The organism is Streptomyces sp. NPDC041129 (assembly GCF_055592265.1).
In genome coordinates, this window is sequence record NZ_JBVIYV010000013.1 from 1 (window position 1) to 114,110 (window position 114,110).

The 114,110-nt window shown below is 71.6% G+C and carries 101 protein-coding genes, 3 pseudogenes and 1 riboswitch (1 of these 105 running past the window's edge); of the genes and pseudogenes, 34 read left to right on the plus strand and 70 right to left on the minus strand.

Annotated features, from left to right (window positions below; translation table 11 throughout):
• The 3 genes from ACZ6B1_RS31360 to ACZ6B1_RS31370 form a co-directional block, all read right to left on the minus strand.
• On the minus strand, positions 1–2,918 hold a 2,918-nt coding region (locus ACZ6B1_RS31360), incomplete at its 3' end, for a phosphopantetheine-binding protein (RefSeq protein ID WP_468783924.1).
• 183 nt (positions 2,919–3,101) lie between these two features.
• Complete coding sequence (locus ACZ6B1_RS31365) at positions 3,102–3,791, minus strand: 4'-phosphopantetheinyl transferase family protein (protein WP_468783926.1); 690 nt, start codon at positions 3,789–3,791, stop codon at positions 3,102–3,104.
• A gap of 15 nt (positions 3,792–3,806) precedes the next feature.
• Positions 3,807–4,679 carry an aspartyl/asparaginyl beta-hydroxylase domain-containing protein gene (locus ACZ6B1_RS31370; RefSeq protein WP_468783928.1) on the minus strand — a complete coding sequence of 291 codons (873 nt, stop codon included), beginning with the start codon at positions 4,677–4,679 and terminating at the stop codon, positions 3,807–3,809.
• Positions 4,680–5,065: 386 nt separating this feature from the next.
• Here ACZ6B1_RS31370 and ACZ6B1_RS31375 point away from each other — a divergent pair.
• Positions 5,066–5,395: pseudogene (locus ACZ6B1_RS31375) on the plus strand (carbohydrate binding domain-containing protein); the annotation flags it as partial.
• Positions 5,396–5,542: 147 nt separating this feature from the next.
• Entirely contained in the window at positions 5,543–6,094 is a 552-nt protein-coding gene (locus tag ACZ6B1_RS31380; RefSeq protein WP_468784220.1) for a MarR family winged helix-turn-helix transcriptional regulator, read from the plus strand.
• 2 nt (positions 6,095–6,096) lie between these two features.
• Here ACZ6B1_RS31380 and ACZ6B1_RS31385 read toward each other — a convergent pair whose 3' ends face one another.
• From ACZ6B1_RS31385 to ACZ6B1_RS31415, 7 genes are all read right to left on the minus strand, one after another.
• On the minus strand, positions 6,097–7,296 hold the full coding sequence (locus ACZ6B1_RS31385; protein WP_468783930.1) for a PP2C family protein-serine/threonine phosphatase: 1,200 nt from the start codon (positions 7,294–7,296) through the stop codon (positions 6,097–6,099).
• 67 nt (positions 7,297–7,363) lie between these two features.
• Positions 7,364–8,776 carry a PP2C family protein-serine/threonine phosphatase gene (locus ACZ6B1_RS31390; RefSeq protein WP_468783932.1) on the minus strand — a complete coding sequence of 471 codons (1,413 nt, stop codon included), beginning with the start codon at positions 8,774–8,776 and terminating at the stop codon, positions 7,364–7,366.
• The gene (locus ACZ6B1_RS31395; RefSeq protein ID WP_468783934.1) at positions 8,773–9,819 is read right to left on the minus strand and encodes a SpoIIE family protein phosphatase; all 1,047 of its coding nucleotides are present in this window, start codon (positions 9,817–9,819) and stop codon (positions 8,773–8,775) included. Before ACZ6B1_RS31395 ends, ACZ6B1_RS31390 begins: the two co-directional genes overlap by 4 nt.
• On the minus strand, positions 9,816–10,265 hold the full coding sequence (locus ACZ6B1_RS31400; protein WP_468783936.1) for an ATP-binding protein: 450 nt from the start codon (positions 10,263–10,265) through the stop codon (positions 9,816–9,818). Before ACZ6B1_RS31400 ends, ACZ6B1_RS31395 begins: the two co-directional genes overlap by 4 nt.
• Positions 10,262–10,681, minus strand: a complete 420-nt coding sequence (locus ACZ6B1_RS31405) for an STAS domain-containing protein (RefSeq protein WP_468783938.1) — start codon at positions 10,679–10,681, stop codon at positions 10,262–10,264. Before ACZ6B1_RS31405 ends, ACZ6B1_RS31400 begins: the two co-directional genes overlap by 4 nt.
• Positions 10,678–11,571, minus strand: a complete 894-nt coding sequence (locus tag ACZ6B1_RS31410; RefSeq protein WP_468783940.1) for an STAS domain-containing protein — start codon at positions 11,569–11,571, stop codon at positions 10,678–10,680. Before ACZ6B1_RS31410 ends, ACZ6B1_RS31405 begins: the two co-directional genes overlap by 4 nt.
• 152 nt (positions 11,572–11,723) lie before the next feature.
• A complete protein-coding gene (locus ACZ6B1_RS31415) occupies positions 11,724–12,902 on the minus strand; it encodes a PP2C family protein-serine/threonine phosphatase (RefSeq protein ID WP_468783942.1) in 1,179 nt (392 codons plus the stop codon).
• Positions 12,903–13,069: 167 nt separating this feature from the next.
• Between ACZ6B1_RS31415 and ACZ6B1_RS31420 the strand changes: the two genes are divergently transcribed.
• On the plus strand, positions 13,070–13,504 hold the full coding sequence (locus tag ACZ6B1_RS31420; protein WP_468784222.1) for a MarR family winged helix-turn-helix transcriptional regulator: 435 nt from the start codon (positions 13,070–13,072) through the stop codon (positions 13,502–13,504).
• A gap of 254 nt (positions 13,505–13,758) precedes the next feature.
• On the opposite strand, the gene ACZ6B1_RS31425 is transcribed toward ACZ6B1_RS31420, so the two are convergent.
• The 4 genes from ACZ6B1_RS31425 to ACZ6B1_RS31440 all read right to left on the minus strand — a co-directional run bounded on the left by ACZ6B1_RS31425 (position 13,759) and on the right by ACZ6B1_RS31440 (position 17,497).
• A complete protein-coding gene (locus tag ACZ6B1_RS31425; protein ID WP_468784225.1) occupies positions 13,759–14,601 on the minus strand; it encodes an RNA polymerase sigma factor SigF in 843 nt (280 codons plus the stop codon).
• Positions 14,602–14,904: 303 nt separating this feature from the next.
• Positions 14,905–15,930, minus strand: coding sequence for a MerR family transcriptional regulator (locus ACZ6B1_RS31430; protein WP_468783944.1), 1,026 nt, complete (start codon positions 15,928–15,930; stop codon positions 14,905–14,907).
• Complete coding sequence (locus tag ACZ6B1_RS31435) at positions 15,924–16,658, minus strand: HEAT repeat domain-containing protein (protein WP_468783946.1); 735 nt, start codon at positions 16,656–16,658, stop codon at positions 15,924–15,926. Before ACZ6B1_RS31435 ends, ACZ6B1_RS31430 begins: the two co-directional genes overlap by 7 nt.
• 29 nt (positions 16,659–16,687) lie before the next feature.
• Positions 16,688–17,497, minus strand: a complete 810-nt coding sequence (locus tag ACZ6B1_RS31440; protein WP_468783948.1) for an alpha/beta fold hydrolase — start codon at positions 17,495–17,497, stop codon at positions 16,688–16,690.
• A gap of 143 nt (positions 17,498–17,640) precedes the next feature.
• On the opposite strand from ACZ6B1_RS31440, the gene ACZ6B1_RS31445 reads away from it, so the two are divergent.
• Positions 17,641–18,528, plus strand: a complete 888-nt coding sequence (locus ACZ6B1_RS31445) for an AraC family transcriptional regulator (RefSeq protein ID WP_468783950.1) — start codon at positions 17,641–17,643, stop codon at positions 18,526–18,528.
• A 114-nt stretch (positions 18,529–18,642) separates the two neighbouring features.
• Here the strand turns inward: ACZ6B1_RS31445 and ACZ6B1_RS31450 are convergent, their stop codons facing one another.
• The 5 genes from ACZ6B1_RS31450 to ACZ6B1_RS31470 form a co-directional block, all read right to left on the minus strand.
• Positions 18,643–19,365, minus strand: coding sequence for a PP2C family protein-serine/threonine phosphatase (locus tag ACZ6B1_RS31450; RefSeq protein ID WP_468784227.1), 723 nt, complete (start codon positions 19,363–19,365; stop codon positions 18,643–18,645).
• The gene (locus ACZ6B1_RS31455; RefSeq protein WP_468783952.1) at positions 19,272–20,783 is read right to left on the minus strand and encodes a GAF domain-containing protein; all 1,512 of its coding nucleotides are present in this window, start codon (positions 20,781–20,783) and stop codon (positions 19,272–19,274) included. Before ACZ6B1_RS31455 ends, ACZ6B1_RS31450 begins: the two co-directional genes overlap by 94 nt.
• 196 nt (positions 20,784–20,979) lie before the next feature.
• Complete coding sequence (locus ACZ6B1_RS31460; RefSeq protein WP_468783954.1) at positions 20,980–21,378, minus strand: STAS domain-containing protein; 399 nt, start codon at positions 21,376–21,378, stop codon at positions 20,980–20,982.
• A gap of 104 nt (positions 21,379–21,482) precedes the next feature.
• Complete coding sequence (locus tag ACZ6B1_RS31465) at positions 21,483–21,791, minus strand: STAS domain-containing protein (RefSeq protein ID WP_468783956.1); 309 nt, start codon at positions 21,789–21,791, stop codon at positions 21,483–21,485.
• On the minus strand, positions 21,791–25,954 hold the full coding sequence (locus ACZ6B1_RS31470) for a SpoIIE family protein phosphatase (protein WP_468783958.1): 4,164 nt from the start codon (positions 25,952–25,954) through the stop codon (positions 21,791–21,793). Before ACZ6B1_RS31470 ends, ACZ6B1_RS31465 begins: the two co-directional genes overlap by 1 nt.
• 389 nt (positions 25,955–26,343) lie before the next feature.
• Here ACZ6B1_RS31470 and ACZ6B1_RS31475 point away from each other — a divergent pair, with 389 nt between their 5' ends.
• From ACZ6B1_RS31475 to ACZ6B1_RS31495, 5 genes are all read left to right on the plus strand, one after another.
• The gene (locus ACZ6B1_RS31475; protein WP_468783960.1) at positions 26,344–26,709 is read left to right on the plus strand and encodes an STAS domain-containing protein; all 366 of its coding nucleotides are present in this window, start codon (positions 26,344–26,346) and stop codon (positions 26,707–26,709) included.
• Between the two features lie 528 nt (positions 26,710–27,237).
• The gene (locus ACZ6B1_RS31480; protein ID WP_468784230.1) at positions 27,238–28,470 is read left to right on the plus strand and encodes a PP2C family protein-serine/threonine phosphatase; all 1,233 of its coding nucleotides are present in this window, start codon (positions 27,238–27,240) and stop codon (positions 28,468–28,470) included.
• A 66-nt stretch (positions 28,471–28,536) separates the two neighbouring features.
• Positions 28,537–29,340, plus strand: a complete 804-nt coding sequence (locus ACZ6B1_RS31485) for an alpha/beta fold hydrolase (RefSeq protein ID WP_468783962.1) — start codon at positions 28,537–28,539, stop codon at positions 29,338–29,340.
• Positions 29,340–30,635: a PP2C family protein-serine/threonine phosphatase gene (locus ACZ6B1_RS31490; RefSeq protein ID WP_468783964.1), complete on the plus strand. Its 1,296-nt coding sequence runs from the start codon at positions 29,340–29,342 to the stop codon at positions 30,633–30,635. The genes ACZ6B1_RS31485 and ACZ6B1_RS31490 overlap by 1 nt, the downstream gene beginning before the upstream one ends.
• The gene (locus ACZ6B1_RS31495) at positions 30,632–30,970 is read left to right on the plus strand and encodes an STAS domain-containing protein (RefSeq protein ID WP_468783966.1); all 339 of its coding nucleotides are present in this window, start codon (positions 30,632–30,634) and stop codon (positions 30,968–30,970) included. The genes ACZ6B1_RS31490 and ACZ6B1_RS31495 overlap by 4 nt, the downstream gene beginning before the upstream one ends.
• Before the next feature lie 112 nt (positions 30,971–31,082).
• Here ACZ6B1_RS31495 and ACZ6B1_RS31500 read toward each other — a convergent pair whose 3' ends face one another.
• The 5 genes and pseudogenes from ACZ6B1_RS31500 to ACZ6B1_RS31520 form a co-directional block, all read right to left on the minus strand.
• On the minus strand, positions 31,083–31,865 hold the full coding sequence (locus ACZ6B1_RS31500) for a phosphatase PAP2 family protein (protein WP_468783968.1): 783 nt from the start codon (positions 31,863–31,865) through the stop codon (positions 31,083–31,085).
• Positions 31,866–32,819: a YihY/virulence factor BrkB family protein gene (locus ACZ6B1_RS31505; RefSeq protein ID WP_468783970.1), complete on the minus strand. Its 954-nt coding sequence runs from the start codon at positions 32,817–32,819 to the stop codon at positions 31,866–31,868. It lies immediately after the preceding gene.
• Entirely contained in the window at positions 32,819–34,552 is a 1,734-nt protein-coding gene (locus ACZ6B1_RS31510) for a bifunctional phosphatase PAP2/diacylglycerol kinase family protein (protein WP_468783972.1), read from the minus strand. The genes ACZ6B1_RS31505 and ACZ6B1_RS31510 overlap by 1 nt, the downstream gene beginning before the upstream one ends.
• Positions 34,553–34,886: 334 nt before the next feature.
• Positions 34,887–35,903: a zinc-dependent alcohol dehydrogenase family protein gene (locus ACZ6B1_RS31515; RefSeq protein ID WP_468783974.1), complete on the minus strand. Its 1,017-nt coding sequence runs from the start codon at positions 35,901–35,903 to the stop codon at positions 34,887–34,889.
• Between the two features lie 484 nt (positions 35,904–36,387).
• A pseudogene (locus ACZ6B1_RS31520) lies at positions 36,388–36,543 on the minus strand (ABC transporter ATP-binding protein); the annotation flags it as partial.
• Between ACZ6B1_RS31520 and ACZ6B1_RS31525 the strand changes: the two are divergent.
• The 3 genes from ACZ6B1_RS31525 to ACZ6B1_RS31535 all read left to right on the plus strand — a co-directional run bounded on the left by ACZ6B1_RS31525 (position 36,476) and on the right by ACZ6B1_RS31535 (position 40,157).
• Positions 36,476–36,850, plus strand: coding sequence for an aldo/keto reductase (locus ACZ6B1_RS31525; protein WP_468783976.1), 375 nt, complete (start codon positions 36,476–36,478; stop codon positions 36,848–36,850). The pseudogene ACZ6B1_RS31520 and the gene ACZ6B1_RS31525 sit on opposite strands and share 68 nt — an antisense overlap.
• Before the next feature lie 315 nt (positions 36,851–37,165).
• On the plus strand, positions 37,166–39,475 hold the full coding sequence (locus ACZ6B1_RS31530; protein WP_468783978.1) for a molybdopterin-dependent oxidoreductase: 2,310 nt from the start codon (positions 37,166–37,168) through the stop codon (positions 39,473–39,475).
• 130 nt (positions 39,476–39,605) lie between these two features.
• The gene (locus ACZ6B1_RS31535) at positions 39,606–40,157 is read left to right on the plus strand and encodes an EF-hand domain-containing protein (RefSeq protein ID WP_468783980.1); all 552 of its coding nucleotides are present in this window, start codon (positions 39,606–39,608) and stop codon (positions 40,155–40,157) included.
• A gap of 95 nt (positions 40,158–40,252) precedes the next feature.
• Here ACZ6B1_RS31535 and ACZ6B1_RS31540 read toward each other — a convergent pair.
• Positions 40,253–40,675: pseudogene (locus tag ACZ6B1_RS31540) on the minus strand (Tn3 family transposase); the annotation flags it as partial.
• 173 nt (positions 40,676–40,848) lie between these two features.
• On the opposite strand from ACZ6B1_RS31540, the gene ACZ6B1_RS31545 reads away from it, so the two are divergent.
• Positions 40,849–42,579 carry a PP2C family protein-serine/threonine phosphatase gene (locus ACZ6B1_RS31545; protein WP_468783982.1) on the plus strand — a complete coding sequence of 577 codons (1,731 nt, stop codon included), beginning with the start codon at positions 40,849–40,851 and terminating at the stop codon, positions 42,577–42,579.
• A gap of 371 nt (positions 42,580–42,950) precedes the next feature.
• Here the strand turns inward: ACZ6B1_RS31545 and ACZ6B1_RS31550 are convergent, their stop codons facing one another.
• Both ACZ6B1_RS31550 and ACZ6B1_RS31555 read right to left on the minus strand, forming a co-directional pair.
• Entirely contained in the window at positions 42,951–43,742 is a 792-nt protein-coding gene (locus ACZ6B1_RS31550; RefSeq protein ID WP_468783984.1) for a hypothetical protein, read from the minus strand.
• Positions 43,739–44,374, minus strand: a complete 636-nt coding sequence (locus tag ACZ6B1_RS31555; protein WP_468783986.1) for an ABC transporter ATP-binding protein — start codon at positions 44,372–44,374, stop codon at positions 43,739–43,741. The genes ACZ6B1_RS31550 and ACZ6B1_RS31555 overlap by 4 nt, the downstream gene beginning before the upstream one ends.
• Positions 44,375–44,569: 195 nt before the next feature.
• Here ACZ6B1_RS31555 and ACZ6B1_RS31560 point away from each other — a divergent pair, with 195 nt between their 5' ends.
• Positions 44,570–45,799: a flavin-containing monooxygenase gene (locus ACZ6B1_RS31560; protein ID WP_468783988.1), complete on the plus strand. Its 1,230-nt coding sequence runs from the start codon at positions 44,570–44,572 to the stop codon at positions 45,797–45,799.
• Positions 45,800–45,955: 156 nt separating this feature from the next.
• On the opposite strand, the gene ACZ6B1_RS31565 is transcribed toward ACZ6B1_RS31560, so the two are convergent.
• The 4 genes from ACZ6B1_RS31565 to ACZ6B1_RS31580 form a co-directional block, all read right to left on the minus strand.
• Complete coding sequence (locus ACZ6B1_RS31565; protein ID WP_468783990.1) at positions 45,956–46,804, minus strand: RNA polymerase sigma factor SigF; 849 nt, start codon at positions 46,802–46,804, stop codon at positions 45,956–45,958.
• Positions 46,805–46,931: 127 nt separating this feature from the next.
• Positions 46,932–47,864 (minus strand): anti-sigma factor RsbA family regulatory protein, encoded by a 933-nt coding sequence (locus ACZ6B1_RS31570; RefSeq protein WP_468783992.1) that lies wholly within the window; start codon positions 47,862–47,864, stop codon positions 46,932–46,934.
• Positions 47,864–48,220 carry an STAS domain-containing protein gene (locus ACZ6B1_RS31575; protein WP_256339463.1) on the minus strand — a complete coding sequence of 119 codons (357 nt, stop codon included), beginning with the start codon at positions 48,218–48,220 and terminating at the stop codon, positions 47,864–47,866. Before ACZ6B1_RS31575 ends, ACZ6B1_RS31570 begins: the two co-directional genes overlap by 1 nt.
• Before the next feature lie 226 nt (positions 48,221–48,446).
• Entirely contained in the window at positions 48,447–48,851 is a 405-nt protein-coding gene (locus tag ACZ6B1_RS31580) for an ATP-binding protein (protein WP_468783994.1), read from the minus strand.
• 268 nt (positions 48,852–49,119) lie between these two features.
• Here ACZ6B1_RS31580 and ACZ6B1_RS31585 point away from each other — a divergent pair, with 268 nt between their 5' ends.
• The gene (locus ACZ6B1_RS31585) at positions 49,120–49,650 is read left to right on the plus strand and encodes a methanogen output domain 1-containing protein (protein ID WP_468783996.1); all 531 of its coding nucleotides are present in this window, start codon (positions 49,120–49,122) and stop codon (positions 49,648–49,650) included.
• Positions 49,647–51,227 (plus strand): SpoIIE family protein phosphatase, encoded by a 1,581-nt coding sequence (locus tag ACZ6B1_RS31590; protein ID WP_468783998.1) that lies wholly within the window; start codon positions 49,647–49,649, stop codon positions 51,225–51,227. Before ACZ6B1_RS31585 ends, ACZ6B1_RS31590 begins: the two co-directional genes overlap by 4 nt.
• 194 nt (positions 51,228–51,421) lie before the next feature.
• Here ACZ6B1_RS31590 and ACZ6B1_RS31595 read toward each other — a convergent pair whose 3' ends face one another.
• On the minus strand, positions 51,422–52,750 hold the full coding sequence (locus ACZ6B1_RS31595; protein ID WP_468783999.1) for a class I SAM-dependent RNA methyltransferase: 1,329 nt from the start codon (positions 52,748–52,750) through the stop codon (positions 51,422–51,424).
• A 115-nt stretch (positions 52,751–52,865) separates the two neighbouring features.
• Positions 52,866–54,914 (minus strand): APC family permease, encoded by a 2,049-nt coding sequence (locus ACZ6B1_RS31600; RefSeq protein WP_468784001.1) that lies wholly within the window; start codon positions 54,912–54,914, stop codon positions 52,866–52,868.
• 161 nt (positions 54,915–55,075) lie between these two features.
• Between ACZ6B1_RS31600 and ACZ6B1_RS31605 the strand changes: the two genes are divergently transcribed.
• The 3 genes from ACZ6B1_RS31605 (at position 55,076) to ACZ6B1_RS31615 (ending at position 56,665) form a co-directional block, all read left to right on the plus strand.
• The gene (locus ACZ6B1_RS31605) at positions 55,076–55,198 is read left to right on the plus strand and encodes a hypothetical protein (RefSeq protein WP_468784002.1); all 123 of its coding nucleotides are present in this window, start codon (positions 55,076–55,078) and stop codon (positions 55,196–55,198) included.
• A gap of 127 nt (positions 55,199–55,325) precedes the next feature.
• Positions 55,326–55,997, plus strand: a complete 672-nt coding sequence (locus ACZ6B1_RS31610; RefSeq protein ID WP_351666555.1) for a potassium channel family protein — start codon at positions 55,326–55,328, stop codon at positions 55,995–55,997.
• Positions 55,997–56,665, plus strand: coding sequence for a potassium channel family protein (locus ACZ6B1_RS31615; protein WP_468784004.1), 669 nt, complete (start codon positions 55,997–55,999; stop codon positions 56,663–56,665). The genes ACZ6B1_RS31610 and ACZ6B1_RS31615 overlap by 1 nt, the downstream gene beginning before the upstream one ends.
• Before the next feature lie 97 nt (positions 56,666–56,762).
• Here the strand turns inward: ACZ6B1_RS31615 and ACZ6B1_RS31620 are convergent, their stop codons facing one another.
• The 9 genes from ACZ6B1_RS31620 to ACZ6B1_RS31660 all read right to left on the minus strand — a co-directional run bounded on the left by ACZ6B1_RS31620 (position 56,763) and on the right by ACZ6B1_RS31660 (position 65,448).
• Complete coding sequence (locus tag ACZ6B1_RS31620) at positions 56,763–57,530, minus strand: DUF3159 domain-containing protein (RefSeq protein ID WP_468784006.1); 768 nt, start codon at positions 57,528–57,530, stop codon at positions 56,763–56,765.
• Between the two features lie 3 nt (positions 57,531–57,533).
• A complete protein-coding gene (locus ACZ6B1_RS31625; protein WP_199212328.1) occupies positions 57,534–57,932 on the minus strand; it encodes an OB-fold nucleic acid binding domain-containing protein in 399 nt (132 codons plus the stop codon).
• Positions 57,933–58,053: 121 nt separating this feature from the next.
• Positions 58,054–58,743, minus strand: a complete 690-nt coding sequence (locus tag ACZ6B1_RS31630) for a response regulator (RefSeq protein ID WP_468784009.1) — start codon at positions 58,741–58,743, stop codon at positions 58,054–58,056.
• Complete coding sequence (locus ACZ6B1_RS31635) at positions 58,740–61,286, minus strand: DUF4118 domain-containing protein (protein WP_468784011.1); 2,547 nt, start codon at positions 61,284–61,286, stop codon at positions 58,740–58,742. The genes ACZ6B1_RS31630 and ACZ6B1_RS31635 overlap by 4 nt, the downstream gene beginning before the upstream one ends.
• 129 nt (positions 61,287–61,415) lie before the next feature.
• A complete protein-coding gene (locus ACZ6B1_RS31640; RefSeq protein ID WP_468784013.1) occupies positions 61,416–62,141 on the minus strand; it encodes an ABC transporter ATP-binding protein in 726 nt (241 codons plus the stop codon).
• Between the two features lie 79 nt (positions 62,142–62,220).
• Positions 62,221–63,405, minus strand: coding sequence for an alginate lyase family protein (locus ACZ6B1_RS31645; protein WP_468784015.1), 1,185 nt, complete (start codon positions 63,403–63,405; stop codon positions 62,221–62,223).
• 147 nt (positions 63,406–63,552) lie between these two features.
• The gene (locus tag ACZ6B1_RS31650; RefSeq protein ID WP_468784017.1) at positions 63,553–64,314 is read right to left on the minus strand and encodes a DUF3710 domain-containing protein; all 762 of its coding nucleotides are present in this window, start codon (positions 64,312–64,314) and stop codon (positions 63,553–63,555) included.
• Between the two features lies 1 nt (position 64,315).
• The gene (dut, locus tag ACZ6B1_RS31655) at positions 64,316–64,867 is read right to left on the minus strand and encodes a dUTP diphosphatase (RefSeq protein WP_468784019.1); all 552 of its coding nucleotides are present in this window, start codon (positions 64,865–64,867) and stop codon (positions 64,316–64,318) included.
• Complete coding sequence (locus tag ACZ6B1_RS31660; protein WP_468784021.1) at positions 64,864–65,448, minus strand: PaaI family thioesterase; 585 nt, start codon at positions 65,446–65,448, stop codon at positions 64,864–64,866. Before ACZ6B1_RS31660 ends, dut begins: the two co-directional genes overlap by 4 nt.
• A gap of 57 nt (positions 65,449–65,505) precedes the next feature.
• Here ACZ6B1_RS31660 and ACZ6B1_RS31665 point away from each other — a divergent pair, with 57 nt between their 5' ends.
• Positions 65,506–65,970 (plus strand): DUF3093 domain-containing protein, encoded by a 465-nt coding sequence (locus ACZ6B1_RS31665; protein ID WP_468784023.1) that lies wholly within the window; start codon positions 65,506–65,508, stop codon positions 65,968–65,970.
• A gap of 5 nt (positions 65,971–65,975) precedes the next feature.
• Here the strand turns inward: ACZ6B1_RS31665 and ACZ6B1_RS31670 are convergent, their stop codons facing one another.
• The 4 genes from ACZ6B1_RS31670 to ACZ6B1_RS31685 form a co-directional block, all read right to left on the minus strand.
• Positions 65,976–66,893: a hypothetical protein gene (locus ACZ6B1_RS31670; RefSeq protein ID WP_468784025.1), complete on the minus strand. Its 918-nt coding sequence runs from the start codon at positions 66,891–66,893 to the stop codon at positions 65,976–65,978.
• Positions 66,894–66,906: 13 nt separating this feature from the next.
• Entirely contained in the window at positions 66,907–67,203 is a 297-nt protein-coding gene (locus tag ACZ6B1_RS31675) for a DUF4193 domain-containing protein (protein ID WP_005481602.1), read from the minus strand.
• A 392-nt stretch (positions 67,204–67,595) separates the two neighbouring features.
• Entirely contained in the window at positions 67,596–68,840 is a 1,245-nt protein-coding gene (locus tag ACZ6B1_RS31680; RefSeq protein WP_468784028.1) for a sensor histidine kinase, read from the minus strand.
• A gap of 6 nt (positions 68,841–68,846) precedes the next feature.
• The gene (locus ACZ6B1_RS31685) at positions 68,847–69,500 is read right to left on the minus strand and encodes a response regulator transcription factor (RefSeq protein WP_003993508.1); all 654 of its coding nucleotides are present in this window, start codon (positions 69,498–69,500) and stop codon (positions 68,847–68,849) included.
• Between the two features lie 422 nt (positions 69,501–69,922).
• Here ACZ6B1_RS31685 and ACZ6B1_RS31690 point away from each other — a divergent pair, with 422 nt between their 5' ends.
• Complete coding sequence (locus ACZ6B1_RS31690; protein WP_468784030.1) at positions 69,923–70,099, plus strand: hypothetical protein; 177 nt, start codon at positions 69,923–69,925, stop codon at positions 70,097–70,099.
• Between the two features lie 94 nt (positions 70,100–70,193).
• On the opposite strand, the gene ACZ6B1_RS31695 is transcribed toward ACZ6B1_RS31690, so the two are convergent.
• Together ACZ6B1_RS31695 and ACZ6B1_RS31700 are read right to left on the minus strand one after the other, a co-directional pair.
• The gene (locus ACZ6B1_RS31695) at positions 70,194–71,009 is read right to left on the minus strand and encodes an inositol monophosphatase family protein (RefSeq protein ID WP_468784032.1); all 816 of its coding nucleotides are present in this window, start codon (positions 71,007–71,009) and stop codon (positions 70,194–70,196) included.
• A complete protein-coding gene (locus tag ACZ6B1_RS31700; RefSeq protein ID WP_468784034.1) occupies positions 71,006–72,145 on the minus strand; it encodes a ferrochelatase in 1,140 nt (379 codons plus the stop codon). The genes ACZ6B1_RS31695 and ACZ6B1_RS31700 overlap by 4 nt, the downstream gene beginning before the upstream one ends.
• Before the next feature lie 196 nt (positions 72,146–72,341).
• Here ACZ6B1_RS31700 and ACZ6B1_RS31705 point away from each other — a divergent pair, with 196 nt between their 5' ends.
• The 3 genes from ACZ6B1_RS31705 (at position 72,342) to sepH (ending at position 76,305) form a co-directional block, all read left to right on the plus strand.
• The gene (locus ACZ6B1_RS31705) at positions 72,342–73,580 is read left to right on the plus strand and encodes an MFS transporter (protein ID WP_468784036.1); all 1,239 of its coding nucleotides are present in this window, start codon (positions 72,342–72,344) and stop codon (positions 73,578–73,580) included.
• On the plus strand, positions 73,540–74,859 hold the full coding sequence (locus ACZ6B1_RS31710) for a D-arabinono-1,4-lactone oxidase (RefSeq protein WP_468784037.1): 1,320 nt from the start codon (positions 73,540–73,542) through the stop codon (positions 74,857–74,859). The genes ACZ6B1_RS31705 and ACZ6B1_RS31710 overlap by 41 nt, the downstream gene beginning before the upstream one ends.
• A gap of 402 nt (positions 74,860–75,261) precedes the next feature.
• The gene (gene sepH, locus ACZ6B1_RS31715; RefSeq protein WP_468784039.1) at positions 75,262–76,305 is read left to right on the plus strand and encodes a septation protein SepH; all 1,044 of its coding nucleotides are present in this window, start codon (positions 75,262–75,264) and stop codon (positions 76,303–76,305) included.
• 79 nt (positions 76,306–76,384) lie between these two features.
• Here sepH and ACZ6B1_RS31720 read toward each other — a convergent pair whose 3' ends face one another.
• A complete protein-coding gene (locus ACZ6B1_RS31720; protein WP_468784041.1) occupies positions 76,385–77,236 on the minus strand; it encodes a sulfurtransferase in 852 nt (283 codons plus the stop codon).
• A 314-nt stretch (positions 77,237–77,550) separates the two neighbouring features.
• On the opposite strand from ACZ6B1_RS31720, the gene ACZ6B1_RS31725 reads away from it, so the two are divergent.
• The gene (locus ACZ6B1_RS31725; protein ID WP_468784043.1) at positions 77,551–78,342 is read left to right on the plus strand and encodes a VOC family protein; all 792 of its coding nucleotides are present in this window, start codon (positions 77,551–77,553) and stop codon (positions 78,340–78,342) included.
• Between the two features lie 169 nt (positions 78,343–78,511).
• Complete coding sequence (locus ACZ6B1_RS31730) at positions 78,512–79,387, plus strand: PhzF family phenazine biosynthesis isomerase (protein ID WP_468784045.1); 876 nt, start codon at positions 78,512–78,514, stop codon at positions 79,385–79,387.
• Between the two features lie 85 nt (positions 79,388–79,472).
• Here the strand turns inward: ACZ6B1_RS31730 and ACZ6B1_RS31735 are convergent, their stop codons facing one another.
• The 4 genes from ACZ6B1_RS31735 to ACZ6B1_RS31750 all read right to left on the minus strand — a co-directional run bounded on the left by ACZ6B1_RS31735 (position 79,473) and on the right by ACZ6B1_RS31750 (position 84,945).
• Positions 79,473–80,123 (minus strand): thymidine kinase, encoded by a 651-nt coding sequence (locus tag ACZ6B1_RS31735; RefSeq protein ID WP_468784047.1) that lies wholly within the window; start codon positions 80,121–80,123, stop codon positions 79,473–79,475.
• Positions 80,124–80,163: 40 nt separating this feature from the next.
• The gene (locus ACZ6B1_RS31740; RefSeq protein WP_468784049.1) at positions 80,164–81,354 is read right to left on the minus strand and encodes an alkaline phosphatase family protein; all 1,191 of its coding nucleotides are present in this window, start codon (positions 81,352–81,354) and stop codon (positions 80,164–80,166) included.
• The gene (locus ACZ6B1_RS31745; RefSeq protein ID WP_199212309.1) at positions 81,354–81,950 is read right to left on the minus strand and encodes a DUF5998 family protein; all 597 of its coding nucleotides are present in this window, start codon (positions 81,948–81,950) and stop codon (positions 81,354–81,356) included. The genes ACZ6B1_RS31740 and ACZ6B1_RS31745 overlap by 1 nt, the downstream gene beginning before the upstream one ends.
• A 118-nt stretch (positions 81,951–82,068) precedes the next feature.
• Complete coding sequence (locus ACZ6B1_RS31750; protein ID WP_468784051.1) at positions 82,069–84,945, minus strand: bifunctional acetate--CoA ligase family protein/GNAT family N-acetyltransferase; 2,877 nt, start codon at positions 84,943–84,945, stop codon at positions 82,069–82,071.
• A gap of 178 nt (positions 84,946–85,123) precedes the next feature.
• On the opposite strand from ACZ6B1_RS31750, the gene ACZ6B1_RS31755 reads away from it, so the two are divergent.
• Entirely contained in the window at positions 85,124–85,405 is a 282-nt protein-coding gene (locus ACZ6B1_RS31755; protein ID WP_359553400.1) for an HPr family phosphocarrier protein, read from the plus strand.
• A gap of 164 nt (positions 85,406–85,569) precedes the next feature.
• Here ACZ6B1_RS31755 and ACZ6B1_RS31760 read toward each other — a convergent pair whose 3' ends face one another.
• The 4 genes from ACZ6B1_RS31760 to ACZ6B1_RS31775 form a co-directional block, all read right to left on the minus strand.
• A complete protein-coding gene (locus ACZ6B1_RS31760) occupies positions 85,570–86,265 on the minus strand; it encodes a GntR family transcriptional regulator (RefSeq protein ID WP_468784054.1) in 696 nt (231 codons plus the stop codon).
• Between the two features lie 200 nt (positions 86,266–86,465).
• The gene (locus ACZ6B1_RS31765) at positions 86,466–87,221 is read right to left on the minus strand and encodes a M23 family metallopeptidase (RefSeq protein ID WP_468784056.1); all 756 of its coding nucleotides are present in this window, start codon (positions 87,219–87,221) and stop codon (positions 86,466–86,468) included.
• Between the two features lie 12 nt (positions 87,222–87,233).
• A riboswitch (cyclic di-AMP (ydaO/yuaA leader) is annotated at positions 87,234–87,397 on the minus strand.
• A 245-nt stretch (positions 87,398–87,642) separates the two neighbouring features.
• The gene (locus ACZ6B1_RS31770) at positions 87,643–89,031 is read right to left on the minus strand and encodes a M16 family metallopeptidase (RefSeq protein ID WP_468784058.1); all 1,389 of its coding nucleotides are present in this window, start codon (positions 89,029–89,031) and stop codon (positions 87,643–87,645) included.
• Positions 89,028–90,422 (minus strand): M16 family metallopeptidase, encoded by a 1,395-nt coding sequence (locus tag ACZ6B1_RS31775; RefSeq protein WP_468784060.1) that lies wholly within the window; start codon positions 90,420–90,422, stop codon positions 89,028–89,030. Before ACZ6B1_RS31775 ends, ACZ6B1_RS31770 begins: the two co-directional genes overlap by 4 nt.
• A gap of 282 nt (positions 90,423–90,704) precedes the next feature.
• On the opposite strand from ACZ6B1_RS31775, the gene ACZ6B1_RS31780 reads away from it, so the two are divergent.
• On the plus strand, positions 90,705–93,161 hold the full coding sequence (locus ACZ6B1_RS31780; protein WP_468784062.1) for a DNA gyrase/topoisomerase IV subunit A: 2,457 nt from the start codon (positions 90,705–90,707) through the stop codon (positions 93,159–93,161).
• A 26-nt stretch (positions 93,162–93,187) separates the two neighbouring features.
• On the opposite strand, the gene ACZ6B1_RS31785 is transcribed toward ACZ6B1_RS31780, so the two are convergent.
• The gene (locus ACZ6B1_RS31785) at positions 93,188–94,270 is read right to left on the minus strand and encodes a CobW family GTP-binding protein (RefSeq protein ID WP_468784064.1); all 1,083 of its coding nucleotides are present in this window, start codon (positions 94,268–94,270) and stop codon (positions 93,188–93,190) included.
• Positions 94,271–94,567: 297 nt separating this feature from the next.
• Positions 94,568–95,731: a citrate synthase/methylcitrate synthase gene (locus ACZ6B1_RS31790; protein ID WP_468784066.1), complete on the minus strand. Its 1,164-nt coding sequence runs from the start codon at positions 95,729–95,731 to the stop codon at positions 94,568–94,570.
• A gap of 113 nt (positions 95,732–95,844) precedes the next feature.
• On the opposite strand from ACZ6B1_RS31790, the gene ACZ6B1_RS31795 reads away from it, so the two are divergent.
• The 4 genes from ACZ6B1_RS31795 (at position 95,845) to ACZ6B1_RS31810 (ending at position 100,640) form a co-directional block, all read left to right on the plus strand.
• A complete protein-coding gene (locus ACZ6B1_RS31795; RefSeq protein WP_468784068.1) occupies positions 95,845–97,104 on the plus strand; it encodes a citrate/2-methylcitrate synthase in 1,260 nt (419 codons plus the stop codon).
• Positions 97,105–97,213: 109 nt separating this feature from the next.
• Entirely contained in the window at positions 97,214–98,155 is a 942-nt protein-coding gene (locus ACZ6B1_RS31800; RefSeq protein ID WP_468784070.1) for a sucrase ferredoxin, read from the plus strand.
• Positions 98,156–98,253: 98 nt separating this feature from the next.
• Positions 98,254–99,963 carry a sensor histidine kinase gene (locus tag ACZ6B1_RS31805; protein ID WP_468784072.1) on the plus strand — a complete coding sequence of 570 codons (1,710 nt, stop codon included), beginning with the start codon at positions 98,254–98,256 and terminating at the stop codon, positions 99,961–99,963.
• Positions 99,960–100,640 (plus strand): response regulator, encoded by a 681-nt coding sequence (locus ACZ6B1_RS31810; RefSeq protein ID WP_468784073.1) that lies wholly within the window; start codon positions 99,960–99,962, stop codon positions 100,638–100,640. Before ACZ6B1_RS31805 ends, ACZ6B1_RS31810 begins: the two co-directional genes overlap by 4 nt.
• An 18-nt stretch (positions 100,641–100,658) precedes the next feature.
• Here ACZ6B1_RS31810 and ACZ6B1_RS31815 read toward each other — a convergent pair whose 3' ends face one another.
• From ACZ6B1_RS31815 to ACZ6B1_RS31825, 3 genes are all read right to left on the minus strand, one after another.
• Complete coding sequence (locus ACZ6B1_RS31815; protein WP_468784075.1) at positions 100,659–101,714, minus strand: ABC transporter substrate-binding protein; 1,056 nt, start codon at positions 101,712–101,714, stop codon at positions 100,659–100,661.
• 89 nt (positions 101,715–101,803) lie between these two features.
• A complete protein-coding gene (locus ACZ6B1_RS31820) occupies positions 101,804–102,667 on the minus strand; it encodes an ABC transporter permease (protein ID WP_468784077.1) in 864 nt (287 codons plus the stop codon).
• Positions 102,657–103,472 carry an ABC transporter ATP-binding protein gene (locus ACZ6B1_RS31825; protein ID WP_358936660.1) on the minus strand — a complete coding sequence of 272 codons (816 nt, stop codon included), beginning with the start codon at positions 103,470–103,472 and terminating at the stop codon, positions 102,657–102,659. Before ACZ6B1_RS31825 ends, ACZ6B1_RS31820 begins: the two co-directional genes overlap by 11 nt.
• Before the next feature lie 158 nt (positions 103,473–103,630).
• Between ACZ6B1_RS31825 and ACZ6B1_RS31830 the strand changes: the two genes are divergently transcribed.
• Positions 103,631–104,323: a response regulator gene (locus tag ACZ6B1_RS31830; RefSeq protein WP_468784079.1), complete on the plus strand. Its 693-nt coding sequence runs from the start codon at positions 103,631–103,633 to the stop codon at positions 104,321–104,323.
• A gap of 73 nt (positions 104,324–104,396) precedes the next feature.
• Here the strand turns inward: ACZ6B1_RS31830 and ACZ6B1_RS31835 are convergent, their stop codons facing one another.
• The 6 genes from ACZ6B1_RS31835 to ACZ6B1_RS31860 form a co-directional block, all read right to left on the minus strand.
• Positions 104,397–105,989, minus strand: a complete 1,593-nt coding sequence (locus ACZ6B1_RS31835; protein WP_468784081.1) for a solute symporter family protein — start codon at positions 105,987–105,989, stop codon at positions 104,397–104,399.
• The gene (locus ACZ6B1_RS31840; RefSeq protein ID WP_468784083.1) at positions 105,986–106,534 is read right to left on the minus strand and encodes a DUF485 domain-containing protein; all 549 of its coding nucleotides are present in this window, start codon (positions 106,532–106,534) and stop codon (positions 105,986–105,988) included. Before ACZ6B1_RS31840 ends, ACZ6B1_RS31835 begins: the two co-directional genes overlap by 4 nt.
• A gap of 69 nt (positions 106,535–106,603) precedes the next feature.
• Complete coding sequence (locus ACZ6B1_RS31845) at positions 106,604–107,284, minus strand: response regulator transcription factor (protein WP_468784085.1); 681 nt, start codon at positions 107,282–107,284, stop codon at positions 106,604–106,606.
• Positions 107,281–108,432 carry a sensor histidine kinase gene (locus ACZ6B1_RS31850; RefSeq protein WP_468784087.1) on the minus strand — a complete coding sequence of 384 codons (1,152 nt, stop codon included), beginning with the start codon at positions 108,430–108,432 and terminating at the stop codon, positions 107,281–107,283. Before ACZ6B1_RS31850 ends, ACZ6B1_RS31845 begins: the two co-directional genes overlap by 4 nt.
• Complete coding sequence (locus ACZ6B1_RS31855) at positions 108,429–108,950, minus strand: DUF1453 domain-containing protein (protein ID WP_468784089.1); 522 nt, start codon at positions 108,948–108,950, stop codon at positions 108,429–108,431. The genes ACZ6B1_RS31850 and ACZ6B1_RS31855 overlap by 4 nt, the downstream gene beginning before the upstream one ends.
• 281 nt (positions 108,951–109,231) lie before the next feature.
• Entirely contained in the window at positions 109,232–111,355 is a 2,124-nt protein-coding gene (locus ACZ6B1_RS31860; protein ID WP_468784091.1) for a DNA gyrase/topoisomerase IV subunit B, read from the minus strand.
• 440 nt (positions 111,356–111,795) lie between these two features.
• On the opposite strand from ACZ6B1_RS31860, the gene ACZ6B1_RS31865 reads away from it, so the two are divergent.
• Positions 111,796–112,023: a DUF7455 domain-containing protein gene (locus tag ACZ6B1_RS31865; RefSeq protein ID WP_468784093.1), complete on the plus strand. Its 228-nt coding sequence runs from the start codon at positions 111,796–111,798 to the stop codon at positions 112,021–112,023.
• 100 nt (positions 112,024–112,123) lie between these two features.
• On the opposite strand, the gene ACZ6B1_RS31870 is transcribed toward ACZ6B1_RS31865, so the two are convergent.
• Positions 112,124–112,984: a serine protease gene (locus ACZ6B1_RS31870; RefSeq protein WP_468784095.1), complete on the minus strand. Its 861-nt coding sequence runs from the start codon at positions 112,982–112,984 to the stop codon at positions 112,124–112,126.
• A gap of 119 nt (positions 112,985–113,103) precedes the next feature.
• On the minus strand, positions 113,104–114,110 hold the 3' portion of the coding sequence (locus ACZ6B1_RS31875; RefSeq protein WP_468784097.1) for an RNA polymerase sigma factor. Its footprint extends 535 nt past the window's final position; only the last 1,007 of its 1,542 coding nucleotides appear in the window; the start codon falls outside the window, past its right edge; the stop codon is at positions 113,104–113,106.

The following is a 114,110-nucleotide window of genomic DNA, read 5'->3' on the forward strand; positions in this document are numbered from 1 at the left end:
CGCAGGTTCTGCCAGAACTCGTCGAGATCGGCCGCCTCCGGATACCGGCCGCTGACCCCGATGATCGCGATGTCACCGTCACGCACGGGTGCCGGTTCCGGGTCGGTCACGGCCGCGACGGCAGTCGTCCGCCGGGGAGCCGTGTCCGGCAGGAGACGGGTCGAAAGACCGGTCAGCTCCACACACACCCGGCCGTGCTCGTCGAGGACGGTGACGTCGAGGCGGGCCGTGCCGTCGCCGGTGTCCGAGCCGGGCTGGTGCCGGATCCACGCGTACGCCGTGGTGGCGGTGGCGGCGACGGGCTGCGCGCGGTCCAGGGCGAACGGCAGGGCGAGCCCGGCGGACCGGCCGCCGGCCGCCTGGTCCAGCCACAGGCCGAGGGTGGCCTGGAGGGCGCCGTCGAGGATGCTCGGGTGCATCAGCGCGCCGGCGCCGAGCGGTTCCGCCTCGGCCGGCAGCCGCAGCTCGGCCAGTACCTGGGGCCGCCCCTCGGCATCGGTGCCGGTGCGCAGCCCGGTCACGGAACGCTGGGAGGGGCCGTAGGCCATGCCCATGCGGTCGTACAGCCCGTACAGCCGCTCGGCCGGGTGGAAGGTGTCGGCGCAGGCCGCGCGCAGTTCGCCGAGGAGCGGCGTCCGGCCGGCGCGGTCGGGGCCGACGGCCGCGCGGCCCTGGCCGCAGAGTGTGCTCTCGCCGTTCTCGCCGACGCTCTCGATCTCGTAGGCGCAGCCGCCCGCCGCGGAGGTGCGCACCCTGACCCGCAGTATGAGCCCGTCGGGGCCGCAGACGGCAGGCCGCAGCCACACCACGTCGGTGAGCCGGACGGTGGCCGCGTCGCCGTGTCCCAGCGCCCGGGCGACCGCCACCCGCGCCATCTCCAGGTGGGCGACACCGGGCAGGATCCGGTCGCCGTGCACCTGGTGGTCCCGCAGGAACGGCTCGTCGCCGGTGAAACGGGTTTCGTACGTCGTCACGTCCCCGTCGACCTCACCGGCGGTCCCGCGGAGCAGCGCGTGTGACACCGGTTCGGCTGCCGCCGCCGGGGTGCGGTGCTCGGGTGTCAGGTGCGCCGCGAGGGCGTTCAGGGTGCGGTGCTCGCGGAGGACCGCCGGGGCGAGGGTCAGCCCCAGGCGCGCGCCGACGCGGTCGGCGAGGCGGGCGAGTCCGGTGACGTCCAGCCCGAACTCGGTCAGCTCGGCGTCCGCGTGCACATCGGCGGCGTCGACGCCGAGGAGGGCGGCCACTTCGTCGGTGAGGGCGGCCCGGATGCCGCCGGGCACGTCGTGACCCGCGGCTGCGATCGGCACCGCCGCGGTGGCCGGGGAGGACGGCAGGTCGGGTACGGCGGGCGCGACGGCTTCCGCCGTGGCGGAGGCCGAAGTGACGGTGGCCCCCGGAACTAGGCCCGACGAAGCGGGCGTCGCCGGCGCCGGGACGGACGCCTCCGCTGCGGTCCCGGTGACCGGAGTGCCCGCGGGAACCTGCGTCTCCAGCCACTCCGCCAGCTCAGCGATCGTCCGGTACTCGAACATCACCGTCGGCGACAACTCCACCGACAGCCGCTCCTCCAACTCCGCCACCAACGACAGCAGATCCGCCGACGCCAACCCCAACTCGTAATAACCCGAGCCGACATCGACCCCGTCGACGGCCACCCCCAGACGTGCCGCCACCGCCCCCCGCACCACACCCACCAGACCACCCGGCGACTCGGCAGGCGCCGCCGGAGCGGGCGTCGCCGGGACGGACACCTCCGCTGCGGTCCCGGTGACCGGAGTGCCCGCGGGAACCTGCGTCTCCAGCCACTCCGCCAGCTCAGCGATCGTCCGGTACTCGAACATCACCGTCGGCGACAACTCCACCGACAGCCGCTCCTCCAACTCCGCCACCAACGACAGCAGATCCGCCGACGCCAACCCCAACTCGTAATAACCCGAGCCGACATCGACCCCGTCGACGGCCACCCCCAGACGTGCCGCCACCGCCCCTCGCACCACACCCACCAGACCACCCGGCGACACGGCAGGCGCCGCCGGAGCGGCAGGGAGCGGACCGGCAGGTGCGGGGGCGTCCCCGCGTACGTCCAGGGCGGCCGCGGCGTGGATCCGCTTGGCGACGAACCGGCCGACCTCGGCCACCTTCGCGCCCTCGGCGTCGTAGAACTCCACGACCAGCCGGATCAGTTCATCGTCCCGGCGAACGGAGTCGGCGGGGACGCGGACGTAGCAGCGCCCGCCGAGCGATCCGGCGGCGCGGAACTGTTCGAACATCAGCGGCAGGTACAGGCCGGGGCCGTCGTTGTCGCCGTGCAGCATGCCGAGGGCGACGCCACCGCCCAGCAGGCCGGCCTCGAAGAGCGCGGGGTGGAAGAGGAACCCGGCGACGGACCCCTGGTGCTCGGGGGCGAGTTCGAGTTCGGCGACCCAGTCGCCGGTGCGGTGGTGGACCACTCCCCGGAGCTTCATCAGTCCCGAGTGGTGCAGGTCGTACTCGCGGCACCAGGTGTAGATCTCGTCGAGCGTGGTGCGCCGGGTGGCGCCCTCGACGGGCAGCGCCAGCCGTTCACCGAAGGTGACGCGTGGCCGGCGGCGCACGTTCGCGACGGCGTGCAGGACCTCGGCGGTGTCCTCGGGGCGGCGGCTGCGCACCTCGACCCGCCAGCCGCCGTGCGCCGCGGGACGCCCCTCGACCGTGGTCAGCACCCGTTCCCCGGGCCCGGCGACCAGCGGGGCGAGAATGGCCAGATCGCGCAACTCCACTTCCGGCATGGGATGTCCGTGCCGGGCCAGGACCTGCAGGACCAGATCCACATAGCCGACGCCGGGCAGCAGGCTGCGGCCGTACACGACGTGGCCGTGCAGCAGCGGGTTGTCGGCGGTGACGGCGAAGGTCTCGGTGAAGGTGGTCGTCTCGATCATCGGTGTCCGTCCAGAAGGAGCGTCAGGCCGGCGGGGCGGCCCGGCGGGGCCCGGCCGTCGGAAGGCAGCCGGAGTTGCACGAGCGGGGGTGTCCGAGTGCCGTCTCCGGCAGACCGGGGCGCGGGCGGGGGCGGAGCGGGACACGCGGTTCCCGGCGCACTCGCGGCATCCGTGCCGGTGCGCTCAGCACAGGGCGACGGCGGTCAGAAGCAGTCCGTCGCGGCGCAGCCACCGCCCGGTCACCCGGGGGACGGCCCGGCCGGCGGCCATCGGCGGGGGCACCAGGAAGCGTGCGCCGAACCGGCCTGCGCCGGCGATGTCCACCCGTACCGCGTCGAACCCGAGCATGCGCCGGGCGAGCGGGAAGGAGACCTTGTACACGGCCTCCTTGCAGCTGAACAGCAACCGGTCCCAGGAGAGGGCCGAATGCCGTGCGGCGAGCCGGCCGACCATGGCCCGCTCCTCGGGCAGCCCGATCATCTCCAGCACGCCCTCCGGGAGTGGCTCGTCCCGTTCGGCGTCGATGCCCACGGAGTGCACGCGACTGGTCCGCGCGACGGCAGCGGCGCGATATCCGGCGCAGTGCGTCATGCTGCCCACGACTCCGGCCGGCCAGCGTGGTGCGCGTTGTGGTCCGGGGGGCAGGGGGAAAGGGGGTATTCCGAGGTCACCGAGCGCGGCACGGGCGCAGTGCCGTACCGTGGTGAATTCCCGACGCCGGGCGGGAACGGCCCCCATCACGGCCGCTTCCTCTTCACTGAAGAGATGATTGCCCCGGTCGTCTTCGAATGCTTCCGCGGAGGCCACTTCCCGCGGAAGTATCTCCTCGATCACTTTCTCCCCCAGTTGTTTCTTCCCACCCCTGCACCACACGGTGGAGCTCTTGCGTCACCAAGCGGTGAGCGAGAAGCGCTCCCCGAGGTCGCGGGCACCGATCGCGAAATCCCTGATCCGTTCCGCCTTCTCGACCATCTTGTCGTCGCCGGCCTTCTTGGAGATGGCGATGAGCCATTCGTAGGTCTCGCTGGGGTGCACGTCGTAGGTGAAGTGAACCTTGGAGAGCAGGAAGAGAATGTCCCGGAAATTCTCCCGCTCGATGACATCGGCCAGCGAGCGGAGCCGTTCCGCGTGTTCCCGGGTGAACGGCTTGCGGTCCGGGAGTTCGGGGTTCTCACCGGGGGCGTAGACGGAGGCGTCGGCGAACGCCTCCTTCTCGTCGAAGGACCCGTTGAAGGCGAGGTCGACGCAGAGCGCCTGCCGGCTGATGTCGGAGAAGTTGACGGCGGAGTGGACGGCCGCCGCGTCCAGGAACCAGATCTCGCCGGGCCGCATGTGGATGACGGTGTCGTCGTCCGAGTGGAAGGCCAGCGGACTGTCCTCCAGGACCATGAAGGTGCGGAAGTACAGGTCGAGTTCACGGTCGAGCTCGACGAAGTCGCGGTGCGGGATCACGATGGCGTTCTTCAGATTCCGGGTGCGCGCCATCTGCAGCCGGTCCTGGTCGTAGACCGTGGTGATGATCTCGTCGAGGTAGGGGACGTGCTCGGCGTGCCGGGTGGGCCGGGCGGGCGCGCCCTCCAGGTCCCGGTAGAGCAGGTCCTCGCTGCCGCCGCTGGCGTTGTACAACGGGATGTTCTTCCAGAACCCGTTGCTGAACTCGTCGTACTCCTCCTCCACAGTGGGGACCGCGGCGAGGTAGTCGAGGTCCTTTCTCAGCCGCTCCTGGTCGAGTTCGATGCGGCCGAGTATGTGGGAGCGCATGCGTCGTCCTCCGTCGTGGCAAGGTAACCGTGCGGACCGGCTCAAGCGTGATGCGGGCAAGGGAAATTCAATATTCATCTGCTTTTGGTGGATGGGCAGGCGGAGGCAGACGCCATGGCCTTCCTGGTCAGCAACCAACGCCAGGTGTCGGAAGTTGAATGGTGAGTGAACGGCGTGATGACACGCCTCGCCCTAAGTCGCTCTCGCGCCCACGAAATCCCCCGTTGCCCCTGCGATCACGGTCGATTCACTCAGGAGAGGATCGGAACCGTGATCGAATTGAGTTCGAGCTTAGAGCAGCCTCTTCTGAGCCGTCAACCGTTCCTTGACCATCTAACAAGTGGCCGGCCGCCCCCTATACGGCATCGAAACAAGTCAGCCGTCGAATTCACGCCACTCCCCGCACGGCCCCGCGGCCGCGCACGCTTCCTTCCTCCGGACGCGCCCGGCCGCCCTCGCGACACGTCGGGCCTGCTGGCCGCTGCCTGCACCGGGCGCCCGCCGGCGGAAGCTGGACCACCACCCCAGGCACCCGCATGACCGCCGCCCGCGCCGACTGGGTCGAACTGGCCGTCGACCTCGGCACCGCCACCACCTGGCAGGCCACCTTCAACGACGGAGGCGGCGTCCGGGACAACGACAACGGCGCGAATTGTTCGCTCACCAAAGACAGTTCACGGGTCAAGGACCACACCGTCACGGCGAGCACGACCGACCCCTGCGCGGCCGCCGAACCCGACGAAGGTCGGCACGGACGGCCCGTACCTGAAATAGTCACCGGACCGGCGGCACGGCGCGCCGCCGGCCCGCGGCAGGGAACCCTGAGCGAACACCGGTTGCGGACCGGATCCCCGGGTACAGCGATGGAATATGGGTTGTCCCCGCAGCACCCGGATCTTACTGAAAGTGATGTTTTCGTGACTCTTCCCGGCGGCGACGACGACCGCGCCTGGAGCTCGGGTGACGATCCGAGCGCCGACGCGCAGGTGATCGCCGATGCCGTGGAGCGTCTCGCGAACCTCTGGTCCGTCGCCGCCCAGGAGGCGGCCGTACGGCTGTCCCTCCACCAGTTGCGGGCACTCCGGGCGCTGCAGAGGGCGCCGGATTCGAACCTCACGGGCCTGGCGGAGAGTCTCGACATAGGGCTGCCCACCGCCAGCCGGCTCTGTGACCGGCTCGAGGCGGCCGGTCTGCTGGAGCGCGAGCTGCACCCGCACCGGCGCCGCGAGGTGCAGCTCAGGCTGACCGTCCAGGGGCGCCGGGTGCTGGCGGACGTGGCCCGCCGGCGCACCCAGGCCCTGGCCGGCGTGCTGGCCACCATGCCACCCGCTGAGCGGTCGGCGCTGGTCCGCGGCATGCGGGCCTTCCTCGGCGCCGGGGGCGAGACGTCGTCCCGGCCGCCGGAGACGCCGTAGCGTCAGTGGCCGGGACGTGCCTCGGCCGGCTCGCGTCCCGTCCAGTCGAGGCAGACGACGGCGGCGTCGGCGAGGAGGCCTTCGTCGCCGACGTGTTCGATCAGTCCGGCGACGACCGACCGTGCCGCCTCGTGCGGCTGGGTCTGCCGGGTCGCGCCCAGGATCTGGCGGAGCACGCCTTCCCCGAACACCTCTCCGGTCGCCGACCGGGTGCTGTGGACGCCGCTGCTGATGGCGACCAGGCGGTCGCCCGGCTCGACCTGGAAGGTCTGCTCCTCGTAGAGGGTCTCCTCGAACATCCCGAGCGGTAGCTGGGCCTCGAGCTCGACGCGTTCGATGCTCGTTCCGCGCTGTCGGTAGAGCTGGGGCGACCCGGCGTCGACGGCGTGGACCGTGCCGGTGTCCAGGTCGAAGCGGAGCAGCAGGGTGGAGGCGTACGACTTGCCTCCGTACTGGGAGAAGAGTGCCTGGTCGGCGAGGCAGGCCTGGTCCGCGAGGCCGATGCCGGCACGGCGGGCGTTGCGCAGCGCGCTCACGGCGAGGTTCGCGAGCAGGGAGGCCTCTATGCCCTGGCCCATTCCGTCGCTGACGGTGAGCGTGAGGTGGTCGGCGCTGGTGGACCAGTCGAAGTTGTCGCCGCCGATGGCGTAGGCCGGCTCCAGGTGGGCGCCGATGACGTACTCGTCCCGGGCGCACCCGCGGCCCGGCAGGAGTTGCCACTGCATCTCGGCGGCGAGGGTGAGACGGCGGGTGCGGCGGGCCTGGAGGTACAGGTCGGTGTCCCGGCCGGCGGTGGCGACCTCATGTCCGAGGCCGGTGGCGAAGTCGCCGAGCCGCAGCACCGTGCCCGGGTCGGGACCGGAGCCGGGGACCCGGACGGAGAGTACGCCGAGGCGGTCGCCGCGGACGGTGATGGGCAGGTGGACCAGCTGCGTGGCCGGATCGGCGGTGACCTCCACCACGGGGTTCTGGGTGGTGAAGGCGGTGCCGGCGGGGCCGTCGTGGGCGGACACCGGTTCGCCCGTCAGCGGCAGGTGGGTGACGGGCTGCAGGACCGTCAGGCCGTAGTCGGCGAGCAGGAGCGTCACGTCCCGGGCGCCGAAGCGCTCGGCCAGCAGCCGGCCCGCGGTGGCCACCAAGGCGTGCGGCGGTGCCGAGCGCAGCTCGGCTTCCGCGGACGGGACCGGTTCGGCGGCATTCACGGCGTCTCCATCCTCTTCCCATGTGACCTCCACGCTATCGCTCCCGCGCGTGCAGCGGCCCCCGGTGTCAGGACGGAGCGGTGCGGCAGAGCAGGATGCAGACGTCGTCGTCGCGTTCGGAGTCGTGCACGAGGGGCTTGAGCAGCGACTCGGCGCACCCGTCCAGGTCCGCCAGCGTGGACTCGTCGAGTGCGGCCAGGGTCCGGCCGAGCAGTTCGATGCCCGGGTCGATGCCCTGGGCCCGCCGCTCCACCAGGCCGTCGGTGTACAGGACGAGCGTCGAGCCGGGCGGCAGTTCCGCCGTGTGGTCCTCGTACTCGAACGGTATGGGCACCCCGAGCATGACGCCGGGTCTGCTGTCCAGCACGCGCACGGTGCCGCCGGGCGCGCGGACCAGGGCCGGGGGGTGTCCGGCGGCGGCCCACACGACCTGGGGTTCGCCGGGCCGGAAGCGGGCGATCACGGCGGTCGCGTAGAGGTTGGGCTGCTGGTGGCGCAGCATGCGGTGCAGGCGGGTGAGGATGCGGGCGGGGCTGTCGTCCTCCAGCGCGTAGGCCCGCAGGGCGGTGCGCAGCTGGCCCATGATGACGGCGGCGCGCAGCCCGTGTCCGGTGACGTCGCCGACCACCGTCAGCACACTGCCGTCGGGGTGCGGGAAGGCGTCGTACCAGTCGCCGCCTATGTTGAGTCCCCGGGTGGCGGGGAGGTAGCGGGCCGCCAGTCGCAGCCCCTCGGCGGAGGGCAGGTCGGTGAGCTGGGCGCGTTGCAGGACTTCGGCGGTGTCCCGATGCTGTTCGTAGCGGCGCGCGTTGTCCAGGGCGATGGCGGTGCGGCGGGCCAGTTCGACCAGCATCACGCTGGTGTCCGCGTCGAAGCGGTCGCCGGGCGCGGTGAGGGTGAGCACGCCCGAGATGCGGCGCACGGTGAGGGGGATGCTCAGCAGCGGCCGGTCCGGGGACAGCGCGGAGGGCGGCAGGTCGTCGGCGCCGGGGAGCGAGCCGGGGCGCGGTCCGGCGTGCTGGGGACGCTCGTGGCGGGCGGCCGCGACCGCCGCGGCGGAGTGGACGTCGTCCGGGCCCGCCGGTTCGTCGAAGAGCCATAGGTCGACCCCGCTCGCGTACTCGGGGACGAGCAGCTCCGGGAGGCACCGCAGGATGTCCTCCTGGTCGAGGGACGCGGTCACGGCCGCGCTGGCGTCGGCGAGGAAGGTGAGCAGCCGTCGGGCCTTCTCGGCCTCGCCGCGGGCGGCTCGTTCGGCGTCGAGCAGTGCCCGCTGGGTGCGCGCCGCGGCGTCGAGTTCGGCGTGCAGGGCCAGCACGCCCTGGTTGGTCTGGTGCAGTTCCTCGCGGTGGAGGCTGAGCTGCCGCTCCGTCTCGTCCAGCCGGCGCAGGATCGCCGCGGTCTCGGCGTCCGCCGCCAGGACCGCTTCCGCGAGCGGGGTGTCGTCGGGGCCCGCCGGGCGGGCGTCCGGCCCGGTCACGTTCGTCCGGTCGGGGGGTCGCAGGCCAGGACGGCCACGCAGGTGTCGTCGCGTACGGGGCTGGCGGCGCTGCTGGCGTCCCGCAGGACGGTCGCCGCGACCACGGCCGGGTCGTGGCCGAGGAGACCGGGGTCCTCGGGCGGCACCCACCGGCTGGGCAGTCCGTCGCTGTGCAGCACGAGCAGACTGCCCGGCCGCCACGGCAGGCGGTGCACGGGTATGGTCGCCGGGAACTGGGCGCCGACGATGCCGGGGTGGGAGACGAGGTGCTCCCACGAGCCGTCGGTGTGCAGCCGGGCGCCGATGTTGCCGACCCCGGCGAACGCCAGTTCCCCGCTGTCCGTGTCCAGTTGGGCCACGGCGACCGCGGCCCCGCGGGTGGGCCGCAGGGCGGGGTGCATGAGCCGCAGGATCTCGTCGGGCGGCAGGTGCCCGGCGCTGTGCAGGGCCTCGACCGCCGCGTCGGAGGCGTGGGCGGCCCTGGTTCCGTGGCCTAGGCCGTCGGCGAGCATCAGGGTCGTGCGGGAGTCAGACCAGGCGCAGCTCCAGGTGTCCCCGGAGTGGTCGGCCCGGGCGAGCGGGATGTTGATCCCGCCGGCCGCGCAGGCGTCGCGGGTCTGCCGCTGCCCGGGGTTCTGGTGGACGCGGGCGACGGCGACGGTGCCCCGGCGGGTGCTGTACAGGTCGAACACGTCGGCGATGCGCCGGCAGGTGCCCAGGCCGGCGCCGAGTGACGCCTCGCTGGTGGTGTGGCCGTCCCGCAGCGCCGCGGCGACGTCGGGGATGCCGGGGCCGTGGTCGAGGGCGGCGATCTGCACCGCCGGGCCGCGGGCGTCGGCCGTCGCGCGGTCGACGAGGTCGATCAGCACGGTGCCCCCGCCGGCGTGCTTGAGCAGGTTGGTCGCCAGCTCGGTGGCCACCAGCGCCGCGACCGCGGTGCGGTGCGCGTCGAGGCGGGCGTGGTAGCCCGCCTCCTCGGTCGCCACCCGGACGTCCCGTACGCGGGTGGAGTCGTGCACCGGGACGGTCCAGACGCGTGTCATCCGGCCCCCGGACGGGCGGTGGGCGCGCCGGTCACCCAGGCGACGAGGGTCACGACGGTGCCCTCACCGGGCGTGGTGTCGATGGTGAACTCGTCCACCAGCCGCCTGGCTCCGCTGAGGCCGAGTCCGAGGCCGCCGCCGGTGGTGTAGCCGTCCGTCGTGGCCAGCTCGACGTCGCGGATGCCCGGGCCGGTGTCGATGAACGACAGCCGCAGTCCGCGCGCCGGCGCGTCGGTCACCGGGGTGATCCGCGCCTCGCCGCCACCGCCGTGGATGAGGGTGTTGCGGGCCAGTTCGCTGGCCGCGGTGACGAGTTTGGTCTGCTGCACGAGCCCGAACCCGAGTTCGGCCGCGAACCGCCGCACCTGATGGCGGACCCATGCGAGGTCCGCGTCCGAGCCGATGGGCAGGCTCGTCGCGGTGGCGGGGTCGGGGGCCGGTGTCATGTGCGCCCCGCGGCTTCGCCCGGCCCGTGCGCGGAGGCGTCCTGCTTGAGCAGCTCGAAGGCACGGTCGACGTCGAGCGCGGTCACCACGCCGGGCAGGGTCAGGCCCAGCTCGACCAGGGTGATCGCCACCGCGGGCCCCATCCCGCACAGGACGGTACGGGCGGCCAGCAGACGGGCGTTGGCGGCGATCTCCGCGATGACGCGGCCGAGGAAGGAGTCGACGACGTCGACACCGGAGACGTCGATGACCACACCGGTGGCCTCGCCGTGGGCCACGCGGTGGGCGATGTCCTGCTGGAGCTGCTCGGCCAAACCGTCGTGCAGCTCCCCCTGGAGGGAGACCAGCAGAGTGCCCCCCAGCGCCAGGACCGGCACCGCGGCCAGGCTGCCCGGCAGGGGGGTGGGGATGGTCATCGCGGACTCACACCGGCCGTACGGCGGGAGACCTCGATGCCCTGCCGGGTGAGGGCGTAGGCCAGGGCGTCCGCCAGCGAGCTGCGGGTGACGACCGAGCCCAGGTCGATGCCGAGGTGCACGATGGTCTGCGCGATGGCCGGGCGGATGCCCGAGACGACGCACTCGGCACCCATCAGGCGGGCCGCGGCGACCGTCTTCATCAGGTGCTGCGCGACGAGCGAGTCGACCGTGGGCACGCCCGTGATGTCGCGGATCGCGTACCGGGCCCGCTGCTCCACGATGGCCTGGAGCAGCGACTCCATGACCACCTGGCTGCGGGCACTGTCCAGCGTGCCGATCAGGGGCACCGCGACGATGCCGTCCCACAGGCTGATCACGGGGGTGGCCACTTCGAGCAGTTGCTCCCGCTGCCGCGCGATCAGCTCCTCGCCCGCGTTGACCGTCGTCTCCATGATCACCAGCCGCAGGGTGCCCATCAGGACGGTGAGGGCCAGCAGGACGTCCCGCGCCTCGTCGCCGGACGGGTCCTGGACCTCGGCGCGCAGCAGCTCCGCGGTCACCGTCCGCAGGCCCGCGGCCTCGTCCGCGATCTGGGCGGGGCTGGATCCGCTGCGGGCCCGGGAGGCGGCCATGCGCCCGAGCTGCTCACGCGCCGAGTCGAAGCCGGGGGCCGCGACGTTCTCCAGCCTGCCGGTCGAGGCCACGTCGGCGAGGGCGTCCACCACGGCCTTGCAGGCCTCCACGGCCTCGTCGCGGGAGACGGTGAAGACCGTCCGGAAGAGCGGCGCGTCCGCCCACCGCTGGGCGATCTGCTCGCGACGGCGCTCCAGGAAGGCTCCCAGCTCCCGCGCCACCGTCTCGGCCGCCGCCTGCTCCGACACTCGCATCAACCCCCTTTGGAACAGGCCGGCGCACCAGGTCCGGCACACCTCGGCCAATTATTGCCTCATGACAAACATTAACGCCGCATGCGCCCAGGGACCGACACAGCATCGACACATTCACGCTCGCACCGCCGGTGGCACGCGCCTGCCGCGGCTCAGCGGCCGCGCCAGTCCAGGCAGACGACCAGGGCGTCGTCCTCCGGGGCGGGCTGTCCGCGATGGCCGGTCAGTTCCCTCAGGATGGCACGCGGCACCTCGGCGGCCGGCAGCAGGCGGGTGGACAGGAGCGCCCGGGCCAGCGCCGCGTCCCCGTACGCCTCGCCCAGGGGTGAGGCGACCTCGTAGACCCCGTCGCTGACGAAGACCAGCCGGTCGCCGGGCTCCACCTGGAACTCCTGGATCACGTAGTCGGTCTCCTCGAACATGCCCAGCGGGAGCTGAGCCTCGAAGGTGACGCGCTCGACCACGCCGTCGCGCAGCCGCAACAGCTGCGGTGACCCGGCGTCCACCACCTTCGCCCGGCCGGTGGCGAGTTCGAAGTCGAACATCAGCACAGACAGGTAGCAGCGCCCCCGGTAGTGGGCGTACACCGCCTGGTCCGCCAGCGCGGCCTGGTCGGCCAGGGCGATACCGGCCCGCCGGGCGTTGCGCAGGGCGTTGATGGAGAGATTCGTCAGCAGGGAGGCCTCTATGCCCTCCCCCATGCCGTTGGTGACGTAGAGCATGAGGCGGTCGGCCGTGGCGGACCAGTCGAAGTTGTCGCCGTAGATCGCGTAGGCCGGCTCCAGCTGCGCACCGAGTTCGAACTCGGGCCGGGCGCAGGATCGGCCGGGCAGCAGCTGCCACTGCATCTCGGCCGCCAGCGTCAGCCGGTCCTTGCGCCGCGCCTGCAGGTACACGTCCGTGTCGCGTTCGGCGACGACCACCTCGTGCCCGAGCACCTCGGCGATGTCCGCAAGCTCCCCCAGCACGTCGGTCGGGACGTCCCCGTCCGGCAGGGCGACCGACAGCACGCCCAGCCGGTCCCCGCGCACGGTGACGGGCAGGTGGACCCGCGCGGAGCCGCCCTTGGCGCCCTCCACGAACGGCTCCTGGGCGCCGAAGGCACGGCCGACCGTGCTGTTGTGCAACGACACGGGCTCCGCTGTGTGCGGCAGCTCCGACACCGGCTGCAGGACGGTGAGACCGTAGTCGGCCAGGAACAGCTCGACGGACTCCGCCGCGTACTCCTCGGCCAGCACTCGGCGCACGGCGTCGAGCAACTCGTCCGGGGCCGCCGTGCGCAGAGCACGCTCAGCGGTCACAAATCTGTTCACGATCTTAAATACACCCATCCTTCGGCGGACATTTCCGGTTCCCGCCCGGGCCGAGCCGTGCCGGCCGTCCGAACGTTCTCTTGCCAATACCGGCACCTAGTACGCTGGCAACCGTCCCAGGTGCCTGCGAGAGTGTGACGGTGACTGTCTTCCGCCCCCGCCCAGAGCCTGTCGAGGTCGCCCACCTGACCTTGACGGCCGTGGAGTTGCTGGAAGTTTTGTGGGGCCGGGCGTCGACCGCGCCGGCCTCTCCGTCCCAGATGCGCGTGCTCTTGATGCTCGAGCACCAGGACGGCATCAATCTGCGCACACTCGCCGATTCTCTCGCCTCCACGCCCCCGTCCACCAGCCGGCTCTGCGACCGGCTGGTGGCCGCAGGCTTCGTCGAGCGCGCGATCAGTCCCGCCGACCGGCGCGAGGTACGGCTGCATCTCAGCAACCGCGGCCGCGCCTTCCTCGGCGATCTGCGCGCGCGCCGGGAGAAGGAGCTGCAGGCGGTGCTGGAGCACATGCCCGCCGCCAAGCGGACCGCCCTCCTCGAAGGCCTCGAGGCGTTCTGCGACACGGCGGCGGCGCAGATACACCACGACGCCCCGCGGGCCGGGGACCGGACGGCCTGAACCCAGGGCCCGGCCACCGATCGCTCCGGCAGGACGGGGCTCGAGTGGCCGGCACACGGAGCGATCTCCGCCCACCCAGACATTGCGGATCCTCCCCCGTGCGGTACGACTGGGCTACTTTGTTGCCTCGCGGCCATAGTTGTCAAACGACAACTGTTGGGGAGTGCGGTGCGAAGGACCCGTGACGGGGGAAGTGGACGCGCGCATCGCGACCACGAGGACCCGCCGGCCGTCCGGCCGGCGGGTCCCGGACGTCAGACGGTGCTGAGCATGCCTTCGCGCAGCCGGCCCAGGAGACGGGAGATCAGCCGGGAGACGTGCATCTGGGAGACGCCGAGCCGCTCGCCGATCTGGGCCTGGGTGAGTTCCTCGACGAAGCGCCAGTGGATGATCTTGCGGTCGCGCTCGTCGAGCTCGGCGATGAGCGGGGCGAGGGAGTGGAAGTCCTCGATCAGGCCGAGGGCGGCGTCCTCGTTGCCGATGAAGTCCGCGAGCGCGGCCTCTCCGTCCTCACTGCCGCCGATCGTCGCGTCCAGGGAGGCCGAGGTGTAGCCGTTGGAGGCGAGCTGGGCCTCGACGACCTCGCTCTCCGGCAGGCTCATCAGCTCGGACAGCTCCTTGGTCGTCGGCGTCCGGCCCAGGCGGCTGCGCAGTTCCTCATTGGCGCGGGCGAGCTGGACGCGGGCCTCCTGAAGTCGGCGCGGGACGTGCACGGCCCAGGAGGTGTCGCGGAAGAACCGCTTGATCTCGCCCACGATGTAGGGGACGGCGAAGGAGGTGAACTCGACCTCGCGGGACAGCTCGAACCGGTCGATCGCCTTGATCAGGCCGATCATGCCGACCTGGACGATGTCCTCCATCTCCTCTGCGCCCCGGCTGCGGAACCGGCCGGCGGCGTAGCGGACGAGGGACATGTTCATCTCGATCAACGTATTACGGGCGTACTGGTATTCGGGCGTGCCCTCCTCCAGCACCGTCAGCCGGTCGAAGAACTGCTTCGACAGCTCACGCGCGTCCTTCGGTGCGATCCTGGAAGGGTCCGCGATCTCCGGAACGCCCACCGTCTGCCCAGCGGTCCGTACGGCCGTCGTCACCATCCTGCGCCCCTCCATGTCGATCATGCCTTCCCGCGCCGGTACATCACCCGGCAAGCAGGCGCATACCCCGGCCATCGGGAGGCATTCCTCGAATTTTCCTCAAGTCTCGCCCGCCCCTCCACCAGTCTCACACCTTCCTTCACCTGGGCCACACGGCTCGGTCCGTGCCGGTGCAGGTGCGCCCACGCGGGTGCGGCGACGTCCGCACGGCCGACGGCCTCGAGGACGCCCACGGCTGATCACCTGGACGTACGGTCGGGCCGTGCGCGGACGCGGTGGATGATCCCGGCCTCACCCGCTTGATCACGCTCGGCCCTCGGCGGTCCGCTCCTCGAGAACGGCGGCGAAGGCCGAGGCGATGAGGGCGACGGCACGGTCGTCGTCCTCGGCCAGCCGGCGCAGGGCCTCCCGCGCGGTGGTCCCCGGCAGCTCGACCAGCGCCTGGGTCAGGCGTATCCGCGTCGCGGAGTTCGCGGCGGGCGCGGCGAGGTGGCCGACCAGCGCGGTCAGGATCCGGTTCCCGCAGCCGGGGTCGCGGGACAGCGTTCCCAGAACCTCCGCCGCGTCGACGTCGTTGGCGCCCTCGACCACCATGCCGACGAGCGCCGGCACGGCCGCGGCCTCGCCACGCCCGCCCAGCGCCAGAGCGGCGTGCCCGCGCACCGCCGTGTCCGGGTCCCCGAGCGCGTCCGCGAGCACCGCTGTCGCACCCGGGGCCTCGGGCATCTCCGCGAGCGCGAGCACCGCGCGCCGCCGGATGTCGACGTCCTCCGAGTACGCGCCGGCGGCCAGCGCCGCCACGCCGTCGCCGCCGGACCGGGCGAGCGCCCAGCGCAGCGCGCCCGCGACGTTGGGGTCGGATTCGGCCAGGACCGCCCGGGCCAACAGCTCGGCGGGCGCGGGCGGGCCCTCCGGCCGGGTCAGGACGGCCTGTTGTCTGCGCGCGGCACTGGCCGAGTCGAGCCCCTGCATGAGTTCGACGATGCGCAGGACGTCCTGCCAGCCGGTGGGCGCCGAAGCGTCGACCGCGCGAAGCCGTTGCAGCAGCTCGCGTTCCCGCTCCAAGCGGTCTTCCGTCCACCGGATGAGGTCACCGACCAGGGCGGACGGTGTGAACGCGGGGTCCTCCAACGCGCGCCCGATCTGCTTGAGCGAGAGGCCGAGGGACCGCAGGCTCTCCACGTGGAAGATCCGGCGGACGTCCTCGGCGGAGTACTCGCGGTAGCCGCCGACGGTGCGACCGGTCGGCCGGACCAGGCCCAGGGCGTCGTAGTGCCGGAGCATACGAGTGCTCACCCCCGAGCGACGGGCGACTTCGCCGATCAGCACTGCGCGGTCTCCACGCTCTCACCGGCTTTCTTCCCGGCCGCGACGGCTGCCGCTCGGGCCGGGCCGAGTGCGACGACCCGCTTCGCCTCCTCGACAGCCGCGTCGAAACCGGTCTCCGGATTCCGCCGGAGCAGCTCGGTGGCACGAGCGTGCGTGGCCACGACCGGGTCAGGGTTCGCGGCGGCCGTCTCAAGGAAGGGCGCGGTCACGTCTCCGAGGTCGACCAAGGCCCGGCTCAGGCTCAGCCGCACATCGCGGTCACCGCGGCCGAGCTGCCTCACCAGTTCGCCGGTCAGGCCCTCCTTCTCGTCCTCGGGCGCGAGGACCACCGCGACGCGCCACGCGGTCCGCGCGACCTCGTCGTCGGCGTCGCGCAGCATGTCGCGCGTGATCCAGGCCCACGCTCTCCCGTCGCCGATCTTGGACAGCGTGTGCAACGCCTGACTGCGGGCCTCAGAGCGCCCGGAGTCGAGTTCCCGGCGAATCCTGGGCAGGGTGATCTCCGGTGAGAGACGGGTCAGCGCCCAGGACAGCATGTCGCGCACGTAGAAGTCCGGCTCGACCGCGCAGCGCTCGACGAGCGTCTCCAGGATGCCGGGGCCGGGGTTCGTACCGGCCGCCAGGGCCGCCTGAAGCCGGACCGACGAGTCCTCGGCGCGCAGGGCGTTGGCCACGCGGGTGCTCCGCGGGGTTCCGTCTTTCGCGTTGATCTGGACCACCTCCTGCACCCAAGGGACACCTTGTCACCATGTCAAGGTCAAGTCCCTGAGTGCCGCAGGAGCGTGAGGAAGTCTCCGAGGGCGGTCGCGACGGCGCCGGGGGCCTCCACGGGGAGCAGGTGACCGGCGGCGGGAACGGTGGTCATGGCCGCGTGCGGTATGTGCGGCAGGAGGCACTCGCGCAGGACGCGCGGGGGTTCCACCAGGTCCTTCTCCGCGGCCAGCACGGTCACCGGGACGTCGATGCCGCGTACGGCGCGTGTGATGTCCCGCGCGATCCCGTGCAGCGGCCACTCCCGCCGGGCCTGCGCACCGGCGGCGAGGCTGTCGCGCACCGCGGCGGCGCGCACCGGGGCGGGCAGCGGTGTGGCGGTCAGGACGTGGTCGAGGGCGTGCCGCACCGTCTCGGGCGAGTCGTACGCGTGGGACAGACCCCGCCGGTACTCGTCGGTGACGGTGGCGGGGGGCCGAGGCGGTGCGGGCGCGACGAGCACCAGGCCGGCCAGACCGGCCGGCCGGCGGGCCGCGACGAGCTGACTCGCCTTGCCGCCCATCGAGTGACCGACGAGGACGAACGCTCCCGACACGCACGCGTCGACCACGCGGGCGAGGTCGTCGGCGAGTTGGTCGAGGTGGTAAGGCCCGGGCAGCGCCCGCGAGGTGCCCCAGCCGCGCTGGTCGAAGCGGACCGTCGCCTGCCCGGGCGGCAACCGGCCGATCACGCCGCTCCAGGTGTCGGCGGAGCCGCCCCAGTAGTGGACGAACACCAGCGCCGGCCCGTCGAGGCCCGCCACGCGCACGTCCAGGGCTCCGCCCGGCACGGGAACCGGCATTGTCGTTTCCGTCATGATCACATCCCTCGCTCCGCCCGCGTGGCCACTCACCGTCGGACCGCCGCGGCTCGACCGGATAACCTGAGTCGCTCGTCAGGCCCGTCTCCGACCGTACGGACGGCGAGGCCCAGCATCCGTTGGAAAGAAGCCCGGCCCTTGTGGAAAACGGACACAGCGATGCCGTGCGGCAACTGCGCTACCTGCCCGCCGTCGGGTCCCCCCACGGCGTGGAGGCCATGGACTTCGCCGCACTGCGCGCCATGGACACCCGGCGGCGCCGCACCCTCCCCCAGCGCCCCGCCTTCCACGTCCTCGCCCTGATCCGCTCGGGCACCGGCGCCCACGAAGCGGACTTCCACGGCTACGGACTGGCCGAGGGCAGCGCTGTTTGGATCCGGCCGGGCATGGTGCACCGCTGGAGCGACGTCGACGCCTGCGACGGCCCACTGATCCTCTTCCGGCCCGGCTTCCTGCCCGGCTTCACGGCGGCGGAGGCCGGCACCCCTGCGTGCTGGCGTCTGGACGAGCAGCGCCTCGGCCTCGCCCTGCTCGCGGCCGAGCATCTCCGCCGCGAACACGACGCGGCGGCGCTGACGCCCCGCCTGGCGACTGCCGCACTGCTCCCCCACCTCCTGGCGGCGCTGCTCCTGCGCACCCTCCCGGCCGCCTCCGTCCCGGCACACGGGACTCCCACCGGCAGCCGGCACACGGACGTGTTCCGCGCCTACCGGTCAGCCGTCGAGGAGCACTTCACCCACTGGCACCAAGTGGCCGACTACGCACGGGCACTGGGCTACGACGTACGCACCCTCACCAGGGCGACGCGTGCTGCCGCCGGCACAGGTGCCAAGACCTTCCTCGACCAGCGCATCCTGCTGGAGGCCAAGAGACTGCTCGCCCACACCGACCTGCCGGTCACCGGCTGCGCCCGGCGCCTGGGCTTCCGGGACGCCGGCAACTTCACCACCTTCTTCCGGCGCCAGACCGCCATGCCCCCGGCCGCCTGGCGCACCGGGTACGGCGCGCCCGGCGGCCGGGGGAACTGACACCTCTCGACGACTCGGCCGACGGGGCCCCGGGCCTCGTCCGTCACGTCACCGAAGTCCATGGTGCCCAGGGCGGCGAGCCGGCCGCCCGCGACCGGTCCGGTGATCGCACTGCTACGGCCCGTCGGCGGTGATGACCAGAGCGGCCTGGTCGTCCTCCACGTCCCGGCCCGCCATGAAGCGGCGGACGTCCTCCGCCACGGTCCGCACGACGTCGGCCGCGGTCGGCCGACGCGGGGCGGAAGCCAGTGCCTTGGCCAGTCGGACGTCGCCGTACTGTTCGGTGCCGGCGGCCCGGCACTCGGTGATGCCGTCGGTGTACAGCAGCAAACTCTCGGACGGGCGGAGCGTGAAGTGGCGCGCGGTGAGCCTGGACGGGATACCCATACCGAGCAGTCCGCCGGACGCCTCGACCGTGCCGACCCCGTGATCGGTGTCCAGCAGGAGGGGCGGCGTGTGGCCGGCCCGGACGAGCGTGACGGCGAGCCCGTCGGCGGCCGGCGCGAGGTGGCCGTAGACCAGGGTGACGAAACCGTTGTTCTGGTGGATGTGGCGGTCGTTCAGCGCCTTGTCGACGGCCTGGACGACGTGGACGGGGTCGTCCAGCAGCGGGGCGACGGCGCGCGCGGTGTGGCGGACCAGAGCGGTCGTGGTGGCGGCCCTTGCGCCGCGCCCGCAGACGTCACCGAGGATGAAGGCCCAGCTGCCGTCGCCGCGGTCGAAGACGTCGTAGAAGTCGCCGCCTATTTCCAGTCCTTCACCGGCCGGGTGGTAGAAGGCGGCGAGCCGGGCGCCGGGGACGTCGGGCAGGTCGGGCAGGAGCAGGCCGGTCTGCAGGTCCCGGGCGAGTGCGGCGCGCTGGGTGTACTGGCGTGCGTTGCGGGCGGCCGAGGCGGCGCGGCGGGCCAGTTCCTCCGCCAGGACCCCCGGTCCACGAGGGGCACGCACACGTAACCGGTGACACCCAGATCGCGCCAGGGGCCGGGTCCGGTCGGGGTACGGCGGGCCACTTCGGTCAGGCCGGAGGCCAGGACCCGGGCGACGGCGTCGTCCTCGGCGTCGCGGGCCGGGGAGTGGGAGGCGATCAGGGCGCGCGCCTCCTCGGTCGGGGCGGCGGCCGCCACGCGTCGTACGCGTCCGGCCTCGACGATGTCCACGGCGGCCAGGGGCGCCAGGGCCGGGCCGGCCAGGGTGGCCAGGCGCTGTAACGTCTGCGTCTCGTCCAGTCCGCCGGACAGTGCGGTACTCGCGGTCAGCAGGAAGGCGAGGTCGTCGCGGGCCGCCTTCTCCCGCGCGTCGGCCGCCCGCCGGGCCTGTTCGATGTGGTGCCGCTCGACTGCGAGGGCGGCGGTGTCGGCGAAGGCGCGGGCGAGTGCCAGATCGGTGTCCTGGGGAGCCCGTGGTGCGCGGTGGTACATGGCGAAGGTACCCAGCAGCCGGCCGTCGCGGGCGAGGATCGGCGTCGACCAGCAGGCGGCGAGCCCGGCCCGGCCGGCGAGGGCGCGGAAGTCGTCCCACAGGGGGTCGGCGGCGATGTCCCGCACGATCACGGTCCGGCGCCGGTGGGCCGCGGTGCCACAGGAGCCGACTCCCTCACCGGCGGCGATGCCGTCGATGGCCTGGTTGTAGTAGTCGGGCAGGCTGGGAGCCGCGCCGTGGCGCAGGTGGCGGCCGTCCTCGTCGGCAAGCAGGACCGAGACGATCACATCGGGGCAGAGTTCCTCGATGGTCCTGGACATGCCGTCCAGCACGTCGTGCAGCGGTGCCTGGCGGGCGATCTGCTCCAGCAGCGCACGCTGTTCGGCGGCCAGCCGCCGGGCGTGTTTGGCCTGGGTGGTCTCCACGCCGATCATCCGTACGCCGATGACGTTTCCGCCGGCGTCGCGGCGGGCCTCGTAGGTGAAGTCGAAGTACGCCTCGCCCGCCTGGTCGCCGACACCGATGACGACACGGGCGTCGCGGCCGACGTGCCGCTCGCCCGACCGGTACACCTGGTCCAGCAGCCCGATGAACCCCTGGGCCGTCAGCTCGGGCATGAGCTCCGCCAGCGGCACACCGGTGCGTTCCCGCTGCCCGCCGCCGATGGCCGCGAAGAAGGCCGGGTTCGCCGCCTCCAGTACGTGCGCGGGCCCTGCCATGGACGCGAACAGCGCGGTGGACGTTCCGAAGAGCAGCGACAGGTCGTCGTCCGTGTCACGCGCCGTCTCGGACCGGCGGATTCCGCTCGTCGACCGCCGCTCACGCTCAGCCGTCATCTCGCCCCCCCTCGCCTGCCGCCTGCCCCGAAGGTTCTGCAGGCCATCGTCTCCCAGGCATCGGTGGACGCCTCCCTCAGGGTCTTGTGCACCGAACGGCCGGGTCCAAGCATCCCTGAGCGCAACCCGACCCGGCCCCGGCACGGACACCGGGGTGATGTGCCACAGCCGGGGCCCGGCGGCGCGGCGGCCGGCGTCAGGTTCCGGCACCGGTGCCTTCGCCGGCGCGCTCCTGTGGGGCCTCGGCCGTCCGGCCTGCCAGCGCTTCGGCGACCGGGGCGTGGACGGGCAGCAGCTCGGAGATGCCGGTCATGGTCACCATGCGCGCCAGGCGGTCGGGTACCTCGGCGAGCCGGAGGGAGCCGCCCGCCTGCTGGGTGGTGTGCAGGAGGCCGATGAAGGTGCTGAGGCCGGTCGAGTCGACGAAGTCCACCTGTGCCAGGTCCAGGACGAGATGAGGGACGCCCTGTGCCACCACGGCCATGGCATGCGTACGCAGGGTGGCCGCCGTATACAGGTCCACGTCCCCGGAGACGGCGACGACGGCGGTGCGGTCGCTCGTGTGCCGGACGGTCACGTCGAGGATGTCGGTCACGTTGGTATCACTCCTGGCCGGAAGGCTCGGGCACGGTGGTGGCGTGCACGGTGGCGGTCATGCCGTCGTCGGCGTCGGGGACGGGGCTCGCCGCGTCACACATGTCACGGCTGTGGCGCGTCGCCCTCGGGGCCGTGGACGGTGACGAGTTCGGAGAGGCCCGAGACGGTGAGGACGGGCTCCAGCAGCGGCGTGACGATCAGCTCCAGCCGGTCGGCGTGGGCGAAGAGCACGCTCAGCCCGGCACTGTCGAGGTATTCCACCGCGGTCAGGTCCAGGACGAGGGGGCCCGAGCCGCCGTCCAGGGCTTCGGCGAGGGAGCCGACGTTGCTCATGTCGATCTCGCCGACGACCACGAGACGGGGAGTGCCGTCCGGGCGTCTGCCGGGGGTGAGCGTGAGCGGGGTCGTCATCAGGGGATCCTCATCTGCATGTCGACGGTTGTACCGGACGGACCGGGGGTGATGCTGACGTGCTGCGTCAGGGCGCGCATGAGGGACACTCCCCGGCCGCGGTGGGCGTTGCGCTCGGGCTGGGGGACCTTCCACCGGCCGCTGTCGGCCACCGTCAGACGCAGGTCGTCGACGAGGGATTCGGCACGCAGCCGTACGGCCTCCCCCGGGGCATGCCGGTGACCGTGCTCGATCGCGTTGGCGCACGCCTCTCCGACGGCGACGAGAACGTTCTGCACGGTGTTCGCGGGAAGCCCGCACTGCGCGAGCCAGCCGCGCAGCGCCCTGCGGACCGGCGCGAGCTGGGACGACTCGGCCGGGAAGGAGATGTCCAGCGGCGCCGGATGGCGGTAGAGCAGCAGGGCCACGTCGTCGTCGTAGCCATCGGCCGGCGCGAGTCTCGCCATGACCTCCGTGGCGAGATCGTCGACGGCTGTGGCGCGGCCGTCCTGCACGGCGTCTCCGGCCTGGTCGATCCCCGCGCTGAGCGGGCGCCGGCGACGCTCCACGAGCCCGTCGGTGTACAGCAGCAGCGTGGCCCGTGCGGGCAGGGTGCAGGCGGCCTCCGGGCGCTGTCTGCCGGGCCGTACCGCCAGTGGCAGGGAACGTCCTTCGTCCAGCAACCGGTTGGTGCCGTCGGGGTGCGCGACGATGCCCGGCGGGTGTCCGGCGCTGGAGTACGTCAGCTCTCCCGTCTCCGGATCGAGGACACCGCAGAAGACGGTTGTGCACAGCGCGCCGGGCACGCTCGCGGCGAACTGGTCGAGGGCCATCAGCGTCCGGGACGGGCTGGCGTCCTGCAGCATCAGCGCGCGGCAGGCACTGCGCAGCTGCCCCATGACGCTGGCCGCTTCCAGGCCGCGCCCGACGCAGTCGCCCACCACGATGCCGATCCGCCCGTCCGGCAGCGCGACGGTGTCGTACCAGTCACCCCCCACCTCCAGCGGGCGGGTGGCGGGCTCGTAGCGCACGGCGAAGCCGTCCGGGAGCCGGGCCGGGCCCAGGATGGCGCGTTGCAGCGCGATCGCGGTCTCCCGCTGCTGGTCGATCTGGTGCGCCCGTACCAGACCCTGCGCGAGGTGCCCGGCCAGCAGGGAGAGCAGGAGTTGGTCCTCGGAGGTGAAGGGCCGGCGTTCGCCGAGATCGATCCACAGGGCCAGCGGTCCGTCGGGATGTTCGAGCAGCACACCGGCACCGCTGTCCTCGGTCACGGGGGTGAGCGAGGACTGATGGCGCAGTGCGGCGAGTGCCTCCTGCCGGTCCGGAGGCAGGTCCTCCCACCGCGGGGGCGCGTCCGTGGCGGTGAGGATCGGTATGCCGCGCCCGAAGACGGCGGCCGTCACGCTCCGCGCCCGCCACAGGGTCTTCAGTTCGCCCAGTGCCCCGGCGAGCGCCTCGCGCAGGCTCGCGGCCGTGGACAGGATCGTGCTCAGCGCGGCCAGCGCCGTCTCGCGCTGGACGGCGTAGTGCTCGGCGGTGACGTCGCGGAAGGTACCGACGGTGACCTGCCGCCCCGTATCGGGATCCTCGGCCTTGTTGTAGGTGACGGCGACCCACAGCCGATGGCCGTCCCGATGGGTGACGGGGACGGTGTACGAGCCCTGGTCGTGTGCCAGCAGGCCGGCGAAGGCGTCCCCGGCCTGGCGGTGTGCCTCGGGGTCGGTGGCGGCCTGCGGCCACCACGGCTGAACGGGTGCGTAGGGCAGGTTCTCCGGGCCGTATCCGAGGATGTCGGTGAACGCGGCGTTGATCTCCACGACGGCGCCGGACTCGTCGCAGACGAAGAAGGCCTCCTGCAGTGAGTCGATGAGCGCTGTTCGCCAGCGGACATGATGGCTGCGCAGCCGGGCCAGTTCGACGTTCGCGCGCACACGCGCCAGAAGCTCCGCGGCGGCGAAGGGCTTGACCAGGTAGTCGTCGGCGCCCGCCCGCAGCCCCTCGATCGACGCCTCCTGCCCGGCCCTGGCCGACAGCAGCAGCACCGGCACCGAGGCCGTGCGTGTGTCACCGCGCAGCCTCGCCACCAGCTCCAGTCCGTCCAGCCGGGGCATCATCACATCGCTGACGACGAGGTCGGGGATGTCACGGCGGACGGAGGCGAGCGCTTCGGCCCCGTCGGTGACAGCGGTGACCTCGTATCCCGCTCCGGCCAGGAGGCGCGTCAGGTACTCGCGCATGTCCACGTTGTCGTCGGCCACCAGCACCCGGGCCTTCGGCCCGGGCGCGGGGCCGGACACGGTGGCGCCGGCCCCGGGTCGCCCCATCGAGTCGTCGGCCGCCCTGCCGGTGTCGCTGCCCGGAAGCCAGCGCAGGGCCTCCAGGACGTAGGGATCGGCGGTGGCGGACGCCGCGGTGCCACCCGCTTCCGGCACCACGGAGTCAGGAGGCAGATGGGCCGTGCCGAACGGCAGCCGGATGGTGAAGGTGGTGCCTTCGCCCTCCCTGCTCTCGGCGCCGATCGTGCCGCCGTGCAGATTCACGAGTTCATGCACCAGGGCCAGCCCGATACCGCTGCCCTCGTGCGAGCGGGAGCGGGCGTTCTCGATGCGGTGGAAGCGCTCGAACAGCCGCGGCATCTCCGCCTCCGGCACCCCGGCCCCGGTGTCGGCGACCGTGACCACGGCATGATCGCCCGCTTCGCGCACACGGACGCGGACCGCACCGTGGAAGGTGAACTTCAGCGCGTTGCTCAGCAGGTTGAGGACCGCCTTCTCCCACATCCCGCGGTCGACGTACACCGGCTCGTGCAGAGGCGGGCAGTCCACCTCGAAGGCGAGTCCGGCCCTCTCCATGGCCGAGCGGAAGACGCTGGCCAGTTCGGCCGTCACCGCGGCCAGGTCCACCGGTTCGAACCGGGCCTGCATACGGCCGGCCTCGATGCGGGAGAAGTCCAGCAGTGTGTTGACCAGCTTGCCCAGCCGCAGCCCGTTGCGGTGGATGACGTCGAGTTCCCGGAGTACGTGCTCCTCCGCGTCGGCGTGCCGGGCGCGGAGTTCCTCGACCGGGCCCATGATCAGGCTCAGCGGAGTCCGGAACTCGTGGCTGATGTTGGAGAAGAAGGTGGTCTTGGCCCGGTCCAGCTCGGCCAGTTCCTCCGCCCGCCGTTGCTGCGCCTGATAGCTGCGGGCGCTGCCGATACCGGAGGCGATGTGGCCCGCGGTCAGCTCGACGAACCCCCGGTAGCCCTCGTCGAGCAGGCGATACCGGTTGAGTGCCGCCACGAAGAAGCCGTAGGGGGCGCTGCCCTGCTGCAGGAGCGGGACCACGAGGGCCTGCACGGGGGGCTCGCGCCAGTCGCCCGTGGGCAGGCCGGCGAAGGCGTCCCCGGTCAGGGGCACCAGGGCCGCCTCACCACCGGCCAGAGCCGCGGCGGGCCACACACCGCCGGGCGCGTCGACCGCGAGGACGGCCGGTGCGAGCGGGTGGCCGGCGGTGACGCCGCTCGCCCCCGCCAGCCGGGCGGTGTCACCGTCGAACAGATATGTCAGGGTGAAGGGCAGGTCCTTGCGACTGTGGCTCAGCTGCAGGTCCGCGAAGGCCAGCACCTCCTGCTCGGTGCGGATCACGCTCGGGTCCGAGCCCAGGTCACGCAGCGTGGCCATGCGCCTCTCGCCGATCACCCGGTCGGTTTCCTCGCTCACCACGCACAACATGCCCACGACATCGCCGGTGTCGTCCCGCAGCGGGCTGTAGGAGAAGGTGTGGTAGGTCTCCTCGCTGTAGCCGGAGCGTTCGAGGAGAAGCAGCAGCCCTTCGTCCCAGGTGGCTTCGCCCGTACCGAGGACGGTCTCGATGCGCGGGCCGATGTCGTCCCAGATCTCCGCCCACACCTCGTTCGCGGGCCGTCCCAGCGCCCACGGGTACTTGCGGCCCAGCGTGTCACGACGGTAGGCGGCGTTGCAGAAGAAGGTGAGTTGCTCGCCCCAGGCCATCCACATGGGAAAGCGCGAGGACAGCAGAATGCTGACGGCGGTCTGCAGACTCTGCGGCCACTCCTGTGGGGGGCCGAGGGGCGTGGCGGCCCAGTCCACCTCGGCGAGGTCTTGGCCCACCTCACGGTCGGCGGCGAACACGCTGCCCTCCCCCGCGGGATGCCCGTGCCCAGCCTCGCCCGAACGCCTCACGCGACCCGTCCCCTCATGGCGGCCCGTGCCGGGCCGAATCATGCCGAACGCGCACGCGGGATACCCGATCGCGTGCCCATGTCCTGTCTGCCCCGTGATCGCCGCCCCACCCCGACGGGTTTCCCGTCGGCTCCCGGGGGCGATGGCTCCTGCGCCTCGGTGGGCAGTCTCTCAGACACCGGAGGGCCGGATCCGCCGGGGCGGTTTCGGGTGTCACGACGCGATCGGCCGGGGTTCCGTAGGATGATCCAGGCGAATCGGGATACCTGTGCCGGTAGCGCATGGCCATGGATGCGCACGGGTCGCCGGAGCCGCGCTCCTCGCACGCGACGACCGCCGGAACGCGGTCCGACGCCCCGGCGTATCCGACTCACCTCACAGGGGACCTGGTGAACGAGACAGAGGGCGCTCTCTCCATCAGCACGCGACCGTACCCGTCCGGGCTCGTGGTGCTGCGTCTGGCGGGAGAGCTTGACCATTACACGGGCTCCGGTCTCCGCACGGCCGTGACGGACCTGCTGCGCAGCCCCGGTGCGGGTGTCATCGCCGACCTGTCGGCCCTGGACTACTGCGACTCCACCGGGATGACCGAGATCATCACGGCTCACCACCGCGCCGAGGCCGCGGGCTCCTCGTTCTCGGTCGCGGCGCTCAGCCCGGTCATGGCCCAGCTCTTCCGGGTGGCGGGGCTGGACCAGCTCCTCACCCTGCACTCCAGCGTCGAGGAGGCGCTCGACGCCCTGGACACGAACTGACGACGGGCGGAGGGACGAGTCGCGCGGGAAGGTGCTCCGGAGCGCCCCGTTCTCATCGAGCGCAACCTGTGATCGACACGATCGCTCCGGGCGCGCGGGTTCGGGGGACGTTCTGGCGCCGCTCGGACCGCGGTCTCGGACCCGTCGGCGCGGGGCCCGTCAGCACGTATCGCTCGCGGGGTCCCGGCGTCCCTGGTCTGCGAGGATGAACCGTATGGACGTGCGAAGCAGGAAACAGACGCGGGCGTCCGGTCGGCCGGGCGGCCCAATGGTGATGCAGGCGTCCGGTATCCGCCGTGAGCCGAGCCCCGGCCCGGTGACGTCGGTGGTGGTACCCGCACCGGTCTCCCAGCGCGTCGGCCACACCACCGCCGAACCGGAGGCCGGCGCCCTCGGCCGGACGCGGATCAAGGGCACCCGGCCTGCCCCGGCCCGGCCCTCCCCGACCGCAACCGGGCGCTGCCCTCGGCTCGGCGCCCGCCGGTACCCCGCCCGGACGATCACCGCCTTCGCGGGGACAGCGCGATGATGTGCCGGACCGGCGGCGACCAGGACTCGGACCCAGGGGATCGCCCCGACGACGCCCAGACGTTCTCCGCCATACTGGAAGACAGCCCCGAGGACCTGTACGAACACGCTCCGTGCGGATATCTCTCCACCCTGTTGGACGGGCAGATCGCCAAGGTCAACACCACCCTGCTGAACTGGCTGGGCCACAAGCGCGGTGACCTCGTCGGCCGAAGGAAGTTCTCCGACCTCCTCACCGTCGGCGGGCGGCTTTATCACGAGACGCACTTCGCGCCGCTGCTGCGCATGCAGGGCGAGATCAGCGGCATCGCACTGGAGATGAAAGCGGCTGACGGCAGCCGGCTGCCGGTCCTGGTGACCTCCACCGTCAAGACCGGGAGCGACGGACGGCCACTGCTGATCCGCACCACCGTCTTCGACGCCCGCGACCGCCGCGCCTACGAGCAGGAGCTGCTGCGCGCCCGCCAGGAGTCCGAGCGCGAGCGCCGACGCCTCCAGCAGCTCGCGACCACCCTGCAGGCCACGCTGCTGCCGCCGGCTCTGGCCAACGTGCCGGGTCTCGATGTGGCGGCGCACTACCACATCGCCTCGGTCGACGAGGTCGGCGGAGACTTCTACGACCTGTTCCCCCTGGCCGCCGGGACCTGGGGACTGTTCCTGGGTGACGTGTGCGGCAAGGGTGCGGAGGCGGCGGTCGTCACCTCCCTGGCCCGCTACACCCTGCGCGCCGCCGCGGTCTACGATCCGGACCCGGCCGCGGTCCTGAGCAACCTCAACACCGTCCTCAACCACGAGTACAACGGCTCCGACCCACGGTTCTGCACCGTCATCTTCGGCCTGCTCACCCCGGACAGCGGCCAGGGCGGATTCCGCATCACCCTGGCCAGTGGCGGCCACCCCCCGGCCCTGCTGCTCCGCGCCGACGGCACCGCCGACTACCTGCCCACTCCCGGCGGCCAGCTCATCGGCGTCCTTCCCGACGCCCATGTCGCCACCACCACCTTCAGCCTCGTCCCCGGCGACACGCTGCTCCTGTACACCGACGGCCTCACCGAAGCGCACACGACCCGCCGTGGCGACCGCTTCGGCGACGACGCCCTTCTCGACCTCGGTCGTGCCCTGGCCCCCACCACCGCCCAGCGCACCATCGCGGCCATCCGCGACGTCCTCGACAGCCTGGGCACCGGGGTGGACGACGACACCGCCCTCCTGGCCGTCCACGTGCCGACGTGAGGTGTTCGTCGCCGTGACGTTCGTCGCCGTGACGGAGCGGTGGCCAGGGCCTGCGACACTGGAGGAATGGATGTCCTCCGCAGGAACAACGTCACCGTCACCGGCAACCATCAGGGGCGCACGGTGGTGCTGGCCCATGGGTTCGGCTGCGACCAGAACATGTGGCGGTTGACGGTCCCTGCGCTGGCCCGGGAGTACCGGGTCGTGCTGTTCGACTACGTCGGCGCGGGCCGCTCGGACTCGACCGCGTTCTCGGAGAACCGGTACTCCTCGCTGGACGGATACGCCGAGGACGTGGTGGAGCTGTGTGAGGCGCTGGACCTGCGCGACGCGGTCTTCGTCGGTCATTCGGTCAGCGCGATGATCGGCGTGCTGGCCGCCGGCATGGCTCCGGAGCGGATCGGCGCGTTGGTGATGGTCGCCCCGTCCCCGCGATACATCGACGACGACGGCTACCTGGGCGGGTTCAGCGCCGAGGACATCGACGAACTGCTGGCGTCACTGGAGTCGAACTACCTCGGCTGGTCGGCGGCGATGGCACCGGTGATCATGGGCAATGCCGAGCGGCCCGAACTCGGCGAGGAACTCAAGAACAGCTTCTGTGCCACCGACCCGGACATGGCGCGCGTCTTCGCACGGACCACCTTCCTGTCGGACTCGCGGGACGACCTCGGGAGCGTGCGGGTGCCGACGCTGGTACTCGAATGCACCCAGGACGTCATCGCCCCGCGAGAGGTCGGCGCCTTCGTCCACCGGACGGTCCCCGGCTCGACCCTGGTCACCCTCGACGCCACCGGACACTGCCCGCACCTGTCCGCGCCCGAGGCCACCAACGAGGCAATCGTGAAGTTCCTGGCGGGCCTTCGATGATGTGCCGCACCGATCAGCAGCCCGAACCCCCCGACGCCGGCCATGAGACGTCGGGGGCGGCGTTCGCCGCACTGCTGGAGGACAGCGCCGAAGAACTGTACGAGTCCGCGCCCTGTGGGTATCTGTCCACGCTGATGGACGGAACCATCGCGAAGATCAACACCACGCTGCTGGACTGGCTCGGCCTGGAGCGCGAGGCGGTCGTGGGCCGGGCGCGGTTCACGGATTTGCTGACGGTGGGCGGCAAGCTGTACCACGAGACGCACTTCGCGCCGCTGCTGCGGATGCAGGGTGAGATCAGCGGGATCGCCCTGGAGCTCAAGCAGGCCGACGGCGGCCGGATACCCGTGCTGGTCTCCTCGGTGGTCAAACGCGGCAGCATGGGCGAGCCCCTGCTGATCCGCACCACCGTCTTCGACGCCCGGGACCGCCGCGCGTACGAGGAGGAACTCCTGCGCGGCCGGAAGGCGGCCGAGGAGGCGCGCAAGCAGGCGGAGGCCGACCGCGCCCGGCTGCAGGACGCCCTCGCCGTGCTCCAGCAGTCGCTGCTGCCCGACAGCCTGCCGCCGGTCCCCGGCGTGGAGACGGCCGCCCACTACCACACCGCCGCCCCCGACCGGCTCGGCGGCGACTTCTACGACGTCTTCCCCATCGACGGCAAACGCTTCGCGTTCTTCCTCGGGGATGTGTGCGGCAAGGGCCCCCAGGCCGCGGCGCTCACCTCACTGACCCGCTACACCCTGCGCGCCGCCGCCCTGCACGACCCCGACCCCGTCGCCGCCCTGACCACCCTCAACAGGGTGCTCCACGAGCGTTACGCCTGCAGCGGTGACCCGCGCTACTGCACCGCCGTCTTCGGCACGCTCGAACCCGACCCGGCAACCGGGCAGGTCACCGTCCAGCTCGCCTCGGGCGGCCACCCGCCCGCACTCGTCCTGCGCGCCGACGGCACGGCCGACTTCCTGCGGACCCCCGGCGGCCTCCTCGTCGGTGTCCTGCCCGAGGCCCGCTTCAGCACCGCCGGCACCACCCTCGCCCCCGGCGACACCCTCCTGCTCTACACCGACGGCCTCACCGAAGCCCGTACCGGCAAGGACCGCACCAGTCTCTACGGAGACGACGGCCTGCTCGCCTTCGCCACCAGCCACGCGGGCGAATCCCCGCGCGCCGTCGTCCAGGCCCTCACCGGGCTGCTCGACAGCTTCGGCGACGGCCTCGACGACGACACGGCCCTCCTCGCCCTCGGCGTTCCCGCCGAACTCACCACCTGCCCGGCGACAAGAACACCCGAATGAGACCACTGAAGATCACCGTCCGAGACGCCGTATCCGGTCCCGTTCTGGAGGTCGTCGGCGAACTGGACCACAGCAACGCCACCGAGCTGCGCGACCGGCTCACCACCCTCGCCCTGCAGCCGGGCCAACGCCTCGTCCTGGATCTGGACGGCATGGACTTCTGCGACTCGAGCGGCATCACCGCTCTGATCGCCGCGCACAACCACGCGCACTCCGCCCAGGCCGACATGGCACTCGCCGCGGTACCGTCCCACACCCTGCGGGTGCTGCGCATCGTCGGGCTCGACCAGATCTTCCCGCTCTATCCCGACAGCGACACCGCCACCCGATCCTGACCCACGAGACGGGGGCTTGTTCCCCCGTGCCGCGGTGCGCCGCGGAGCGAACCGCCCACGCCGTCGGCAGCCCGGCTCCCTCTTGCCCCGCCGCCGCACGAGGACCTGCCGCTCAGCGGCCCGGCGGGCCGGGTTCGGGGTCGGCTTCACCGAGTTCGGGCTCCAGTCCCCGGCTCACCGGGGTGCGGCGCCGCCCGGCGTCGGCGCGCCATGCCTCGAAGGCCCATGCGGTGAGGGAGACGACGGCCACGCCCAGGATCCAGCCGCCCAGCACGTCGCTGAACCAGTGCACGCCGAGGGCGACTCGGGAGAAACCGACCCCGATGACGGAGAACACGGCGACACACCAGCAGGCGACGCGCCAGGCCCGCGGTAGGAGGGGCGCCAGGACCAGCATGAAGACGGCGAAGGACGTGGTCGCCGTCATCGCGTGGCCGGACGGGAAGGAGTAGCCCGCGGCGTGCGCCACCGGGTCGTGCAGAGCGGGCCGGGCGCGCTCCACCACGGTCTTCACCAGCAGTCCGACCAGCCCCCCGGCCACGGCGGTCACCGCCGCCCAGGCCGCCAGCCGCCAGGCCCTGCGGTACAGGAGCCACCCGGTCAGCACCGCGACGGCCGCGCGCAGCGTCACCGGATCCCAGATCCGGTCGGACAGCAGGTGCAGCACGTCCGTCCACCCCGGGTGGCGCAGGGCGTACGCGTGCAGGTCCCGCGCGGCGGAGGTGTCCAGGTGCCGCAAGGGCCGCCACTGGCCCTCGACCAGGGTCAGGAGCAGCCCGAAGGCGACCGCGGCCACGGCGGCGAGGGCGGCGCCGCCCAGCAGCCGTGCGCCGTACCTGCGGTCGGCCCGCACGCGGCGTTCGCGAACGGTGTGGAGTGCGGTCGGCTTGAGCATTCAGACTCCCGGGTCTGCTTGGACCGGGCCGGGGCGGCGGCCGCGCGCCGCCTCCAGCTGCGCGGCGAAGGTGAGCCCGAGGAAGAGGGCGATCGAGGTCAGGTAGGCCCACAGCAACAGGGACATGAAGGCGCTCAGGGGACCGTAGATGGTGTCGAAGGAGCCACTGAGGTCCAGGTAGAGGCTCAGCAGCCAGGTCAGCGTCATCCACAGCACCAGGTAGACGGCGGCGCCGAAGGCCAGCCAGGTGTAGCCGGGCTGCTTGCGGCGCGGTGAGCGGCGGAAGACGGTGCTCGCGGAGATGAGCGCGAGCAGCAGCCCGAAGGGCCAGCGCAGGACGTCCCAGGCTGTTCGCGCGCTGGAGTCCAGGTGGTAGACGGTCACCGCCGCCGAGGCGAGGTCGTCTCCGGCGACCATCACGACGAACCCCAGGCCGAGCGGGAGCCCCGCACCGACGGACATCAGCAGCCCACGCAGGTACTTGAGGTGGAAGGGACGGTCGCGCTCGTTGCCGTAGATCCGGTTCGCGCCACGCTCGATCTGGCACATCGCGGTGGTGACGTTGACCAGGGAGAAGACCGCGCCGAACCAGAGGGCGACGGCGGCGCCGTCACCCGCCGTGCGCCGGCTGCGGTCGAGGGCGTCGTCCACGACGTGGGCGCTTGGTCCCTGGGCGATCCGGTGGATCGTCAGTTCGGCCAGCCTGCCCACGTTCTCGGTGTGCAGGCTCGTCGAGAGTCCGACGAAGGCGATGCTCAGGGGTATGAGGGCCAGCACCGTCTGCAGGGCGAGGGCGCGGGAGTGGGTGAAGCCGTCGGCGTACCGGAAGCGGACGAACACGTCCCGCAGGAGCGACCAGCCGCCGTAGCGGCGAAGTGCCGCCCACGCCTCGTCGCCGGACAGCTCCTCCCCGCTCATGTCCCGCGTCTCGGGAACCTTCGTGGCGGTGCCCATCACTTCTCCCGCGTCGGCAGCAGCATGGTCAGGGCCCCCGGACTGACCTCCACGGTCAGGCGCCGGCCGCAGACCACCGGGTCACCGTCCAGCTCGCGAGGCTGCGGGGCGTCGAAGGCGAACTCCGCGCGCCGGAAGGTGAGGAACTCCACGGGTGCGCCACCCTCGTCACCGTGCCGCTCCCGGGCGGACGCCGTCCTTCCGGGACGCAGCAGCGTCCGTACGGCGCCCAGCCAGCCGGCGATGCCGCGCGGGTCCAGGATGAGCAGGTCCAGCCGTCCGTCGTCGGGCCGGGCGGCCGGAAGCAGGGTCACACCGCCCTGCACGCTGCCGACGTTGCCGACCAGCACCATGCGGGCGGTGCGGCGCAGCGCGGGCGCGCCGTCGAGACGGACGCTGACGCCCGTGCGCGGGCCGCGAAGTTCGCGGAGCACGGCGAGCACGTAGGTGGGCCAGCCGAGGAGGGACTTGGCGCGGTCGTTCGCGTTGGCCCGCCGCATCGTCGCGGCGTCGAGTCCGGCGCCGGCCATGGCGGCGAAGTGCGCGGGGGCCAGGCCGTCGCCCTCGATGCGCCCCAGGTCGACGCGGCGGGCCGTGCCGCGCAGTGCGGCGTCGAGGGCGTCGGCCGGTGCCAGCGGCAGGCCGAGATTGCGGGCCAGTAGGTTGCCGGTCCCGCAGGGCACCAGAGCGAGCGGTACGTCACTGCCCGCCAGGGCCTCGGCGGCCGCGCGGAGCGTGCCGTCGCCGCCGCACACCACCACGAGTGTCGCGCCGTCGCGGATCGCGCCGGCCGTCTGGCCGCCTCCCGGGTCGTCGGCGGTCGTCTCGACGAACACCGGTGCCCGGTGGCCGTGGTGTTCCAGGACCTGGCGCAGAGCTTCACGTCCGGCCCGGTCGGTGACCGTGGGATTGAAGACCACGGCGGTGCTGCCGGGGTTCCGCTGCGCGACGCCGGGCGCGGGCACGGGGGCGGGGGCGGGGGGAGCGGTCACGCGTCCGTCCGCGAGCAGGGCGCGCCCCACGATCAGCAGCGAGAGGCTTCCGTTGACGAGCCCGCCGACGACGTCGGTGGGATGGTGCATGCCCCGGTAGAGGCGGGCGATTCCGACCAGGAGGGGGACGGCGCAGAGCAGGCACGCCACGGCGGTCCGCCACGGTCCGCGCAGCCGGGACAGCGCCAGCACGGCCAGGCCGCCGTAGAGGGCGGTGGCTGCGCCGGTGTGGCCGGAGGTGTAACTGGACGTGGGCAGTGAGCCGTCGAGCCGGTGCACGTCGGGACGGTGACGGTCGACCGCGATCGTGATGACGAGGAAGACCGCCGACTGCAGGGACACGGCGAGGGCCAGGAACGTGGCCTGCCGCCACATCGGCAGCCGGGGTATCAGGATCAGGCCCAGACAGCTCGCCAGGGTGATGGCGATCACCGTCAGGGTGTTGCCGGCCTCCGACGCGATGGAGGACAGGGTGGTCAGGGTGGCCGTGCGCGCGTGCGCGAAGGACTCGTTGACCCAGTCCTCGGCCGTCAGCGGCCACAGGTGGCGGGCGGGGCCGGTGATCAGCAGCCCGAGGCCCACCATGAGGGTGGCCTGACAGACGGTCAGCGCGCCGATCGACCTGACGGACCAGCCGACTCCGCGCGGCATCGAGCGGCGGCCCCAGCCCGGGGCTCCGGTTACCTCTCCGGGTCTTTCCCCGGAAAGCCCGGCGGATCTTCCGGGCGCGGCAGTCGACATGAGTACCCCTCTGGTTCGGCGCTTGGCGACGGAGTTCGCCGGACGCTGTCCTCTCCGGCTCCTCGCCGTATGCCCGCTCGGCCGAGGAGCAGACCAGGCGGACTGGCCGAGGCCGGCGGGCGGGCTCGACGCTCGCGGAATGCCGGGGATCCTCTCTCGCGGGCGTCCGCTTCGGGCGCTCGCCCCCCGGTACCCGACCGTTCCCCGGCACCCGGATGCGGCGCTTCCTGTGAGCGGACCGGCCTACCCCGTCCGGGGACGGGCGGGAGCCGGCGCGTCGAGCGGGTCGACCGCCCGTGACCCGCCGAGCCCGGCGTCGCCGACGTTCACGGGGTCAGGGCTTCAGGAGTGCCTTGATGGCACGGCGCTCGTCCATCGCCCGGTACCCCTCCGCGACCTCGTCCAGGGGCAGGGTGAGGTCGAAGACCTTGCCCGGGACGATCCCGCCGGCCACGACACGGTCGATCAGGTCGGGCAGGTAGCGGCGCACGGGGGCGGGGCCGCCGCGCAGGCCGACGTGGGAGAAGAACAGCTCCTGCCCGTCGATCGCGACCTCGTGGGGGACGCCGACGAAGCCGACGTTGCCACCGGGCCGTGCGGAGTGCAGTGCCTGCTGCATGGCCTGGGCGGTCCCCACGCACTCCAGCACGGAGTCGGCGCCGATACCGTCGGTGAGGTCCTTGATCCGGGCGATGCCCTCGTCGCCGCGCTCGGTGACGATCTCGGTGGCGCCGAACTCGCGGGCCAGCTTCTGCCGGGACTCGTGGCGGCTCATGACGATGATCCGCTCCGCGCCCATCTCCTTCGCCGCGATCACGGCGGACAGGCCGACGGCGCCGTCCCCGACGACCACGGCGGCCGAGCCGGGCCGCACCTCGGCGGCGTCGGCGGCCCACCAGCCGGTCCCCATCACGTCGGAGACGGCCAGCAGGCTCGGCCACACGTCCTCGGCCGGCACCTCGTCGGTGGCGACCAGGGTGCCCTGGGCGTTGGGGATGCGGACGTAGTCGGCCTGGCACGTGCTCATGAACTCGCGATGCAGGCAGTTCGACTGGAAACCGTTCCTGCAGTTCGCGCAGGTGTTGTCCGAGGTCGCGAACGATCCGACCACGAACTGTCCCGGCTTCACGGCCGTGACCTCGGAACCGACCTCCTCGACGAAGCCGACATACTCGTGCCCCATCGGATGAGGGTCTCCGATCGGCTCCAGACCGCGCCAGGCCCACAGGTCGGAGCCGCACACACAGGTGACGGCCGTACGGATGATCGCATCCGTGGGCTGGAGGATCCTGGGGTCGTCCAGCGTCTCGAAGCGGACGTCACCGGGGGCGTGGATCACTGCGCCGCGCATGAAAGATTCCTTTGCGTACGTGCGGTCGGACCGCTGCGGCGGTCCGCGTGCGACCGGCCCCGGGACCCGAGACGTCTGTGTACCGGGGCGGGCGGCCCGCCCCCGCCGACGCACGGCCGGGACAGCACCACGTCTTCCAGGTAACCGCCCTTCACGGCGGGCAGCCAGTCACCGTCGATGGGTGTACTGGCAGTACGTCCCTCCCGGCAGGGCCGCCTAGGCTCGTGCGCCGGTGCTCGGTGAGCGGCTGCGACGATCAGGTGAGGTACTGGGCTGCCGTCCGATCCGTTGGACACGGCAAAGCAGGTCGGGAGCCGAGCCGGAACAGAGCACCTGCAGGTCAGGCACCCTTGCCGGCGGGCTCCAGAATCGCCACGCACTCCACGGGATGCGTCATCGGAAAGGTGTCGGCCTGGACGCAGGCAGGAAAGCAGCAGGTCAGAGATGCTTTGGGGGCCCGAATGAGGGCCGCCGGGCCCCCGGACTCGGTGTCGTAGGCCAGATGGGAAACCACCAGGACCGAACGCCCCCGATCACGCAGACGGCCCGCCAGTTGCCAGAACCGCAGGTACGTGTCCCGGTCGAACCCTTGGTACGGCTCGTCCAACAGCAGCACCTGCGGATCGTGCATCACCGAGAGCCTCGGGCTCGGCGCCGCCCTGTCGTCTCCGCTCGGCGGCGGACTGCTCACCGGCAAGTACCGGAGCTCCGCCGAGGGACGCCTGAGCGACCTGGGCATGGTCATCCACACCGAGAGCACCGGCCAGAAGACCGCCGTCGTCGACACCGTCCTGGCGATCGCCGAGGAGACCGGCGTGACGCCCGCCCAGGTGGCGGTGGCCCGGGTGCGCGAGCCCGCCGCCCGTTCCGTGGCCACGCTCGTCCCGATCATCGGTCCGCGCAGTCTCTCCCAGCTCGACAGCTACCTCGGCGCAAGGAGGACGTAGCCGTCGTTCGTCTGAATCCACAGCTGGTAGCTGCCGACGGGGAGATCTCGGGAGGTCGGGATGGATACCGTGCCGCCGGTGTCCCGGACGTATTGCCAGCGTACTGCCGGCCCATGCCGACACATGCTCCCTGAGGCGAGTCGACGCGGACGGCGCTTCTGTGCGGCCGTTGGAAGGGTCGTGCACGTGCGGGGTTGGGCAGCGGGCCGCAGGGGGAGTCTGTGTCCTGCGGCCCGTCAACTGACGTGGAGCCACTGTGACATAAGTGGCCGCTGTCCTAGAGCCGGGGAACTTCAGAGACGGAGTTGATGCATCGTGGAACGACGCATGTCGGTTGCGACGCACTGGGGCAGTTTTGTCGCGGTGGTTGATTCCGGTCGGCTGGTGCGAATCGAGCCGAGGGGCGATGACCCCGCGCCGTCGCCTATCGGACCCGGAATGGTGACAGCCGCCGACGACAGCGCCCGCGTGTTGCGCCCCGCGGTGCGCAAGGGCTGGCTGAACGGCCTGCCGCGCGCCCATGACACGGCCAGGGGCGCGGACGCCTTCGTGGAGGTGAGCTGGGACGACGCGATCACCCTGGTGAGCGAGGAACTGCGCCGAGTGCGTTCACAGCACGGAGACAGCGCTGTGTTCGGCGGCTCCTACGGCTGGGCGAGTGCGGGCGCGTTCCACAACGCGCAGGCGCAACTCCACCAATTCCTGGCGTTGGGCGGGGGATACACCGACTCTCGCAACACGTACAGCACCGCAGCTTTGGAGGTCGTCCTCCCCCATGTGATCGGCGGAGCTCCGTGGAGCTACCAGTCACGGATGCCGATGTGGGACGAGATCGCCGACAACTGTGAGCTTGTGGTGGCGTTCGGAGGGCTGGCCCTCAAGAACAGCCAGATCAACCCCGGCGGACTGGCCAGACACCAGACGCAGGACCTTCAGCGAAAGTGCCGTGCCGCCGGGGTGCGGTTCGTGAACATCAGCCCCATCCGCAGCGACACCGCCGGCTTCCTCGACGCCGAATGGCTGCCCGTCATCCCCAACACGGACACCGCCGCGATGCTCGGCATCGCACACACCATGCTGGTCAACGGCTGGCACGACGAGGACTTCCTTCGCCGTTGCTGCGTCGGGTTCGACCGCTTCGCCTCCTACTTGACCGGCGAATCCGACGGCGTTGCCAAGGATGCCGCCTGGGCAGCGGGGATCACGGGCATGAGCCGGGACACGATCACCGAACTGGCTCGCCGCCTGTCCACGCAACGTTCGCTCATCATGGTCAACTACGCGATTCAACGGGCGGACCACGGCGAACAGCCGATCTGGATGTCGGTCGTGCTGGCTGCCATGGCGGGCTCGATGGGGCGGCCCGGCTGCGGCTGGGGCGCGGGCTACGCGACCATGGACGCGACCGGCGTCGCCCCCGGCCGGCCCTCCGTGGCGTCGATTCCCCGGGTTCCCAACCCTGTCGCGGATTTCATCCCTGTCGCACGGATCGCCGACACCCTGCTGCATCCGGGCAAGACCATCGACTACGACGGCCGGCGCCTGACCTTGCCCGAGCTCCGCCTGATCTACTGGTGCGGAGGGAACCCGTTCCACCACCACCAAGATCTCCACCGCTTGACCCGCGCCTGGCAGACCCCTGACACGGTGGTGGTTCACGAAGCCTGGTGGAACACCACGGCCAAGTTCGCCGACATCGTCCTTCCCGTCGCCACCAGCCTGGAGCGCGACGACTTCGCCGCCGGATTCTCCGACCCCCACCTCGTCGCGATGCCGAAAGTCCGTGAGCCGGCGGGCGAGTCACGCACCGACCACCACATCTTCACCTCCCTGGCCTCCCGGCTCGGATACGAGCGCGAGTTCACGCAGTCACGCTCCGAGATCGAATGGGTCCGGCACCTCTACGAGCAGACGAGGGCCGACCTCGGCGACGACGGGGCCTTGCCGATCTTCGACGACTTCTGGCGAAGCTCCACGGCTGAACTGCCGGCGCTGAGCGGCCCGTTCCCCGGCAGCTTCGAGGCGCTCCGCGCAGATCCGCAGCGTTTCCCCCTGACGACCCCGTCGGGCCGGATCGAGATCTTCTCCGAGGAGATCGACTCGTTCGGCTACGACGACTGCACCGGGCATCCGGCGTGGTTCGAACCAGTGGAGTGGCTCCGTGCCGGCCTGTCGGACCGATTCCCGCTGCACCTGATCTCGAATCAGCCCGCCTCACGCCTGCACAGCCAGTACGACAACGGCGGCCACAGCCTCAAGTCGAAAATCCACGGCCGTGAGCCCGTGACGATCAACCCCCTGGACGCCGCGTCCCGCGGCATCGAGAACGGCATGATCGTACGCGTCCACAACGACCGCGGCAGCTGCCTGGCGGGCGCAGTCCTGTCGGACGACGTCATGCCAGGCGTCATCCAACTGTCCACCGGAGCATGGTGGGACCCGGCCCAGCCAGGCCAGAGCGGCACCTTGGACCGCCACGGCAATCCGAACACCCTCACGGCCGACCGAGGGTGCTCCCGCCTGTCCCAGGGACCGAGCGCCCACAGTGCGCTCGTCGACGTCGAGCGGTACGACGGCCCCCTTCCGGACGTGCTCGCCTTCACACCACCACACCTCGAACACTGACACGCAGGCTGCCTCTTCGGGCAGGTCCTTCGAGTTCGTCGTCGTCAAGCGCGCAGCGGGCCGCCCCGGCTGCCAGAGGCGCCACCCCTCGTTTTGCATTTGCGTAATCAGATGAATACTGTGCGCAGTCGTGACTGCACTTCAAGACCTCAAGTACGGCCAGTGGTTCAGGGGCGCCGACGTCGACGGCGACGGGTTCATCACCCAGCAAGACGTCCGCGCGATGAGCGAGCGCTACATCGCCGCCCGAGACACCGCGCCGGACTCCGCGACCGCCCGCCGACTCATCGAGGGAATGGACGGGTTCTGGACGAATGTGATCGCCCCGATGGACCAGGACGGTGACGGGAAGGTCGATCTCCGGGAGATGACCGAAGGCTTCAGGAGCGTCCTGACCGACCCCGCCCTCTATCCGCAGCAAATCGCGCCGGTCACCAACTGCTTCTTCGACCTCGTCGACCTCAACGCGGACGGCAAGATCGACCAGGCCGAGTTCCAGCAGATGTTCGACTCGGTCGCCGGTGTGCCCGGCGAGGACTGCGCCACGGTCTTCGCCGCTCTGGACAGGGACGGCTCCGGTGGGCTGGACCGCGCCGAATTCCACCAGGCCCTCGCCGAGTTCTTCTACGGCAACGACCCGGATGCTCCTGCCAACCATCTCTTCGGCAGGGTCACCGCCTGACAGCCCGGGATCCGACCGCCCACACCACTGCTGTGCGGGCGGTCGGCTTCGAGGCCCCAGGCCACGCAGCCCCTGGCGCGCCCCCCGTCGGTCGGCGGCCGACTCGTCGTTCCGCCGTACCGGGCCAGCGCCGCCGTTGCGGTCAGGTGGGAACTGAGACAGCTTCAGCCGGCCGAGCCGATGCGCACTGATCTCATCCGCGCGCTCCAGCGCGCGGGCAAACGCGGTGCCCGTCATCGGCGTCGGCGGCCGGTGCGACGCTCCAGCTCCGAGAACCGCGAGCCCCCGGCGTCTTGAGCGTCGCCACCAAGTCGCCGGGCAACGCCGGGGCCGCCCGCCGCGCGGCCCCGCGACCGTGGCGTGCAGCCGCTTCTCCGCGACCTGCCGCGCCTCCGACACCTCCGGGCAAGCACCGATACCCCGGGCAGCAGCACCCGGTGGCGGCGCAACTAGCCCATCGACTGGTTGGACAGCGTCACCGGCCCCTCGTCGTGCGTCCACACCCGCCCCTGCGGGAATTACCCCCCGTCTTCCTCATCACTCGCGACCGGCACTCGGGACTTCAAGGACGGCCTCCTCCTGCGCCACCAGGATGTGCTCGAGCAGTCGCAGCTGGGGAGATGAGCCTTCGGTGCATGGCGGAGTCCGGTTGGGGTACTCGACTCGATTCGGGCTTGAACAGAGGAGGGACATGGACGACGTCGCCGCTCCCGGCCGGGGAAGTGCTCCCCTGCCCGGCCATCAGGCGCGTTCTGGCGCCCTGCTCAGCGGAACGCTGGATAACCTGCGGGCGTCCGCCCTCGCGGTCGATGACGATGGCCTCATCGTCGCGGTCAACAGCGCGGCCCAAAGCCTGCTGGGCAGGGAAGCCTCAGAACTCGTCGGCCAGGACTTCCATGACCTGCTGCACAGGGACAGATACGGACACTCGGTGCCGCGCACGCGCTGCCGGATGAGGAAGGCGCTCCTCACGGGGGACACCAGGCATGGCGAGGCCGAGTGGTTCGCCCGCGGGGACGGCACTCTCGTCCAGTTGTCCTGGCTGGTCACGCCCTGCTCACTCGGTCCGGGCGGGACAGGTGCACTGGCAATGCTGTACGCGCCGGAGCAGCCGGACGTTCGCCACAGCGACGGCGGGCACTCCGCGCCGCTGACGGAGCTGGACCGCCTGGCCCTGCTGGCGGAGACGACCACGCGGCTCACATCCACCCTGGACGCGGACGAGGCGCTGCACCGACTGGCGGCCCTTACCGTGCCCCGGCTCGCGGACTGGGCCGTGTTCGACCTGCTCACCGAACGTGATGAAGTGCGACGCGTTCTCGTGATGGAGCACAAGGACGACATTCTCGTCGAACGGGACGACTTGCAGGGCCCGATGCCTCCGGTGCCGGCGGAGTCGCCGATGCCCCTGTCACGGGCCCTGCGTGGCGCCGCCTCCTCCCTCGCCGGCCCCGCCACCTACCAAGGTCCGCCCGACTCCGGCATCGCGGTCGAACAGCAGCGCCTGTTCACCGCGACAGGTATGCACTCCGCCGCCATCGCACCCATTCGCGGACTGCGCGACGTACTCGGCGCCCTGACCCTGGGCCGCGCCCAGCGTCATGACGCCTTCACCCCTGCCGACCTGCCGCTGCTGGAGGACCTCACCCGCCGGGCGGGCCTGGCGCTGGACAACGCGCGCCTGTACCAGCGCCAGCGCAAAGTCGCCGAGACCATGCAACGCCACCTGCTGCCCCAGCTTCCCGTCCTGCCCGGACTGGGGATGACCGCGCGCTACGTACCCGCTCCGGACGCCTCATCCGTGGGCGGTGACTGGTACGACGCCTTCGCTCTGGCCGCCCACGCCCACGCACTGGCCATCGGCGACGTCGTCGGGCACGATCTCGACGCCGCAGCCGGCATGGCGCAGGTCCGCAACATGCTGCGCGCCTTCGCCTGGTCCCACCCCGAGGCCACACCCAGCGCCGTCGTCACTCGGCTCGACGAGGCAGTGATGCACATAGCCGAGGTACCCATGGCCACCATGATCCTCGCCAGGCTCACACTCGGCGACGACACACTGTGGCGCCTACGCTGGACGAACGCCGGCCACCCGCCGCCCCTGCTCATCGACCACGACGGTCAGACCCGCTACCTCGACGAGGCTCACGGCATACTCCTCGGCACCGGAGTCACCAGACCTCGCCCCGACGCCGTCACCGTCCTGCCACCCCAGGCCACACTCCTGCTCTACACCGACGGGCTGGTCGAATCCCCGCACCACTCCATCGATCATGGGCTGGACCGGCTGCGCCGACACGCGGCCTCCCTCGCCCACCGCCCCCTCGACTCATTCTGCGACTTGCTGCTGGACCAGGTCCGCCCCAGCGACAACGATGACGACGTCGCCATGATCGCGCTGCGTACCCCCCCTTCCGTATGACCCGCCCGACCCGCGCGGGAGGCAGATCGAGTGGGGTTGAGGGGGGCCGTCGAAGTTCCTCAGCCGGTGGGCCGAGGCTTCGAACGCTCCCGCCGCGCGAAAGCTTCGCGCGGTGCAGGCCCTGCACTGCCCCGCCGGTGAGCGGAGCCAGAACGCAGTGTCCGCATACCGGTTCGCCTAGGAGGACGGGCGCCGTGTAGGTCAAGGGCGGTCAGGAGGAGCTGGTTGGTGAGGGGGTACGGCAGGTCCTTGCGCTGCTCGCGGGTATCGGGCGCCCTGGTGTCCAGGTCTGCTCCGGCGTATGGCCCCATCACCTTCGACGCGATTCGGCGCAGCAGGACACTGATCGAGGAAGACCGTCCTCACCGTGATCACCCTGCCTGGACTCTCGTCCTGCGGGACCACGGGGCGCGGGAAGGGCGGTGGGTGTGGAGGACGAGCAGCGCCAGGGCGCCGGTCGCTGCGGACCAGGCGAGGGAGAGCAAGCCAGGGGACCAGGCGCTCTGGGGAGTGAGGGTTGAGCTCAGCGCCAGCTGGTTCACGCCGTACAGAGGGAGGGCGGATACGCCCGCCACATCCATGAGTGTGTTGAAGACGGGATTCTGCAGGCCGGTGTCGACCAGGCTGAGCATGATGATGAGGAAGAAGCCCTCCAGCTCGCCGCGGACCAGAGAGCCGAGCAGAAGGCCGATCCCGCCGTAGACGAGGCCGGCGCCCGCGAGGGCCAGCGCCAGGGGTGCTGTGTGGCGTACGGGCAGAGAGACCCACAGCACGATCGTGGTATAGAGGGCCAACAGGGCGGCGGTGAGGGCGACGGCGGCAAGCTTCGCCAACAGCATCGGCAGCCGGGGGTAACCGGCCAGCAGCAGACGCCGGTCCATCTGCCGCGACTGGAAGGTCTCGGTGAAGGTGATGAAGCCGGCGACCATGGTGACGGCGCCCAGCGCGCTGGCCACCTGCCCCACCTGGCTCGCCGGAGCGGAGAGGGGGGCGCCGATGGCGTCCAGCCGGATGCGCACCACTTGGTCGGAGGTGCACAGGCGTGCCACAGCAATCCAGACGGGGATGAACGCGACCGCCAGAACCAGGGCCAGCCGGTTGCGCAGGTGGCCCAGCAGAGTACAGCGCAGCAGTTCGGTGAATGCCGTCCAGGAGAGCCTCAACGGTCGGTCTCCTCGAAGTGCAGACGGCCCTGGCGCAGGTGAGCGATCGCGTCGAAGTGGTGCAGGTCGTGCAGCAGGTGAGAGACCACGATGATCGACCGGCCCTGATCACGCAGGTCGGCGGCCAGGGCCCAGAACCGCTGATGGGTGTCCCAGTCGAAGCCCTGGTAGGGCTCGTCCAGGACCAGCAACTGCGGATCGTGCATGAGGGCGATCAGCAGGTTCAGCTTCTGCCGCGTGCCACCACTGAGTTCGCCGACCTGCTGTCGCCGGCAGCCGGTCAACGCCAGCAGTTCCATCAGCTCGCCGGCGCGCTCCAGTGTCGGCAGCCGGTAGGCCATCTGGAACAACCGCAGATGCTGTCCGACGGTGAACGCGTCGTTCAGTACAGCCCGTTGCGGGCAGTACCCCACCGCCCCGGCCCGTGTCGCGGTTCCGCGGTCGGGTGCGAGGTGTCCCACGGCGATCTGCAGCAGAGTGCTCTTTCCCGCCCCGTTCTCGCCGACGACTCCCACCAGCGTCCCGGCATTCACGTCAAGATCCACATCGCGCAGGACCTGCCTGCCGCCGAACGCCTTGCAGACTCCGCTGATCCGCAGCCGTGGCCGGTGGCGCGTGGTTACTGCCTGCACATGAGCCCCTCGAAAGATCGGACAGATGTAACGAGCCGACCCGGACGGTCCGGCCCTGGGCGGACCGATCCTCCGCGCGACGTCTGCCGCCCGGTGTCCAACGAGTCCGTACCGCCGGTGTAACGGCGGTCACCCGGTCTTCTGTACCTGCCAGTTGGGCGTGACGTACGCCGCGGTCTGCCGTTGTAGGAGGCGATGCCCCCGACACCACAACGAGACCTCAGCGCTCCCACGATCGTGATCGGAGCCGGCCCCCACGGCCTGGCGGCCGCCGCGCTACTGAACCGCTCCGGAGAACCGACCGTGATCCTGGAACGGTCGCACGGCGTGGGAGCGAGCTGGGCGCAGCGCTATGACCACCTACGCCTGCACACCACTCCCGGCACGTCGAAGCTCCCCGGCCTGCCGGTGCCGCGCCAGGCGGGGCCGTGGGTGAGCCGGGACGACTATGTGCGATACCTGGAGTGCTACGTAGCCCATCACCGACTCGATGTCCGGGTGACCACCCCGGTGCAGCGCGTCGAACGGGCCGAGCCCGGTTCGGGAGCCCAGTGGCTGGTCCACACCCCCGTCGGTCCCGTGCCCACTGGCGCGGTCGTGGTGGCCACTGGTCGCTGCCATACCCCTGACCTCCCCCGCTGGCCCGGGCGTTCGACGTTCACCGGCACCCTGCTGCACTCGGCCCACTACCGCTCTCCGGCCCCTTACCGCGGACAGGACGTCCTGGTGGTCGGCGCCGGTAACAGCGGTACCGAGATCGCGAGTGTCCTGGCCGGGGGCGGAGCCGGGCGGGTACGGATCGCAGTCCGTACCCCACCCAACATCCTGCCCCGCTCCAGCGCACGATGGCATGCTGCCGGCCGACTTACGGAGGCCCTCCCACTCGCGTGGCGCGATCGCACCTCCCTGCTCACCCAGCGTCTCGCGGTGCCCGACCTGACCTCACGGGGGCTGCCCCGGCCCGGCATCGGCCTGTACACCCGCAATGCCCGTGAAGGGGTCAACCCCGTGCTCGACCACGGCTTCGTGGACGCCGTCCGGTCCGGTCGGGTCGAGCCGGTCGCGGCCGTCCAGGCGTTCGAGGGCCCCGAGGTAGTGCTGGCCGACGGCACACGCCTGCGACCCGAAACTGTCATCGCCGCCACCGGCTACCGGCCCGACCTGCACGACCTGGTCGGGTCCCTGGGCGTGCTCGACGAGGCCGGGCATCCCCTCGCCGCAGGGGCACGGACCCATCCTGAAGCCCCGCGCCTGTACTTCGCCGGATACACCAATCCCCTCACGGGTGTCCTTCGCCAGGCGGGCATCGAGGCGCGCGCCATCGCCCGCGCGTTCCGCCACGAGAAGGCGCGGGCCACCCTCCCCGCTCCCCGGCTTGGCGACCGCCCGGCCGACGCACTCGACAAAGGGCGCGCGTCGAGCTGACGGCGGTTCGCAAGCCTGGCCCTTCTGCGGCGTTCCCCGCAGGGCGACATCGGCCGACTTCGGCAACCGCCCACCTCGACGGCAGCGCAGTCGCCCGGCTCTGGCCGAGGTCCATCGGCGGACTTTGCGGACCTGGCGTCGCTTTTGCCGGTGGTCTCAGCGCTGAGTGAGCATGCCTTCGCGCAGGCGGCCCAGGGTCCGTGCCAGGAGTCGGGAGACGTGCATCTGGGACACGCCCAGGTGTTCGCCGATCTGGGCCTGGGTGAGTTCCTCCACGAACCGCATGTGGATGATCTGCCGGTCTCGCTCGTCGAGTTCGGCGAGAAGCGGGGCGAGGGTGTGGAAGTCCTCCACCAGTTCCAGCGCCTGGTCTTCGGCGCCGATGAAGTCCTGCAGAGCGCTCTCGCCGTCTTCGCTGCCGCCGATCGCGGCGTCCAGGGAGGAGGAGTTGTAGCCGTTGGCGGCAAGTCGGGCTTCCCGTACCTCGTCCTCGGGCAGGCTCATCAGCTCCGACAGTTCCTTGACCGTGGGGGTGCGGCCGAGCCGGCTGCGCAGTTCCTCGGTGGCGCGGGCGAGCTGGACGCGGGCTTCCTGCAGCCGGCGCGGCACGTGTACGGCCCAGGTGGTGTCGCGGAAGAACCGCTTGATCTCGCCCACGATGTAGGGGATCGCGAAGGAGGTGAACTCCACTTCGCGCGTCAGCTCGAACCGGTCGATGGCCTTGATCAGGCCGATCATGCCGACCTGGACGATGTCCTCCATCTCCTCTGCGCCACGGCTGCGGAAACGGCCGGCCGCGTACCGGACCAGGGACATGTTCATCTCGATCAGTGTGCTGCGGGTGTAGCTGTACTCGGGCGTGCCCTCTTCCAGGACCGTCAGCTGTTCGAAGAACAGCTTGGAGAGCCGGCGAGCGTCTTTGGGCGCAACCCGGGAGGGGTCGGCGACCTCCGGCAGCTCGCTCGTTCGTGCGTCCAGTGCCGCCGGAATGCTCATGAGCGCCATGCTGTGCCCCTCCCAAAGTTCGAGCCGACCGCTACCGCCTGCAAAAACGGCCGACGGCGCAGCGCCTACCCCGTCTTCCCGCACCTATACCTGTGCTGTGTTGAGCAGGCTCGCTACGTGGTCGTGGTCAGCCGGGCAGGTAGCAGCGAATGGTGGTGCCGTCGGGGCCGGTGTGGACACGGACGAGGTCGGCGAGTTGGTGGACCAGCAGGAGTCCGCGGCCGCCGGGCTGCGTGGGATTCGGCGGGCGACGGCCGGCCAGCGGATCGGTCAGCTGTCCGCCGTCGTGGACCTCGCAGACGATGCGGTCGCTCTCGGCCCAGATCCGCAGCGTCCCCGAGCCGGCGCCGTGGACGACGCTGTTGGTGGTCAGCTCCGCCACCGCGAGTTCCAGGTCGCCCAGGCTCACGCCGGACACGCCCAGGGCCCGCGCCCGGGACATGGCGAAGTCGCGAGTCTCGGGCAGTGTCGGTGCGGCGAAGGTACAGGCCGCAGCATCGAGTGGAGCGAGCAGGGGCTCGTTGTAGCGAGCAATGATCTCTTCGGGGCTGTAGGCGGTGGATTGCCTCTCACCGTCGGCGTCGATGACGACCGGGTGGGTCGCCAGGGCGTCACAGAGCGCCTGCTGCCTTAGTTGCCCAGCGTCGTAGGGACAGAGGATGGTCACCGCGCGCCCGGTGAAAGCGGCATTGATCAGCGCTTCGTGCTGGACGCACGCCGGGTACTCGTCGGCGGAACGGCCCTGCCAGATCGGCTCGCCGATGATACGGACCCGGCGGGCGCCGGGTTGGGCGTCGGCGAACTTGCGCAGCACGTTGGCGATGATGCGGCCCGGGTTGCGGCCGGCCTGGGTCATGTCGATGAAACGGACCTGCGCCGCTCGCTCACCGAGCCCCTCGCGGATCAGCTTCAAACGATCCGGCGGAGCTGCGACGGCTGCGGGCTCACCGGCGTCCAGCCCTTCCCGCAGGAAGGGAACCGTTCCCGCGACGTACTGGTCGGTCCCCTCGTAGAAGAGCGCCGGGTGCACGAACGGCTCGTGCGAGGGCACTGTGGTCATCACGCAGCCACCTCGATCACGGTAAGCCCGGGCCAGAAGAGTTCGAGGATGCGCGGCAGCTGCGCCGGAGGTCGGTGAAGTACGATCCGCTGTCCCTCGGGGAGACGCTGGGCGGTGACCGCAAGGTCCGTCACGCCGGCCACATCCACGAAGCGCACCCGGGACAGATCCACGTGATGCACGTCCGTGCCACGCTCGACCAGTTGCTGCAGCGCCTGCTGCCAGACCGTCCGTGTGTTCATGCTGATCTCCCCGATCGCCCCCAGCCCCGAACTGTCGGGCAACGGATTGATCTGCAGTACCGCCTCACGTGGCGGCGCGGCGGAGGGCCCGCCCACGCCAGGTGCGACATCCACGCTTTTGCCCCCAGTTCCCCGGGCTCGGCCGCACGGCGGCTCATATCGATCGCCTTGCACGATACCCGGTCAGGCACGGCGGACGCCCAGTCCGGCTACGCGAGAGAACGGGCCGGGCCTGACCTGCGCGGGTCCCGATGACGTGAGCTGGTGGAGCTCATGCGACCGAGTACGTGTCCTCCTGTAGCAGCGCCCATGCCAACTCAGGCTTGGCGGGAGGGCGAGCTCAGGGAGCGAGGCTGAGTTCCGCCCAGACCGTTTTGCCGGGGTGGCGCGGGGTGACGCCCCAGCGGTGCGCGAGCCGTTCGAGGAGCTGCATGCCGAAGCCGCCGGGCTCGGTGTTCTTGGTGGCACGCATGCGCGGCCAGCGGTCGCTGTCATCGCTGACCGCGATGCGCAGCAGCCGGCCGTTCCAGGTGAGCCGGATCAGGGGTGGGCCGACGCCGTGGCGGATGGCATTGGTGATCAGTTCCGAGACGATCAGTTCGGCGGTCTGGATCATCCGGTGCTGGTGCAGCGGACCGCCGAAGCCTTCCACGCAGTCGCGGACCCAGTGCCGGGCGGCCGCGATGCTCGCCGTAACAGCCGGGAAACGCGACTCGCAGGATGGGATGGTCGGTTCGCCGTTCACGAGGTTCCTCCAGCCTTGGTGGCGGGCCTGCTCTGCCGCCGGCTGGCGCTGCGTACAGCCGGTCGCAGTCGTCTGTCGGGTTACCCCTGCCTGCCTGGTGAACCATCTGTGTCCCTCGGGTGACGGGCTGATCCTGTGAAGGGTTGATCGCCGCTGTCGACGGGACTGGTGGTGGCGGGCTGGAGTGCGCTGGCAGAATCATTCCCGCACACGACATGAGGCCACGCCGGTCGCGCTGCCACCGGGGCCCGAGGACGAGGGAGCCGGCATGGAACGGATTTCGCATGTGGAGATTCCGCTGGACCGTGATGTGTTCCTGCGCACTCTGGTGCGTGAGTTGGCGACGTCGCTGGAGTCGGTGATCGGTCTGGAGGAGGCGTCCGGCTACGTCAGCCTGGTGGGGCAGGCCGTCGGCACGCAGATCGACGAGATGTACCTCAAGGCACTGGGAACCGACCGGCTCACGGGTGAGCAGGTCGCCGAGGCGCTGGTGGACCTCAAGCGCCGTATCAAAGGTGACTTCCACGTCATCGAGCACGACGAGACGAAGATCGTGCTGGGCAACCGGGTGTGTCCGTTCGCGGAGAAGGTGGTGGGCCGGGAGTCGATGTGCATGATGACGTCCAACGTCTTCGGCACCGTCGCCGCCCGCAATCTGGGCTACGCGCGCGTGGAGTTGGAGGAGACCATCGCTCGCGGCGACGCGGGCTGCCGGGTGGTGGTGCACCTGGTGCCCGACGTGGATGTCGAGACGGTGAGTGGCCGTGAGTACTTCGGCGACCGGGCTGTGGCTCCATGACCCTTGGCCTCTTCCGGGCCATCACCAGACCGCTGCCCCATCCGGTGCTGTTGTGCGGGGCCGACGGCCGCGTGCTGGCCGCCAACCCGGCTGCCCGCCGCTGTGACGACCGGCTGCGCCCGGGCGCCAGCGTGCTCGATCTACGGCCGGACGACACCCCGCAGCTGCGTCAGCAGTTGGCTGTGTGGCTGCGCAGCGGCAGTCCCGTGCCCGGCGCGCTGGTCCTCAAGGACGCCGACGGCCGCACGCGGCGCTTCCGCTGTCACGGGGCGCGGGCCACGTGGTGGGACGGCCCGCAGCCGGCCGTGCAGCTGCATCTCGTCGAGGCCGGGGCGTCGGACCAGTTCGTCGTGCTCAGCCAGCAGGTGGAGGCGCTGAACCGGGAGGTGGCCTTCCGCCGGGCCACAGAAGTGGACCGGGCGCGGCTGCTGGCCGCCGAACAGGCCGCCCGTGCCCGGTTGCAGCACCTGTACGACCTGACCGCCGCCCTGGCCGGAGCGATCACTCTCGCGGAGGTCTCCCGCGCTGTCAGCGAGGTGGCGCCGGCAGCCCTGGGGGCCACCGCGGCGGAGCTCTATCTGCACTCGTCACGGCTGGTACCGCCCCTACAGCCGGAGGACAACGGCCTTCCGGTCGGCGCGGGCGGCTGGACCGACCTGGACCGGCCCTCTTCCTCGGACGGCCCGCTCACTCGTGAAGCCGCGGACGCGGTTCCCGTGGCCCTGTCCCTGGAGGCGGACGGCGTCCACCTGGGCATGCTGATCGTCTACGGCTCGCTCAGCGCCACCGCTCCCGAGCATGTGACAGCGGTCGCCCAGCAGATCGCCCAGGCTCTGCGCCGGGCCGGGCTGCACGAGCACGAGCACCGGGTCGCCGAACGCCTGCAGCTCAGTCTGCTGCCCCAACTGCCACAGCTGCCCGGTCTGGAGTCGGCCACCTGCTACGCCCCGGGCAGTGACCTGCTCTCGGTCGGCGGCGACTGGTACGACGTCTACGACGTGGACTCCGATCACATCGGCCTGAGCATCGGCGACGTCGCCGGTCACGGACTGCACGAAGCGACCGTCATGGCACAGATCACCGCCGCCCTGCGCAACATCGTGCCGCGCTGCGGCACCGACCCCGCCGCCGTCCTGGACGAGCTCAACACCTTCCTGAGCCGCTACCATCCGAACCGCATGGCCACCGCCTGCTACCTGGTCTTCGATCGCCGGACACGCACCCTGACCTACGCCAGGGCAGGCCATCCGCCGCCGCTGCTCATCCACTCCGACGGCACCAGCGCCTACCTCGACCACGCCACCTCCCCGCCTCTCGGCCCCGTCCGGAACGTCCGCTACCGTCAGGCCGACACCACCGTGACCGAGACCGACACCCTGCTGCTGTACACCGACGGCCTGATCGAGCGCCGTCGCGAGGACCTCGCCATAGGAATGGAACGGCTGACCGAGCTCGCCCACATCACCAGCAGCCTGAGCATCACCGAGCTGTGCGACCGGTTCCTGCACCACCAGCCCGAAGCGGCGTTCCCCGACGACCGCGCCCTGCTCGCCGCCCGCTTCCCCTCACCCTCCTGAGCGCGCCTGCGCTCAGCGACAGCAGGGCATAGGGGTGCCGAGGACGAGGAAAACGCGTCCATCACCTCGCGAGACGTCCCACGAAGCCGCAGGTCAAGCCCACCCCCGGCACCAGGACACGTTCCACATCGTGCATTTCGGGAAACACGTCGAGCGCACCCGAACGCGCCTGAGCAACCTGCGAAATCTGCAGGTCAGAGCCCCTTTGTAGCAGGCTCGAGAATTGCCACGCACTCCACGTGATGCGTCATCGGAAACAGGTCGAACGCCCGCAGCGTCCGCACCCGGTAGCCCCCGTCGCGGAAGTACCCGAGGTCGCGGGCGAGTGCGGCCGGGTCGCAGGCGACGTAGGCGATGCGGCGGGCGCCGAGGGAGGTGAGGTGGTCGACCGTTCGGCGGCCGGCGCCGGCGCGGGGCGGGTCGAGGACGATGAGGTCGGCCTCGGTGATGCCCGTGCGCGGGAGGACCGACTCGACCTTGCCCTGTTCGATGCGGACCCGCGGGAAGCCGGCCAGGTTGTGGCGCGCGTCCTCCACCGCCCGCTTGCCGGACTCGATGCCGAGGACCGCGCCCTTCTCGCCGAGGCGGTCGGCCAGGGCGCCGGCGAACAGGCCCACGCCGCAGTAGAGGTCCAGGGCCATCTCGCCCTTGCGGGGCAGCAGGCCCTGCATGACGGCCCTGACGAGGGTGTCGGCGGCCTTCGGGTGGACCTGCCAGAAGCCTCCGCTGCCGACGCGGTAGGTGTGGTCGTCGGCGCGCTCGCGCACGAACGCGCGGCCGTGGACCCGGTGGATGCCGCCGTCCTTCTCGTCCACGCGCATCACGGAGACGGGCCGGTCGAGCTCGACCAGGGGCAGCCGGGCGCCGGGCCGCGGCTCCAGGATCACCATGCGGTCCTGGGAACCGGTCGCGGCGATCGCCTCGACGGAGGCCATGCCGGCCCAGTCCCGGTCCTCGATGCCGAGCTCGCTGACGCCCGGCGCGGCGATCATGCAGTGGTCGATCGGCTCGACCTCGTGGGAGCGGTGGCGGCGCAGTCCGGCGTTGCCGTCGGCGTCCACGGCGTACTGGACCCGCGTCCGCCACTGCGGCACCTGGCCGGCGGGCAGCTTGTCGCCCTCGGCCGGCAGCACCGTGCCGTCCCAGCCGGCCTCCTCCGGGGTGAGGCCCGCGAGCCGCTGGAGCTGCTCGGCGATCACCTCGCCCTTCAGGCGGCGCTGGGCGCCCGGCTTGGCGTGCTGCCAGTCGCAGCCGCCGCAGCGGCCGGGGCCGGCGAAGGGGCAGGGCGCCTCGATGCGGTCCTTGGACGCGTCGAGGATCTCGACGGCGTCCGCGCGCAGGAAGCGGGCGCCCTCCTCGCCCTCGGTCACCCGGGCCACCACCCGCTCGCCCGGCAGCGCGTGCCGGACGAACAGCACCTGGCCCTCGGCGGTACGGGCGATGCAGTGGCCGCCGTGGGCGACGGGGCCGATCTCGACCTCGTACTCCTCCCCCACCAGAGACTTCGTCGGTTCTGTCTGCATGGTGGGGTGACTCCAGATCGGGAAGGGGAGAGGCCGCAGCCGGTGGGCCTGACAACAGCCCACCAGTCTACGGCCTCTCCTGGATACCTCTACGCCCCCTGGACGCCCCGGCGCCTCAGTCCTTGGCGGCCGGCTCCTTCGGGCCTTCCACCGCCGGGCCACGCCGGACCGCGCCGGGCGCGTTCCAGTCCTGGCGCCTGCGGGCCCGCAGCTTGGCCGCCTCGGAGGACGCCAGCTGGTAGGGCACGGAGGTCACCATCACGCCGGGGGTGAAGAGCAGGCGGCCCTTCAGGCGCAGGGCGCTCTGGTTGTGCAGCAGATGCTCGTACCAGTGGCCGACCACGTACTCGGGGATGATCACGGAGACCGCGTCGCGCGGGGACTCCTTGCGCAGGCTCTTGACGTACTCGATGATCGGCCGCGTGATCTCGCGGTACGGCGAGTCGAGGACCTTCAGCGGTACGTCGATCCCGCGCCGCTCCCACTCCTCGCGCAGCGCCTTGGTCTCCGCCGGGTCGACGTTGACGGTGAGCGCCTCCAGGGTGTCCGAGCGCATCAGCTTGGCGTAGGCCATGGCGCGCAAGGTGGGCCGGTGGATCTTGGAGATCAGGACGACCGAGTGCACCCGGGAGGGGCGGACACTGTCGTCGCTCGGGCCCTCGGGGGCGGCGATCTCGTCGGCCACGCGGTCGTAGTGCTTACGGATCGCGGTCATCGTCGCGTAGAAGATGCACATGCCCAGCAGGGCGACCCAGGCGCCGTGCGTGAACTTGGTGACGAGGACGACGACCAGCACCAGGCCGGTGAAGAAGGCGCCGAAGGCGTTGATCGCGCGGGAGCGGATCATTCGGCTGCGCGCCGACGGGTCCTTCTCGACCGCCAGGTGGCGGTTCCAGTGCCGGACCATGCCGGTCTGGCTGAGCGTGAAGGACACGAACACGCCGACGATGTAGAGCTGGATCAGGCGGGTGGAGTCTGCGCCGTAGATGATCACGAGCAGCGCCGCGGCGCCCGCGAGCAGCACGATGCCGTTGGAGAAGGCGAGGCGGTCGCCGCGGGTGTGCAGCTGGCGCGGCAGGTAGCGGTCCTGGGCCAGGATCGAGCCGAGCAGCGGGAAGCCGTTGTACGCCGTGTTCGCCGCCAGGAACAGCACCAGGGCGGTGGCGGCTGCCAGCAGGACGAACAGGAAGCTGCCCTTGCCGAACACCGCCTCGGCGACCTGGGAGATCACCGGGTTCTGGACGTAGCCGGAGCCGACCGGGCTGCCGTTGTGGATCAGGTCGGTGGCCGGGTGCTCGGCCATGCGGACGTTGGTCGACATGGCGAGGGCGATGATGCCGCAGAACATGGTGACGGCCAGCAGGCCCATCATCGCCAGCGTGGTCGCCGCGTTCTTCGACTTGGGCTTGCGGAAGGCCGGGACGCCGTTGGAGATGGCCTCCACACCGGTCAGCGCGGCACAGCCGGACGAGAAGGCGCGCAGCAGCAGGAAGACGAGGGCGAAGCCCGCGAGGCCCTGGTGCTCGGCCTTGATGTGGTAGTCGGCCGTCGGGGCCTGCATGGTGTCGCCGAGGACCAGGCCACGGAAGGCGCCCCACGCGATCATGATGAAGACGCCGCCGACGAAGACGTAGGTCGGGATCGCGAAGAGCTTGCCCGACTCCCTCACGCCGCGCAGGTTCATCAGCGTCAGCAGGATGATGACCGCGGTCGCGCAGAACACCTTGTGCTCCACGACGAAGGGGACCGCGGAGCCGAGGTTCTCGATGCCGGAGGCGATGGAGACGGCGACGGTCAGCACGTAGTCGACGAGCAGCGCGCTGGCCACGGTGAGGCCGGCCTTGGGCCCCAGGTTGGTGGTGGCGACCTCGTAGTCGCCGCCGCCGCTCGGGTAGGCGTGAACGTTCTGCCGGTAGGAGGCGACCACGGTGAACATCAGCACGACGACCGCGACGGCGATCCAGGGGCTGAAGTGGTACGCCGACACGCCCGCGATGGACAGGACCAGCAGGACCTCCCCCGGCGCGTAGGCGACGGAGGACAGCGGGTCGGAGGCGAAGACGGGGAGGGCGATGCGCTTCGGCAGGAGCGTTTCACCCAGCCGGTCACTGCGCAGTGCGCGCCCGATCAGGATCCGTTTGGGCACGTCGGTCAGTTTGGACACGACAGAGGATCGTAGGGCTTCGAACAGGCACCCGCCCACCCGGCATCCCGGTTCTGCCTCACGAGTGAAATCGTAAGGCCACTGAACTGCGGATTCCGTGGTCCGTGCGCCCCGCGTGCCTAGATGGCAGATCCCGGTCGTCACCGCACCTCGGAGGTCCCATGCCCGCGACCGCAGAGCTGATCGGGGCCACCGTCGCCCTCGTCGGCCTCGGAATCCTGACCCTGTGCAGCGTGCGCAGCATCACGCGCCGCAGGGGTGCCGCCGTGGATCCCCGGCGGTGACCGGCGAACGGTGATCCCGAAACCTCCGCACCGGGGGTGCCCACCCCGAACCGCCCGTGTGTAGCTTTGGGCGTCGGTCTGAGACCCTGATGCTGAGCAGTAACTTTTGGACACCGGAAGGACGGTCGTGCACATCGTCATCATGGGCTGCGGAAGAGTGGGTTCCGCTCTTGCCCAGACCCTGGAGCAACAGGGGCACACGGTCGCCGTGATCGACCAGGACCCCACCGCCTTCCGCCGGCTGGGCCCGGGCTTCGGGGGCCGCCGGGTCACCGGCGTCGGCTTCGACCAGGACACCCTGCGCGAGGCGGGCATCGAGGAGGCCGGCGCCTTCGCCGCGGTCTCCAGCGGTGACAACTCCAACATCATCTCCGCGCGCGTGGCCCGCGAGATGTTCGGGGTCGAGAACGTGGCGGCCCGTATCTACGACCCCCGCCGCGCCGAGGTCTACCAGCGCCTGGGCATCCCCACCGTGGCCACGGTCCGCTGGACCGCCGACCAGATGCTGCGCCGGCTGCTGCCCTCGGGCGCCGAGCCGCTGTGGCGCGACCCCACCGGCGGTGTCCAGCTCGCCGAGGTGCACGCCTCCGCCAAGTGGGTCGGCCACAAGATCAGCAGGCTGCAGGAGGAGACGGGCGTCCGGGTGGCGTTCCTGACCCGCCTGGGCGAGGCGATCCTGCCCACGTCGCAGACGGTGCTGCAGGAGGGCGACCTGGTGCACGTGATGATGCGGACGGACGACGTCGAGAAGGTCGAGGCGGCGTTCGCCGGGGGCCCGGAAGAGGAGAGCGGTCACTGATGAGGGTCGCCATTGCCGGAGCCGGCGCCGTCGGCCGCTCGATCGCGGGCGAGCTGCTGGAGAACGGCCACGAGGTCCTGCTCATCGACAAGGCCCCGACCGCCATCTCGGTGGAGCGGGTGCCCCAGGCGGAGTGGCTGCTGGCCGACGCCTGTGAGATCACCTCCCTGGACGAGGCGGCGCTGCAGCGCTGCAACGTGGTGATCGCCGCGACCGGTGACGACAAGGTCAACCTGGTCGTCTCGCTGCTCGCCAAGACGGAGTACGGCGTTCCGCGCGTCGTCGCCCGGGTGAACAACCCGAAGAACGAGTGGCTGTTCAACGAGGCCTGGGGCGTGGACGTGGCCGTCTCCACCCCGCGCCTGATGTCCGCCCTGGTCGAGGAGGCGGTGAGCGTCGGCGACCTGGTCCGGCTGCTCCGCTTCAGCCACGGCGACGCCAACCTGGTGGAGCTGACCCTGCCCGAGGAGTCGGCCCTGGCCGGCACCCAGGTCGGCGACGTGGAGTGGCCGCAGGACACCTCCCTGGTCACGATCATCCGCGGCACCCGGGTGCTGACCCCGTCCCGGGAGGACTCCCTGGAGCCGGGCGACGAGCTCCTCTTCGTGGCCGCGCAGGCCCGCGAGGAGCAGCTCGAGGAACTGCTGTCGGTCCGGCGCCCGGACTGACCGCGCGAAAGGCCGAGGAAAGGGCGCCCTTGGCATCAAGGGCGCCCTTTCCTCTTCGTATTTCTCTTCGTACGAAGGCCTGTCGTGCGGCCGCTCGCTACGCCTCGCGGCGGTGCCGTCCGCCGGCGGGCTCGCCGTTCTCCGCGGCCAGGGCGGCCTGACGCTCCTTCTCGGCCTGCTCCTCGGCCTCCATCTCCGCGAACACGTCGATCGGCGCGGGCGCCTTCGCCAGGAACACCCAGGTCAGGTAGACCGCCAGCAGGAAGGGCGGGATCTTCAGGGTGACCAGGACCCAGCCGAGCTGGGCGGTGTCGGCCCACCAGTACAGCGGGAAGAGGATCGCGCACTTGGCGAGCAGGATCAGGCCCCAGGCCCAACTGGCCTTGGCATAGGCCTTCTTGCGGCCGGGGTTGCGGGTCCGCCAGGAGAGGTTCTCCTTGAAGACCGGGCCGAGGATGAGGCCGATCAGCGGCACACCGGCGAGGGTCGTGATGATGTAGGCCAGCGCCAGGCCCAGCGTGTAGAGCATGCCGGGGAGGTAGAAGTCCTTGGCGTTGCCCGTGAACATCGCGAAGACCACGCCGAACGCCACGCCGAAGACGCCGCTGAAGGCGTGCTTGACGGTGTCCTTGCGGACCAGCCGTACGACGACCAGCACCAGGGACAGGGCGAGCGCGGCGATCGCGGAGAAGTGCAGGTTCTTGTTGATCGTGAAGATCGCGACGAAGAGGAGACCGGGCAGCACCGTCTCGACCATGCCGCGGACACCGCCGAACGCCTCGAACAGGGCGGCCTCGGTGACCGCGCGTGCGTCGTCCGACTGGGTCTGATCGGTGTCTTGGGTCGGCTTGTCGAGGGACGTCACCGGCTACTCCCGTCCAAGGGGTCGCAGTTCGTACTTCGGATTGAACAGCACCCGGCGGCCCCGGCTCATCGAGATCCGGCCCGATGCGATGAGCTTGCGTCCGGGTTCTATCCCCACGATGGAGCGCCTGCCGAGCCACACCACGTCCAGGGCGGCGGAGCCGTCGAACAGCTCGGCCTCCAGGGCCGGGACTCCCGCGCGCGGCCGCAGGGTGACCGTGCGCAAGGTACCAGTTACGGTGACGATCTGCCGGTCACGGCAGTCACCGATCCGGGTACACCCCGCCGTCTCGGCGTCCTCCCGCAGTTCCTCCGACTCCAGATCCTCCTGCGAGGTCGAGAGCCGGTCGAGCATGCGCCGGAACCGGCCGGCCGGCTTCTGGGAACGAGGAACAGCACTCATACAGGAAGCGTACCGGGGTGCGCAGACACCGCCGTAGCCCAGCTCACTTCTCGAACGGGTATCCCATTCCGGGCTCGGTGACGCCGCATCTCCCGGGGGCCGGCCCCCGGACCCCCGGCCGTCATTTCTCGAACCGGTATCCCATTCCGGGCTCGGTGATGAAGTGCTCCGGGTGCGAGGGGTCCGTCTCCAGTTTGCGCCGGAGCTGCGCCATGTACACCCGGAGGTAGTTGGACTCGGTGCCGTACGACGGTCCCCACACCTCCTGCAGCAGCTGCTTCTGGCTGACCAGGCGGCCGGTGTTGCGGACCAGGACCTCCAGCAGGTGCCACTCGGTCGGGGTGAGCCGGACGTCCCTGCCGGACCGGTTGACCTTCTTCGCGGTCAGGTCGACGGTGAAGCCCGCGGTCTCCACGGTCGTCACGTCGTCCTCGCCGGGCCCGACCGGCTCGGCCCGGCGCACCGCGGCGCGCAGCCGGGCGAGCAGTTCGTCCATGCCGAAGGGCTTGGTGACGTAGTCGTCGGCGCCCGCGTCCAGCGCCTGGACCTTCTCGTCGGAGGAGTGGCGGGCGGACAGCACCAGGATCGGCACCCGGGTCCAGCCGCGCAGCCCCCGGATCACCTCGACGCCGTCCATGTCGGGCAGGCCCAGGTCCAGCACGACCACGTCGGGGTGGCGGGAGGCGGCCAGCTCCAGGGCGGTCCTGCCGTCGGGGGCCGCGTCGACCTCGTACTGGCGTGCCTTGAGGTTGATCACGAGGGCGCGCACGATCTGCGGCTCGTCGTCGACCACGAGCACCCGGGTCGTCATAGGGCCTGCCTTTCGGGTTCTGCGGTGTCCTCCAGGGGGTGGAGGGGTTCGGGAGCCGCGCGGAGGCTCAGCACCATGGTGAGCCCGCCGCCTGGCGTGTCCTCGGCGTTCAGGGTGCCGCCCATCGCCTCGGCGAAGCCGCGGGCGACCGCTAGGCCGAGGCCCACCCCGGCGCCGCGCGGCGCGTCCCCGTACCGCTGGAAGGGCTCGAATATGCGGTCCTTCGCGTCGTCCGGCACCCCGGGCCCGCGGTCGACCACCCGCACCTCGACCCGGTCCGCGATGGCGCTGGCGGACACCAGGACGTGCCGGCCGAGGGGGCTGTACTTGACGGCGTTCTCGACCAGGTTGGCCACCGAGCGTTCCAGCAGCCCGGGGTCGACGGCGACCATGGGCAGGGTCTCGGGGACGTCGAGCTCCACGCTGTCCTCGGGCACGCCGCCCAGGGCCATCGGGACCACCTCGTCCACGTCGATCTCGCGGATGAGCGGGGCCACGGTGCCGGTCTGCAGCCGGGACATGTCGAGCAGGTTGCCCACCAGGTGGTCGAGCCGGTCGGCGCCGTCCTCGATGCCCTGGAGCAGTTCGGCCCGGTCCTCCTCGGACCAGTCCACGTCCTCGGAGCGCAGGGAGGAGACCGCGGCCTTGATCCCGGCCAGCGGGGTGCGCAGGTCGTGACTGACGGCGGCGAGCAGGGCGGTGCGGATGCGGTTGCCCTCGGCGAGCGCCCGGGCCCGGTCTGCCTCCTCCTGGAGCCGGCTGCGGTCCAGCACGACAGCGGCCTGGGCGGCGAAGGCGGCGAGGACCCGGCGGTCCTCGGCCGGCAGCACCCGGCCGGTGAGCGCGAGGGCCATGTGGTCACCGGCCGGGACGTCGACGTCGGCGTCCTCGGGCCGCTCCAGTTGCGGCCCGGGTCCGGCGCGGCCCGCGCAGGTCCACGGTTCGACGTCGCCGGCCCGCTCCAGCAGGGACGCCGACTCCATGGCGAAGGTCTCCCGGACCCGTTCGAGCAGTTCCTCCAGACCGGTCTCGCCGCGCAGCACGTTGCCCGCGAGGAAGGAGAGGATCTCGGACTCGGCGCGCAGCCGGGCGGCCTGGTGGGTGCGCCGGGCGGCGAGGTCGACCACGGAGGCGACCGACATGCCGACCCCGAAGAAGATCGCGATGGCGACGATGTTCTTGGGGTCGGCGATGGTCAGCCGGTGCAGGGGCGGGGTGTAGAAGTAGTTCAGCAGCAGCGAGCCCAGGGCCGCCGAGGCCAGGGCCGGCAGCAGGCCGCCGAGCAGGGCCGCCGCTACCGTGACGGCCAGGAAGAGCAGCATGTCGTTGGCGAGGCCGAGGTCGACGGTGCTCAGCAGCACCGTGAGGACCGCGGGGCCGCCCAGGCCCACCAGCCAGCCCCAGAGGATCCGGGCCCGGCCGAGCCGGGCGCCCCGGGCGACGGGCAGTCCGCGGCCCTTGGCGACCGCCTCGTGGGTGACGATGTGGACGTCGAGGTCGGGTCCGGACTCGCGGGCGACCGTGGCACCGACACCGGGCCCGAAGACGTACTGCCAGGCCTTGCGGCGCGAGGAGCCGAGCACGACCTGGGTGGCGTTGACACCGCGCGCGAAGTCCAGCAGGGCGGCGGGTATGTCGTCGCCGACGACGTGGTGGAAGGTGCCGCCGAGATCCTCCACCAGGGTGCGCTGGACGGCCAGCTCCTTCGGGGAGGCCGCGGTCAGGCCGTCGCTGCGGGCGATGTAGACGGCCATCACCTCGCCGCCGGCGCCCTTCTCGGCGAGCCGTGCCGCCCGCCGGATGAGGGTGCGCCCCTCGGGGCCGCCGGTCAGCCCGACCACGATCCGCTCCCGGGAGCCCCAGATCCGGGAGACGCGGTGCTCGCTGCGGTACTCGTTCAGGTGCTCGTCGACCCGGTCCGCCACCCACAGCAGGGCCAGCTCGCGCAGGGCGGTCAGGTTGCCCGGCCGGAAGTAGTTGGACAGGGCCGCGTCGACCTTGTCCGGCTGGTAGATGTTGCCGTGCGCCATACGGCGGCGCAGGGCCTGCGGCGACATGTCGACCAGCTCGATCTGGTCGGCCCGGCGCACGATCTCGTCCGGGACCGTCTCGCGCTGCCGCACCCCCGTGATCGACTCCACGACGTCGCCCAGGGACTCCAGGTGCTGGATGTTGACGGTCGTGACGACGTCGACTCCGGCGGCGAGCAGTTCCTCGACGTCCTGCCAGCGCTTGGCGTTGCGGGAGCCGGGGACGTTGGTGTGGGCGAGTTCGTCCACGAGGGCGACGGCGGGGGCGCGGCGCAGCACCGCGTCGACGTCCATCTCCTCGAAGGCGGTGCCCCGGTACTCCAGCCGCGCTCGCGGTACCTGCTCCAGGCCGTGCAGCATCACCTCGGTGCGCGGCCGGTCGTGGTGCTCGACGAACGCCACCACGCAGTCGGTGCCCCGCTCGATGCGGCGGTGCGCCTCGGACAGCATGGCGTAGGTCTTGCCCACACCCGGTGCCGCGCCGAGGTGGATCCGAAGCTTGCCGCGTGCCATGGCCCCATTGTCTTCCGCCGACTGCCGCCTACGCAGCGTCGACCCTACGTCCCGCGATATGGACAAACCGGGCAAGGGGCCGGTCAAGGGGGGTCTTTGACGCAACTCTGACGGCCCCGGCCGGGCGGGTCAGTGCTCGGCGATCTCCCCGTCGCGCAGCTCCAGCACCCGGTCGGCGAGGTCCAGCAGGTTCGCGTCGTGCGTGGCGACCAGGGCGGTGGCCTTCCCCCAGTGCCCCAATGGGCCTGGGAGGTGCCCCCAGCCACGGACGACGGCCCGCAGCAGCTCCATGACGGCGTGCCCGGTCTCGGCGTCGAGCTGGCCGGTCGGCTCGTCGGCGATCAGCAGGGCGGGGCGGTTGGCGAGGGCGCGGGCGATGGCGACCCGCTGCTGCTGGCCGCCGGAGAGCTCACCGGGCCGCTGGGCGGCGTGGTCGGCGAGCCCGACGAGGGAGAGCAGCAGCTCGACGCGCTCCTCGCGTTCGCGCGGCTCGGCCCGGCGCAACCGCAGCGGTACGCCGACGTTCTCGGCGGCGGTCAGGATCGGGATGAGCCCGAAGGACTGGAAGACGAAGCCGATCCGGTCCCGCCGCAGCTCCAGCAGCCCGCTCTCGCCGAGCCCGGCCAGGTCCTGCCCGTCGACCTCGACCCGGCCCCGGTCGGGGCTGTCGAGTCCGCCGACGATGTTCAGCAGGGTGGTCTTCCCGGAGCCCGAGCGGCCCTTGAGGGCGACGAGTTCGCCGCGCGGGACCTCCAGGGAGACCCCGCGCAGGGCGTGCACGGCGGCGGCCCCGCGCCCGTAGGACTTGTGCACGTCCTCGATCCGGACCATGGTCTCGGTGATCACCCGGCTCATACTGCCTCCCCGTCGCTCCCCCGTGCCCACGCGGGCCGGGCGCCAGTATCACCGCGGGGCGCCCGGCCGTTCAACGGTTTCAGTTCGGGTTGTCGCCGTGGGTGAGGGTCTCCCAGGCGACGAAGAGGTTGTCGCTCCCGGCCGGGCGGTTGGCCAGGGTCAGGGTCTGGGTGTTGGTCATCGCGATGCCGCGCCGGTTGTGCAGGGCGTTGTAGCCGACCTCCGTGACGGGACCGAGGCCGAGCTTCAGGGAGCCGCCGCACAGCCAGTCGGGGACGGCCGCGCCGAGCTGGTACTTGGACTGGAAGCCGAGCGCCTGGCGCAGCCGCTCGCCGATGTCGGTGCCATAGAGGTCCTGCCCCTGGATCCGGCTGGTCTCGGCGATGTGCGAGATCGCGGAGATGCCGTACCCGGTGTGGGTGAGGTCGCGGCAGGTCTCCTGGGTGAGCCCGGTGACGAAGGTGGACTGGCCCTGCCAGTAGGAGACGATCTTGTCGCGGGTGTTCAGGTTCTGGCTGGGCACGGTCTTCGGCAGGTCGCCGTCGGAGGCGAGGTAGACGTAGGCGGCCGCGCGGGTGCGGAACCTGGCCATCGCTGTGTCGTACGACGCCTTGTCCTCCAGGAAGACGGAGATGCCGACGGCGGCCTCCATCATCGACAGTTCCCAGTTGCCGTTGGAGTTGGAGCCTTTGATCACCACCGGCAGGTACACGTCGCGGAGCATGGTGGAGAAGCGGTTCTGGTTGGCCCAGCCGCCGGTGTACGTGTACTTGATGATCTCGGCGGCCCTGGGCCAGGAGGAGCCCGCCCAGCCGGTCTGCAGGGGCGCGTTGCTGTTGGTGTGGCTGGTGATGGTGGCCGACCAGGCGTCCATGATCTGGATGGCCTTCTGGGCGTAGCGCGCGTCCCGGGTGATGTACCAGGCGAGGGCGTCGGTGTAGGCGGCGATCGCGTCCTCGCGCTCGTCGGTGCAGCCGTAGTTGGGGTTGGAGTAGGAGCCGCACTCGACGGTGGCGCGCGGCTTGGGTGTGCGGTTCAGGTCGGCGTACTTGCTCGCCGCCATCCGGTCGAAGGCTCCCTTCCAGGGCTGGGCGCCGGCCTGCACCTCGGCGCGGGCGAAGTCCAGCTGGCTCCGGGAGACGGTGACTCCGGGATGGGCGAAGGCGGCGGGGGCGGAGTGCGCTGCGGGTGCCGCGAGGACACCTGTCAGCAGGGAGGCCACGACGGCGAGCAGTGGGGTACGACGCACGGTGACTCCGTTCATGTGAGTGAACGCGGAGCGCCTTTATGAACAGGCGTTGGCTCGGAGACCGTAGGTACAGACCATTGACCCGTCAAGGGGGCGCGCATGCGAAAGGGCCGCACCCCGGGGGGTGCGGCCCTCTTTCGTCCCGTTCTTTCGTCCCGTCGTCTACCGGACCTCGGTGATCTCGGGTCCGCGCTGGAGCTGGCCCATGCCGCCGGAGAAGCGCGAGCCCTCCTCCTGCTGCACACCCTCGGGCACCATCTGGGCGTCGTTCGGCAGCTTCAGGACGATCGGGTCGCGGGGCGCCATCGGGCCCTCGCCGCGGACCACGACCGTGTCCCGGAAGATCTGCTCCAGCAGACCGGCCGCCTGTGGCTGCACCGCGCCCTGGCCGGAGATCACACCGCGCAGGAACCAGCGCGGGCCGTCCACGCCGATGAACCGGACGACCTGGAAGCCACCGGTGCCGTCCGGCAGTTGGACCGGTACCTGGGCGCGCAGCTCCCAGCCCAGCGGACCCTCGACCTCGTCGACGATGCCGCCCTGCTGGGTGATGCCGCCCGCGATCTCCTCGCGGACCTCGCCCCAGATGCCCTCGCGCTTGGGCGCGGCGAAGGCCTGGAGCTGGACGGCGCTGTCGCGCAGCACGACGGTCGCCGCGACGATCGCGTCGCCCGCGACCTCCACCCGCAGCTCCATGCCGTCGACGCCCGGCACGAAGAGACCGCCGAGGTCCACGCGCCCCTCACCCGGGTCGCGCACCTCGCTGCTGTCCCACGGCCCGTCGGGCCGGGGCTCGGGCTCCAGCCGGACGCGCTCGCGCTCGGCCCCTTCCTCGTCCGCCTCGGTGTCGACGCTGTCGACGACCTGCTCGGCCTCGCCGGCCGCGTCCTCGGCGGCACCCTTCTTCTTGCGACGTCCGAACACGTCACTGTCCTTCCCGGTCGGATACGACCGAAGCGTATCGATTCCCACCCGTCAGGCCACGCACGGCGGCCTGACCGCTTGTGCCGCTCTCGTCGCCCACCGCGGCATGGCCACCGGTGGACCCGAAGCCCCCCTCGGCCCGCGCCGAGCCGGGAAGTTCCGCCACCTCGTGGAAGCGGACCCTCTCGACCTGCTGGACGACCAGTTGGGCAATCCGGTCGAAGCGCTCGAACCGCACCGACTCGTGCGGGTCGAGATTCACCACGATCACCTTGATCTCCCCACGGTACCCGGCATCAACCGTCCCCGGGGCATTCACGAGGGCGACACCGCAGCGGGCGGCGAGGCCGGAACGCGGGTGCACGAAGGCCGCGTACCCCTCGGGGAGGGCGATCGACACACCCGTGGGCAGCACGGCCCGCTCACCGGGCCCCAGCTCGCAAGCCTCGGTGGTGCGCAGATCGGCCCCGGCGTCGCCCGGGTGCTCGTAAGCGGGAAGCGGTACGTCGGGGTCGATACGGCGCAGCCGCACGTCCAGCGGGGCGCGGCTCACGGGTTCACCTCGAAGGCGCGGGCCCGCCGGACCTGGTCCGGGTCGTCCATGGCGGCCCGGATCTCCTCCGTGCGGCCGTGGTCGATGAAGTGGTCCACCTTGACCTCGATGAACAGGGCGTCGGCCCGGACGGCGACGGGCCCCTCGGGGCCGCCGATGCGGCCGGTGGCGCTGCAGTAGATCTTCCGCCCGGCGACGGCGGTCACCTCGGCCTGGAGATGCAGCGTGGTGCCCACCGGGACCGGCCGCACGAAGTCGGTCTCCAGCCGGCCGGTGACCGCGATGGTCCGCAGCAGCCAGTTCAGCGAGCCGAGCGTCTCGTCGAGGGCCGTGGCCAGCACGCCGCCGTGCGCGAGGCCCGGGGCGCCCTGATGGGCGGGCTGCACGGTGAACTCGGCGGTCAGCGAGACACCCTCACCGGCACGCGCCTCCAGGTGCAGCCCGTGCGGTTGCCCACCGCCACACCCGAAACACTGTTCGTAGTGGGCGCCGAGAAGCTCGCCGGGTGCGGGGGCGTCGGGATGCCGTACCGGTTTCACCGCGTCGGCGGGGGGCTGAAGAGCTGCGGAACTACCACTCACAGGCGCAGACCTTACCCGCGCGTCGGCGTCGTTCCGACACCGTGCCAAGCTTGGCTCATGCAGCTCTCCGCCACCCCCTACGAAGAACGCCTCACCACCCCTCGTTCGTGGTGGCTGATCAGCTTCCTCGTGGGCGTCTCGTTCGCCCTGATCCTGCTGCCGTTCGGAACTCTGCCGCTGCTCGGCGGCCTGGTCGGCGGCACGGCCGCGGCGGCCGTGGTGGCCAGCGCCTACGGCTCCCCGCGGATCCGGGTGGTGGGCGGCTCGCTGATCGCGGGCGAGGCCACGGTCCCGGTGTCGGCGCTCGGCGACTCGGAGGTCCTCGACCCCGAGGAGGCGCGCGCCTGGCGCACGTACAAGGCCGACGCCCGCGCCTTCCTGCTGCTGCGCGCCTACATCCCCACGGCGCTGCGCGTGGAGGTCACGGACCCGCAGGACCCGACGCCTTACCTGTACCTGTCGACGCGGGAGCCGGAACGCCTGGCGGCCGCGATCGAGGCGGCCCGGCGGACAGCGGCGTAGCGCCCTCAGTCCTCGGGCTCCCCGGGCAGCTCGCCGAGTCGGATCGGGTGCTCGGGCTTCTCCAGCGGCGGCAGTTGGCTCAGCTCGTCCCACGGGACCTGGACCTTCCGCAGGTCCGCGCGGATCCGGGCGGCGAGCCTTCTGGTGTCCCGGCGGTTCATGATCGCGCCAACCGCCGCGCCCACCATGAACGGCATGAGGTTCGGCAGGTCCCGGACCATCCGCTTCATGATCTGCTGGCGCAGTTCGCGCTTCATCCGGCCGCCGAGGGCCGTGTCGATGGTGGCCGGCTCGGTCACCTTGATGCCGCGCTCCCCCGTCCAGGAGGACAGGTACGCGGTGCTGCGGGCCCGGAGGTTTCCCGGCGGCCGTACGCCGTAGACCTCGTGCAGTTCGGCGATGAGCTTCAGCTCGATCGCGGCGACTCCGGTGATCTCGGTCGCCAGTTCGGTCGGCATGGCCGGAGGCACCGGCAGCATCGCCGCCGCCCCGATACCGGCCCCGACCGTCGAGGTACCGGCCGCCGCACCCGCCACCAGCTTGTCGGCGAGTTCCTCGGGCCCGAGCCCGGGGAACTGTCGGCGCAGGGCCGCGAGGTCGCGTACGGGCACACGCGGGGCGATCTCGATGATGCGGTCCGCGATGTACGCCAGCCCCGCGCGGGCTCGGCTGCCGCCCCTGCGGGCCCCTTCCAGGGCCAGGTCCCGGGCCTTGGCGCGGACCACCGCGGCCCGTCGCCTGGCGAGGGGCTGCGGCTCCGGCGTCGTCGGGTGGTCTGCCCGGCCGGACGCCGGTTCGAGCGAGGCTCCCGTCGAGGATGAGCCCCGCTCGTCGTCACGCGCACCGTGCGGGCCGCCGTGCGGCCTCTTGTCCGCTCTCCGCAGGGAGAGGCGGCGCTTCCGCGGAGGGGTCGAGCCAGTCACGGCCGACCCGTCCTCAGTCGCAGTCGCGGCAGATCGGCTGGCCGTTCTTCTCGCGGGCCAGCTGGCTGCGGTGGTGCACCAGGAAGCAGCTCATGCAGGTGAACTCGTCCTGCTGCTTGGGCAGCACGCGGACGGCCAGCTCCTCGTTCGAGAGGTCGGCGCCCGGCAGCTCGAGGCCCTCAGCGGCCTCGAACTCGTCGACGTCCACCGCGGAGGTGGACTTGTCGTTCCGGCGGGCCTTCAGCTCTTCAAGGCTGTCCGAGTCGACGTCGTCGTCGGTCTTTCGTGGAGTGTCGTAATCGGTTGCCATGTCGCTCTCCCCCTCTGGGTGTCTGCGGTGTCTTCAGCGCACGTAACGCGTGAGAGGCCGGACTTGTGCCCGACCTGAGGCGGAGATTTTGCCTCACATCAAGGTCTGTTACTCAATCGACACCCAAGCCGGCCGCTCGCGAGTGATCGGCTTGGATGGCGGTGAGGACCGTACACGGTTCGAATGTCGCACCTCAAAGGCGCCTCACCGTGTACTTCCCGTGATCTAGAGCCCTGAAAACTGGGATTTTCCCGGCTTTCGCCCCGTGTCGTGATCACGCGGAGTACATGGCCGGAAATCCGACCATGTGATCGATCACACAGGATCAACCGCCGAAGGGGGCTCAAAAATTCCGCGCGAAGCGAACAACCCCCGCGTGTGTCGGATCCTGGTCACAGCGGCAGCGTGACCCGCATCACCAGCCCCCCGCCCTCGCGCGGCGTCGCCACGATGTGGCCGCCGTGCGCGCGGGCCACGGACCGGACGATGGACAGGCCGAGGCCGACCCCCTTGTCGCTGCCTGTGCGCTCCGTGCGCAGACGCCTGAACGGCTCGAACAGGTTGTCGATCTCGTACGCCGGCACCACGGGCCCGGTGTTGGACACGGTCAGCACCGCCTGCCCGTGCAGCACCTCCGTGGTCACCTCGACCCAGCCGTTCTCGGCCATGTTGTAGCGCACCGCGTTCTGGACGAGGTTCAGCGCGATCCGCTCCAGCAGCACGCCGTTGCCCTGCACCACCGCGGGCCTCCGCTCGCCGCGGACGAGGACGCCCTTGGCCTCGGCCTCGGCGTGCACCTGGTCGATGGCCTGGCCGGCCACCTCGGCCAGGTCGACCGGTTTGCGCTCGATGATCTGGTTGTCGCTGCGGGCGAGCAGCAGCAGGCCCTCCACCAGCTGCTCGCTGCGCTCGTTGGTGGCCAGCAGCGTCCTGCCGAGCTGCTGCAGCTCCACCGGCGCGTTCGGGTCGGACAGGTGCACCTCGAGGAGCGTGCGGTTGATCGCGAGCGGGGTGCGCAGCTCGTGGGAGGCGTTGCCGACGAAGCGCTGCTGCGCGGTGAAGGCCCGCTCGAGGCGCTCCAGCATCTCGTCGAAGGTGTCCGCGAGCTCCTTCAGCTCGTCGTCCGGGCCGTCCAGCTCGATCCGCCGGGACAGGTCCGAGCCGGCCACCTGGCGCGCGGTGCGGGTGATCCGGCCGAGAGGGGACAGCACGCGTCCCGCCATCGCGTAGCCGAACGCGAAGGCGATCACGGCCAGGCCCAGCAGGGCCAGCAGCGAGCGGCTGAGCAGGTTGTCCAGGGCCGCATGGCGCTGGCCGTCGGCGCACCGGCTGATCGCGTCGTTGAAGTCGGCGAGCGGTACCTGGTTGGTGATCGCGGGGCAGTTGTCGCTGGAGACCTTCAGCTCCTGGAAGCTGACGATCTTGAACAGCGGTGCGTTGCCGTTGGTGATGGCCTGCGCGGCCAGCAGGTAGATGATCGACAGCAGCAGGATGCCGGCGATCAGGAACATGCCGCCGTACAGCAGGGTGAGGCGTATCCGGATGGTCGGGCGCAGCCACGGGAAGGGGGGCTGCGGCCTTCGGGGGTCCCAGGTGGGCTTCGGGGGCGCCTGGGGCGGCGCGGGTGTCGTGGCCACGGCGGATCAGATCCGGTAGCCGGAGCCGGGGACGGTGACGATCACCGGCGGCTCACCGAGCTTGCGGCGCAGCGTCATGACGGTCACGCGCACGACGTTGGTGAACGGGTCGGTGTTCTCGTCCCAGGCCTTCTCCAGGAGCTGCTCGGCCGAGACCACCGCGCCCTCGCTGCGCATCAGCACCTCGAGGACGGCGAACTCCTTGGGCGCGAGCTGGACCTCCTTGCCGTCGCGGAAGACCTCGCGGCGGTTGGGGTCGAGCTTGATGCCGGCCCGCTCCAGGACCGGCGGCAGGGGGACGCTCGTGCGGCGCCCGAGGGCCCGCACGCGCGCGATCAGCTCGCTGAACGCGAACGGCTTCGGGAGATAGTCGTCGGCGCCGATCTCCAGGCCCTCGACGCGGTCGCTGACGTCCCCGGAGGCGGTGAGCATGAGCACGCGCGTGGGCATGCCCAGCTCCACGATCTTGCGGCAGACGTCGTCGCCGTGCACGAGCGGAAGGTCACGGTCGAGGACGACCACGTCGTAGTCGTTGACGCCGATGCGCTCCAGGGCGGCCGCACCGTCGTACACGACGTCGACGGCCATGGCCTCCCGGCGCAGTCCGGTGGCCACCGCATCGGCGAGCAGTTGCTCGTCCTCGACGACGAGTACGCGCACGTCGCTAGTCCTTCCTGTGTCCACCCGCGTAGCGCGCGGTGAGGCGCGCGCGGGCAGGGCGTCCGTGGGATGTGACCTCCATCCTGCCCTTTTCGGCCATAAGTCGGCTGTAAGACGGGGTCCCGGCCCGCAGGGACCGACGTGGCGGGGCGGCGGCGCGAGATTTTCTCCGGCGGTGAGGTTTCCCGGGAGGGGAGCGCGGGGAGGACGGCATGTACACCCCGCGATCACGCTCTGCATGTGCCGCAGCACCATGCGGTACATCGCGATCCCCCTCCGCATCCGCAGAGTGGGCGTGGGTGTCCGGCACCGTCGCCGCCCGGCCGGGCTGCGCTGGGCACCCGCGGCAGACGTGATCGTTTCCCTCCGAACGGCACACCCCCGTGCCACCCGACCCACGACCCAGGACGAGGGGGCGCAGCATGGACGCATTCACCGCAGGACTTCTGCAGCGCATACAGGCGACCGAGTCCGACCTGTCGCGGGCTCGTGACGAGGGCGACGACTTCCTTGTCGAGGTGGAGCAGGCCGAGCTCGACGACCTGCGCCGCCTCGCCGCCGAGCACGGTGTGGAGGTCGGCGCGTCACGCGTCTGTTAGGCCCGCAGGGCAGGAACGGGACCCCCGGCGAATCCAGCGCCGGGGGTCCCGTTCGTCCCGCGCCCTGTGCGGCGCCTTCCCGCCCGGATGCGAACTAGTCGTGCCAGGCGCCGAAGTCCTCCAGCAGCCGCTGGAGGGGCTCGAAGACGCCCGGGGTACCCGCGACCGTCAGATCGCCCGTGGGGCGCTCACCGGGGCGTCCACCGGTCAATGCGCCCGCCTCCCGGGCGATCAGGTCTCCCGCGGCCACGTCCCAGGCGTGCAGACCGCGCTCGTAGTAGCCGTCCAGCCGGCCGCACGCCACGTCGCACAGGTCGACCGCGGCCGAGCCGCCGCGCCGGATGTCCCGCAGCAGCGGGATGAGCCGGGCGGCGACCTCGGCCTGGTGGGTGCGGACCTGGGCGACGTAGTTGAAGCCGGTGGAGACCAGCGCCTGGTCCAGCGGGGGCGCGGGACGGCAGGACAGTGCCCGCTCGCCCTCCCAGGCGCCCGTGGCCCGGGCCCCGCCGCCGCGCACCGCGTGGTACGTCTCGCCGCGCATCGGCGCCGCGACGACGCCGACGACGGTCTCGCCGTCCTGCTCGGCCGCGACGGACACGGCCCACGTGGGCAGCCCGTAGAGGTAGTTGACCGTGCCGTCGAGCGGGTCGATCACCCAGCGGATGCCGCTGGTGCCCTCGACGGAGGCGCCCTCCTCGCCGAGGAAGCCGTCCTCGGGCCGCCGCCCGGAGATCAGGTCGGTGATCAGCTTCTCGGCGGCGATGTCCATCTCGGTGACGACGTCGATCGGGCTCGACTTGGTCCTGGCCACCGCCAGGTCGGCCGGCCGTCCGTCACGCAGCAGGTCACCGGCCCGGCGGGCGGCCTCCTGGGCCAGCTCGAGCAGTTCCCGGTGGAGGGCGTCGGTCACTGTTCTCCTGACTCGAAGGGGCTGTCGGCGCCGGCGGCGGCCGGCTTCGGGGCGCGGGCCGGGCAGCAGCCGACGGGGCACAGGTCGTGGCTGGGGCCGAGCGCGCCCAGGGCGCACCGCGTGACCCGCTGCCCGCGCTCCGCCGCGGACCGCTCCAGGACCAGCTCGCGGACGGCCGCCGCGAACCGCGGGTCGGCGCCCACGGTGGCCGAGCGGCGCACCGGCAGGCCCAGCTCCCCGGCCTTGGCCGTGGCCTCGGTGTCGAGGTCGTAGAGGACCTCCATGTGGTCGGAGACGAAGCCGATGGGAGCCATGACGACGGCGGGGACGCCGGCGGCGTGCCGCTCCTCGAGGTGGTCGCAGATGTCCGGCTCCAGCCAGGGGATGTGCGGGGCGCCGGAGCGGGACTGGTAGACGAGCCGCCAGGGGTGGTCGACGCCGGTGCGCTCGCGGACGGCGTCGGCGATCAGCTGGGCCACGTCCAGGTGCTGCTCCACGTACGCCCCGCCCTCCCCGTGTGCCTCGGCCGGGCCGGAGGTGTCGGCGGCGGAGGTGGGGATGGAGTGGGTGGTGAAGGCGATGTGGGCGCCGTCGCGCACGTCCTCGGGAAGCTCGGCCAGGGAGCGCAGCACGCCGTCGATCATGGGCTCGACGAAGCCCGGGTGGTTGAAGTAGTGCCGCAGCTTGTCGACCTCCGGCGGCCGCACGCCCTCGTCCTGGAGGGCGGCCAGCGCGTCGGCGAGGTTCTCCCGGTACTGGCGGCAGCCCGAGTAGGAGGCGTAGGCGCTGGTGGCGAGCACCAGGACGCGGCGGTGGCCGTCGGCCGCCATCTCGCGCAGGGTGTCGGTCAGGTACGGCGCCCAGTTGCGGTTGCCCCAGTAGACCGGCAGGTTCAGGCCGTGCTCCGCGAAGTCCTCGCGCAGGGCCTTCAGCAGGGCCCGGTTCTGGTCGCTGATGGGGCTGACCCCGCCGAACAGGAAGTAGTGCTGCCCGACCTCCTTCAGGCGTTCCTTGGGGATGCCACGCCCGCGCGTGACGTTCTCCAGGAACGGGACCACGTCGTCGGGGCCTTCGGGGCCGCCGAACGAGAGCAGGAGCAGGGCGTCGTAGGGGGTGGGATCGAGCGCGTCTGGCATGACTCGATCCTGCCACCCGGTACCGACAGCGGGGGAACAGCAGGGTGAAGAGTCGGGTTTCGAGGTGGTTTCGCAGCGATTTTCCGACTGCGCCTTCGAGGGCGTCCCCGACTGTTTTCGGGGGTGCACTTAGGTCCACCTAACTCGTAAGCTGTATCGATCGCATTCGCGCCTTACGAGCCGCCCCGGAGTCCACGTGCCCAGCCCCTACCGCGCCCTGTTCGCCGAGCCCGGCACGAAGACCTTCTCCGCCGCGGGGTTCCTCGGCCGCATGCCGCTGTCGATGATGGGCATCGGCGTCGTCACGATGGTCTCGCAGCTCAGCGGGCGCTACGGCCTGGCCGGCGCGCTGTCCGCCACCATCGCGCTGTCCGCCGCCGCGATCGGGCCGCAGATCTCCCGGCTGGTGGACCGGCACGGCCAGCGCCGGGTGCTACGCCCGGCGACCCTGGTCGCGCTCACGGCGGCCGCCGGGCTGCTGCTCACCGCACACCTCGGCGGGCCGGACTGGACGCTGTTCGTCTGTGCGGCCGGGATCGGCTCGGTGCCGAGCCTGGGCGCGATGATCCGGTCCCGCTGGGCGGCCCTGTACCGGGGGACGCCGAAGCTGCACACCGCCTACTCCTTCGAGTCGGTGGTCGACGAGGTCTGCTTCATCCTCGGGCCGATCATCTCCATCGGTCTCTCCACGGCCTGGTTCCCGGAGGCGGGCCCCCTGCTCGCCGCGTGCTTCCTGGCCGCCGGCGTCTTCTGGCTGACCTCCCAGCACGCCACCGAGCCGCGGCCGCACCCGCGTGAGCGGCAGGGGGGCGGCAGCGCGCTGCGCTCGCCCGGGCTCCAGGTGCTGGTGGCCACCTTCGCGGCCACCGGCACGATCTTCGGGGCGGTGGACGTGGTCACCGTCGCCTTCGCCGACGAACGCGGCCACAAGGCCGCCGCGAGCGTGGTCCTCGCGCTGTACGCCGCCGGGTCGTGTACGGCAGGGGTGGTCTTCGGGCTGATGCGGTTCGCCGGAGCACCGGAGCGCCGCTGGCTCGTGGGCGTGTCGGCCATGGCCGTGAGTATGATCCCCCTCCTACTGGTCGGAAACCTGCCGCTTCTGGCCGTGGCGCTGTTCGTTGCGGGGCTGGCCATCGCGCCGACGATGATCACGACGATGTCCCTCATCGAAGAGCACGTACCTCGCGCGCAGCTCACCGAGGGCATGACCTGGGTGAGCACCGGCCTCGCGGTCGGCGTCGCGCTCGGCTCCTCCGTGGCCGGCTGGGTGATCGACGCAGCCGGGGCGCGTGCCGGGTACGGGGTTCCGGCCGTGTCCGGGGCCGTCGCGGTCGCGGTCGGTTTCCTCGGGTACCGCCGGCTGCGCAGGCCGGCCGCGGGTCGGGGAGGCATCGTTGAGCACCACGTCGAGCGCGAGGAACGGCACCTGGCGTAACTGGGGCGGCAACGTCTCGGCCCGCCCCGCGCGCGAGGTCGCTCCGGCCTCGGTGGAGGAGCTGGCCGCGGCGGTGCGCCGGGCGGCCGAGGACGGCCTGAAGGTGAAGGCGGTCGGCACCGGGCACTCCTTCACGTCCATAGCCGCCACGGACGGTGTGCTGATCCGCCCTCAGCTCATGACCGGCATACGCGGCATCGACCGGGAGGCCATGACCGTCACGGTGGAGGCGGGCACCCCGCTCAAGAGACTCAACGCGGCCCTGGCGCGCGAGGGGCTGTCGCTCACCAACATGGGCGACATCATGGAGCAGACGGTCTCCGGTGCCACCAGTACCGGCACCCACGGCACGGGCCGCGAGTCGGCCTCGATCGCCGCCCAGATCAGGGGACTTGAGCTGGTGACGGCCGACGGCTCGGTGCTCACCTGCTCCGAGAAGGAGAACCCGGAGGTCTTCGCGGCCGCCCGAATAGGCCTCGGCGCACTCGGCGTCGTCACGGCGATCACCTTCGCCGTGGAGCCGCTGTTCCTGCTCACCGCGCGCGAGGAGCCGATGCCCTTCGACCGGGTGATCGCCGAGTTCGATCAACTGTGGGCGGAGAACGAGCACTTCGAGTTCTACTGGTTCCCGCACACCGGCAACACCAACACCAAGCGCAACAACCGCAGCGCCGGACCGGAGCAGCCGGTGGGGCGGCTGGCCGGCTGGTTCGAGGACGAGTTCCTCTCCAACGGCGTCTTCCAGGTGGCCCAGTGGGTCGGGCGCGCGGCGCCGGCGGCCGTCCCGGCGATCGCGCGGATCTCCAGCAGGACGCTGTCCGCGCGGACGTACACGGACATCCCCTACCAGGTGTTCACCTCGCCGCGCCGGGTGCGCTTCGTGGAGATGGAGTACGCCGTCCCGCGCGCGGCCCTGGCGGACACCCTGCGCGAGTTGAGGACCATGGTCGACCGCTCCGGACTGCGCGTCAGCTTCCCGGTCGAGGTGCGCACCGCACCGGCAGACGACATCACCCTGTCCACCGCCTCCGGCCGGGACAGCGCGTACATCGCCGTGCACATGTTCCGGGGAACGCCGTACCAGGCCTACTTCACCGCCGCCGAGCGCATCTTCACCGCGCACGAGGGCCGGCCGCACTGGGGGAAGGTGCACACGCGGGACGCGGCGTACTTCTCCGGGGTGTACCCGCGCTTCGCCGAGTTCACGGCACTGCGCGACCGACTCGACCCGGAACGCCTGTTCCAGAACGACTACTTGCGGAGGATTCTGGGGGCGTAGCGATTAGTTCCGTTTCCGGGGATTACGTGAAGTTCGCCACCTCCAAGATCGCCGCAACCCGGTGATGAAGGGCCAAGTCGTACCCCTTGCGAGAAGTTGGGCGGCGCGCCCATCCACGCACATGGTCCAAATGGAGTACTGTTGCGAGCCCTGGGTCCGGTCTCCCACCAGGGTGTCCGCGACCTCGCAGCACCGCCGGGAGGGGGCTAGTTGCACAGGGTGACGGAGTTTGTCACTTAGCGTTGCGAATAGGTAACCGTGCCATAACGGCGACCCAGGGCCCATGCCCGACACGCCGGGCAACTCGGCAAGGTTGTGGCAGGCTGCACCCGGGCAGGCCACACTCGACTAGCGGAAGCAGCGACGCACGTGACGTCGGCAGGCACCACCCGGGAGGTCCCCATGCCCGAACTGCGTGTCGTGGCCGTCTCCAATGACGGCACACGGCTGGTGCTCAAGGCTGCCGACTCTACGGAGTACACGCTCCCGATCGACGAGCGGCTGCGCGCCGCCGTCCGCGGCGACCGGCCCCGTCTCGGTCAGATCGAGATCGAGGTGGAGAGCCATCTCCGCCCGCGTGACATCCAGGCCCGTATACGAGCCGGCGCCACCGCCGAAGAGGTCGCCCAGCTCGCCGGCATCCCGGTCGACCGGGTACGGCGCTTCGAGGGACCGGTGCTGGCCGAGCGCGCCTTCATGGCCGAGCGTGCCCGCAAGACCCCGGTCCGCCGGCCCGGCGAGAACTCCGGTCCGCTGCTCGGCGAGGCCGTACAGGAGCGGCTGCTGCTGCGCGGCGCCGACAAGGACACCGTGCAGTGGGACTCCTGGCGCCGCGACGACGGCACCTGGGAGGTCCTGCTCGTCTACCGGGTCGCGGGCGAACCGCACTCGGCGAGCTGGACGTACGACCCGCCCCGGCGGCTCGTCCAGGCCGTGGACGAGGAGGCGCGCTCGCTGATCGGCGAGTCCGACGACCTCGCCGTGCCGGAGCCGAGCTTCCCGTTCGTCCCGCGCATCGCCCGGCTGCCGCGCGACCGGGGCATGGACCGTGCCCTGGAGCGAGTCGACCGGGAGCGGCCGAGCCTGCCCGCGCAGGCGTCCGAGCCCGCCGAGGAGAGCACCGGCGAACGCGACTCGCTGACCAGCCTGCTGGAGGCGGTGCCGAGCTTCCGGGGCGACCTGGTGGTCCCGGAACGGCCGGCGGAGATCTCGGCGGAGGAGCCGCCCGAGGAGGTCGGCGAGGAAGAGCCCCCGGCGCCCGCCGCGTCGGCCGGGTCCGCCTACGCGGACGTCCTCATGCCGCGCTCGGTGGGCAGCCACCGGGACCGGCTCATCGGCTCCACCGACCGCCAGGCCGAGGCCGACGGCGTCCGTCCCGGCCGCCGGGCCGCGGTCCCGAGCTGGGACGAGATCGTGTTCGGGACCCGGCGCAAGAAGCAGGAGTAAACGGGCCGTACGACCGTGTGAACCGTCGTACGACGTGTGAGAAGTGGGGGCACGGGCGCGTGCCCCCACTTCTCGTCGCCTACCGCGGGTCCGGGCCCACCGCCACCGGACGGGACGGGTCCGAGGACCACTCCGACCAGGAACCGACGTACAGGGCCGCCGGAATGCCCGCGACCGCGAGGGCCAGCACCTCCTGGGCGGCCGACACGCCCGAGCCACAGTAGACGCCGACCGGAACGTCCGTGGACACGCCCAGGGCCTTGAAGCGGTCCCGCAGGTCCGCCGCGGGCAGGAACCGGCCGTCCGGGCCCACGTTCTCGGTCGTGGGTGCCGACACCGCGCCCGGGATGTGGCCACCGACCCGGTCGATGGGCTCCACCTCACCGCGGTACCGCTCCCCCGCGCGCGCGTCCAGCAGCACGCCCGAGCCGGCCAGGGCGGCCGCCTGGTCCGCGTCCAGCAGTCCCGCCGGGTCCGGCACGGGCCGGAAGTCGCCCTCGGCCGGAGCGGGCGTCCCCGTCGACAGCGGGCCCTGCCAGGCCGGCAACCCGCCGTCGAGGAGCCGCACGTCCGGGTGACCCGTCCAGCGCAGCAGCCACCACGCGCGCGCGGCGGCCCAGCCCACCCCGCCGTCGTAGACGACGACCGGGCGGCCGGCCGACACACCCGCGCGGCGCATGGCCGCGCCGAACTCCTCGAGGTCGGGCAGTGGGTGGCGGCCGCGCTCCCCGGGGGCCGAGGCCAGCTCCCGGTCCAGGTCGACGAAGACCGCGCCGGGGATGTGCCCGGCCGCGTACTCGGCCCGGCCGTCGAACTCCGGTTCGCCCGCCGCCTTCGCGAGGCTGAGCTGCCAGCGGACGTCCAGCAGGACGGGCGGGCTCTCTCCCTCGATCTCGTGGGCCAGTTCGGTCGCGCTGATGATGGCTGTCATGGCGTCATCCTTACGTCAGGGGTGGCCGCGGCGTCCAGGTCCGGCTACTCTCCCGCCGGACAGGTCCGATCACCCGGCGTACGGGATCGGGCACAGGCTGTACAACTGTCGGACACTCGCCGGCCATCGTCAGGAAGCGGCGGGAGACGGCGGAACAGGCATCCTTCCCGGTGCCCCGGGCGGTCGGCGCGCGGCCCGGCGTGCGGCACCCGGAGGACGCGGGTACCGGCACGGGTGTGCGCGCGTGGACGGCACACCCCTCCGGACAGGCGGAAGCGACACGGCCCCCGTGAGGGCCGGGGAGAGAGTGATCGATGACCGAGGCACGGGAGTCGGCCGGCCCGCACGCACGGCGCGCGCCCGGCACACCCTGCTGGGTGAGCCTGATGGTGCACGGGCTGGCCGCGACCGAGAGGTTCTACGGGGCCCTGTTCGGCTGGGAGTTCCGGCCGGGTCCGCAGCAGCTCGGCCCGTACGTGCGGGCGCTGCTGGACGGCCACGACGTGGCCGGCATCGGCCACCTGCCGCCGGACCGCCGGCTTCCGGTCGCCTGGACGCCGTACTTCGCCTCGCGGGACGTGGACGCGACGGCCGACCAGGTGCGCCTGTGCGGCGGCACGGTGGCCGTGGGCCCGCTCGACGCGGCCGAGGCCGGGCGGATGGCCATCGCCGCCGACCCCGCCGGGGCGGTGTTCGGCATCTGGCTGGGCGCGGCCCACCTCGGCACGTCGATCAGTGGCGTACCGGGCACCCCCGCATGGAACGAACTGCTCACCTTCGAGACCACCGCCGTGGCCAAGTTCTACGAGACGGTGTTCGGCTACGAGGAGGAGCCGGAGGTCTCCGCCGACTCCGACCACGTGACCCTGCGCGCCGGCGGACGCCCGGTGGCCGGCCTGAGCGGCCTGGGTCATGCCCTGCCGGGCGACCGGGGCGCCCACTGGCTGACGTACTTCCAGGTCGCCGACACCGAGGAAACGCTGCTTCAGGTCACCGAACTGGGCGGCCGGGTCCTGGACCCGGCCCACGACACCCCGCACGGCCGGGTCGCCACGGTGGCGGACCCGGAAGGGGCGGTGTTCTCGGTGATCGAGGATCCGCGCTGAGCGCGCCGCTCCCCTGGGCCACCAGGTGGCCCGTTCTCGAGGAGACTGCCGGCGGTCGCGAGGAGAGTGGTGATGTCGCCGGTGCCGGTGCGGGTGGCGGCAGGCGTACGAGGAGGCCGGTCCGGGTAGTTCGCGGAATAGCCGTGGTCCGCCCTGTGTTGCCGCGACCATGTCGACGAACTCGCCGCGGCCCGAGGTGCTGCGCTACACCGCCTTCTCCAGTGACCCCGCCGGCGGGAACCCCGCCGGCGTCGTGCTGGACGCCACCGGCCTGGACGACGGTGACATGCTGGCCATGGCCGCCGAGCTCGGGTACTCGGAGTCCGCGTTCCTGACCGCGCCCCCGGAGGGTCTCGGCGGCCCGGAGGGGCGGGCGTACGGCATCCGTTACTTCAGTCCCAAGGCCGAGGTGCCGTTCTGCGGGCACGCCACCGTCGCGACCGCCGTCGCGCTCGCCGAGCGGACCGGCCCCGGGGAGCTGGTGTTCGCGACACGCGCCGGCACCGTGCCGGTGGAGGTCACCGAGGAGGGCGGGACGGCCAGGGCCACGCTCACCAGCGTCGAGCCGCACATCGAGGAGATCGCCGACGCCGACCTCGCGGAGGCGCTCGCCGCACTCGGCTGGCCGGCCGCAGACCTCGATCCGGCCTTCCCGCCCCGCATCGCGTTCGCCGGTGCCCGCCATCTCGTCCTCGCGGCGGCGACCCGCGCCCGCCTCGCGGATCTCGCGTACGACTTCGCGCGCCTCGAGGCACTGATGCACCAACGGGACCTGACCACGGTCCAGTTGGTGTGGCGGGAGTCGGCCACGGTGTTCCACGTCCGTGACCCGTTCCCCGTCGGCGGCGTCGTCGAGGACCCGGCGACCGGCGCCGCGGCCGCCGCGTTCGGTGCGTACGCCCGTGAGCTCGGGCTGGTCCCCGAGGACGCCGTCCTCACCCTGCACCAGGGCGAGGACATGGGCCGCCCCGGCGAGCTCACGGTGACGCTGCGCGCGGGCGACCCGCGCGTCCGGGTCGGCGGCGCGGGAGCCCGCATCGGCTGAAGTGCCGGTCGCGTGACGGGCACGGACGGCTTCCGCGCCCGGGCGGGGAGGCGCAGTACCGAACGGCTTCGCCCGCTGAGCGGGCTCAGTCCGCGGTGACCGGCAGCACGTCCGGGGACAGGGCCGCCGCGCCGGATGTCGCGGCGGTCATGCGCCGGCGGTGGTGGCGGCGGCACAGCACTTCGTAGCCGATCTCGCCAGCCGCGTGGTTGACGTCGCCGACGACCACCTGGGCGCCCTCGACGACCATCTCGCCGTCCACCGTGCGGGCGTTGTGGGTGGCGCGGGCGCCGCACCAGCACAGGGCCTCGACCTGGAGCACCTCTATGCGGTCGGCCAGCTCCACCAGCCGCTGGGAGCCGGGGAAGAGCTTGGAGCGGAAGTCGGTGGTGATGCCGAACGCGTAGACGTCCAGGCCGAGGTCGTCCACCACGCGCGCGAGCTGGTCGATCTGCTCCGGCGCGAGGAACTGGGCCTCGTCCGCGATCACATAGTCCGCCCGGCCGCCCTGGGAGAGGTGGTCGACGAGGTAGGCGTACAGGTCCTGGCCGTCCTCGACCTCCACCGCGTCGGTGACCAGGCCGAGCCGGGAGGACAGCTTGCCCTCGCCCGCGCGGTCGTCCCGGGTGAAGATCACCCCGACGAGGCCGCGCGTGGAGCGGTTGTGCTCGATCTGCAGAGCCAGCGTCGACTTCCCGCAGTCCATGGTTCCGGAGAAGAACACCAGCTCGGGCATGAGGGGATGAGCACCTTTCGGCGGGGACGGGCAGGGGGTTTCAGGAGCGCACTTCGAGCAGCGGGACGAGCTGCTCGGCTGGGGTCATCGAGCCGTGGTTGCCGACCAGCGCCGACTCCTTGGGCTCACGCTCGGAGGCGATGATCAGGACGTCGTCGTGCGCGGCCGCGATCACGTCCCCGAGCCGGGCGTACACGCGCTCGTCGACGCGCGGCCCGAACCAGCCGGCCCCGATCGCCTCGTCCCGTGAGGCCACCCAGAACTGCTCGCCGAGCACCTCGCGCCAGACGGTCAGCACATCGCGCTCGGCGCCCGGCACCGCGTACACGTGCCGCGCCCGGCCCTCGCCGCCGAGCAGGGCGACGCCGGCGCCCAGCTCCCAGTCCTCGTCGAAGTCGATCCGGTGCTGCTCGTCGAACGGAACGTCGACCATGCCGTGGTCGGCGGTGACGTACAGCGCGCTGCGCGGCGGAAGCTGCTCGGCGAGGCGCTGGGCGAGCCGGTCGACGTACATGAGCTGGCCGCGCCAGGTGTCGGAGGCGACGCCGTAGCGGTGCCCGGCGCCGTCCAGCTCGGCGTAGTAGGTGTACACCAGCGAGCGGTCGCCGGCGGCCAGTTGCTCGGCGGCGAGGTCCATGCGCTCCTCGCCGGTGAGCCTGCCGTGGAAGGTGCCGCCGCTCAGCGCGACCTTGGTCAGCGGGGTGCTGGCGAAGGCCGGCGAGGACACCTGGGCGGCGTGCACTCCGGCGTCGTGGGCCAGTTGGAAGACCGTGGGGTACGGCTGCCATGGACGCGGCGGGGCCCACGGCTGCCAGCGGAGCTGGTTCATCAGCTCGCCGGTGGCCGGGTTGCGGACGGTGTAGCCGGGCAGGCCGTGCGCGCCGGGCGGCAGGCCGGTGCCGACCGAGGCCAGGGAGGTCGCGGTGGTGGCCGGGTAGCCGGCGGTGAGCGGGCGGCCGGTGCCGCCGCGCGAGCTGCCGAGCAGCGAGTTCAGGAAGGGGGCCTCGTCGGGGTGGGCCCTGAGCTGCTCCCAGCCGAGCCCGTCGACCAGGAAGACGCAGACCCGGTCGGCCGGGGTGAGTTCCCCGATGGTGGCGGTCATGCCGGGGACGCCGAGGCCCGCGGCCAGGGTGGGCAGCAGGTCGGCGAGCGAGCCGCTGCCGTACTGGGGCAGTGGCGCGGTGTCCAGGGCGAGTGGCTCCGGGTGGTCCCAGGCGGAGAGCTGCGCCATCAGCGCGTGGGGTCCGCGGTCGCCTCGGAGATGGCCTGTGCGAAGGCGAGCGCCTGGCGCACCGTCTCGGGGCCGTCGCCCGCCTCGCTCACCCGCAGGCTGAGGTCGTCCGCCGTGGAGCTGCCCGTGTAGCCGTGGTCGGCCTCGCAGTTGGGATCGCCGCAGGCGGCGGGCTCCAGGTCGATGCGGCTGACCGCGCCCCAGCCGATGGTCAGCACGATCTCGCGGGGCAGGGTGCCCGGCTTGTACTGCTCCGGGTTGGCGACCACCCGGCTGACCACGACGGACGAGATCCGGCCGAGCTTCACGGACTCCGTGGAGGTGGTGGCGTACGGCGTCGGGGAGGTGCTGTCGGCCGCCTGCTCGTCGGTGTGGCTGACGATGAAGCGGTTGCCGGTGAGGACCAGCACGGTCACGTGCCGGCGCACCTCGTTCTGGTCGAACGTCGTCTCCTGGTGGACCAGGTACGACCGGATGGGCTCGCCGCCCACGGCGGCCTCCACCGCCTCGGCCACGAGGGCCGGGTAGTAGCCGCTGCGCTCGATCGCCGCGCGGAGCCCCTGGGTCGTCGTACTGGTCTTGGCCATGGCGTCCATCCTAATCCGTGGGCGAGGGCGGTCCGGGCCAGTCGCCGTCGGCCGCGGTGGCCCGCCCCGCCGCGCGCGGCAGGGCCGTACGAAGGGCCCCGGCGGGCGGCCCGGCCGCTCCCCCCGCTCAGTACGCCGGCATGGTGCGCGGGCCGAGGTCGTCACGGGCGGGCGGCGGCGCGAGGCGCACGGTGGCGCCGAGGACGCTCACGCCCCGCTGGGCGACGACGACCGGCTCCAGGGTGACGGCCACCACCTCGGGATGGTCGTCCACCAGCCGGGACACGCGCAGCAGCAGCCGCCCCAGCGCGGGGGTGTCCGCGGGCGTGGAGCCGCGCCAGCCGAACAGCAGCGGCGCCGTGCGAATGGACCGCACCAGCGAGGTCGCGTCCCGGTCGGTCACCGGGACCAGCCGGTGCGCCATGTCGCCGAGCAGTTGCGAGGGGGCCCCGGCGAGCCCGAAGGACAGCACGGCGCCGGCCGCCGGGTCGATCACCGCGCGCACGACCGTGTCGACGCCCCTGGGCGCCATGCCCTGCACGACCGGCCGCAGCTCGTCGGGCTTTCCGAACAGCTCGGTCAACTCGGTGTACGAGCGGCGCAGTTGCTCCTCGTTCGCGAGGTCGAGGCGTACGCCGCCGAGGTCGGCGCGGTGCCGCAGGTGCGGGGCGGTGGCCTTGAGGGCCACCGGGAAGCCGAGGGTGCGGGCGGCCTCGGCGGCGGCGTCGGGGGTGGGCGCGGGCAGCGAGCGGCGGACCGGGATGCCGTACCTGCCGAGCAGTTCGCAGGTCTCCGCCTCCCCGAGGGTGAGCCCCTGCCCGCGTTCGAGCAGGACGCCGATCAGTTCGGCGGCGCCCTTCTCGTCGATGTCGTCGTACTCCGGGACCTTGCCGGGATCGGCGGCCTCGCGCCGCCACTGTCCGTACTTCACGGCCTCGGCGAGGGCGCGGACGGCTCGCTCGGCGGCGGGGTAGGCGGGGATGAGACGGGTCCCGTCCTCCGCGGGAGCGCCCGGCACGTCGGGCACCGCGGCCGGCGGTCGCCGCCCGGGGCGGGAGGGTCCGGTGCCCTCCGGGGCGCCGGGTGCCTGCGCGGGCCGGGGTGCGGCGTGCGCGGCGCCCGGAGCCTGCGGGGCCGTGCTCGCCGCGGCCGACAAAGCCTCCGCGAGCCCGCCGAGTTCCACGTGCACCACGAGCACGGGTTTGCCGGACACCCCGGAGGCCGCCGACCGCAGCGCCTCGGCCAGTTCGGCGTCGCCGGGCGAGCCCTCCCCGATCGCCGGGATCGCCGTGACGACGACCGCGTCGCAGGTGCCGTCCGCCAGTGCCCTCGACAGCGCGCGGTGGAAGTCCTCCGCGGTCGCGGCGGTGGTCAGGTCCAGCGGGGGTGAGGGCCGCAGTCCCTCCGCGAGACAGCGGTCGTACGTCAGCAGGCCCAGCGACTCGGAGTTTCCGAGGATCGCCACCCGGGGCCCGGCGGGCAGCGGCTGCCGGGCCAGCAGCAGGCCCGCGTCGACCAGCTCGGTGATCGTGTCGACCCGGATGACGCCGGCCTGCCGGAGCAGCGCCGACACGGTCGCGGGCGGCAGCCGCGTCGCCCGTACCGCGTGTCCCTGTGGCGCGGATCCGGCCCCCTGCACCACGACCAGCGGCTTGGCCGCCGCCGTGCGCCGGGCGAGGCGGTTGAACTTGCGGGGGTTGCCGATGGACTCCAGGTACATCAGGGCGACGTCGGTGTCGGGGTCGTCGTACCAGTACTGGAGGACATCGTTGCCCGAGACGTCGGCCCGGTTGCCGGACGACACGAAGGTGGACACACCCGTGACGCCCGTGACCCCTCCGCCGCGCCGGTGCAGCCGGGACAGCAGGGCGATGCCGATGGCACCGGACTGGGCGAACAGGCCGATGCGGCCGGCCCGGGGCATCTCCGGGGCCAGCGAGGCGTTCAGCCGGACGCCGGGCGCGGTGTTGATGATCCCGAAGGCGTTGGGTCCGATGATCCGCATGCCGTACGCGCGCGCCTGCCGCACCAGGGCCCGCTGCCGCTCGCGTCCCTCGGGCCCGCTCTCGGCGTATCCGGCGGACAGCACCACGAGTCCCTGCACCCCGTGCTCGCCGCACTCGGCGACGACCGCGGGCACGTGCTCGGCCGGGACGGCCACGACGGCGAGGTCGACGGGGCCCTCGATGTCCCGCACCGAGCGGTGCGCGGGCACCCCGTCGACCTCCTCGAGGTCCTCGGCGAAGGCCTTGTTCACGGCGTGCAGCCCGCCCCGGTAGCCGGCCTCCCGGATGTTGCCGAGGACGCCGCGGCCGACTCCGCCGGGCGTGCGGCCGACGCCGACGACGGCGACGGAGCCGGGCGCCAGCAGCCGGCGTACCGAGCGGGCCTCGGCGCGCTGCTCCCGCGCGCGCTGTACGGCGACCGAGCGGTCGGTGGGCTCGAGGTCGAACTCCAGCCGTACGACGCCGTCCTCGAAGCTGCGCTTCTGGGTGTATCCGGCGTCCGTGAACACCTTGATCATCTTGGTGTTGGCGGGCAGCACCTCGGCGGCGAAGCGCCGGATGCCCCGCTCGCGGGCGACGGCCGCGACGTGCTCCAGCAGGGCGGACGCGACGCCGCGGCCCTGGTGGGCGTCCTGGACCAAAAAGGCCACCTCGGCCTCGTCGGCGGGCACGGACGCGGGCATGCCGTCGGCGCCGATGCGGTCGTAGCGTACGGTGGCGATGAACTCGCCGCCGATCGTGGCTGCGAGTCCCACCCGGTCCACGAAGTCGTGGTGAGTGAAGCGGTGGACGTCCTTGGCGGACAGACGTGGGTACGGCGCGAAGAAGCGGTAGTACTTCGACTCGTCCGAGACCTGCTCGTAGAAGCTGACCAGGCGGTCGGCGTCATCAACGGTGATGGGCCTGATGCGCGCGGTACCCCCGTCGCGCAGCACCACGTCCGCCTCCCAGTGAGCGGGGTACTCGTGCCGGTCCTGCCGGTCCGCCGGGCTCTGCATGCGCCCCAGGGTACGGCTCGCGTACGGCGACGTCGCGAGGCAGTCTGTGGAGGACGACAAGCCGGATCGAGGCCGCGGTCCGGCGGCACACCGCAGCGGGACACAGGACCGCTCGGGGCACGCTTCGCGATATGGGAAACTGGTCTAGACAACCCTGAACACCGAAGGGCAGCAACACATGGCTGAGCGCCGCGTCAACGTCGGCTGGGCCGAGGGCCTCCACGCCCGCCCCGCCTCCATCTTCGTCCGAGCCGCCACGGCCACAGGCGTCCCGGTGACGATCGCCAAGGCCGGGGGCAACCCCGTCAACGCGGCCTCCATGCTGGCCGTTCTGGGTCTGGGCGCCCAGGGCGGCGAGGAGATCGTCCTCGCCTCCGACGCCGAGGGCGCGGACATCGCCCTGGACCGTCTGGCCAAGCTGGTCGCCGAGGGCCTCGAGGAACTGCCCGAGACGGTCTGAGCGCGAGCTCACGAGAAACACCGGAGCCGTGCCACCCCTTTCCGGGCGGCACGGCTCCGCCGTTTCACCGGCCGAATGGGTCGCACGGGAAAGCCGCACGGGAAATTCGGGCAGCGGAAATACGCCGCCCCAGAATTCCCCCCTCTTTGTATACGGCCCTCGTGTTAATGCCGCGGGCCCGACATGTTTACAGGATGTTGCGAAGTCCTCACACGGTCCGGGCGGCCCTCGCCGCCGGAAAAGCGCAACCGGTGCGCGACCGTCGCGCGCTCGGTGTGCAGAGCCGTGAGCGCACGCGCGCGTTCGCCGTCGCCGCGGGCCACCGCGTCCACGATCGCGCCGTGCTCGGCCCAGGAGTCCACCGGGCTCGGTGGGGCCGCCACCGCGTACATCCAGGCGATCTTGTGCCGGAGCTGGGTCAGCATCGATGTCAGCGAGGGGCTGCCGGATGCCTGGGCGAGCGTCTCGTGGAACCAGCCCCCCAGCGCGCGCAGATCCTCGCTGTTGCCCCTCCTGGCCCGCTCCTGGCCCAGCCTGACGAGGCCGCGCAGCACCTTCAGATGGGCCTCGGTGCGCCGCTGGGCGGCCCGGGAGGCGCCGAGCGGCTCCAGGAGCATGCGCATCTCCAGCAGGTCGGCGGCCTCCTGATCGGTCGGCTCGGCCACGCACGCGCCCGCGTGCCGCCGGGTCACCACGAAGCCCTCCGCCTCCAGGGTGCGCAGGGCCTCACGGACGGGGACACGCGAGACGCCGTAGCGGCGGGCCAGGACTTCCTCGGTGAGCCGGCCGCCGCGCTCATGGACACCTGCGACGATGTCGTCCCGGATCGCCGTGCACACCGAGTGCGCCGGAATACGCATGACCGACCTCCGCCTTAATCCCCGTGAAACGCCGACGATGGACGTGTTGATCCGTGACTCTATTCCAAGGGAGCGGAATTTCCGACGGCGAGCCGGAATCCATGCATACTTTTTGGCCGGACGGCTTGACGGACGCCCTCGAAAACGGCGAAAGCCCCGGCTCGGTGAGCCGGGGCTTTCGGTTGTCCGCGCGGGAGGGGTCAGACGTTCACGCCGTGCTTGCGGAGGTAGGCGATGGGGTCGACGTCCGAGCCGTACTCGGGGCTCGTGCGGGCCTCGAAGTGGAGGTGCGGGCCGGTGACGTTGCCGGTCGCGCCGGAGAGGCCGATCTGCTGGCCCGGAATCACCTTCTGGCCCACCGTGACGCCGATGGACGACAGGTGGCCGTACTGGGTGTACATGCCGTCGGCCATCCGGATCACGATCTGGTTGCCGTACGCCCCGCCCCAGCCGGTGGAGACGACGGTGCCGGCGCCGACCGCGTGCACGGAGGTGCCGCTGGCGGCGTGGAAGTCGATGCCCGTGTGCGAGCCGGAGGACCACAGGGAGCTGCTGGCCTGGTAGGCCGTGGAGACGTACGAGTGCACGATCGGGGCGACGAAGGCGTTCAGGCGCTTGCGCTCGGCCTCACGGGCGGCGCGCGCCGCGGCCTCGCGTTCCCTCTTCGCCTCGGCGGCGGCCGCCTTTGCGGCGGCCTCCTCGGCCGCCTGGCGCTCGGCGGCCTGGGTCTGGGCGGCGGCCTGCTCGTCGATCTGCTCGGCGACCTCGTCGCTCACGCTGATCACCGGCGTGAGACCGGTCTGCTCGACTGGCCTTTCCGCGGCGAGCGCCGGGGAGGCCGCGAGGGTGCCGATGACACCCGTGGTGGTGAGGGCCGCTACACCCGCCGCCTGAGCGGTGGTGCGCTTGACGCGGCCGGGCTTGCGGTGCTTCCCGGAGGCGCACATGAACGCCATGAAGTGGCTGGTCCTTTCCTTCCCTCTCGCCTACCGGGTTAGCTGACGGGTTCGGAGCAGGAAGGTCTCCTACGGACCCCCTCGCTCGCGCGCGGGCGTCCGATTCACCCCAGGGACTGCGATGGGTCCCCGGCTCCCCTGGCTCGCGCCGTACGGGGACTCGGCGATGACTGTCCGGTGCCGCGGGCGCGGCGCACTGCCTGACGGACAGCCCGGACGACGCTAAGCGGCCCGGTCTTCGGCACCCAAACGGATCCGGTCTTTTGTAGCGCATCCCACAGGGCAGACAGGCAACCTCCGCCTCAATTCGGACATTCGAACAAGGGCGGCTCCCCCGTTTCGGGAAGGACCGCGCACGCAATGGGGACCTGACGGCCCGTCGGCCGCGAGGTCCCCACGCGCGCGTGACGCCGTACGGCCGCTACTCGGCGGTGACGACGGTGACTTCGCCGATGCCGAGCGCCTTCACGGGCTCCTTGATCTGCGCCGCGTCACCGACGAGGACCGTCACCAGGCCGTCCACGGGGAAGGCGCTGACGACCGCCGCGGTGGCCTCCACGGTGCCGGTGGCCGCGAGCTGCTGATACAGCGTCGCCTGGAAGTCGTCGGGCAGGTGCTGCTCGACCTGGTCGGCCAGGGTGCTCGCGACGGCCGCCGCGGTCTCGTACTTCAGCGGCGCCACCCCGACCAGGTTCTGCACGGCGACGTCCCGCTCGGCGTCGGTGAGGCCCTCCGCCGCGAGGGTGCGCAGCACCTTCCACAGGTCGTCGAGCGCCGGTCCGGTGTTGGGGGTGTCCACGGAACCGCTGATGGCGAGCATCGCGGCGCCGGTGCCGTCCGGGGCGGACCGCAGGACCTGACCGAAGGCGCGCACGCCGTAGGTGTAGCCCTTCTCCTCGCGCAGCACGCGGTCCAGGCGGGAGGTGAGGGTGCCGCCGAGGCAGTAGGTGCCGAGCACCTGGGCGGGCCACACCCGGTCGTGCCGGTCGGGGCCGATCCGGCCGATGAGGAGCTGCGTCTGGACGGCGCCGGGCCGGTCGACGATGACGACACGGCCGGTGTCGTCGGCGGTCACCGGCGGCACCGGGCGCGGCTCGGCGGGGGTGCCGGACCAGGCGCCCAGGGTGTCGGCGAGCAGCGCGTCCAGATCGATGCCGGTGAGGTCGCCGACCACGACCGCGGTCGCCGTCGCGGGTCGGACATGACGGTCGTAGAAGGCGCGGACCGCGCCCGCGTCGATCTTCTCGACCGTCTCCTCGGTGCCCTGCCGCGGGCGCGACATGCGCGCGGCGGCCGGGAACAGCTCCCTGGAGAGCTCCTTGGCGGCGCGGCGGGAGGGGTTCGCCAGCTCGTGCGGGATCTCGTCCAGCCGGTTGCGCACCAGCCGCTCGACCTCGCTCTCCGCGAAGGCGGGGGCGCGCAGTGCGTCGGCGAGCAGGCCGAGGCCCTTGGCCAGGCGGGAGGCCGGCACCTCGAGGCTGAGCCGGACGCCGGGGTGGTCGGCGTGCGCGTCGAGCGTGGCGCCGGCCCGCTCCAGCTCGGCGGCGTAGTCCTCGGCCGAGTGCTTGTCGGTGCCCTCGGAGAAGGCCCGCGCCATGATCGTGGCGACGCCGTCGAGGCCGGACGGCTCGGCGTCCAGGGGCGCGTCGAGCAGCACCTCGACGGCGACGACCTGCTGGCCGGGGCGGTGGCAGCGCAGCACGGTCAGGCCGTTGTCCAGCGTGCCGCGCTCGGGGGCCGGGAATGCCCAGGGCCTGGCCTCGCCCGGCTGCGGCTGGGGGTGGAAGTCCATCGGGGCGAGCTCGCTCACTTGGCCGTCTCCTCGTTGTCGTATCGGCCCTCCACGGTCGCTTCGGCCTCCGGGTCCTCGGGGACGTCGGCGTCCTCGACGGCCTCCGGGGACTTGGGCTCGTACACGAGGACCGCGCGGTTGTCCGGGCGCAGGCGGGCCTTGGCGACCTCCTGGACCTGCTCGGGGGTCACCTCGAGAACGCGCTCGACGGCCGTCAGGGCGAGCTGCGGATCGCCGAACAGGACGGCGAACCGGCACAGTTCGTCGGCGCGGCCGGCGACCGTGCCGAGCCGGTCCAGCCACTCGCGCTCCAACTGGGCCTGCGCGCGCTCCATCTCCTCGGGCGTGGGGCCCTCCTCGGCGAACCGGGCCAGCTCCTCGTCGATCGCGGCCTCGATCACCGGCACCTCGACGTCACCGGAGGTCTTCACGTCCAGCCAGCCGAGCGAGGGCGCGCCGGCCAGCCGCAGCAGGCCGAAGCCGGCCGCGACGGCCGTACGGTCCCGGCGCACCAGCCGGTTGTACAGGCGGGAGGACTCGCCGCCGCCGAGGACGGTCAGGGCCAGGTCCGCCGCGTCCGCGTCGCGCGTGCCGTCGTGCGGAAGCCGGTAGGCGGCCATCAGGGCGCGCGCCGGGACCTCCTCCTCGACGACCTCGCGCAGCTGGCCGCCGATGACCTCGGGCAGCGAGCCGTCGCGGGGCGCGGGCTTGCCGTCGTGGCCGGGGATCGAGCCGAAGTACTTCTCGATCCAGGCGAGGGTCTGCTTCGGGTCGATGTCGCCGACCACGGACAGCACCGCGTTGTTGGGCGCGTAGTACGTCCGGAAGAACCGGCGCGCGTCCTCCAGGGTGGCCGCGTCCAGGTCGGCCATCGAGCCGATCGGCGTGTGGTGGTAGGGGTGGCCCTCCGGGTAGACCAGGGCGGTCAGCTTCTCGAAGGCGGTGCCGTAGGGGACGTTGTCGTAGCGCTGGCGGCGCTCGTTCTTGACGACGTCCCGCTGGTTCTCCATGGACTCCTCGTCCAGGGCGGCCAGCAGGGAGCCCATGCGGTCGGCCTCCAGCCAGAGGGCGAGCTCCAGCTGGTGGGCGGGCATGGTCTCGAAGTAGTTGGTGCGCTCGAAGCTCGTGGTGCCGTTCAGCGAGCCGCCGGCGCCCTGCACCAGCTCGAAGTGGCCGTTGCCCGTGACCTGCCCGGAGCCCTGGAACATCAGGTGCTCGAAAAGGTGAGCCAGGCCGGTACGTCCCTTGACTTCGTGGCGGGAGCCGACGTCGTACCACAGGCAGACCGCCGCCACGGGGGTCAGGTGGTCCTCGGAGAGCACCACGCGCAGACCGTTGGCCAGACGGTGCTCGGTCGCTGTCAGGCCCCCGGAGCCTGCCTCGGCTGTGGTCGTGTGACCCATGGGCATGTACGTCCCTTCGCGAGCGGAGGCGGTTGATGGAAACCGCGGTTTTCCTGCCGGTCCTGCCACTGTATGCAAGCGTGCGGAGCCTCGGCGAAGTTCCCGCCGGACGTACGTCCACAGCGGATCGCGTAGCCTGCGTCCCGCGTGCCGTGGGAGGGCTTCCCGGCATCGGGCCGGACCGCGGGGGACCGGGTCGCGGCCCGGGTTGTCAGTGCCGCGGTCCACAATGGTCCGCGTCAGACCCGTCAACCCCGAGCGAACAGAAATCTGGAGGAGCCGGCAGCGATGGCCCGCCGCAGCACGAAGACCCCGCCGCCCGACGATTCGTACGAGGAGAGGATCCTCGACATCGACGTCGTTGACGAGATGCGTGGCTCCTACCTCGAGTACGCGTACTCGGTCATCTATTCGCGCGCCCTGCCGGACGCCCGTGACGGACTCAAGCCCGTGCACCGCCGGATCGTCTACCAGATGAACGAGATGGGCCTGCGCCCCGACCGGAGCTACGTGAAGTGCGCCCGCGTCGTCGGCGAGGTCATGGGCAAGCTGCACCCGCACGGCGACTCGTCGATCTACGACGCCCTGGTGCGCATGGCGCAGCCGTTCTCGATGCGCGTCCCGCTCGTCGACGGCCACGGCAACTTCGGCTCGCTGGGCAACGACGACCCGCCGGCCGCCATGCGGTACACCGAGTGCCGCATGACCGAGGCGACGAGCCTGATGACCGAGTCGATCGACGAGGACACGGTCGACTTCGCGCCCAACTACGACGGCCAGGAGCAGGAGCCGGTGGCACTGCCCGCCGCCTTCCCGAACCTGCTGGTCAACGGCTCCTCGGGCATCGCCGTCGGTATGGCGACGAACATGCCGCCGCACAACCTGCGCGAGGTCGTGGCGGCGGCCCGCCATCTGATCAGGCACCCGAACGCGGACCTGGACGCGCTGATGAAGCACGTCCCCGGCCCCGACCTGCCCACCGGCGGCCGGATCGTCGGCCTGGACGGCATCCGGGACGCCTACGCGTCGGGACGCGGCACGTTCAAGATCCGGGCGACCGTCACCGTCGAGACCGTGACCGCCCGCCGCAAGGGCCTGGTCGTCACCGAGCTGCCCTTCGCGGTCGGCCCGGAGAAGGTCATCGCCAAGATCAAGGACCTGGTCAACTCCAAGAAGGTCCAGGGCATCGCCGACGTCAAGGACCTCACCGACCGTGAGCACGGGCTGCGCCTGGTCATCGAGATCAAGAACGGCTTCGTGCCGGAGGCGATCCTGGAGCAGCTCTACAAGCTGACGCCGATGGAGGAGTCCTTCGGCATCAACAACGTCGCCCTGGTCGACGGCCAGCCGCTCACGCTGGGCCTGAAGGAGCTGCTGGAGGTCTACCTCGACCACCGCTTCGACGTGGTCCGGCGCCGCAGCGAGTTCCGCCGCGGCAAGAGGCGCGACCGGCTCCACCTGGTCGAGGGCCTGCTCACCGCCCTGGTCGACATCGACGAGGTCATCCGGCTGATCCGGTCCAGCGAGAACTCCGCGCAGGCGAAGCAGCGCCTGATGGAGCGGTTCTCGCTGAGCGACGTCCAGACGCAGTACATCCTCGACACGCCGCTGCGCCGGCTCACCAAGTACGACCGCATCGAGCTGGAGGCGGAGAAGGACAGGCTCACCGCGGAGATCGAGGAGCTGACCCGGATCCTGGAGTCGGACGCGGAGCTGCGCAAGCTGGTCTCGGCCGAACTGGCCGCCGTGGCGAAGAAGTTCGGCAGCGACCGGCGCACGGTCCTGCTGGAGTCCGGGGGCGCGCCGGTGGCCACCGTTCCGCTCCAGGTCGCCGACGACCCCTGCCGGGTGCTGCTGTCCTCGACGGGACTGCTGGCCCGTACGGCGACCGCCGAGCCGTTCGCCGAAGCGGCCGGCGCCAAGCGCGTGAAGCATGATGTGATCCTCTCGGTGGTCCCGGCGACCGCGCGCGGCGAGATCGGCGCGGTCACCTCGGCGGGCCGGCTGCTGCGGATCAACGTCGTCGACCTTCCGCAGCTGCCCGAAGCGGCGACGGCGAACCTGTCCGGAGGAGCGCCGCTGGCGGAGTTCGTGTCCCTGGAGGACGACGAGACGGTGGTCTGCCTGACCACGCTGGACGAGTCGTCGCCCGGCCTGGCGCTCGGCACGGTGCAGGGTGTCGTCAAGCGTGTGGTGCCCGACTACCCGTCCAACAAGGGCGAGTTGGAGGTCATCACGCTCAAGGAGGGCGACCGGATCGTCGGTGCGGTGGAGCTGCGCACCGGCGAGGAGGACCTGGTGTTCATCACGGACGACGCGCAGCTGCTGCGCTTCCAGGCGTCCATCGTCCGCCCGCAGGGCCGCCCGGCCGGCGGCATCGCCGGCATCAAGGTGACCGAGGGCGCCAAGGTCATCTCCTTCACCGCGGTCGACCCGGCCGCCGACGCGGCGGTCTTCACGGTGGCGGGCTCGCGCGGCACGCTGGACGACTCGGTGCAGACGACGGCCAAGCTGACCCCGTTCGACCAGTACCCGCGCAAGGGCCGGGCCACCGGCGGCGTGCGCTGCCAGCGGTTCCTGAAGGGCGAGGACTGCCTGTCGCTGGCCTGGGCGGGCCCCGTCCCGGCGCGGGCGGCTCAGAAGAACGGCACCCCGGTGGAGCTGCCTGAGCCGGACCCGCGCCGAGACGGCTCGGGCACGTCGCTGCCGAAGACGGTGGCGGTGGTCGCGGGACCGGTGTCGTAGGCGCCTGGTTTCACGCCCTTCGGCTGCTAGGCCTCGTAGGTCTCCGTGCCCGGCTCCTCCTCGGAGCCGGGCACGAAGCGCAGGACGCCCCACATGCCGTGCTCGTCGACACGCGAGGCGTCGTTCCCGCACGCCTGGAGTTCCTTGTGGAGGGCGTCGGCGTCGATGCCGGAACCGATCAGCACGAGCTGGGTGTGACGGGGGCCGGCGGGCGGCCAGGGCTCGGGCCTGAAGCGCAGGAACCGGCCGACGGCGTGCACGGCGTACCGGTTGAGGGTGTCGTACGGCCCGAAGTCGACGTATCCCTTGATCCGGTACAGCCCCTCGGGCCGGCTGTCCAGGAAGCTCATCAGCCGGCGGGGGTCCATGGGCGGCGCCGAGGTGAAGGAGAGGCTGTCGTAGCCGGTGTGCAGGTGGCCGGCGTGGTCGTGGCCGTCCTCGGGGTGCTCGTGCAGGTCGTCGAAGGAGAGCTGGCCGATGCGCTCCTCGCTCGGCCTGCAGTCGAAGAGGAACTCCGGGTCGACGCGGCCGTAGGTGGCGGGGAGGACGACGGCGCGGTCGGTGAGCGAGCGGACGAGCTCGAGCACCCGGTCGGCGTCCGGCGTCCGGTCCAGCTTGTTGACGACGACGAGGTCGGCCAGGGCGAGATGCCGGTCGATCTCGGGGTGCCTGGTGCGGGTGTCGTCGAACTCGGCGGCGTCGACGACCTCGACGAGGCCGCCGTACGCGATCCCCGGATGCTCGCTGGCCAGCACCATGCGCACCAGTTCCTGGGGCTCGGCCAGTCCGCTGGCCTCGATCACGATGACGTCGATGCCCGCGGCGGGGGCGGCGAGCCGGTCCAGGTAGACGTCGAGTTCACTCGCGTCGACGGCACAGCACAGACAGCCGTTGCCGAGCGAGACGGTCGAGTCGCCGAGGGCGCCGGCCACCGCCATGGCGTCGATCTCGATGGCACCGAAGTCGTTGACGATCGCCCCGATGCGGCTGCCGCCGCTGTGGTGCAGCAGGTGGTTGAGGAGCGTGGTCTTCCCGGAACCCAGGAATCCGGCGAGCACGACCACCGGGATCTGCTGCGGGCTGCGGCTGTTCGCCAGGCTGTTCCCCAACGGGCGACCTCTCTCACGCGGACGCGCGCACCGGCTCGTGACCGGCCCGGCGCGCGGACGGGAATTGCGGGTATCGACTGCGCGACCAGGATACGAGTGGGAGGGAATGCGACGGACTGCGCGCTTGCCGGCAGTGCCTGCGACGACCGCTCGCCCCGGAGCCGGGTCGGCACCGGGGCGTTGCCAGGTCGGCTGCGGGGCAGCACCGGGGCGGCGGTGCGGCTCCGGGGCGACGGGTCGCCTCCAGGTCGTTGCCGGGGCGGCACCTGGGCGGCGGCTCGGCTCCAGGCCGTCGTCTCAGGCCGCCGGTGGCACCGCGACCGGCGGCTCCGGCCCCACGTAGCGCGCCACCGGCCGGATGATCTTCGGGTCCGCCGCCTGTTCCAGGATGTTGGCGCTCCAGCCCACCACCCGGGCCGCCGCGAAGGTGGGGGTGAACATCTCCCGGGGCAGGCCGCACAGTTCCATGACCACGCCCGCGTAGTACTCGACGTTGGTGTGCAGTTCGCGGCCCGGCTTCAGCTCGGTGAGGATCGCCTCGACGTGTTGTTCGACCTCGACGGCCAGATCGACCCGCGGGCCGCCGAAGCCGAGGGCGATCTCCCGGAGCATCCGTGAACGGGGGTCCTCCGTGCGGTAGATGGCGTGGCCGAAGCCCATGACGCGGTCGCCGGCGAGCACCCGCTCCCTGATCCACGCGTCGGCCCGGTCCGGCGTTCCGATCGCGTCCAGGGTGTCGAGCGCGCGGCTGGGCGCCCCGCCGTGCAGCGGCCCGGACAGGGCACCCACGGCTCCGACCAGACAGGCGGCCACGTCGGCGCCCGTGGACGCGATGACGCGCGCGGTGAACGTTGACGCGTTGAATCCGTGGTCAATGGTTGAGATCAGGTATTGCTCGACCGCACGGGCCCGTCGCGCGTCCGGTTCCTCGCCCGTGAGCATGTAGAGGTAGTTCGCGCCGTACGGCAGGTCCTCACGGGGCTCGACGGGCTCGAGGCCCAGCCCGAGCCGGTACAGCGCGGTGAGCAGCGTGGGCACGGCCGCACAGGCTGCCACGGTGTCGGCACGCCGCTCTTCCGGTTCCGTGTCGTAGACCGGACGGAACCCCCGCGCGGCCCCGAGCAGCGACAGCGCGGTACGCAGGCCGGCCAGCGGCCCGGAGCCGCGGCCGGCCGCGGCGACGGCGGGAAGTGCCGCACGGACCTCCTCGGGCAGCCGGCGCAGCCTCGCGGTCTCGGCCGCGAAGGAGGCGGCGCGCTCGGGCTCCGGCAGGCTGCCGTGCACCAGGAGGTGCCAGACGTCCTCGAAGGCGCGGGTCCGCGCGAGTTCGACGGCCGAGTACTGCCGGTAGTGGTAGAAGCCCTCGCTTCCCCGGACGTCTCCGACACGGGTGTCGGTGACGACGACCCCCGCGAGGCCACGCGGTACCTCGACACGGGATGCGGTCCTGTTGACGGACATGGTGTCTCCTCCCTGGACTTGATCCGACTGTCCATGCTTGACTCGATACCTGTCAATATTGATTCGATCAATGTCAGAGATCAAGATATGGAGAGACGGCTACGGTGGCCCCCATGCACGATCACGAACCCGCTCCGGACCGGCGGCCCGGGCGAAGGCTGAGCACCAGGGAGACCGCCGAGCTGCTCGGGGTGAAACCCGAGACGGTGTACGCCTACGTGAGCCGCAACCTGCTCAGCAGCAAGCGGGAACCCGGTGGCCGCGCCAGCACCTTCGACGCGAAGGAGGTCGAGGCCCTCGCCCGGCGCAACCGCCGGGAAGCCGCGGGGAGTCCGGGCTCCGGGGGTGACCTGTCCGTCCGGACCCGCATCACCCTCATCGAGGACGACCGCTACTACTTCCGCGGTGTCGACGCCACCGAACTGGCCACGCGCCACACCTACGAGGAGGTCGCGGAGTGGCTGTGGACGGGCCGGCTGACCCCGGGCATGACCTTCACCGTGCCGGGGACCACCGTCGAGGTCGCCCGCCGCGCCGTGAACGCCCTGCCGGAACACACCTCCCCGGCCGACCGGCTGCGGGTGGCGGCCATCGCCGCGGCGGCCGAGGACCCGCTGCGCTTCGACCTCTCCGAGGAGACGGTGCTGGGTACCGGGCGCACCCTCATTCCCACGCTCGTGGCCGCGCTGCCGCCCGTCCGGCACGACCACGAGGACGACGGCCCGCTGGCCCACCGCCTCTGGGGCCGGCTGACCGGCCACCGCGCCGACGAGGCCTCGCTGCGCGTCCTGGACACCGCCCTGGCCCTGCTCGCCGACCACGACCTGGCCGCCTCCACGCTCGCCGTCCGGGTCGCCGCCTCGGCCCGCGCGCACGCGTACGCGGCCGTCTCGGCCGGACTCGGCGTCCTGGAGGGCCCGCTGCACGGTGCCGCCAGCGGCCTGGCCCACCGGATGCTGCTCGATGTGCTGGACCAGGGCACCGCGGTCCCGGTGATCGCGGACGAGCTGCGGGCGGGACGGCGCGTTCCCGGGCTCGGCCACCGGCTCTACTCCGGCGAAGACCCCCGCGCGCGCGTGCTGTTCGGCCTCCTGGAGCAGGTTCCGCACGCGGAGCCCGCGCTCCTTGCGGCCCGCGACGTCGTCGCCACGACCGCCCGGCACGCCCCGCTGCACGCCAACGTCGACCTGGCACTCGCGGTGTTCACCGCCTCCTGCGGCATGCCCGCGACCGCCGGGGAGACGATCTTCGCCGTCGCCCGTACGGCGGGCTGGATCGCCCACGCCCTGGAGGAGTACGGCGAACGCCCGCTGCGGATGCGCCCGAGCGGTCACTACGTCGGCCCGCGTCCCCCGCAGCCCCTGCCGGAGTGAGGCCGGCCGTCCGCGCCGCCGCCGGGGTGAGGGCGTCCGCGCCGCCGCCGCAGCGGACACGGGCCCGGCCGGAAGTCGCCCCGGCAGGAGTCAGGTTAGGCTCACCTCTGTGAGTAGGTGCGCGACCGTCTCCCGGAACCTCGACGAGCCCGTTTCCGCCACGGCCGCCACGGCGACGACGTGGCTGCTGCTGGAACAGTCCGGGCCGTGGGGCGCCAAGGCGCTCACTTCGAGCCACCTCGACCCCGTGGTCGGCCGCGCCCTGGAGGCCGCCGCCGAGGGAACGGGCGTCCGCGTCGCGCTCGTCCGGCGGCCCGGCTGGCACGCCGACCCCGGCACTCCCGAACCGCGGCAGGTGTACGCGGCCCACACCGTGCCCGGGAACGTGTGGCTGCACAGCGCCACCACGTGCGACCCGCGCCGTCTGCTCGACCTCGACTTCACCGCTCTCGGCGCCGGCGACCACCGCTCCTTCGGCACGGCGCTCGGCGGCGGGCCGCACACCGGCGATCCGCTCGCGCTCGTCTGCACCAACGGCAAGCGCGACCGCTGCTGCGCCCTCCTCGGCCGTCCACTCGCCGCCGAGCTGGCCGCCTCCGGTGTCCGGGGCGTCTGGGAGGTCACCCATCTGGGTGGTCATCGCTTCTCGCCGACGGTGCTCGTGCTGCCGTACGGCTACGCCTACGGCCGGGTGGAGGCGCACACGGTCGAGGCGGCCCTGCACGGCGTCCAGGAGGGGCGCGTGGTGCTGGAGGGCTGCCGCGGCTGCTCCGCCTGGGAACGGCCCGGCCAGGCCGCCGAGCTTGCCGTGCGCTCGGTGGCGGGGGTGCACCGGGCCGGCGCGCTGAGCGTCGTACGGACCGAGGGCAGGGCGCCCCGCTGGGAGGTCACCGTCGCCCATGCCGACGGCCGCCGCTGGCGCGTCTCGGTGGCACAGGGGGCGTCCCTGCCGCCGCGCCCGGAGAGCTGCGGCGCCTCGGTGCTCGGAGCGCCGGCGCGCATGGACGTGGTGGCGGTGCGAGAGCTGAGGACGACGGCGCTGGCGAGCTGAACCCGCCGCCACCGGCTCCGGCTCCGTCCGGCGCCGGTCGGGAGATCCGTGCCACACCGGCTGGGGCCCGGCCGGGCCGCCCACGTACCGTCGTGGGTATGAGCCCCACTCCCCCCGCACGCCGCCTGCGTCTCGGACTGCCCCGGCGGGTGTTCTCGCAGGTGCTGCTGATGCAGGTGGCGATCGCCGCGGGAGTCGCGGTGCTGGCGACGGGGCTGTTCCTGGCACCGCTGAGCAAACAGCTCGACGAGGAGGCGATGCGCCGGGCGCTGGCCATCGCCCAGACCACGGCGCAGGACCCGGAGATCGCCGAGGGTGTGCTGACCACCCCGCCGAGCAGGAACGGCCCGGTGCAGCGGGAGGCCGAGCGGATCCGGCACGCCACCAACGCCGAGTACATCGTGGTGCTGGACCGCCACTGGGTGCGCTGGTCGCACCCCACCCCCGGGCAGATCGGCCGACACGTCTCCACCGATCCCAGTGACGCGCTGGACGGCAGGGACGTCATGGAGATCGACAGGGGCACCCTGGGACGCTCCGCGCGCGGGAAGGTGCCGCTGTACGACGCCGGGCACCGGATCATCGGGGCGGTGTCGGTCGGCATCGCGTACGACAGTGTGCGCGCCCGGCTGCTCGCCGCGATACCGGGGCTGTTCGCGTACGCGGGCGGGGCCCTCGCGGTGGGCGCGCTGGCCGCCTGGCTGATCTCCCGCCGGGTGCAGCGGCAGACCAGGGACCTGGCCTTCTCCGACATCTCCGCGCTGCTCGCCGAGCGCGAGGCGATGCTGCACGGCATCCGGGAGGGCGTGGTCGCGCTCGACCGCGCCGGCCGTATCCGCCTGCTGAACGACGAGGCCCGGCGGCTGCTGGGCCTCGGCGACGAGGCCGTCGGCAAGTCGCTGGACGAGGCACTGGGCGAGGGCCGCACCGCGGACGTCCTGGCCGGCCGGGTGACCGGCACCGACCTGCTGACCGTCCGCGGGCAGCGGGTCCTGGTCGCCAACCGCATGCCCACCGACGACGGGGGCGCCGTGGCCACCCTGCGCGACCGCACGGAGCTGGAGCAGCTGGGCCGTGAACTCGACTCCACCCGTGGTCTGATCGACGCGCTGCGCGCGCAGGACCACGAGCACGCCAACCGCATGCACACCCTGCTCGGTCTGCTGGAGCTCGAGATGTACGACGACGCCGTGGAGTTCGTCGGCGAGGTCGTCGGGGACCACCGGGTCACCGCCGAGCAGGTCACGGAGAAGATCCAGGACCCGCTGCTGGCCGCCCTGCTGGTCGGCAAGGCGACCGTCGCCGCCGAGCGCGGGGTCGCCCTGTGGGTGTCGGAGCGCACGCGGCTCCCGGACCGGCTCGTCGACCCGCGAGGACTGGTGACGGTCGTCGGCAACCTGGTGGACAACGCGCTGGACGCGGTCGCGGGCACCCTCCACGCGCGCGTGGAGGTCGAGTTGCGCACCGAGGGCCGTACGGTCGTACTGAGGGTCCGCGACACCGGTCCCGGCATCCCGGCGGACCAGCGGGAGCTCGTCTTCACCGACGGCTGGTCCACCAAGAAGCCGCCCGCACACGGCAAGCGGGGCCTGGGTCTTCCGCTGGTGCGCCGGCTCGCCGAACGGCAGGGCGGTGGCGCGACAGTGGGCACCGCGGACGGCGGCGGCGCGGAGTTCACCGTCGTGCTGCCCGAGGCACTCACCGACGCACTGAGCACGCCGGAACAGGAGTCCGCGCTCACCGGGCCCGACACGTCCGGGGCGGCCACGGCCGGGGTGCCGTCCCCCGCCGGGGAGGAGGCACGGTGATCGAGGTCCTGGTCGTGGACGACGACACCCGCGTCGCCCGGGTGAACGCCGCCTACGTCGAGAAGGTGCCCGGCTTCCATGTGGCCGGCGAGGCGCACAACGCGGCCGAGGCGCTGCGCCTGCTGGACGCGCTGCCCCGGCTCGACCTGGTCCTCATGGACCACTATCTGCCCGACGACACCGGACTGGCGGTGGTCCAGGAGATGCGCCGGCGCGGCCACCAGACCGACGTCATCATGGTGACGGCCGCGCGGGACGTCTCGACGGTCCAGGCGGCCATGCGGCACGGCGCGCTGCAGTACCTGGTGAAGCCGTTCGCGTTCGCGGGACTGCGGGCCAAGCTCGAGGCCTACGCCGTGCTGCGCCGGACGCTGGACGGCGGCGGTGAGGCCGAACAGGCCGAGGTCGACCGCATCTTCGGCGCCCTGTCCGCGCCGTCGGAGCCCGAGCTGCCCAAGGGGCACTCCCCCACCACCGCCGAACTGGTGCGCCGCGCCCTGATGCAGGCCGAAGGCGCCCTGTCCGCTCAGGAGATCGCCGAGCTGACCGGTGTGAGCCGGCAGACCGCCCAGCGCTATCTCAAGCTCCTGGAACGGACCGGACGGGCCCGGCTGACGCTGAAATACGGCGACGCGGGCCGCCCGGAACACCGTTACGTGTGGGCGACCCGCGCCTGAGCGGGTGCGTCGCGGGCGCTACTTGGCGGCCTCGACGAACTCGGTGGTGTAGGTCTTCTTCAGATCCACCTTGGCGTTCTTGATGTTGGGGTTGAACGCCTTGAGGACCTTCTCGACGGTCTCGGGACCGTTCGCCGGCATCACGCCGTCCTTGGTGAACATCGGCAGCGTGCTCTTGATCGCCTGCGCGTAGAGCGTCTTGTCGCCCTGGGAGTAGTCGGCGGGCATCTTGGCGGCGATCTCCGAGGCGCTGTGGGTGGACATCCACTTGAGCGTCCTGACGAACGCGTTGGCCAGCTTCTGGACCGTCTCCTTGTGCCCGTTCACCCAGTCCGTCCGCATGTACAGACTGGACGACGGGTACGGCCCGCCCAGTGCCTCCTGGGAGCCCTGGGGGGTGCGCATGTCGAGGAGGATCTTCCCGGCCTTCTTGTCCAGGATGGTGGCGACGGTCGGGTCGGTGGTCATACCGGCGTCGATCGAGCCCTGCTGCAGCGCGGCGATGAAGGTGGGGCCGGCGCCCACGGCGACCGGGGTGAACTCGCTGACGTTCACACCGTTCTTGACCGCGAGGTACTTGGTCAGGAAGTCGGTCGAGGAACCGAGGCCGGTGACGCCGAGCTTTCTGCCCTCGAAGTCCTTCGGCGAGGTGATCTCCCCCGCCTTCTCGCCGGCGACGACCTCCACCTCGCCGGGGGCGTGCGAGAACTGCACGACGGACTCCACGGCCTTGCCCTTCGTCTGCAGGTCGAGGGTGTGGTCGTAGAAGCCGACCGCGCCCTGGACCTGGCCGGAGACGAGTGCGGTCTCGGCCTGGACACCGGCGGGTTCGCTGAGCAGTTCCACGTCGAGGCCCTCGGAGTCGAAGTAGCCGAGGCGCTGGGTGAGCATGGCCGGCAGATAGATGACCTTGTCCAGGCCACCGACCATGATCTTGACCTTCGTACCCTTGCCGTCGCCCTTGCTGCCGCCGGCCGAGGTGCTGCTCGCCGCGTCATTGGCGCAGGCGGTGAGCGAGGAGAGGGCGAGCAGGCCGGAGACGGCGAGCGAGGCGTATCTGACGGTCTTGCGCATGAGGGTTCACGTCCTTGTGAGGGGGCGGTGCGGGGAGGAGGGGCGTCTTGGGGTGCTACGGCTTCACGACGGCGCCGGGCGGCCGGGGCTCAGCGGTCGGAGTTCGCCGGCTTCCACCGGAAGATGCGGCGTTCGGCGAAGGTCAGCAGACCCTCGGCGAGGAGCGCGACGACCGCGAGAATGACCATCGCGGCGTAGACGCCGGCGGCGTTGAAGGTGCCCTGCGACGCGGCGACGAGCAGGCCGATGCCCTTCGTGGCGCCGATGTACTCGCCGACGATGGCGCCGATGAGGGCGAAGCCGAAGCTGACGTGGAGGCTGGTGAAGATCCAGGAGGTCGCCGACGGGACGACCACCTGAAGCGTCACCTTGCGGTCGCTCGCGCCGAGGATCCGGGCATTGGCGACCAGGTTGCGGTCGACCTCTCGGGCGCCCTGGAAGGCATTGAAGAACACCGGGAAGAACACCAGCACCACGGCCGACGCGACCTTGGAGGCGGGCCCCAGGCCGAACCAGATCACGAAGATCGGGGCCAGGACGATCCTGGGAAGGGAGTTGAGGACCTTGATGTACGGGCCGAGGACATCGGCGAGGAAGGCGATCCGTCCCAGAGCGATACCGAACACCACACCGGCTATGACACCGATGGCCCAGCCGAGCAGCGCCTCGTGCAGCGTGTACCAGATCTGCTCGCCCAGGGAGCCCTGTGCGGTCCCGTGCATCACCCAGGTGCTGATCTGGTCCCAGATCTTCGAGGGCATCGAGAAGTTGAACGGGTCGATGACCTCGGCCCGGGACAGCGCCTCCCACAGACCGAGCACGGCCACCAGCAGGAGCACCCGCGCGGCGGTGACGACCACCTTGCGTCTGCGGGCGGCCTGAGCCCGTGACTCCGCGCGGCCCGGAGCCTTGGCCGTGTCGACGACCGGCGTGCTGAGCACCTCAGGCGACATTCGCGGCACCCCTTTCCCGGGTGATGCGGACCTCTTCGCCGAGGGACTCCCAGATCTCGCGGTAGATCTCGATGAACCGCGGCTCCAGCCGTACCGACTCGACCTTGCGGGGCCTCGGCAGATCGATGTCGAAGACCTGCTTCACGGTCGCGGGCCCCGCGGTCATCACGACGACCTTGTCGGCCAGCGCGATGGACTCCTCCAGGTCGTGGGTGACGAAGACGACCGAGGCGCCCGTGCCCTCCCACAGCTCCAGCAGCTCGTCCGACATCAGCGCGCGGGTCTGCACGTCGAGCGCTGAGAACGGCTCGTCCATCAGCAGGATCTCGGGGTCGTTGACGAAGGTGGCGGCGAGGGCGACGCGCTTGCGCTGGCCACCGGAGAGCTGGTGCGGATAGCGGTCCTCGAAGGCCGCGAGACCGACCCGGGCCAGCCACTCGCGGGCCTTCTGCTTGGCCTCCGCCTTGGGCACGCCCCGGAAGCGGGGCCCCGCCATCACGTTGGACAGCACCGTCCGCCAGGGGAAGGTGGCGTCCTGCTGGAAGACGAAGCCGACCTTGTCACCGACGCCGTCGACCGGCTCCCCGGCCACCAGCACCTCGCCCTCTGAGGGCTCCTCCAGGCCGCTGACCAGGGTCAGCGTCGTTGACTTCCCGCAGCCGGTCGGCCCGACGACGGCCACGAACTCGCCGCGCCGCACGGTGAGGTCCAGGCCGCGCACGGCCGTGTGCAGACCCCCCGACGGGGTCCTGAAGGTTTTGCTCGCGCCCCGTAGCTCGATGGCGGGGCTGGTGTCTGTGCTCATGGCCCGGGACGGTAGATGTGGCCCCGGCCACAGCAGCAGTCTTGTGAGCACATGCCGTTCTTTTGCTCGCAAGCACCTGTTGTGCTCATTTTGCTCGCGCTACAACTGCGGAGCCGAAACACGGGCTCAACGCTCGCCGGCCTTGGAGGAGAGGCCCGATGATTGACGTCCTGGTCGTGGACGACGACTTCCGCGTCGCAGAGATAAACGCCAAGTACGTGGGGAAGGTTCCCGGTTTCCGGGTGGCCGCCCGCGCGCACAGCGCCGCACAGGCTCTGGCCGCCCTCGAACGCGCCGCCATCGACCTGGTTCTGCTCGACCACTACCTGCCGGACCGTACCGGTCTGGAACTCGTCCACCGCATGCGGGAGCGGGGGCACGGCACCGACGTCATCATGATCACGGCGGCCGGCGATGTCACGACCGTCCAGCAGGCCATGCGCCTTGGCGCCCTGCACTATCTGGTCAAGCCCTTCACCTTCGCCGCCCTGCGCACCCGGCTGGACTCCTACGCGGCCCTGCGCCGCACCGTCGACCGGGTCGGCGGACACGGGCTGACGGGCCAGGAGCAGGTCGACCGGATCTTCGGCGCGCTGCGCACCTCCCCCGCACCGTCCGCGCCGGGCCTGCCCAGCGGCCATTCGGAACCCACCACGGACCTCATCTGCGACGTGCTGCACGGCGCGGATCAACCGCTGTCCGCCCATGAGGTCGCGGCGCGCACCGGCCTGAGCCGCTCCACGGCCCAGCGCTACCTCCGCCACCTGGAACAGGCGGGCCGTCTCAGCCTCTCCCTGAAGTACGGCGACACCGGCCGCCCGGAGCACCGGTACGCGTGGGTGGCGCCGTAAGCACCGGTACCCGTCGGCCACCGCCCCGCACCGCGCCCAGGCACGGTGCGCCTGCCCCTCGTCCTGCTCCCCGCTACACGGCGCCCGCGCCGGTCAGCGACCGGACCTCGGTCTCCGCGTACTTGGCCTCGTCGGCGACCTCGTCCGAGGTGACCGTGCCCAGCCAGCCGGCCAGGAAGCCCAGCGGGATGGAGATGATGCCCGGGTTCTGCAGCGGGAAGTACTGCAGGTCGATGTCGGGGAACAGCGAACCGGGACTGCCGGACACCACCGGGGACAGCAGCACCAGCACCAGAGCCGGGATCAGTCCACCGTATACGGCCCACACCGCACCGCGTGTGGTGAAGGAACGCCAGAACAGCGAGTACACCAGCACCGGCAGGTTCGCCGAAGCGGCCACGGCGAAGGCGAGACCGACCAGGAAGGCGACGTTCAGGTCGCGCGCGAGCAGACCGAGCGCGATCGCGACGACGCCGATGCCCACGGCCGCGACACGGGCCACCGCGACCTCGCTGCGCACCTTGCTGTGCGGACGCCGCAGCGACGCGTACAGATCATGGGCCACGGACGCCGAGGAGGCGAGGGTGATCCCGGCGACCACCGCGAGGATCGTCGCGAAGGCGACGGCGGCGACCACCGCGAACAGCACCGTCCCGCCCGTGGAGCCGACTCCCCCGCCGAGATCGAGGGCGAGCAGGGGCATCGCCGTGTTCCCGGCCGCGTTGGAGCGGCGCAGGGCCTCCGGGCCCACCACGGCGGCGGCCCCGAAGCCGAGCACGATCGCCATCAGGTAGAAGCCGCCGATCAGGCCGATGGACCACACCGCGGAGCGGCGGGCGGCCCGCGCGGTGGGCACGGTGTAGAAGCGGGAGAGGATGTGCGGCAGCCCTGCCGTGCCCAGCACCAGGGCCAGGCCCAGGCTGATGAAGTCGAGGCGGGCGGTCCAGCTCCCGCCGTACTTCAGCCCCGGCGCCAGGAACGCGTCGCCATGGCCGCTGCGTTCGGCCGCCGTGATCAGCAGCCGGTCCAGGTCGCCGTGGAAGCGCACCAACACCAGCACGGTCAGCGCGACCGTCCCACTGAGCAGCAGGACCGCCTTCACGATCTGGATCCAGGTGGTGGCCCGCATCCCGCCCAGGGACACATAGGTCACCATGAGGGCGCCGACCGCGATGACCGTCCACGCCTGGGCCGTCCCGCTCGTGCGCCCCAGCAGCAGTGCCACCAGGCTGCCGGCGCCCACCATCTGGGCCACCAGATACAGAACGGACACCGTGACCGAGGCGGTTCCCGCCGCGATCCGCACCGGCCGCTCGCTCATCCGCGCGGCGACCACGTCGGCGAGCGTGAACCGCCCGCAGTTGCGCACCAGTTCCGCCACCAGGAACAGCACGACCAGCCATGCCACGAGGAAGCCCACCACGTACAACAGTCCGTCGTACCCGTACAGCGCGATGAGCCCGGTGACCCCGAGGAAGGAGGCGGCCGACACGTAGTCGCCCGAGACCGCGAAACCGTTCTCCATCGGGGAGAACAGCCGCCCGCCGGCGTAGAACTCCTCCGCCGAACCGCGCCGTCTGCGACTCACCCATGTCGTGATGGCCAGGGTGACGGCCACGAATCCGCTGAACAGCAGCAGTCCCAGTGTCTGGTGATCACCGGTCACGAGGCGCCTCCCCGGGCTCCACGGGTCAATTCTTGTGTGTCCCAGCGCAGTTCCAGCGCGAGCCGGTCCCGGCGCAGCCGAGCGTGCCGGGCGTAGCCCCAGGTGAGCAGGAACGTGCTGAGGAACTGACCGAGCCCGGCCAGCATCCCCACGTTCACCGCCCCCACCACCGGTCTGGCCATGAGCCCTGGAGCGGTCGTCGCGGTGACCACGTAAGCCACGTACCAGACGAGGAAAACGGCGGCACCAGGCACCACGAACCTCCGGTACCGGGCGCGCACCTCCTGGAAGGCCTCGCTCCGCTGCACCTCGAGATACACGTCGCGGGCGCGGACCGCCGCCGCGTCCCACTCCCCGCGCGCGGCCGGTACGGTCCCGGCCGGCGTGCCGGCGCCGTCCGGTTCACCCCAGCCGGAGGCCAGGGCGTCGTACCAGGGGTCCTCGTACCTCACCTCGCGGGAGGCCGTGCCGTGGTCTTCGTGATTGCCGGCCGAACTCCCGGCACCGTCCCCGGCTCCCCGTGCACGACCGTCGCTTGACTGCATACCCAAGGATGGACAGACCGGGAAGATCCGTGACTTCTCTTCCCGGGACGCTTCACCCCATTAGGTGACTCATTTCACGGGAGGCCTCACCAGCCCCTTCGCATAGGCGTAACGCACCGCCTGCGCCCGGTCCTTGAGGCCCGTCTTGGCGAAGAGATTGTTGATGTGGGTCTTCACGGTCGCCGTGGAGACGTGCAGCCGACGGGCGATCTCCTGGTTGGTCAGCCCCTCGGCGATCAGCACCAGGACCTCGGCCTCCCGCGCGGTCAGCCCGTCGGGCGCCTCGGTCACGGCAGGTGGGGGCGCGGGCTCCGAGAGCCTCTCCAGCAGGCGCCGCTGGACGCTCGGCGACAGTCCCGCCTCTCCGGACAGAACGCTTTTCACGGCCCGCACGATCTCGTCGCCACCCGCGTCCTTGGTCAGATAACCACGGGCTCCCGCGTGCAGCGCGGGGAACAGCGACTCGTCGTCCCCGAAGGTGGTGAGCACGACCACCTGGGTCCCCGGGTACTCCGACCGGATCCGGCGCGTGGCCTCCACTCCGTCGCAGCGTGGCATCCGCAGGTCCATCAGCACCACGTCCGGGGCGAGTTCGGCGACCAGCCGCACCGCCTCCTCGCCGTCTCCGGCGGACCCCACTACCTCCAGACCGGGCAGCAGACCCAGCAGCATCACGATGCCCTCCCGGACCACGGTCTGGTCGTCGGCGACCACGACCCGCGCGGGCTTCCTCTCCCCAGCCTCCGTCATACGGGCACCTTCAGCGTCACCACGAACCCTTCCTCGTCCGGTCCCGCGTCGAGCGATCCGCCCAGCAACTCGGCGCGCTCCCGCATCCCCCGCAGACCGTACCCGCCGCCGGAACCCGTGAGTTCGCCCGGACGACCACCCGAGTCCCGTATCCCCAGCGTCACCTCGTGCTCGCCGTAGTCGAGCCGCAGCTGCACCTTGGCACCCTGGGCATGCTTGCGGACGTTCGTCAGCGCCTCCTGCGCGACCCGTCGCACGGCCTGCGACGCCTCGGCCGGCAGCGCTCTGCGCTCACCCGTGACGGTGACATCGGCACCGTCGGCCGCACTGACGAGTCCGGTGAGGAACTCCTCCAGCGGGGTCAGCTCGCCACGCAGCGCGCTCAGCGCCTGCCTGGTCTCGGCGAGGCCGTCGCGGGCCATGCCCCGGGCGGCCACCACGCGCTCCAGGATCTGGTCCCGGTCGGCGCCGCGCTCGATCAGCAGCCGGGCGGCCTCCAGGTGCACCAGCTGCGCCGAGAGGCTGTGCGCGAGCACGTCGTGGATCTCCCGGGCGATCCTCGCCCGTTCGGCCAGGGCCGCCGACTCCGCCTCGGCGGCGCGGGCGGCGCGTTCCTGGGCCAGCAGCCGCTGTGCGCCGCCCCGGGCCTCCGCGTCGAGCCGCAGCACGTATCCGGCGAGGGCCATGCCCGCCACCGTGGCGGCCGTGGTGAGCCACACGTCGTTGTTGAAGGCGGAGAACGATGCCAGTGCCACGGACGTCACGGGCAGCGCGGCCCCGAGTGGCAGCCGCTCAAGGGCTGCGACTCCGCAACCGCACCAGATCACCAGGGCCGGTCCTCTGAACCCGGTGGCCTCGGCCGCTACCGCGATGCCCAGGAGCACCGACATGAGGGCGAGCGATGACACCAGCCGGTGCTCATAGGTGGTGTGGAAGAAGGCCCAGGAGACAAGGCCGGCCAGCAGGACTCCCGAGGCGGCCGCGAGCGCAACCCCGATGCCGACGTGTCTCTGGCTGAAAGCACCCCACAGCAGCAGGGCGAGTACCAGGAACCGAATCGCCCAGGCGAGCATCCGCCGGGGCCGGCTGGTGCCCGCCCGGCCGAGCGCCTCCCGGGTCGGCCAGCGGGTCAGAGCGTTGTCCTTCACACGCGCTCCTTCCACGCGAGCCGCATGTCGTCCTCGTACGCGGGGGCCGGGCGGTTCGAGGCGCCGAGGGACTGTGCCCGCCAGGCCAGGATCCCGGCCCGCACCAGCAGCGTGCCGGCGAGACCCAGCATCAGCGCGGAACTGTCCTGGTGCACGCCTGCCGCGGCGCCGAGGGCGAAGACTCCGGCGCGCAGGGCTATGCCGACGAGCCAGACGACGGCGCTGGCCTTGGTGCTCCTGGTCCACACGACACCGTCCGACGCCGTCCAGATCCGCGTGGTCCAGGCCCAGCCGGCGCCCGTGACCACGCCGATGAGCAGTTCGACGGCGAGCAGGGCTGTCGAGGCGGTGGGGTGATGGTCGTCGAGTATGCCGGGTTCACGCAGTGCCACCACGGCGAGGATCACGGGCAGCGCCCACCAGCGCCGGTCCGTGTCGATCGCGCGGGCGCGGAACTGCCGCACGATCACCACGGCCGCGACGGCCACGATCACCAGCGCGTTGACGAACCCGGACATCACTGCCTCCGTGAGCAACAAGGTGGTGCCGGGAGCGGGTGCCGCCGACACCATCGAAGCTACGGAAACCCGCCGGTCGGGAGATCGGAGCGGGGGTGGATCACGGGTGGAATCAGGGGGCGGGTCGATCTCCACCCACGGGTGGAGAGACGGCGTGGCCGATGGTTCCCGCGGGCGAAGAGCCCCGGCTCAGGCCGGTCTCCGCGCATGAGAAACACTCCGGCCCGGTCGGCCGGTTCGCTCACCTCGAGCGGACCGGCCGACCGGGCCGGATGCCGCGGCTAGGCGTCGATCCGTGACCTGTCCAGGGTCGCCGCCGACCCGGAGATGAACTCCTTGCGCGGCGCCACGTCATTGCCCATGAGCAGGTCGAATACCTGTTCAGCGGCTTCCAGGTCGGACAGGTTGATCCGGCGCAGGGTGCGGTGGCGCGGGTCCATCGTGGTCTCGGCCAGCTGGTCGGCGTCCATCTCACCCAGACCCTTGTAGCGCTGGATGGAGTCCTTGTACCGGACGCCCTTGCTCTGGAACTCCATGAGCGTGTCGCGCAGCTCGCGGTCCGAGTACGTGTAGACGTACTTGTCCTGGCCCTTCTTCGGCTGGATCAGCTCGATGCGGTGCAGCGGCGGCACCGCGGCGAAGACCCGCCCGGACTCGACCATGGGCCGCATGTAGCGCTGGAACAGCGTCAGCAGCAGACAGCGGATGTGGGAACCGTCCACATCGGCGTCGGTCATCATGATGATCTTGCCGTAGCGGGCCGCGTCGATGTCGAAGGTGCGGCCCGATCCCGCCCCTATGACCTGGATGATCGCGCCGCACTCGGCGTTCTTGAGCATGTCGGTCACCGACGACCGCTGCACGTTGAGGATCTTGCCGCGGATGGGCAGCAGGGCCTGGAACTCGGAATTCCGGGCCAGCTTCGCCGTACCGAGCGCCGAGTCGCCCTCGACGATGAACAGCTCGCTGCGGTCGACGTCGTCGCTGCGGCAGTCGGCGAGCTTCGCCGGCAGGGACGAGGACTCCAGGGCGGTCTTACGCCGCTGCGCGTCCTTGTGCTGGCGGGCCGCGACCCGGGTGCGGGCGGCGGCGACGACCTTCTCCATCACGACCCGGGCCTGGGCGGCCGCGTCCCTCTTGGTGGAGGTCAGGAACGCCTTCAGCTCCTTGGTCACCACGTTGTTCACGATGCGGCGGGCCGCCGAGGTACCGAGGACCTCCTTGGTCTGGCCCTCGAACTGCGGCTCGGCGAGGCGCACCGTGACGACGGCGGTGAGGCCCTCCAGGGCGTCGTCCTTGACGATGTTGTCCTCGGCGACGCGGAGCATCTTCTTGGCGCGCAGCACCTCGTTCATCGTCTGGGTGACGGCCTGCTCGAAGCCGGCGACGTGAGTGCCGCCCTTGGGGGTGGCGATGATGTTCACGAACGACCGCAGCTTCGCGTCGTAGCCGGTTCCCCAGCGCAGCGCGACGTCGACGCCGAGCTCACGCGTGACCTCGGTCGGGGTCATCTGGCCGTGCTCGTCCAGGACCGGGACGGTCTCCTTGAAGGTGCCCTGCCCCGAGAAGCGGAGGACGTCGCAGACCGCCTTGTCGTTCGCCAGGTACTCGCAGAACTCGCTGATACCGCCGTCGAAGCGGAAGGACTCCTCGCCCTTGCTGCCACCCTCGCCGAGTCCGAACTCGTCCCGGACGACGATGGTCAGCCCCGGCACCAGGAAGGCGGTCTGCCGGGCCCGCTGGTGCAGCGTCTCCAGGGAGAGCTTGGCGTCCTTCAGGAAGATCTGCCGGTCGGCCCAGTACCGCACACGCGTGCCGGTTCGGGACTTGGGGATCTTCCTGCTCTTCGCCAGACCGCTCCCGGCCTCGAACTTGGCATCGGCGCCGTTGCCGCGGAAGGCTCCCGGAACGCCGCGCCGGAAGCTGATGGCGTGGGTGTGGCCACCGCGGTCCACCTCGACGTCGAGGCGGGCCGAGAGGGCGTTGACCACGGAGGCGCCGACGCCGTGCAGACCGCCGGAGGCGGCGTAGGAGCCACCACCGAACTTGCCGCCGGCGTGGAGCTTGGTCATCACGACCTCGACCCCGGACAGACCGGTCTTGGGCTCCACGTCCACGGGGATGCCGCGGCCGTTGTCCCGCACCTCGACGGAGGCGTCGTCGTGGAGGATCACCTCGATGCGGTCGCCGTACCCACCCAGGGCCTCGTCCACGGCGTTGTCGATGATCTCCCAGAGGCAGTGCATCAGACCGCGGCTGTCGGTCGAGCCGATGTACATACCCGGGCGCTTCCGCACGGCCTCGAGGCCCTCGAGGACGAGCAGGTGCCGCGCGGTGTAGTTGGAACCGTCCCGGTCTGCTCCTGCCAGCAGCGCTGTGGACGGCACGGACGTATCGGCGGTCACGCGGTTCGCTCCTCGCTGAATTTCAGGTGACCCCCTTGTGGGTAAGGGGGCGGCTTCGGTTGCCGCTCAGAGGGTACCGAGGCCTGGTAGAGCCGTTGTAACGCCACCCTCGTCGAAATCTCAGCCTAGTCCACGGTCGCATAGATGTTCGATCCCTCGATGGGGTGAAGTCCACATCACGTTCCCTTGGAGGCATGAACCATTTAGGCTCCGGGCACGTCCTCATGAACAACCGGCAACCCAGCCGGGAGGACAGAGACCGGATACCGCGCGAAACCGTACGCACCCAAGACACGCACTACGGCACATTCGCCGCCAACCGGCAGCAGACAGCCGCCCCGGAAGAATTTTTTCGAGGAAAAGCCACGAGCGGGAACGTTTTCGGGCTGGTTGGATGTTGACCCTGGTACGACAGCTCGTCGAGCTAGAGAAGAGGCGACGTGACTACTGTTCTGACCCCCGCGAGCCCGTTGACGGCCGCCGATCGCTGCGACCGCTGCGGCGCCCAGGCATACCTGCGCGTCGTCCTGCTCAGCGGCGGAGAACTGCTCTTCTGCGCCCACCACGGTCGCAAGTTCGAGCCGGAACTCAAGAAGATCGCCGCTGAGATACAGGACGAGACGGAGCGGCTGACGTCCGCTCCAACCGCTTCCGACGAAGAGCGCTGAATCTCGCACACACGACGAGCCAGCCCCGGCACAGGCCGGTGAACGGGCGGCCGCTCCTCTTCCAGGAGCGGCCGCCCGTGCTCGTACCTCCGTGTAGCCCTCAGGAGCCCTCCTGGGGCCGCTGGGGGCCCGCGGCCGGCCCTCCGAGGCTTCTGAGGATGTCGGACACCCGTGTGTAGACACCGGGGTCTCCGGGCTGCCCGCACCCGCTCCCCCAGGACACCAGCCCGATCAGCCGGCCCGATGCCACGAGCGGGCCCCCGCTGTCGCCCTGGCAGGCGTCCGGGCCGCCGGTGAGCTCTCCCGCGCAGAGCATGCTGCTGGCTCGGTAGGTCCCGTCCGGACCGCCGGGATAGGCGCGGGCGCAGACGTCGTCCGCGAGCACCCGTACGTGTGCGGCGTGAAGGTGGCGCGGGTACGCCCCGCCGCCCGTCGTATCGCCCCAACCGGAGACCAGGGCCTCCGTCCCGGGCTTGTACGCCGGGTCCCCCTCGGGCGCCATCGCCACCACGGCGCCCCGCGGCAGCGGCTCGGCGAGAGTGAGCACCGCGAAGTCGCCGGAGTTGCCGTCGACGTCGTAGCGCGGATTCACCCGGGCGTTCCGTACGGCGATCTCCTCACCCTTGTCGGACAGCAGATCCGTACGGCTCGCTATGACCCTCAGGTCGCGGACCCGGTTCGGGGGCGCCCCCAGGACCTCGTCGGCCATGCAGTGGGCCGCGGTGAGCACGGTGGTCCGTGAGACGGCCACGCCGCCGCAGAACTGCCCCGCCCGCGTACCCCCGAACCGGTCACGGCTCGACAGCGCCACGGTCCACGGGGCCTGTGAGACGTCTATCGGGAACCCCCCGACGACCACGCCGCCGGGGGCCGCGAGGGCCGAGGTGGTCAGGGGTATGGCGGTCATCACGGCCGCTAGGGCCAGGGGCCGGATCAGTGCCCGGGCGATCGAACGACGCATACGGCTTCCTCACTCTGGGGTCGTACCGGAACACCCAGAGTCGTTCAGGCTGCCGTCGCGCGCAGCACGAAGGCCCGGCTCCCGAGGGGGCCGGGCCTTCGGAGTCGTACGACCAGGACCTAGTCGAGGTAGTCGCGCAGCACCTGCGAACGCGACGGGTGGCGCAGCTTCGACATGGTCTTGGACTCGATCTGGCGGATGCGCTCACGCGTGACGCCGTAGACCTTGCCGATCTCGTCGAGGGTCTTCGGCTGGCCGTCGGTGAGACCGAAGCGCATGGAGACGACGCCGGCCTCACGCTCGGACAGGGTGTCCAGAACGGAGTGCAGCTGCTCCTGCAGCAGCGTGAAGCTGACCGCGTCGGCGGGGACCACGGCCTCGGAGTCCTCGATGAGGTCACCGAACTCGCTGTCGCCGTCCTCGCCCAGCGGGGTGTGCAGCGAGATGGGCTCACGGCCGTACTTCTGGACCTCGATGACCTTCTCCGGGGTCATGTCGAGTTCCTTGGCCAGCTCCTCCGGGGTGGGCTCGCGGCCCAGGTCCTGGAGCATCTGACGCTGCACGCGCGCGAGCTTGTTGATGACCTCGACCATGTGCACCGGGATACGGATGGTGCGGGCCTGGTCGGCCATGGCGCGGGTGATCGCCTGGCGGATCCACCAGGTGGCGTACGTGGAGAACTTGTAGCCCTTGGTGTAGTCGAACTTCTCGACCGCGCGGATCAGACCCAGGTTGCCCTCCTGGATGAGGTCCAGGAAGAGCATGCCGCGGCCGGTGTAGCGCTTGGCCAGGGAGACCACCAGTCGGAGGTTGGCCTCCAGCAGGTGGTTCTTGGCGCGGCGGCCGTCCTCGGCAATGATCTCCAGCTCGCGCTTGAGCTTGGGAGCGAGCTTGTCGGCGTTGGCCAGCTTGTCCTCGGCGAACAGACCGGCCTCGATGCGCTTGGCGAGCTCGACCTCCTGCTCGGCGTTGAGCAGCGGGACCTTGCCGATCTGCTTGAGGTAGTCCTTGACCGGGTCGGCGGTGGCACCTGCGGCGGCGACCTGCTGGGCGGGAGCGTCGTCCTCGTCCTCGTCGGACAGGACGAAGCCCGCGCTCTCGGTGCCCTCGGGCTCGTCGGTGGCCT

Coding starts and splice junctions, on each gene's coding strand:
- ACZ6B1_RS31370 (WP_468783928.1), bottom strand. CDS start 4,679: ATGCGCTCCCACATACTCGGCCGCATCGAACTCGACCAGGAGCGGCTG.
- ACZ6B1_RS31380 (WP_468784220.1), top strand. CDS start 5,543: ATGGAATATGGGTTGTCCCCGCAGCACCCGGATCTTACTGAAAGTGAT.
- ACZ6B1_RS31395 (WP_468783934.1), bottom strand. CDS start 9,819: ATGACACGCGTCTGGACCGTCCCGGTGCACGACTCCACCCGCGTACGG.
- ACZ6B1_RS31400 (WP_468783936.1), bottom strand. CDS start 10,265: ATGACACCGGCCCCCGACCCCGCCACCGCGACGAGCCTGCCCATCGGC.
- ACZ6B1_RS31405 (WP_468783938.1), bottom strand. CDS start 10,681: ATGACCATCCCCACCCCCCTGCCGGGCAGCCTGGCCGCGGTGCCGGTC.
- ACZ6B1_RS31410 (WP_468783940.1), bottom strand. CDS start 11,571: ATGCGAGTGTCGGAGCAGGCGGCGGCCGAGACGGTGGCGCGGGAGCTG.
- ACZ6B1_RS31415 (WP_468783942.1), bottom strand. CDS start 12,902: ATGGGTGTATTTAAGATCGTGAACAGATTTGTGACCGCTGAGCGTGCT.
- ACZ6B1_RS31425 (WP_468784225.1), bottom strand. CDS start 14,601: ATGGTGACGACGGCCGTACGGACCGCTGGGCAGACGGTGGGCGTTCCG.
- ACZ6B1_RS31440 (WP_468783948.1), bottom strand. CDS start 17,497: ATGACGGAAACGACAATGCCGGTTCCCGTGCCGGGCGGAGCCCTGGAC.
- ACZ6B1_RS31455 (WP_468783952.1), bottom strand. CDS start 20,783: ATGACGGCTGAGCGTGAGCGGCGGTCGACGAGCGGAATCCGCCGGTCC.
- ACZ6B1_RS31465 (WP_468783956.1), bottom strand. CDS start 21,791: ATGACGACCCCGCTCACGCTCACCCCCGGCAGACGCCCGGACGGCACT.
- ACZ6B1_RS31480 (WP_468784230.1), top strand. CDS start 27,238: ATGTGCCGGACCGGCGGCGACCAGGACTCGGACCCAGGGGATCGCCCC.
- ACZ6B1_RS31485 (WP_468783962.1), top strand. CDS start 28,537: ATGGATGTCCTCCGCAGGAACAACGTCACCGTCACCGGCAACCATCAG.
- ACZ6B1_RS31490 (WP_468783964.1), top strand. CDS start 29,340: ATGTGCCGCACCGATCAGCAGCCCGAACCCCCCGACGCCGGCCATGAG.
- ACZ6B1_RS31495 (WP_468783966.1), top strand. CDS start 30,632: ATGAGACCACTGAAGATCACCGTCCGAGACGCCGTATCCGGTCCCGTT.
- ACZ6B1_RS31500 (WP_468783968.1), bottom strand. CDS start 31,865: ATGCTCAAGCCGACCGCACTCCACACCGTTCGCGAACGCCGCGTGCGG.
- ACZ6B1_RS31505 (WP_468783970.1), bottom strand. CDS start 32,819: ATGGGCACCGCCACGAAGGTTCCCGAGACGCGGGACATGAGCGGGGAG.
- ACZ6B1_RS31510 (WP_468783972.1), bottom strand. CDS start 34,552: ATGTCGACTGCCGCGCCCGGAAGATCCGCCGGGCTTTCCGGGGAAAGA.
- ACZ6B1_RS31515 (WP_468783974.1), bottom strand. CDS start 35,903: ATGCGCGGCGCAGTGATCCACGCCCCCGGTGACGTCCGCTTCGAGACG.
- ACZ6B1_RS31545 (WP_468783982.1), top strand. CDS start 40,849: ATGGACGACGTCGCCGCTCCCGGCCGGGGAAGTGCTCCCCTGCCCGGC.
- ACZ6B1_RS31560 (WP_468783988.1), top strand. CDS start 44,570: ATGCCCCCGACACCACAACGAGACCTCAGCGCTCCCACGATCGTGATC.
- ACZ6B1_RS31565 (WP_468783990.1), bottom strand. CDS start 46,804: ATGGCGCTCATGAGCATTCCGGCGGCACTGGACGCACGAACGAGCGAG.
- ACZ6B1_RS31570 (WP_468783992.1), bottom strand. CDS start 47,864: ATGACCACAGTGCCCTCGCACGAGCCGTTCGTGCACCCGGCGCTCTTC.
- ACZ6B1_RS31585 (WP_468783996.1), top strand. CDS start 49,120: ATGGAACGGATTTCGCATGTGGAGATTCCGCTGGACCGTGATGTGTTC.
- ACZ6B1_RS31590 (WP_468783998.1), top strand. CDS start 49,647: ATGACCCTTGGCCTCTTCCGGGCCATCACCAGACCGCTGCCCCATCCG.
- ACZ6B1_RS31595 (WP_468783999.1), bottom strand. CDS start 52,750: ATGCAGACAGAACCGACGAAGTCTCTGGTGGGGGAGGAGTACGAGGTC.
- ACZ6B1_RS31605 (WP_468784002.1), top strand. CDS start 55,076: ATGCCCGCGACCGCAGAGCTGATCGGGGCCACCGTCGCCCTCGTCGGC.
- ACZ6B1_RS31615 (WP_468784004.1), top strand. CDS start 55,997: ATGAGGGTCGCCATTGCCGGAGCCGGCGCCGTCGGCCGCTCGATCGCG.
- ACZ6B1_RS31625 (WP_199212328.1), bottom strand. CDS start 57,932: ATGAGTGCTGTTCCTCGTTCCCAGAAGCCGGCCGGCCGGTTCCGGCGC.
- ACZ6B1_RS31630 (WP_468784009.1), bottom strand. CDS start 58,743: ATGACGACCCGGGTGCTCGTGGTCGACGACGAGCCGCAGATCGTGCGC.
- ACZ6B1_RS31635 (WP_468784011.1), bottom strand. CDS start 61,286: ATGGCACGCGGCAAGCTTCGGATCCACCTCGGCGCGGCACCGGGTGTG.
- ACZ6B1_RS31640 (WP_468784013.1), bottom strand. CDS start 62,141: ATGAGCCGGGTGATCACCGAGACCATGGTCCGGATCGAGGACGTGCAC.
- ACZ6B1_RS31645 (WP_468784015.1), bottom strand. CDS start 63,405: ATGAACGGAGTCACCGTGCGTCGTACCCCACTGCTCGCCGTCGTGGCC.
- ACZ6B1_RS31665 (WP_468784023.1), top strand. CDS start 65,506: ATGCAGCTCTCCGCCACCCCCTACGAAGAACGCCTCACCACCCCTCGT.
- ACZ6B1_RS31675 (WP_005481602.1), bottom strand. CDS start 67,203: ATGGCAACCGATTACGACACTCCACGAAAGACCGACGACGACGTCGAC.
- ACZ6B1_RS31690 (WP_468784030.1), top strand. CDS start 69,923: ATGGACGCATTCACCGCAGGACTTCTGCAGCGCATACAGGCGACCGAG.
- ACZ6B1_RS31700 (WP_468784034.1), bottom strand. CDS start 72,145: ATGCCAGACGCGCTCGATCCCACCCCCTACGACGCCCTGCTCCTGCTC.
- sepH (WP_468784039.1), top strand. CDS start 75,262: ATGCCCGAACTGCGTGTCGTGGCCGTCTCCAATGACGGCACACGGCTG.
- ACZ6B1_RS31720 (WP_468784041.1), bottom strand. CDS start 77,236: ATGACAGCCATCATCAGCGCGACCGAACTGGCCCACGAGATCGAGGGA.
- ACZ6B1_RS31725 (WP_468784043.1), top strand. CDS start 77,551: ATGACCGAGGCACGGGAGTCGGCCGGCCCGCACGCACGGCGCGCGCCC.
- ACZ6B1_RS31730 (WP_468784045.1), top strand. CDS start 78,512: ATGTCGACGAACTCGCCGCGGCCCGAGGTGCTGCGCTACACCGCCTTC.
- ACZ6B1_RS31735 (WP_468784047.1), bottom strand. CDS start 80,123: ATGCCCGAGCTGGTGTTCTTCTCCGGAACCATGGACTGCGGGAAGTCG.
- ACZ6B1_RS31740 (WP_468784049.1), bottom strand. CDS start 81,354: ATGGCGCAGCTCTCCGCCTGGGACCACCCGGAGCCACTCGCCCTGGAC.
- ACZ6B1_RS31745 (WP_199212309.1), bottom strand. CDS start 81,950: ATGGACGCCATGGCCAAGACCAGTACGACGACCCAGGGGCTCCGCGCG.
- ACZ6B1_RS31750 (WP_468784051.1), bottom strand. CDS start 84,945: ATGCAGAGCCCGGCGGACCGGCAGGACCGGCACGAGTACCCCGCTCAC.
- ACZ6B1_RS31755 (WP_359553400.1), top strand. CDS start 85,124: ATGGCTGAGCGCCGCGTCAACGTCGGCTGGGCCGAGGGCCTCCACGCC.
- ACZ6B1_RS31760 (WP_468784054.1), bottom strand. CDS start 86,265: ATGCGTATTCCGGCGCACTCGGTGTGCACGGCGATCCGGGACGACATC.
- ACZ6B1_RS31765 (WP_468784056.1), bottom strand. CDS start 87,221: ATGGCGTTCATGTGCGCCTCCGGGAAGCACCGCAAGCCCGGCCGCGTC.
- ACZ6B1_RS31775 (WP_468784060.1), bottom strand. CDS start 90,422: ATGCCCATGGGTCACACGACCACAGCCGAGGCAGGCTCCGGGGGCCTG.
- ACZ6B1_RS31780 (WP_468784062.1), top strand. CDS start 90,705: ATGGCCCGCCGCAGCACGAAGACCCCGCCGCCCGACGATTCGTACGAG.
- ACZ6B1_RS31790 (WP_468784066.1), bottom strand. CDS start 95,731: ATGTCCGTCAACAGGACCGCATCCCGTGTCGAGGTACCGCGTGGCCTC.
- ACZ6B1_RS31795 (WP_468784068.1), top strand. CDS start 95,845: ATGCACGATCACGAACCCGCTCCGGACCGGCGGCCCGGGCGAAGGCTG.
- ACZ6B1_RS31805 (WP_468784072.1), top strand. CDS start 98,254: ATGAGCCCCACTCCCCCCGCACGCCGCCTGCGTCTCGGACTGCCCCGG.
- ACZ6B1_RS31815 (WP_468784075.1), bottom strand. CDS start 101,714: ATGCGCAAGACCGTCAGATACGCCTCGCTCGCCGTCTCCGGCCTGCTC.
- ACZ6B1_RS31820 (WP_468784077.1), bottom strand. CDS start 102,667: ATGTCGCCTGAGGTGCTCAGCACGCCGGTCGTCGACACGGCCAAGGCT.
- ACZ6B1_RS31825 (WP_358936660.1), bottom strand. CDS start 103,472: ATGAGCACAGACACCAGCCCCGCCATCGAGCTACGGGGCGCGAGCAAA.
- ACZ6B1_RS31830 (WP_468784079.1), top strand. CDS start 103,631: ATGATTGACGTCCTGGTCGTGGACGACGACTTCCGCGTCGCAGAGATA.
- ACZ6B1_RS31840 (WP_468784083.1), bottom strand. CDS start 106,534: ATGCAGTCAAGCGACGGTCGTGCACGGGGAGCCGGGGACGGTGCCGGG.
- ACZ6B1_RS31845 (WP_468784085.1), bottom strand. CDS start 107,284: ATGACGGAGGCTGGGGAGAGGAAGCCCGCGCGGGTCGTGGTCGCCGAC.
- ACZ6B1_RS31855 (WP_468784089.1), bottom strand. CDS start 108,950: ATGTCCGGGTTCGTCAACGCGCTGGTGATCGTGGCCGTCGCGGCCGTG.
- ACZ6B1_RS31870 (WP_468784095.1), bottom strand. CDS start 112,984: ATGCGTCGTTCGATCGCCCGGGCACTGATCCGGCCCCTGGCCCTAGCG.